This window comes from Polaromonas aquatica (assembly GCF_042659145.1).
GTDB lineage: Bacteria > Pseudomonadota > Gammaproteobacteria > Burkholderiales > Burkholderiaceae_C > Polaromonas > Polaromonas aquatica.
The window spans coordinates 57,672-168,974 of the sequence record NZ_JBHSRS010000005.1 but is presented as its reverse complement, the minus strand read 5'-3'; the positions used below and the strand labels follow the sequence as shown (position 1 = coordinate 168,974).

115 protein-coding genes, 1 other RNA gene and 2 riboswitches (2 of these 118 running past the window's edge) are annotated in these 111,303 nt (G+C 60.7%); of the genes, 51 read left to right on the top strand and 65 right to left on the bottom strand.

Going from position 1 to position 111,303, the window contains the following annotated elements; translation table 11 throughout:
- The 8 genes from ACFQND_RS03115 to ACFQND_RS03080 form a co-directional block, all read left to right on the top strand.
- Positions 1 to 320 carry the 3' portion of a TRAP transporter substrate-binding protein gene (locus ACFQND_RS03115; RefSeq protein WP_371434557.1) on the top strand. The gene continues 652 nt to the left of window position 1, outside the view, so the window shows 320 of its 972 coding nt (coding positions 653–972); the start codon falls outside the window, past its left edge; it ends in the stop codon at positions 318 to 320.
- 117 nt (positions 321 to 437) lie between these two features.
- Positions 438 to 932 carry a TRAP transporter small permease gene (locus ACFQND_RS03110; protein ID WP_371434556.1) on the top strand — a complete coding sequence of 165 codons (495 nt, stop codon included), beginning with the start codon at positions 438 to 440 and terminating at the stop codon, positions 930 to 932.
- A gap of 124 nt (positions 933 to 1,056) precedes the next feature.
- A complete protein-coding gene (locus ACFQND_RS03105) occupies positions 1,057 to 2,334 on the top strand; it encodes a TRAP transporter large permease (RefSeq protein WP_371434555.1) in 1,278 nt (425 codons plus the stop codon).
- Between the two features lie 84 nt (positions 2,335 to 2,418).
- Positions 2,419 to 3,012, top strand: coding sequence for a hypothetical protein (locus ACFQND_RS03100; RefSeq protein WP_371434554.1), 594 nt, complete (start codon positions 2,419 to 2,421; stop codon positions 3,010 to 3,012).
- 36 nt (positions 3,013 to 3,048) lie between these two features.
- Positions 3,049 to 3,152, top strand: a riboswitch (glycine riboswitch).
- Positions 3,153 to 3,173: 21 nt separating this feature from the next.
- Positions 3,174 to 3,274, top strand: a riboswitch (glycine riboswitch).
- A gap of 47 nt (positions 3,275 to 3,321) precedes the next feature.
- Positions 3,322 to 4,476 (top strand): glycine cleavage system aminomethyltransferase GcvT, encoded by a 1,155-nt coding sequence (gcvT, locus tag ACFQND_RS03095; RefSeq protein ID WP_449301343.1) that lies wholly within the window; start codon positions 3,322 to 3,324, stop codon positions 4,474 to 4,476.
- A 68-nt stretch (positions 4,477 to 4,544) separates the two neighbouring features.
- Positions 4,545 to 4,916: a glycine cleavage system protein GcvH gene (gene gcvH, locus ACFQND_RS03090; RefSeq protein WP_371434553.1), complete on the top strand. Its 372-nt coding sequence runs from the start codon at positions 4,545 to 4,547 to the stop codon at positions 4,914 to 4,916.
- A gap of 34 nt (positions 4,917 to 4,950) precedes the next feature.
- Positions 4,951 to 7,845, top strand: coding sequence for an aminomethyl-transferring glycine dehydrogenase (gene gcvP, locus ACFQND_RS03085; protein WP_371434552.1), 2,895 nt, complete (start codon positions 4,951 to 4,953; stop codon positions 7,843 to 7,845).
- An 18-nt stretch (positions 7,846 to 7,863) separates the two neighbouring features.
- Positions 7,864 to 8,724, top strand: coding sequence for a DNA-binding transcriptional regulator (locus tag ACFQND_RS03080; protein WP_371434551.1), 861 nt, complete (start codon positions 7,864 to 7,866; stop codon positions 8,722 to 8,724).
- Here the strand turns inward: ACFQND_RS03080 and ACFQND_RS03075 are convergent.
- The 8 genes from ACFQND_RS03075 to ACFQND_RS03040 all read right to left on the bottom strand — a co-directional run bounded on the left by ACFQND_RS03075 (position 8,712) and on the right by ACFQND_RS03040 (position 15,503).
- Entirely contained in the window at positions 8,712 to 9,563 is an 852-nt protein-coding gene (locus tag ACFQND_RS03075) for a hypothetical protein (protein ID WP_371434550.1), read from the bottom strand. The two genes, ACFQND_RS03080 and ACFQND_RS03075, sit on opposite strands and share 13 nt — an antisense overlap.
- 31 nt (positions 9,564 to 9,594) lie before the next feature.
- The gene (locus ACFQND_RS03070) at positions 9,595 to 10,344 is read right to left on the bottom strand and encodes an HpcH/HpaI aldolase family protein (protein ID WP_371434549.1); all 750 of its coding nucleotides are present in this window, start codon (positions 10,342 to 10,344) and stop codon (positions 9,595 to 9,597) included.
- 16 nt (positions 10,345 to 10,360) lie between these two features.
- Positions 10,361 to 10,987: a flavin reductase family protein gene (locus ACFQND_RS03065; protein ID WP_371434548.1), complete on the bottom strand. Its 627-nt coding sequence runs from the start codon at positions 10,985 to 10,987 to the stop codon at positions 10,361 to 10,363.
- Between the two features lie 23 nt (positions 10,988 to 11,010).
- Positions 11,011 to 11,955: an amidohydrolase family protein gene (locus ACFQND_RS03060; RefSeq protein WP_371434547.1), complete on the bottom strand. Its 945-nt coding sequence runs from the start codon at positions 11,953 to 11,955 to the stop codon at positions 11,011 to 11,013.
- 43 nt (positions 11,956 to 11,998) lie between these two features.
- Entirely contained in the window at positions 11,999 to 12,976 is a 978-nt protein-coding gene (locus tag ACFQND_RS03055) for a Bug family tripartite tricarboxylate transporter substrate binding protein (RefSeq protein ID WP_371434546.1), read from the bottom strand.
- Entirely contained in the window at positions 12,973 to 13,617 is a 645-nt protein-coding gene (locus ACFQND_RS03050) for a fumarate hydratase C-terminal domain-containing protein (protein ID WP_371434545.1), read from the bottom strand. Before ACFQND_RS03050 ends, ACFQND_RS03055 begins: the two co-directional genes overlap by 4 nt.
- A complete protein-coding gene (locus ACFQND_RS03045; protein WP_371434544.1) occupies positions 13,614 to 14,483 on the bottom strand; it encodes a fumarate hydratase in 870 nt (289 codons plus the stop codon). The genes ACFQND_RS03050 and ACFQND_RS03045 overlap by 4 nt, the downstream gene beginning before the upstream one ends.
- Positions 14,484 to 14,618: 135 nt before the next feature.
- Complete coding sequence (locus ACFQND_RS03040; protein ID WP_371434543.1) at positions 14,619 to 15,503, bottom strand: alpha/beta fold hydrolase; 885 nt, start codon at positions 15,501 to 15,503, stop codon at positions 14,619 to 14,621.
- 109 nt (positions 15,504 to 15,612) lie between these two features.
- Here ACFQND_RS03040 and ACFQND_RS03035 point away from each other — a divergent pair, with 109 nt between their 5' ends.
- A complete protein-coding gene (locus tag ACFQND_RS03035) occupies positions 15,613 to 16,602 on the top strand; it encodes an LLM class flavin-dependent oxidoreductase (protein WP_371434542.1) in 990 nt (329 codons plus the stop codon).
- Here the strand turns inward: ACFQND_RS03035 and ACFQND_RS03030 are convergent.
- Complete coding sequence (locus ACFQND_RS03030) at positions 16,599 to 17,285, bottom strand: alpha/beta hydrolase (protein ID WP_371434541.1); 687 nt, start codon at positions 17,283 to 17,285, stop codon at positions 16,599 to 16,601. The two genes, ACFQND_RS03035 and ACFQND_RS03030, sit on opposite strands and share 4 nt — an antisense overlap.
- Positions 17,286 to 17,420: 135 nt before the next feature.
- Positions 17,421 to 18,227 (bottom strand): DODA-type extradiol aromatic ring-opening family dioxygenase, encoded by an 807-nt coding sequence (locus ACFQND_RS03025; RefSeq protein ID WP_371434540.1) that lies wholly within the window; start codon positions 18,225 to 18,227, stop codon positions 17,421 to 17,423.
- A 138-nt stretch (positions 18,228 to 18,365) separates the two neighbouring features.
- Between ACFQND_RS03025 and ACFQND_RS03020 the strand changes: the two genes are divergently transcribed.
- From ACFQND_RS03020 to ACFQND_RS03010, 3 genes are all read left to right on the top strand, one after another.
- The gene (locus ACFQND_RS03020) at positions 18,366 to 19,262 is read left to right on the top strand and encodes a LysR family transcriptional regulator (protein ID WP_371434539.1); all 897 of its coding nucleotides are present in this window, start codon (positions 18,366 to 18,368) and stop codon (positions 19,260 to 19,262) included.
- Positions 19,263 to 19,318: 56 nt separating this feature from the next.
- Entirely contained in the window at positions 19,319 to 20,680 is a 1,362-nt protein-coding gene (locus ACFQND_RS03015) for a TAXI family TRAP transporter solute-binding subunit (RefSeq protein ID WP_371434538.1), read from the top strand.
- An 81-nt stretch (positions 20,681 to 20,761) separates the two neighbouring features.
- Positions 20,762 to 21,055 (top strand): hypothetical protein, encoded by a 294-nt coding sequence (locus tag ACFQND_RS03010; protein ID WP_371434537.1) that lies wholly within the window; start codon positions 20,762 to 20,764, stop codon positions 21,053 to 21,055.
- Between the two features lie 22 nt (positions 21,056 to 21,077).
- Here ACFQND_RS03010 and ACFQND_RS03005 read toward each other — a convergent pair whose 3' ends face one another.
- Positions 21,078 to 21,593, bottom strand: coding sequence for a hypothetical protein (locus tag ACFQND_RS03005; protein WP_371434536.1), 516 nt, complete (start codon positions 21,591 to 21,593; stop codon positions 21,078 to 21,080).
- 108 nt (positions 21,594 to 21,701) lie between these two features.
- Positions 21,702 to 22,373, bottom strand: a complete 672-nt coding sequence (locus ACFQND_RS03000) for an outer membrane beta-barrel protein (RefSeq protein WP_371434535.1) — start codon at positions 22,371 to 22,373, stop codon at positions 21,702 to 21,704.
- A 279-nt stretch (positions 22,374 to 22,652) separates the two neighbouring features.
- On the opposite strand from ACFQND_RS03000, the gene ACFQND_RS02995 reads away from it, so the two are divergent.
- Positions 22,653 to 24,140 (top strand): DUF1800 domain-containing protein, encoded by a 1,488-nt coding sequence (locus tag ACFQND_RS02995; RefSeq protein WP_371434534.1) that lies wholly within the window; start codon positions 22,653 to 22,655, stop codon positions 24,138 to 24,140.
- 30 nt (positions 24,141 to 24,170) lie between these two features.
- The gene (locus ACFQND_RS02990) at positions 24,171 to 25,538 is read left to right on the top strand and encodes a DUF1501 domain-containing protein (protein ID WP_371434533.1); all 1,368 of its coding nucleotides are present in this window, start codon (positions 24,171 to 24,173) and stop codon (positions 25,536 to 25,538) included.
- Between the two features lie 44 nt (positions 25,539 to 25,582).
- Here the strand turns inward: ACFQND_RS02990 and ACFQND_RS02985 are convergent, their stop codons facing one another.
- Positions 25,583 to 26,134: a DUF2242 domain-containing protein gene (locus ACFQND_RS02985; RefSeq protein ID WP_371434637.1), complete on the bottom strand. Its 552-nt coding sequence runs from the start codon at positions 26,132 to 26,134 to the stop codon at positions 25,583 to 25,585.
- Between the two features lie 304 nt (positions 26,135 to 26,438).
- On the opposite strand from ACFQND_RS02985, the gene ACFQND_RS02980 reads away from it, so the two are divergent.
- Positions 26,439 to 27,095: a GDSL-type esterase/lipase family protein gene (locus tag ACFQND_RS02980; protein ID WP_371434532.1), complete on the top strand. Its 657-nt coding sequence runs from the start codon at positions 26,439 to 26,441 to the stop codon at positions 27,093 to 27,095.
- Positions 27,096 to 27,189: 94 nt separating this feature from the next.
- Here the strand turns inward: ACFQND_RS02980 and ylqF are convergent, their stop codons facing one another.
- Entirely contained in the window at positions 27,190 to 28,146 is a 957-nt protein-coding gene (gene ylqF / locus ACFQND_RS02975) for a ribosome biogenesis GTPase YlqF (RefSeq protein WP_371434636.1), read from the bottom strand.
- A gap of 235 nt (positions 28,147 to 28,381) precedes the next feature.
- On the opposite strand from ylqF, the gene ACFQND_RS02970 reads away from it, so the two are divergent.
- Together ACFQND_RS02970 and ACFQND_RS02965 are read left to right on the top strand one after the other, a co-directional pair.
- A complete protein-coding gene (locus ACFQND_RS02970) occupies positions 28,382 to 28,675 on the top strand; it encodes a hypothetical protein (RefSeq protein WP_371434531.1) in 294 nt (97 codons plus the stop codon).
- Between the two features lie 21 nt (positions 28,676 to 28,696).
- Positions 28,697 to 28,915 (top strand): oxidoreductase-like domain-containing protein, encoded by a 219-nt coding sequence (locus ACFQND_RS02965; protein ID WP_371434530.1) that lies wholly within the window; start codon positions 28,697 to 28,699, stop codon positions 28,913 to 28,915.
- Positions 28,916 to 28,937: 22 nt separating this feature from the next.
- On the opposite strand, the gene ACFQND_RS02960 is transcribed toward ACFQND_RS02965, so the two are convergent.
- The 5 genes from ACFQND_RS02960 to ACFQND_RS02940 form a co-directional block, all read right to left on the bottom strand.
- Entirely contained in the window at positions 28,938 to 30,566 is a 1,629-nt protein-coding gene (locus ACFQND_RS02960; RefSeq protein ID WP_371434529.1) for a methyl-accepting chemotaxis protein, read from the bottom strand.
- 314 nt (positions 30,567 to 30,880) lie between these two features.
- A complete protein-coding gene (locus tag ACFQND_RS02955) occupies positions 30,881 to 31,753 on the bottom strand; it encodes a hypothetical protein (RefSeq protein ID WP_371434528.1) in 873 nt (290 codons plus the stop codon).
- Between the two features lie 514 nt (positions 31,754 to 32,267).
- Entirely contained in the window at positions 32,268 to 33,266 is a 999-nt protein-coding gene (locus ACFQND_RS02950) for a Bug family tripartite tricarboxylate transporter substrate binding protein (RefSeq protein ID WP_371434527.1), read from the bottom strand.
- 1 nt (position 33,267) lies between these two features.
- The gene (locus tag ACFQND_RS02945; protein ID WP_377412260.1) at positions 33,268 to 34,989 is read right to left on the bottom strand and encodes an amidohydrolase; all 1,722 of its coding nucleotides are present in this window, start codon (positions 34,987 to 34,989) and stop codon (positions 33,268 to 33,270) included.
- The gene (locus ACFQND_RS02940; protein ID WP_371434525.1) at positions 34,986 to 35,867 is read right to left on the bottom strand and encodes an alpha/beta hydrolase; all 882 of its coding nucleotides are present in this window, start codon (positions 35,865 to 35,867) and stop codon (positions 34,986 to 34,988) included. Before ACFQND_RS02940 ends, ACFQND_RS02945 begins: the two co-directional genes overlap by 4 nt.
- 115 nt (positions 35,868 to 35,982) lie before the next feature.
- Here ACFQND_RS02940 and ACFQND_RS02935 point away from each other — a divergent pair, with 115 nt between their 5' ends.
- Both ACFQND_RS02935 and ACFQND_RS02930 read left to right on the top strand, forming a co-directional pair.
- The gene (locus ACFQND_RS02935) at positions 35,983 to 36,942 is read left to right on the top strand and encodes a LysR family transcriptional regulator (protein WP_371434524.1); all 960 of its coding nucleotides are present in this window, start codon (positions 35,983 to 35,985) and stop codon (positions 36,940 to 36,942) included.
- Positions 36,943 to 37,306: 364 nt separating this feature from the next.
- Positions 37,307 to 37,690, top strand: coding sequence for a GNAT family N-acetyltransferase (locus ACFQND_RS02930; protein ID WP_371434523.1), 384 nt, complete (start codon positions 37,307 to 37,309; stop codon positions 37,688 to 37,690).
- Here the strand turns inward: ACFQND_RS02930 and ACFQND_RS02925 are convergent.
- Complete coding sequence (locus ACFQND_RS02925) at positions 37,687 to 38,511, bottom strand: dienelactone hydrolase family protein (RefSeq protein ID WP_371434522.1); 825 nt, start codon at positions 38,509 to 38,511, stop codon at positions 37,687 to 37,689. The two genes, ACFQND_RS02930 and ACFQND_RS02925, sit on opposite strands and share 4 nt — an antisense overlap.
- A gap of 92 nt (positions 38,512 to 38,603) precedes the next feature.
- Here ACFQND_RS02925 and ACFQND_RS02920 point away from each other — a divergent pair, with 92 nt between their 5' ends.
- Both ACFQND_RS02920 and ACFQND_RS02915 read left to right on the top strand, forming a co-directional pair.
- Positions 38,604 to 39,590, top strand: coding sequence for a GlxA family transcriptional regulator (locus ACFQND_RS02920; protein WP_371434521.1), 987 nt, complete (start codon positions 38,604 to 38,606; stop codon positions 39,588 to 39,590).
- A gap of 384 nt (positions 39,591 to 39,974) precedes the next feature.
- Positions 39,975 to 40,823 carry an intradiol ring-cleavage dioxygenase gene (locus ACFQND_RS02915; RefSeq protein WP_371434520.1) on the top strand — a complete coding sequence of 283 codons (849 nt, stop codon included), beginning with the start codon at positions 39,975 to 39,977 and terminating at the stop codon, positions 40,821 to 40,823.
- 7 nt (positions 40,824 to 40,830) lie between these two features.
- Here ACFQND_RS02915 and gshA read toward each other — a convergent pair whose 3' ends face one another.
- Positions 40,831 to 42,429, bottom strand: a complete 1,599-nt coding sequence (gene gshA / locus ACFQND_RS02910) for a glutamate--cysteine ligase (protein ID WP_371434519.1) — start codon at positions 42,427 to 42,429, stop codon at positions 40,831 to 40,833.
- Positions 42,430 to 42,791: 362 nt separating this feature from the next.
- Between gshA and ACFQND_RS02905 the strand changes: the two genes are divergently transcribed.
- Positions 42,792 to 43,466, top strand: coding sequence for a hypothetical protein (locus tag ACFQND_RS02905; RefSeq protein ID WP_371434518.1), 675 nt, complete (start codon positions 42,792 to 42,794; stop codon positions 43,464 to 43,466).
- Positions 43,467 to 43,496: 30 nt separating this feature from the next.
- Here ACFQND_RS02905 and arfB read toward each other — a convergent pair whose 3' ends face one another.
- From arfB to ACFQND_RS02845, 12 genes are all read right to left on the bottom strand, one after another.
- A complete protein-coding gene (gene arfB, locus ACFQND_RS02900; protein WP_371434517.1) occupies positions 43,497 to 43,907 on the bottom strand; it encodes an alternative ribosome rescue aminoacyl-tRNA hydrolase ArfB in 411 nt (136 codons plus the stop codon).
- A gap of 31 nt (positions 43,908 to 43,938) precedes the next feature.
- Positions 43,939 to 44,394 carry a type II 3-dehydroquinate dehydratase gene (aroQ, locus tag ACFQND_RS02895; protein ID WP_371434516.1) on the bottom strand — a complete coding sequence of 152 codons (456 nt, stop codon included), beginning with the start codon at positions 44,392 to 44,394 and terminating at the stop codon, positions 43,939 to 43,941.
- A 34-nt stretch (positions 44,395 to 44,428) separates the two neighbouring features.
- Positions 44,429 to 45,508: a Gfo/Idh/MocA family protein gene (locus ACFQND_RS02890; RefSeq protein WP_371434515.1), complete on the bottom strand. Its 1,080-nt coding sequence runs from the start codon at positions 45,506 to 45,508 to the stop codon at positions 44,429 to 44,431.
- 70 nt (positions 45,509 to 45,578) lie between these two features.
- Entirely contained in the window at positions 45,579 to 46,802 is a 1,224-nt protein-coding gene (locus ACFQND_RS02885) for a lyase family protein (RefSeq protein WP_371434514.1), read from the bottom strand.
- Between the two features lie 53 nt (positions 46,803 to 46,855).
- Positions 46,856 to 47,749 carry a sugar phosphate isomerase/epimerase family protein gene (locus tag ACFQND_RS02880; RefSeq protein ID WP_371434513.1) on the bottom strand — a complete coding sequence of 298 codons (894 nt, stop codon included), beginning with the start codon at positions 47,747 to 47,749 and terminating at the stop codon, positions 46,856 to 46,858.
- 11 nt (positions 47,750 to 47,760) lie between these two features.
- Positions 47,761 to 48,666 carry a VOC family protein gene (locus ACFQND_RS02875; RefSeq protein WP_371434512.1) on the bottom strand — a complete coding sequence of 302 codons (906 nt, stop codon included), beginning with the start codon at positions 48,664 to 48,666 and terminating at the stop codon, positions 47,761 to 47,763.
- 23 nt (positions 48,667 to 48,689) lie between these two features.
- Positions 48,690 to 49,454, bottom strand: a complete 765-nt coding sequence (locus ACFQND_RS02870; protein WP_371434511.1) for an ABC transporter ATP-binding protein — start codon at positions 49,452 to 49,454, stop codon at positions 48,690 to 48,692.
- 2 nt (positions 49,455 to 49,456) lie between these two features.
- The gene (locus tag ACFQND_RS02865; RefSeq protein WP_371434510.1) at positions 49,457 to 50,215 is read right to left on the bottom strand and encodes an ABC transporter ATP-binding protein; all 759 of its coding nucleotides are present in this window, start codon (positions 50,213 to 50,215) and stop codon (positions 49,457 to 49,459) included.
- Positions 50,212 to 51,219 carry a branched-chain amino acid ABC transporter permease gene (locus tag ACFQND_RS02860; protein ID WP_371434509.1) on the bottom strand — a complete coding sequence of 336 codons (1,008 nt, stop codon included), beginning with the start codon at positions 51,217 to 51,219 and terminating at the stop codon, positions 50,212 to 50,214. The genes ACFQND_RS02865 and ACFQND_RS02860 overlap by 4 nt, the downstream gene beginning before the upstream one ends.
- Entirely contained in the window at positions 51,216 to 52,091 is an 876-nt protein-coding gene (locus tag ACFQND_RS02855) for a branched-chain amino acid ABC transporter permease (RefSeq protein ID WP_371434508.1), read from the bottom strand. Before ACFQND_RS02855 ends, ACFQND_RS02860 begins: the two co-directional genes overlap by 4 nt.
- Positions 52,092 to 52,189: 98 nt before the next feature.
- Positions 52,190 to 53,386 carry an ABC transporter substrate-binding protein gene (locus ACFQND_RS02850; RefSeq protein WP_371434507.1) on the bottom strand — a complete coding sequence of 399 codons (1,197 nt, stop codon included), beginning with the start codon at positions 53,384 to 53,386 and terminating at the stop codon, positions 52,190 to 52,192.
- Between the two features lie 37 nt (positions 53,387 to 53,423).
- A complete protein-coding gene (locus ACFQND_RS02845; protein ID WP_371434506.1) occupies positions 53,424 to 54,392 on the bottom strand; it encodes a shikimate dehydrogenase family protein in 969 nt (322 codons plus the stop codon).
- 186 nt (positions 54,393 to 54,578) lie between these two features.
- Here ACFQND_RS02845 and ACFQND_RS02840 point away from each other — a divergent pair, with 186 nt between their 5' ends.
- The 3 genes from ACFQND_RS02840 (at position 54,579) to ACFQND_RS02830 (ending at position 56,413) form a co-directional block, all read left to right on the top strand.
- Positions 54,579 to 55,370: an IclR family transcriptional regulator domain-containing protein gene (locus ACFQND_RS02840; protein ID WP_371434505.1), complete on the top strand. Its 792-nt coding sequence runs from the start codon at positions 54,579 to 54,581 to the stop codon at positions 55,368 to 55,370.
- Between the two features lie 159 nt (positions 55,371 to 55,529).
- Positions 55,530 to 55,958, top strand: a complete 429-nt coding sequence (locus ACFQND_RS02835; RefSeq protein WP_371434504.1) for an EamA family transporter — start codon at positions 55,530 to 55,532, stop codon at positions 55,956 to 55,958.
- Positions 55,955 to 56,413, top strand: a complete 459-nt coding sequence (locus tag ACFQND_RS02830) for a DMT family transporter (protein WP_371434503.1) — start codon at positions 55,955 to 55,957, stop codon at positions 56,411 to 56,413. Before ACFQND_RS02835 ends, ACFQND_RS02830 begins: the two co-directional genes overlap by 4 nt.
- A gap of 17 nt (positions 56,414 to 56,430) precedes the next feature.
- On the opposite strand, the gene ACFQND_RS02825 is transcribed toward ACFQND_RS02830, so the two are convergent.
- On the bottom strand, positions 56,431 to 57,348 hold the full coding sequence (locus ACFQND_RS02825; protein WP_371434502.1) for a LysR family transcriptional regulator: 918 nt from the start codon (positions 57,346 to 57,348) through the stop codon (positions 56,431 to 56,433).
- A gap of 146 nt (positions 57,349 to 57,494) precedes the next feature.
- Here ACFQND_RS02825 and ACFQND_RS02820 point away from each other — a divergent pair, with 146 nt between their 5' ends.
- The 5 genes from ACFQND_RS02820 to ACFQND_RS02800 all read left to right on the top strand — a co-directional run bounded on the left by ACFQND_RS02820 (position 57,495) and on the right by ACFQND_RS02800 (position 62,144).
- Positions 57,495 to 58,235 (top strand): enoyl-CoA hydratase/isomerase family protein, encoded by a 741-nt coding sequence (locus tag ACFQND_RS02820; protein ID WP_371434501.1) that lies wholly within the window; start codon positions 57,495 to 57,497, stop codon positions 58,233 to 58,235.
- A 168-nt stretch (positions 58,236 to 58,403) separates the two neighbouring features.
- Positions 58,404 to 59,429, top strand: a complete 1,026-nt coding sequence (locus ACFQND_RS02815; protein ID WP_371434500.1) for a Bug family tripartite tricarboxylate transporter substrate binding protein — start codon at positions 58,404 to 58,406, stop codon at positions 59,427 to 59,429.
- 46 nt (positions 59,430 to 59,475) lie between these two features.
- Positions 59,476 to 60,498: a Bug family tripartite tricarboxylate transporter substrate binding protein gene (locus tag ACFQND_RS02810; protein ID WP_371434499.1), complete on the top strand. Its 1,023-nt coding sequence runs from the start codon at positions 59,476 to 59,478 to the stop codon at positions 60,496 to 60,498.
- Between the two features lie 59 nt (positions 60,499 to 60,557).
- Positions 60,558 to 60,887, top strand: a complete 330-nt coding sequence (locus ACFQND_RS02805) for a carboxymuconolactone decarboxylase family protein (RefSeq protein WP_371434498.1) — start codon at positions 60,558 to 60,560, stop codon at positions 60,885 to 60,887.
- Positions 60,888 to 60,923: 36 nt separating this feature from the next.
- On the top strand, positions 60,924 to 62,144 hold the full coding sequence (locus ACFQND_RS02800; RefSeq protein ID WP_371434497.1) for a CaiB/BaiF CoA transferase family protein: 1,221 nt from the start codon (positions 60,924 to 60,926) through the stop codon (positions 62,142 to 62,144).
- 70 nt (positions 62,145 to 62,214) lie between these two features.
- On the opposite strand, the gene aroC is transcribed toward ACFQND_RS02800, so the two are convergent.
- Positions 62,215 to 63,312, bottom strand: coding sequence for a chorismate synthase (gene aroC / locus ACFQND_RS02795; protein WP_371434496.1), 1,098 nt, complete (start codon positions 63,310 to 63,312; stop codon positions 62,215 to 62,217).
- 47 nt (positions 63,313 to 63,359) lie between these two features.
- Entirely contained in the window at positions 63,360 to 64,280 is a 921-nt protein-coding gene (locus ACFQND_RS02790; RefSeq protein ID WP_371434495.1) for a LysR family transcriptional regulator, read from the bottom strand.
- Positions 64,281 to 64,408: 128 nt separating this feature from the next.
- On the opposite strand from ACFQND_RS02790, the gene ACFQND_RS02785 reads away from it, so the two are divergent.
- The 3 genes from ACFQND_RS02785 to ACFQND_RS02775 all read left to right on the top strand — a co-directional run bounded on the left by ACFQND_RS02785 (position 64,409) and on the right by ACFQND_RS02775 (position 67,149).
- Entirely contained in the window at positions 64,409 to 65,551 is a 1,143-nt protein-coding gene (locus ACFQND_RS02785) for a CaiB/BaiF CoA transferase family protein (RefSeq protein ID WP_371434494.1), read from the top strand.
- Between the two features lie 39 nt (positions 65,552 to 65,590).
- Complete coding sequence (locus tag ACFQND_RS02780; protein WP_371434493.1) at positions 65,591 to 66,622, top strand: Bug family tripartite tricarboxylate transporter substrate binding protein; 1,032 nt, start codon at positions 65,591 to 65,593, stop codon at positions 66,620 to 66,622.
- A 104-nt stretch (positions 66,623 to 66,726) separates the two neighbouring features.
- A complete protein-coding gene (locus tag ACFQND_RS02775) occupies positions 66,727 to 67,149 on the top strand; it encodes a cupin domain-containing protein (protein WP_371434492.1) in 423 nt (140 codons plus the stop codon).
- Positions 67,150 to 67,301: 152 nt separating this feature from the next.
- On the opposite strand, the gene ACFQND_RS02770 is transcribed toward ACFQND_RS02775, so the two are convergent.
- On the bottom strand, positions 67,302 to 67,958 hold the full coding sequence (locus ACFQND_RS02770) for a glutathione S-transferase (protein WP_371434491.1): 657 nt from the start codon (positions 67,956 to 67,958) through the stop codon (positions 67,302 to 67,304).
- Between the two features lie 167 nt (positions 67,959 to 68,125).
- Here ACFQND_RS02770 and ACFQND_RS02765 point away from each other — a divergent pair, with 167 nt between their 5' ends.
- Positions 68,126 to 69,367: a polyhydroxyalkanoate depolymerase gene (locus tag ACFQND_RS02765; RefSeq protein ID WP_371434490.1), complete on the top strand. Its 1,242-nt coding sequence runs from the start codon at positions 68,126 to 68,128 to the stop codon at positions 69,365 to 69,367.
- 126 nt (positions 69,368 to 69,493) lie between these two features.
- On the opposite strand, the gene ACFQND_RS02760 is transcribed toward ACFQND_RS02765, so the two are convergent.
- On the bottom strand, positions 69,494 to 69,994 hold the full coding sequence (locus ACFQND_RS02760) for a CBS domain-containing protein (protein WP_371434489.1): 501 nt from the start codon (positions 69,992 to 69,994) through the stop codon (positions 69,494 to 69,496).
- Between the two features lie 192 nt (positions 69,995 to 70,186).
- Here ACFQND_RS02760 and ACFQND_RS02755 point away from each other — a divergent pair, with 192 nt between their 5' ends.
- A complete protein-coding gene (locus ACFQND_RS02755; protein WP_371434488.1) occupies positions 70,187 to 71,497 on the top strand; it encodes an O-acetylhomoserine aminocarboxypropyltransferase in 1,311 nt (436 codons plus the stop codon).
- 2 nt (positions 71,498 to 71,499) lie between these two features.
- Complete coding sequence (locus tag ACFQND_RS02750) at positions 71,500 to 72,318, top strand: alpha/beta fold hydrolase (RefSeq protein WP_371434487.1); 819 nt, start codon at positions 71,500 to 71,502, stop codon at positions 72,316 to 72,318.
- Between the two features lie 7 nt (positions 72,319 to 72,325).
- Here the strand turns inward: ACFQND_RS02750 and ACFQND_RS02745 are convergent, their stop codons facing one another.
- Complete coding sequence (locus ACFQND_RS02745; RefSeq protein WP_371434486.1) at positions 72,326 to 72,706, bottom strand: thioredoxin family protein; 381 nt, start codon at positions 72,704 to 72,706, stop codon at positions 72,326 to 72,328.
- 80 nt (positions 72,707 to 72,786) lie between these two features.
- Between ACFQND_RS02745 and ACFQND_RS02740 the strand changes: the two genes are divergently transcribed.
- Positions 72,787 to 73,149 (top strand): Mpo1-like protein, encoded by a 363-nt coding sequence (locus ACFQND_RS02740; RefSeq protein WP_371434485.1) that lies wholly within the window; start codon positions 72,787 to 72,789, stop codon positions 73,147 to 73,149.
- Between the two features lie 13 nt (positions 73,150 to 73,162).
- Here the strand turns inward: ACFQND_RS02740 and ACFQND_RS02735 are convergent, their stop codons facing one another.
- Positions 73,163 to 74,374, bottom strand: coding sequence for a YihY family inner membrane protein (locus tag ACFQND_RS02735; RefSeq protein WP_371434484.1), 1,212 nt, complete (start codon positions 74,372 to 74,374; stop codon positions 73,163 to 73,165).
- A gap of 40 nt (positions 74,375 to 74,414) precedes the next feature.
- On the opposite strand from ACFQND_RS02735, the gene ACFQND_RS02730 reads away from it, so the two are divergent.
- The 7 genes from ACFQND_RS02730 (at position 74,415) to xth (ending at position 79,772) form a co-directional block, all read left to right on the top strand.
- A complete protein-coding gene (locus tag ACFQND_RS02730; protein ID WP_371434483.1) occupies positions 74,415 to 74,804 on the top strand; it encodes a DUF2069 domain-containing protein in 390 nt (129 codons plus the stop codon).
- On the top strand, positions 74,801 to 76,216 hold the full coding sequence (locus ACFQND_RS02725) for an FAD-binding oxidoreductase (protein WP_371434482.1): 1,416 nt from the start codon (positions 74,801 to 74,803) through the stop codon (positions 76,214 to 76,216). Before ACFQND_RS02730 ends, ACFQND_RS02725 begins: the two co-directional genes overlap by 4 nt.
- A 60-nt stretch (positions 76,217 to 76,276) precedes the next feature.
- Positions 76,277 to 77,107, top strand: coding sequence for a thymidylate synthase (locus ACFQND_RS02720; RefSeq protein WP_371434481.1), 831 nt, complete (start codon positions 76,277 to 76,279; stop codon positions 77,105 to 77,107).
- A complete protein-coding gene (locus ACFQND_RS02715) occupies positions 77,107 to 77,601 on the top strand; it encodes a dihydrofolate reductase (RefSeq protein WP_371434480.1) in 495 nt (164 codons plus the stop codon). The genes ACFQND_RS02720 and ACFQND_RS02715 overlap by 1 nt, the downstream gene beginning before the upstream one ends.
- 1 nt (position 77,602) lies before the next feature.
- Positions 77,603 to 78,202: a DUF4337 domain-containing protein gene (locus ACFQND_RS02710; protein ID WP_371434479.1), complete on the top strand. Its 600-nt coding sequence runs from the start codon at positions 77,603 to 77,605 to the stop codon at positions 78,200 to 78,202.
- Positions 78,203 to 78,324: 122 nt separating this feature from the next.
- Positions 78,325 to 78,732 (top strand): hypothetical protein, encoded by a 408-nt coding sequence (locus ACFQND_RS02705; protein WP_371434478.1) that lies wholly within the window; start codon positions 78,325 to 78,327, stop codon positions 78,730 to 78,732.
- Between the two features lie 257 nt (positions 78,733 to 78,989).
- Complete coding sequence (gene xth, locus ACFQND_RS02700; protein ID WP_377412236.1) at positions 78,990 to 79,772, top strand: exodeoxyribonuclease III; 783 nt, start codon at positions 78,990 to 78,992, stop codon at positions 79,770 to 79,772.
- A 222-nt stretch (positions 79,773 to 79,994) separates the two neighbouring features.
- Here the strand turns inward: xth and ntrC are convergent, their stop codons facing one another.
- The 9 genes from ntrC to ACFQND_RS02655 form a co-directional block, all read right to left on the bottom strand.
- On the bottom strand, positions 79,995 to 81,527 hold the full coding sequence (gene ntrC, locus ACFQND_RS02695; RefSeq protein ID WP_371434462.1) for a nitrogen regulation protein NR(I): 1,533 nt from the start codon (positions 81,525 to 81,527) through the stop codon (positions 79,995 to 79,997).
- A gap of 59 nt (positions 81,528 to 81,586) precedes the next feature.
- Positions 81,587 to 82,675, bottom strand: coding sequence for a nitrogen regulation protein NR(II) (gene glnL / locus ACFQND_RS02690; RefSeq protein WP_371434461.1), 1,089 nt, complete (start codon positions 82,673 to 82,675; stop codon positions 81,587 to 81,589).
- Between the two features lie 141 nt (positions 82,676 to 82,816).
- A complete protein-coding gene (locus ACFQND_RS02685) occupies positions 82,817 to 83,341 on the bottom strand; it encodes a hypothetical protein (RefSeq protein WP_371434460.1) in 525 nt (174 codons plus the stop codon).
- 177 nt (positions 83,342 to 83,518) lie between these two features.
- Positions 83,519 to 84,934: a type I glutamate--ammonia ligase gene (glnA, locus tag ACFQND_RS02680; RefSeq protein WP_371434459.1), complete on the bottom strand. Its 1,416-nt coding sequence runs from the start codon at positions 84,932 to 84,934 to the stop codon at positions 83,519 to 83,521.
- Between the two features lie 232 nt (positions 84,935 to 85,166).
- Positions 85,167 to 85,991 carry a competence/damage-inducible protein A gene (locus tag ACFQND_RS02675; RefSeq protein ID WP_371434458.1) on the bottom strand — a complete coding sequence of 275 codons (825 nt, stop codon included), beginning with the start codon at positions 85,989 to 85,991 and terminating at the stop codon, positions 85,167 to 85,169.
- Positions 85,992 to 86,007: 16 nt separating this feature from the next.
- Positions 86,008 to 86,922 (bottom strand): EI24 domain-containing protein, encoded by a 915-nt coding sequence (locus tag ACFQND_RS02670; RefSeq protein WP_371434457.1) that lies wholly within the window; start codon positions 86,920 to 86,922, stop codon positions 86,008 to 86,010.
- Positions 86,923 to 87,049: 127 nt separating this feature from the next.
- A complete protein-coding gene (locus tag ACFQND_RS02665) occupies positions 87,050 to 88,012 on the bottom strand; it encodes a sterol desaturase family protein (RefSeq protein WP_371434456.1) in 963 nt (320 codons plus the stop codon).
- A gap of 5 nt (positions 88,013 to 88,017) precedes the next feature.
- A complete protein-coding gene (locus tag ACFQND_RS02660; RefSeq protein ID WP_371434455.1) occupies positions 88,018 to 88,809 on the bottom strand; it encodes a polysaccharide deacetylase family protein in 792 nt (263 codons plus the stop codon).
- Between the two features lie 163 nt (positions 88,810 to 88,972).
- Entirely contained in the window at positions 88,973 to 90,028 is a 1,056-nt protein-coding gene (locus tag ACFQND_RS02655; protein ID WP_371434454.1) for a YVTN family beta-propeller repeat protein, read from the bottom strand.
- A 49-nt stretch (positions 90,029 to 90,077) separates the two neighbouring features.
- On the opposite strand from ACFQND_RS02655, the gene ACFQND_RS02650 reads away from it, so the two are divergent.
- On the top strand, positions 90,078 to 90,926 hold the full coding sequence (locus tag ACFQND_RS02650) for an alpha/beta fold hydrolase (protein WP_371434453.1): 849 nt from the start codon (positions 90,078 to 90,080) through the stop codon (positions 90,924 to 90,926).
- Positions 90,927 to 91,003: 77 nt separating this feature from the next.
- Here the strand turns inward: ACFQND_RS02650 and ACFQND_RS02645 are convergent, their stop codons facing one another.
- Positions 91,004 to 91,597, bottom strand: a complete 594-nt coding sequence (locus ACFQND_RS02645) for a molybdopterin-dependent oxidoreductase (protein ID WP_371434452.1) — start codon at positions 91,595 to 91,597, stop codon at positions 91,004 to 91,006.
- 27 nt (positions 91,598 to 91,624) lie between these two features.
- The gene (locus ACFQND_RS02640; RefSeq protein ID WP_371434633.1) at positions 91,625 to 92,368 is read right to left on the bottom strand and encodes a pseudouridine synthase; all 744 of its coding nucleotides are present in this window, start codon (positions 92,366 to 92,368) and stop codon (positions 91,625 to 91,627) included.
- 170 nt (positions 92,369 to 92,538) lie between these two features.
- On the opposite strand from ACFQND_RS02640, the gene ACFQND_RS02635 reads away from it, so the two are divergent.
- A complete protein-coding gene (locus ACFQND_RS02635; RefSeq protein ID WP_371434451.1) occupies positions 92,539 to 93,288 on the top strand; it encodes a hypothetical protein in 750 nt (249 codons plus the stop codon).
- 139 nt (positions 93,289 to 93,427) lie between these two features.
- On the opposite strand, the gene ACFQND_RS02630 is transcribed toward ACFQND_RS02635, so the two are convergent.
- A complete protein-coding gene (locus ACFQND_RS02630; protein WP_371434450.1) occupies positions 93,428 to 94,861 on the bottom strand; it encodes an NAD-dependent succinate-semialdehyde dehydrogenase in 1,434 nt (477 codons plus the stop codon).
- Positions 94,862 to 95,083: 222 nt separating this feature from the next.
- On the opposite strand from ACFQND_RS02630, the gene ACFQND_RS02625 reads away from it, so the two are divergent.
- Entirely contained in the window at positions 95,084 to 95,425 is a 342-nt protein-coding gene (locus ACFQND_RS02625) for a hypothetical protein (protein WP_371434449.1), read from the top strand.
- Between the two features lie 229 nt (positions 95,426 to 95,654).
- On the opposite strand, the gene ACFQND_RS02620 is transcribed toward ACFQND_RS02625, so the two are convergent.
- The 8 genes from ACFQND_RS02620 to ACFQND_RS02585 form a co-directional block, all read right to left on the bottom strand.
- Entirely contained in the window at positions 95,655 to 97,625 is a 1,971-nt protein-coding gene (locus ACFQND_RS02620) for an AMP-binding protein (protein ID WP_371434448.1), read from the bottom strand.
- Positions 97,626 to 97,670: 45 nt separating this feature from the next.
- Complete coding sequence (locus ACFQND_RS02615; RefSeq protein ID WP_371434447.1) at positions 97,671 to 98,474, bottom strand: enoyl-CoA hydratase/isomerase family protein; 804 nt, start codon at positions 98,472 to 98,474, stop codon at positions 97,671 to 97,673.
- A 49-nt stretch (positions 98,475 to 98,523) separates the two neighbouring features.
- The gene (locus tag ACFQND_RS02610; protein WP_371434446.1) at positions 98,524 to 98,949 is read right to left on the bottom strand and encodes a Zn-ribbon domain-containing OB-fold protein; all 426 of its coding nucleotides are present in this window, start codon (positions 98,947 to 98,949) and stop codon (positions 98,524 to 98,526) included.
- Complete coding sequence (locus ACFQND_RS02605) at positions 98,946 to 100,148, bottom strand: thiolase C-terminal domain-containing protein (protein ID WP_371434445.1); 1,203 nt, start codon at positions 100,146 to 100,148, stop codon at positions 98,946 to 98,948. Before ACFQND_RS02605 ends, ACFQND_RS02610 begins: the two co-directional genes overlap by 4 nt.
- A complete protein-coding gene (locus ACFQND_RS02600) occupies positions 100,145 to 101,116 on the bottom strand; it encodes a Bug family tripartite tricarboxylate transporter substrate binding protein (RefSeq protein ID WP_371434444.1) in 972 nt (323 codons plus the stop codon). The genes ACFQND_RS02605 and ACFQND_RS02600 overlap by 4 nt, the downstream gene beginning before the upstream one ends.
- 71 nt (positions 101,117 to 101,187) lie before the next feature.
- Positions 101,188 to 102,471 (bottom strand): CaiB/BaiF CoA transferase family protein, encoded by a 1,284-nt coding sequence (locus tag ACFQND_RS02595; protein WP_371434443.1) that lies wholly within the window; start codon positions 102,469 to 102,471, stop codon positions 101,188 to 101,190.
- Complete coding sequence (locus tag ACFQND_RS02590) at positions 102,471 to 103,610, bottom strand: acyl-CoA dehydrogenase family protein (protein WP_371434442.1); 1,140 nt, start codon at positions 103,608 to 103,610, stop codon at positions 102,471 to 102,473. The genes ACFQND_RS02595 and ACFQND_RS02590 overlap by 1 nt, the downstream gene beginning before the upstream one ends.
- The gene (locus ACFQND_RS02585; RefSeq protein WP_371434441.1) at positions 103,607 to 104,089 is read right to left on the bottom strand and encodes a MaoC/PaaZ C-terminal domain-containing protein; all 483 of its coding nucleotides are present in this window, start codon (positions 104,087 to 104,089) and stop codon (positions 103,607 to 103,609) included. The genes ACFQND_RS02590 and ACFQND_RS02585 overlap by 4 nt, the downstream gene beginning before the upstream one ends.
- A 259-nt stretch (positions 104,090 to 104,348) precedes the next feature.
- Here ACFQND_RS02585 and ACFQND_RS02580 point away from each other — a divergent pair, with 259 nt between their 5' ends.
- The 3 genes from ACFQND_RS02580 to ACFQND_RS02570 are packed head-to-tail and all read left to right on the top strand — an operon-like array spanning position 104,349 to position 106,148.
- Entirely contained in the window at positions 104,349 to 105,176 is an 828-nt protein-coding gene (locus ACFQND_RS02580; protein ID WP_371434440.1) for an IclR family transcriptional regulator, read from the top strand.
- 1 nt (position 105,177) lies between these two features.
- Positions 105,178 to 105,990, top strand: a complete 813-nt coding sequence (locus ACFQND_RS02575) for an IclR family transcriptional regulator (RefSeq protein WP_371434439.1) — start codon at positions 105,178 to 105,180, stop codon at positions 105,988 to 105,990.
- Between the two features lie 32 nt (positions 105,991 to 106,022).
- Entirely contained in the window at positions 106,023 to 106,148 is a 126-nt protein-coding gene (locus ACFQND_RS02570; protein ID WP_371434438.1) for an Arm DNA-binding domain-containing protein, read from the top strand.
- A gap of 300 nt (positions 106,149 to 106,448) precedes the next feature.
- Here ACFQND_RS02570 and ACFQND_RS02565 read toward each other — a convergent pair whose 3' ends face one another.
- The 5 genes from ACFQND_RS02565 to ompA all read right to left on the bottom strand — a co-directional run bounded on the left by ACFQND_RS02565 (position 106,449) and on the right by ompA (position 110,384).
- Positions 106,449 to 107,684: a tyrosine-type recombinase/integrase gene (locus ACFQND_RS02565; RefSeq protein ID WP_371434437.1), complete on the bottom strand. Its 1,236-nt coding sequence runs from the start codon at positions 107,682 to 107,684 to the stop codon at positions 106,449 to 106,451.
- Between the two features lie 194 nt (positions 107,685 to 107,878).
- Positions 107,879 to 108,265, bottom strand: a transfer-messenger RNA (tmRNA) gene (gene ssrA / locus ACFQND_RS02560).
- 12 nt (positions 108,266 to 108,277) lie between these two features.
- Entirely contained in the window at positions 108,278 to 108,943 is a 666-nt protein-coding gene (gene gph, locus ACFQND_RS02555) for a phosphoglycolate phosphatase (protein ID WP_371434436.1), read from the bottom strand.
- Between the two features lie 32 nt (positions 108,944 to 108,975).
- Positions 108,976 to 109,683, bottom strand: a complete 708-nt coding sequence (gene ubiG / locus ACFQND_RS02550; protein WP_371434435.1) for a bifunctional 2-polyprenyl-6-hydroxyphenol methylase/3-demethylubiquinol 3-O-methyltransferase UbiG — start codon at positions 109,681 to 109,683, stop codon at positions 108,976 to 108,978.
- 68 nt (positions 109,684 to 109,751) lie between these two features.
- A complete protein-coding gene (gene ompA, locus ACFQND_RS02545; RefSeq protein ID WP_371434434.1) occupies positions 109,752 to 110,384 on the bottom strand; it encodes an outer membrane protein OmpA in 633 nt (210 codons plus the stop codon).
- Between the two features lie 259 nt (positions 110,385 to 110,643).
- Between ompA and gyrA the strand changes: the two genes are divergently transcribed.
- Positions 110,644 to 111,303: the start of a DNA gyrase subunit A gene (gene gyrA / locus ACFQND_RS02540; RefSeq protein ID WP_371434433.1), read on the top strand. Its footprint extends 2,037 nt past the window's final position; 660 of the gene's 2,697 nt are visible here — the first part of the coding sequence; it begins with the start codon at positions 110,644 to 110,646; its stop codon lies beyond the right edge, outside the window.

The following is a 111,303-nucleotide window of genomic DNA, read 5'->3' as shown; positions in this document are numbered from 1 at the left end:
ACCAGGTGCAAAAACACCTGTCGCTGACCGGCCATGTTTATTCACCCTGCATTTTTGTGATGAACAAGGCCGCGTTTGACAAGCTCAGCGCCGCCGACAAAACCGCTTTTGTCGATGCCGCCAAAGAGGCCACCAAGGCCAACCGCGCCCGCGTGGACCAGGACGATGCCAGCGGCGTGGCTGAACTGCGTGCCAAGGGCATGACCGTGATCGACAACGTCGACAAGTCCAAGTTCGTGGCCATACTGGCACCCGTCAATGCCGACTTTGAAAAGCAGTTCGGCAAAGCCAATATTGACGCCATCCGCAACTACAAATAAGCCGTTGCAGATTTGACATCGCTACAGACTTTGTAGCTGCTTGCGCCCGCAGTCCCTTGACTGGCGGGCGCTTTCATTGTCAAACCCTTTAAAACAAGGCATGAACCGGTACCCGCCATGAAACAAGCCTTCCTCAAATTCGAACACTGGACCACCGGCTTTTCCATGCTGGTAGCCTGCCTGATGCTGGTCATTGCGTCGACGCTGGGCATGTTCCAGATCGTGACCCGCTTCGTGCTGGAGCAACCGGCGGAATGGAGCGAAATCCTGATCCGCCTGAGCCTGATCTGGATGGTCTTCATGGGCATTCCCATGGCGTTCAGACAAGGTGCCATGGTGAGCGTGGACGTGCTCTACCGCTGGAGCCCGCCCAAAATGCGGCGCCTGCTGGACTGGCTGGTCTGCCTGGCGGCCCTGGCGCTGGTCGCCGTCATCATCTGGTGGGGCTGGGACTACTCGCTGCGCGGGCGCGTGCAATCCATGGCCGGCCTGGAATCCATTTCCATGTTCTGGGGTTATGTAGCCATGCCGGTAGGCGGCATGTTTTGCGTGATCGGCCTGATCGGCAACCTGATGGACCCGCAACGCAACGAACTGGAAACCGCACAATGAGAACACAAGGTGGATTTCATCCCATTCAAGCAGGGGCCGCGGAACCGGCTTTGCCGGGCCGCAGGCGCAGCGGCCCCCTAGGGGGGCAGGGAACACACGAAGTGAGTGACCGTGGGGGCCGTCCATGACTGCAGTAATGATCTCAACCATGGTGCTGTGCTTTGCACTCACCGTGTCCGTGGCCGTTTCGATCGGCCTGGCCTCCGTTCTGGGCATCCATGCCGCCAATGCGAACATGCTGATTTCCGTCAAGGAAATGTTCTCGGCCATCAACAAGTTTCCGCTCGCCGCCATCCCGTTTTTCATCCTGGCCGGCAACCTGATGGAGACCGGCGGCATCTCGCGCCGGCTGGTGGAGTTTGCAAAAAGCATCGTGGGCGGAATACAGGGTGGGCTGCCCATGACCTGCGTGTTGACCTGCATGATTTTTGCAGCGGTGTCAGGTTCATCGGTCGCCACCACATTTGCCATTGGCGCCATACTGATTCCGGCCCTCATCAAACATGGTTACCCGACAGCCTATGCAGCGGCGCTGCAGGCCACCAGCGCAGAGCTTGGCGTGATCATCCCTCCATCGATTCCCATGATCCTCTACGGCGTCAGCGCCGAAGTCTCGATTGGCGAACTGTTCATTGCCGGCTTTGGCCCTGGCCTGCTGATTGGCCTCGCGCTGATGCTGTTTGTGCACCTGTACTGCCGCTGGAAGGGTTGGGGCAAACACGACGGCGACGGCCGCCTGAGCTTTGGCAAGGCCACCTTGCAGGCCGGCTGGGCGCTGCTGATGCCGGTGATCATTCTCGGCGGCATCTACGGCGGCATTTTCACCCCCACCGAAGCCTCGGCTGTGGCGGTGTTTTATGCACTCGTTGTCGGTATCGTGATTTACCGGGAAATCAAACTCCAGGATCTGTATGCCATCCTGCGCAAGTCGGTCCTGTCCAGCGCCGTGATCATGTTCATCATCGCCAACGCAGGGCTGTTCGCCTTCCTGATCACCCGCGCCGGCGTACCTGATGCCATTGGCCACTGGCTGCAGGCCGTACTGCAGTCGCCTGCCCTCTTTTTGCTGGGCGTGAACGCCGCCCTGTTTGTGATCGGCATGTTCATCGAAACCAGTGCGGCCATCATCGTGCTGGCGCCCATCCTGGCACCTGTGGCCGTGCATTTCGGCATTGATCCGGTGCACTTCGGGCTGATCATGGTGGTCAACCTGGCGTTGGGCATGATCACACCGCCCTTTGGCGTGAACCTGTTTGCGGCCTGCACGGTGGCCAAAATCTCGCTGGACCGCATCGTCACGCACCTCATTCCCTTCGTGCTGGTCATTCTGGCCTGCCTGATGGTGGTGACTTATGTGCCGCAGCTGTCGCTGGCATTGCGTGACCTGGTGTACGCAAGGTAGGTCACACACAAGATGCGCGCGTGATTCACGCGCCTGTCATTTTCGGGGGCGATGATTCGGGTTTCCACGTTTCATGGAAACCCTATGCAGCTCCATAAAACCGACCGCGCCCGCGCTGAACTCAAGCCCGGCGTGCGCACGCTCGGACAGCGCGAGCGAACCCTGCTGCTACTGGCCGATGGCAACAAGTCCATAAAGGATTTCCAGCCCCTGTTTGGCGGCGACGGGGAGCAGATTGCGCTGCGCCTGTTGCGCGACGGGTTCCTTGAAACACACCCGGGCCACGCACTTCAGAAAGCAGCCACCATCGAACCAGCGGCACCGGCATCCGCAGCCCCCACGACGCTGGCCGGGCAGGATCAGATCCTCCCAAGCCCGGATACAACGCAGGCCGTCAAGGTCGCAGCGGACCAGTTTGAAGGCAAGCGCTCGCTGGCCACCACACGCATGTTCCTGTTTGACATCTGTGAGCGCATGTTTGCCAGGCGCAATCCCGGACAGGCGGAAAATTTCCGCGAAGCGCTGCGCAATGCCAAAGACCGCGAAACCATGCTTGCCGTGTCCCGCGAAATGATAGGAGAAATTGAAAAAGCCGCGGGGCATGAGCGGGCCGACTCGATCAGCGAGCGCCTTGCCATGCTTCTCCCCGTCCAGTCGCCCGGAAACCCGGCGGCATAACGCCCGCTTCTTTGAATAAAGCCGGCATCCGTTACACTTGCGGGGTCAGGAGAGAGTTCTCCCCGAGAGAACCGCCGAAGGCGCATGTCACACCCTTTATGGTGTACTGAACGCTCAGGCAAAAGGACTGGCAACCGCTTCCCGGCGTGCCGCGCCGAGGGGCGTTCCCTACTGGAGAGAGGTCACTTCACGGTGACCCACCGAAGGAGCAAACCCGTATCGCCGGGCGAATCTCTCAGGTAAAGTGGACAGCAGGGGCAGCCCATGGTTTGACGACCATGGAAACATGTTTGCCCCCGGAGAATCCCCTTGTCCAGCCCAACGTCCACGCCTCCTGAGACCCTTCTCAAAACGCCGCTGCATGATTTGCATGTGGAGCTTGGTGCGCGCATGGTGCCATTTGCCGGCTACTCCATGCCGGTGCAGTACCCCGCCGGCCTGATGGCCGAACACCTGCACACACGCAAGGCCGCCGGACTGTTTGACGTCTCCCACATGGGCCAGTTGCGCCTGGTGGGCACCGACGCAGCTGCCGCACTCGAAACCCTGCTGCCTGTGGATGTCATGGACCTGCCCGCAGGCAAGCAGCGCTACGGCCTGCTGCTCAATGACGATGGCGGCATCATCGATGACCTGATGTTTTTCAACCGTGACTACGCGGGCGGCGGCGACCTGTTCGTGATCGTCAACGGTGCCTGCAAGGCCGCTGACATTGCGCACATCCAGCAAAAAATCGGCAGTCGCTGCGATGTCATCCCCATGCCCGAAATGGCGCTGCTGGCCTTGCAGGGGCCGCAGGCCGTGACCGCATTGCAGCGCCTTGCACCGGGCGTTGAAAAGCTGGTATTCATGAGCGGCGGCCGTTTTGACGTCGCAGGCTGCGACTGTTTCCTCACGCGCAGCGGCTATACGGGTGAAGACGGTTTTGAGATTTCCGTGCCCGCAGCCCAGGCCGATACACTGGCACGCGCCCTGCTGGCGCAGCCGGAGGTCAAACCCATAGGCCTGGGTGCACGCAATTCACTGCGGCTGGAAGCCGGCCTGTGCCTCTACGGCAATGACATTTGTGCAGGCACCACACCGGTCGAGGCCGGCCTCAACTGGGCGATACAGAAAGTCCGGCGCACCGGCGGCGCGCGGGCTGGCGGGTTTCCAGGCGCGGCCAAAATCCTTGCGCAACTGGCTGATCCGAGCACACTCACAAAAAAACGCGTAGGTCTGGTCGCACTGGAGCGCGTCCCCGTGCGGGAGCACACTGCACTGCACAGCCTTGAAGGTGCGGCTATTGGCGAAGTCACCAGCGGCCTGCTCGGCCCCAGCATCAACCAGCCGGTGGCCATGGGTTACGTGAGCCCGGGATTTGCGGCCATAGGTACACGGCTGAACGCCATGGTGCGCGGCAAGCCCGTCCCCATGGAAGTCAGTGCCATGCCTTTTGTTGCCACCCGGTACTACCGCGGCTAAAAACCTGTCTACGATTCAGGCCTGTAAGCTTAACTCTTGATTTTTTCACCACCTCACTGGAGAACCTCATGACTGTCAAATACACCGAAGACCACGAATGGCTCAAGATTGAAGGCGACATCGCTACCGTAGGCATCACCGTCCATGCGCAGGACGCGCTGGGCGATGTGGTGTTTGTGGACCTGCCCGCCGTGGGCGCCCTGTTCGCGCAAAAAGAAACCGCTGGTGTGGTCGAGTCCGTCAAGGCCGCTGCTGATGTTTACATGCCAGTAGGCGGCGAAGTGATCGAGGTCAACGAAGCCCTGCGCGATGACCCGTCCCTGGCCAACAGCGACCCGCTGGGTGCCGGCTGGTTCTTCAAGGTCAAGCTGTCCGATATGTCCCAACTGGATGCGCTGATGGACGAGACCAGTTACGCCAGCTTCTCGGCGAATGCCTGAACAAATACAACTACCCTGAATCTAGGACCGCGACATGCTGATGCAATCCGCCAAGCCGTTAGGCGAGCTTGAGAACCCTTCCGAATTCCTGGCTCGCCACATAGGCATTGACGGGCAAGACGAAGTACACATGCTTGGCGTGATCGGCTCGACCTCACGCAGGGAACTTGTCGACGGCATTGTTCCGCGGTCCATTGCACGCAAAAGCGCCATGGCGATCCCATCGCCTGTGACCGAAGCCGCAGCGCTCAGGCAACTCAAGGCGATTGCATCAAAAAACAAGGTCTTCAAAAGTTTCATAGGCCAGGGCTATTACGGCACCTACACGCCCGGCGTGATCCTGCGCAACATCCTTGAAAACCCCGCCTGGTACACCGCCTACACGCCATACCAGGCCGAGATTTCGCAGGGCCGCATGGAGGCGCTGATCAACTTCCAGACCATGGTCTGCGACCTGACCGGCATGCCTATTGCCAATGCCTCCATGCTCGACGAAGCCACAGCCGCAGCCGAGGCCATGACCCTGGCCAGGCGCAGCGTAAAGAGCAAAAGCAATGTCTTCATCGTTGCGGGCGACTGCCATCCGCAGACGATCGAGGTGATCCAGACCCGTGCCCGGCCTCTGGGCATTGAAGTCAAGGTCAGTACAGCCGCCGTTACGGTGCCGCAGCTCATGGCCCAAGGTAACTACTTCGGCGTACTGGCGCAGTACCCGGCGACTACCGGCAGCATCCACGACCTGCGCCCTCTGGCAGGGCAGGCACATATCGATGGTGCGGCCCTGTGCGTGGCCGCCGACCTGCTGGCACTTACCCTGCTGACTCCGCCCGGCGAATGGGATGCCGACATCGTGCTGGGCAACACACAACGTTTCGGCATGCCCATGGGCAACGGCGGCCCGCACGCGGCCTACCTGGCCTGCCGCGACGAGTTCAAGCGCTCCCTGCCCGGCCGCCTGGTCGGCGTGAGCGTCGATGTGCACGGCAACCCGACCTATCGGCTGGCACTGCAAACGCGCGAGCAGCACATACGCCGCGAAAAAGCCACCTCCAACATCTGTACCGCCCAGGTGCTGCCGGCCGTGATTGCCAGCATGTATGCGGTCTACCATGGCCCGCAGGGCTTGAAGCGCATCGCAGAGCGTGTGGCCACCTACACCGCCATATTCGTACGCGGCCTGCAGGAGCTCGGCTACGAGATTACAAACGCCGGCGCATTCGACTCCGTCACTGTCAAAACCGGTGACGCTACTGATTTGATAGCTGGCCGCGCCCGCAGTGCGGGGGCCAACCTGCGATTTCGCCTGAAAAATCACCTGGGCGTGTCGCTGGACGAGACCACCAGCCGCAGCGATATCGAATTGCTCTGGTCATTTTTTGCCGCAGACGGCCAGACACTTCCTGTCGTCAGCGCCTTCGAAAGGGGCGTCGAATCACTGATTCCCGCAGATCTGCGCCGCAGCAGTCCCTTCCTCTCGCACCCGGTGTTCAACACCCACCACTCCGAAACCGGCATGTTGCGCTACATACGCATGCTCAGCGACAAGGACCTGGCGCTGGACCGCAGCATGATCCCGCTGGGCTCCTGCACCATGAAACTCAACGCCACCAGCGAGATGATCCCCATCACCTGGCCCGAGTTTGCCAACATCCACCCGTTTGCACCCGCAGACCAGTTGCGTGGTTATGCCGAGCTTGACCAGCAACTGCGCGACTGGCTGTGCCAGGCCACGGGTTATGCCGGCATCAGCCTGCAGCCCAATGCCGGCTCGCAGGGCGAATATGCCGGCCTGCTGATCATCAAGGCCTTCCATGAAGCGCAAGGCCAGGGGCATCGCAACATCTGCCTGATCCCTTCGTCGGCCCACGGCACCAACCCGGCCAGCGCGCAAATGGTGGGCATGACTGTCGTTGTCACCGCCTGCGATGCGCAGGGTAATGTGGACATGGCCGACCTGAAAGCCAAGTGCGAACAGCACAGCGAAAAATTAGCCTGCGTGATGATCACCTACCCCAGCACCCACGGCGTGTTCGAAACCCATGTGAAAGAGCTGTGCCAGATGGTGCATGCGCATGGCGGGCGTGTGTATGTCGATGGCGCCAACATGAACGCGCTGGTCGGTGTGGCTGCGCCTGGCGAGTTTGGCGGCGATGTGAGCCACCTCAACCTGCACAAGACCTTCTGCATCCCGCACGGCGGCGGCGGGCCGGGCGTGGGCCCGGTGTGCGTGGTGGCCGACCTGGTGCCCTACCTGCCCGGCCATGCGACCGCGGGTTTGCCGGTCAATGGCGTGGGAGCAATATCAGCTGCCCCCCTGGGCAATGCTGCGGTGCTGCCCATCAGCTGGATGTACTGCCGCATGATGGGCCCCGAAGGCCTGCAGCAGGCCACCGAGGTCGCCATCCTGAGTGCCAACTACATCAGCGCACGCCTGAAAGACCACTACCCCACGCTGTATGCCAGCGAAAACGGCCATGTCGCGCACGAATGCATACTGGACTTGCGCCCGCTGAAGGAAACCAGCGGTGTTACCGCAGAAGACGTGGCCAAGCGCCTGATCGATTACGGCTTTCATGCACCGACGCTGAGCTTTCCGGTGGCCGGCACGCTGATGGTGGAGCCCACCGAGAGCGAGACGCTGGACGAGCTGGACCGCTTCATAGACGCGATGATCGCCATCCGGCAGGAAATCCGCCGCATCGAACAAGGCGAATGGCCGCAGGACGACAACCCGCTGAAAGCCGCGCCGCACACGGCCGCCAGCCTGCTCAAGGGCGAATGGAAACATGCCTATACACGCGATGTGGGAGCCGCCATCCTCAGCACCACCCAGCACGCCAAATACTGGCCGCCGGTGGGTCGCGTTGACAACGTCTATGGCGACCGCAACCTGTTTTGCAGCTGTGTTCCCATGAGCGACTACGCCTGAGGCAGGGGCTGAGCTGCGATGGCATCTTTCCCTCCGGTCCGCTCGGTCGAGCGTGCCATCGAGCTGCTGCAATGCCTGAACCGCCAGCCTATCTCCACACTTGACCTGCTGCACCGGCAAACCGGCCTGCCCAAGCCCTCGCTGGTGCGCTTGCTGCAAACGCTGGTTGCCAAGGGCCTGGTGAACCACGCGCCGCAGCACGGGGCGTACTACCTGACCTCGGCGGTGCATACGCTGTCCTGCGGCTACCACAGTGAGCCGCGCATCATAGAAGCAGCCGCACCGGTCGCGGATGCGTTTACCGCCAGCTTCAAATGGCCGGTCGCCGTGGCCGTGTTTGACACCGATGCCGTGGTGGTGCGTTACAGCACTATCGCCCAGTCACCGCTGTCGCTGCTGCATTCCACCATCAACATGCGCCTGTCACTGGTGAGCCGGGCGCTGGGCCGCGCCTACCTGGCTTTTTGCCCGCCGGATGAACAGGAAATCATTCTCGGCCTGCTGGCGCAATCGACGGACCCGGAAGACGAGCCCGCGGCTGACCTGCAGAAAGTGATGGCCACGCTGGAGGAGGTGCGCACGCGCGGTTATGCGGTGCGCAACCCAGCGGTGCGCCCGGTCTCCAACACACTGGCCTTGCCCATCTTTGAAAATGGCCGTGTGGCGGCTTCCTTCGGGCTGACCTGGTTTTCGTCGGCGCTGTCGCAGGAGGAAGCTGTGAGCACGCTCTACCCCGCCATGAAGGAAGCTGCAGACAAGATAAGCGCCCGCCTGAAGGCGCTGGACGGCAACAGCAAACAACCGGCCATGAAAGCCGCGCGTGCACCGTCGCGGAAAAAACCCGCAACGGTCAAACGCGCGCCGCGTCAGGCTGGCTGAACCGCCGGCATCGGGTACTCGGCGGCATTGCAAACCATGCCGGGCTTGCTGGAGAAATCCATGCGCGGCGGAGCAAAGATGTCGATCAGCGCCGAACCGCCATCATTGACGTTGCGGCTGGTGTGTATCACCTTGGGCGGAATCACCAGCAATGACGGGCTGCCCATCTCTATGTGCTCGTCCTCTTTCCAGGTGGTCATGTCTACTGTCCACGGGTAACGCATGTGGTGCACCCAGTCACCGGAGATCGCGAGCGAACCCTGCTCAAAATCGGCATGGGAGTGCGGGCTGAGCTTGTGCACATCGCGCGCCACCTGGCGCGCGGTCATGATGTTGATCATCAGGTTGCTGCTGCGGAAGATCCGCATATTGCTGTCGGGTTTGGTGTGTTCACTCACCAGGTAATTGCGCAGCTTGAAGCCACCCACCGGGTCGGGCCAGGCTTGCAGCGGGGCCACCTCGGGCGCACCTGCCGCATAGAGCCCGGCATTGCCGGCCGCGCTTGCCAGGTCGGATGCCTTTGTTGAAAAAACCCGCACAACCTGGCCTGCACCGGACAGCGTGACGCGGCTGGCACCCGGCGGCACAATCGTCAGGCTGTCGGCACTGGCTTCAATCCGCTCCTTGCCGGCCTCGATCACTGCAGCGGTGTCCACCAGGTACACCATGTACTCATCGGGATTGTTGTCGCGCGCAAGTTCGGTACCGGCGCTGGCCTGCGTCACCGCCACCACAAAATTGGCACCGCGCGTGAGCCAGGTGCTGGCGCCCGGCGCCACCTGCTGTGCGGCGCTTGCATAGTGGCGCGCCTGCGTTGCCATGATTGTCTGGTTGCTCATCAAATAGCTCCTGGAAAAAGATTTTCTGCGCTCATTCAGCGGGATGCGCACTCGCGTCGGCAGACTGGCGCAGCAGCGACTGGTCCGAACCGAATACAAACCAGTTCACGCCTTTGGCCGCATAGGCATCACGCTCGGCAAGGCTTGCGGTGAAAACGCCGGCCAGCTTGCCGGCCTTCAGCGCCGCATCAATGCAGCGATCCGTCGCACTGGAAACATCCGGGTGTTTGGAGTCCTCCAGCCCCATGGCCAGCGCCAGGTCGGCACGCCCGATAAACAGGCCATCCACACCTGGAACTGCCGCAATGCCGGCCGCGGCCGCCACGGCCTCGGGGCCTTCGATCTGGCAGATCACCAACGCCTGGTCGCCAGCCGTCAAGGCCTGTTTCATGCCCAGCGTGCCATAGCCCGAAAAGCGCGGCGAGCCCGAGAACCCGCGCTGGCCACCGCGAAACTTCGCGTGCCTCACCACCGCCTCCGCATCGGCAACACTGTCCACATGCGGCACCAGCAAACCGGCTGCGCCCATGTCCAGCACCGACAAAATCGTCGCGGGGTTCTTGTCCGGAATGCGTACCAGCAGCGGCAGACCGGCGGCCCGGCCGGCAAGCATCATGAGGTCAAGCGCCGCACGGTCCAGCGGCGCATGTTCGGCATCGAGAACAGCAAAGTCCATGCGGCTGGTGCCCAGCACCTCCACAACGTGCGGGGAAGCTGTCTTGATAAAAGTCCCCACCTGGTAACGGCCTGGCTGGCGGAGCAGTGTTCTTGGAGTTGTCATATCGAAATTGCTGGTTTTATTTTTCGGTTGGCGGGGTTTGCAGGACGGGGCGCAAAAATATCTCGCCCAGCGCGGCGTAGTACGGGCCACCCAGACGGGCAACCGGCTGCATCTTCACGCTGTCGACATGCCTGCCGTCATAGACCTCGCTGGACAGGTGAAAGGCCACGACCTCGCCTATGTACAGGGTGTTGAGCCGGCCCAGGCGAACCACCTGGCTCAGCTTGCACTCCATCTGCACCGGCGACATCGCAATGCGCGGCGGCTTGACCTGGTGGCTGGGCAACAGTTCAATGCCCAGGGCCTCGGCCTCACTCGCGTCAGGCGCGAACTCGGCGGAGGTCTTGTGCATGGTTTCCATATTGCCGACAGTCGCCACGTTCACCACAAACTCGCGGCCCTTCTCGATGTTGCGGGCCGTGTCTTTAAGCGCACCGCCGCGCGAACCGATATTGACCGCCAGCATGGGCGGGCTGTGGGCCACGTAGTTGTATGAACTGAAGGGCGCGGCGTTGACGATGCCCGCCTCGCTGACGCTGGTGATCCAGGCGATGGGCCGTGGCACAACAATGCCGCACAGGAGCCGGTAGGCGGTTGCCGTATCCATGGAGGACGCGGCCAGGGTAGTGAATTCGTGCGACATGGGCGAATGGTCTTGTCGGGTTCTCAGGCCTTGATGCCGCCTTTCACGAACACGCGTTTGCCCGTGTCGTGAAATACCGCGCTCTTTTCCTCAGCACTCAGGACCACTGCAGAGTCCAGGAAACGCTGCACCATCTCCTTGTACGTACCCGACGAGGTGCCGATGTCGGAGCCCCACATGAGGTGATCAGCACCAAACATGTCCACGGCACGGCGCAGGACCTTCTCAGCCGAAATATTCTCTTCGCGGCAGATGTCCAGGTTGATGGAGGTGAACTTGAAGAAGATGTTCTTCTCGCCCGACAGGGTCTGGTAGCGCTCGTCCAGTCCGAAGTGGTCGCCTTCCTGCATCTCGGGTTCAAGCAGGTGGTCCAGCACGATGCGGACGTCCGGGTACTTTCTTGCCAGTTCGATGATCGCCGGGATGGACGGGCCGCCGCCGCCTTCCGACAGCACTTCCAGGTCCATGACCAGCCCGAACTCCTGCGCGACCTCCCAGGTCTTCAGGGCCTGCGGTGAATTCAGCCAGGGCATGCTGCCGTCGGGCTTGCGCCCGCCGAACAGGCGTACGCCCGCCAGCCCGTTGTTCCTGATGTACTGGCGCACAAGCGCCGGCGTGCCTTCGTCCTCGGCGTCCAGGATCACCACCGCGCTGAACAGCTCCGGGTACTTGTCCGAGGAGTCCAGGATGTAGCTGTTGTCGTAGCGGTAGATCATGCGTTTTTGCACGGCAACGATGCCATCGACGTTTTCATCCTTCATCCATTGCAGCATGCGCAAGGCATCGGGCACTTCATTGACCGGGTTGGGGCCATGGTGGCCGCCCGGCTTGCCGATCACGCCTGGGTGGCGGTATGGCGCGTCCTTGGCGCGCTGCATGGGGTTGCGCGGATAACGCGCCTGGTCGTCGGCCACCAGGTGGGCGTGCGAGTCAAAAAGAAGGGGACGGGTAGCGCTGTTTGCTGTCATCGTTTATTCCTGGATGCAAGTATTGGTGTTGGTCTGCACACGCTCAATCGAGCGAAATCCTGGCGGCCTCAACCACCTTTTTCCATTTGGCGGCTTCGGCGTTCATCAGCTTGCCCAACAAATCGGGGCCGCCGTTGGCCTCCACCATGCCGAACTGGGCCAGCTTGGCCTTGCCTTCGGCGGAGTTGGTGTAGCGGTTGACTTCCTGGTTGAGTTTTTCAATCACGGGTTTGGCCATGCCGGCCGGACCCACAATGGCAAACCAGACCGTAGCTTCCAGGTCAACGCCCTGCTCCAGCGCGGTAGGCACGTTTGGCAGGCCGGGGAACCGTTTCTTCGAGGTCACTGCAAGGCCACGCAGCTTGCCGCCCTGGATGTTCGGGATAAAGGTGCTGACGGGCGCCGAGATGGCCTGGATGGAGCCGCCCAGCAAATCCGTCATGGCCGGCGTGTCGCCCTTGTACGGTATGCCTTGCGGGCTTGTGCCCGTGCTGGTCTTGAAAGACTCCAGCGTCAGGTGGCCTATGGTGCCGTTACCCGGATGGCCGACCGAATAATCATTCGGATTGGCTTTGGCCAGGGCTACGAATTCCTTGAGGTTTTGCGCCTTGACCGAAGGGTTGGTGACAAACACCATGGGGATCTCGCCGACCAGTGCAATCGGGCTCAAGTCCTTTTGCGCATCGAAGGGCATGTTTTTGTACAGGGACTTGTTGTTCGCCAGCGGGCCCGAGGTGGACAGCCCAATGGTGTAGCCGTCCGGCGCGGCCTTGGCCACGGCATCGGTGCCGATGTTGCCGGCGGCGCCGGCACGGTTGTCCACGATGAATTGCTGGCCAAGCGCCGTGCTCAGGTGCTGGGCCAGCTGGCGCGCGACGATGTCGGTGCTGCCGCCTGCCGGGAATGGCACGATGAGGCGCACAGGCTTGTTGGGCCAGCTCTGCGCAAACGCTGCAGTTTGCGACAGGAGCAAGGCACCGGCGACGGCGACTGCTGCTTTCAGGAATTGGTGACGTTTCATGGTTTCTCCGTTTGATTAATCTGTCTTTGTTGATTCAATTCGCTCAGGATACCGGGCAAGCGGCTTTCGGCCTGCTTGCGAAGGCTGTCGTAAATGCTGTTGCCATGCGCATCGATGGCCACCGTCGCGGGCCCCAGGTTTTTCACGCGCAAGGTCGTGAGACGGAACTGGGATATGTATTCATTCCAGTGGGTGGACACGACCTGCTCTATCGACTCGGACAATATCGGAACGCCGCCGCCCAGGAATGACAGGAAGGCGCATCCGGCCTGCTGCATGGCTGCCACGCTGGCCATGTCCAGCCCGCCCTTGCCGCCCACCAGGCGCAGCCCGAGCATGCGGATCAGCTCCGGCATGTAGGGGTTGTAGCGTGTGCTGGTGCTCGGGTTCATGTACAGGGCCTCGGGCGCCGAGCCGCTGTCATCACCATCGCGGATGTAGGAACTCAGGTGAAAAAAGGCGCCCCCGTGCAGGTCCAGCGGTAACTCATTGCCGGCCTGCAGTTCACTGACCATGCGCTTGTGTGTCGGCAGGCCTATGCTGATGGTGATGTCGCCGCTCAGCATGACCATGTCGCCGACGGCCAGCTCGCGCACGGCGTCCGCGTCCAGCGGCAGTTGCAGGTAGTGGGTCTTGCTCATTCAAACCACTCCACACTGCCGTCGCTGTGGATACGCGCACCGGTGCGGCGGTTGATCCAGCAGTTCAGGGCCACCGCCACCGGCATGAAACCGTGGCTGGCCGCGTAGTCGATATGCACAGCCATGGCGGTGGTGTCGCCGCCTGTCCCCATGGGGCCGAAGCCCATGCTGTTGATGGCCTTGAGCAGGCGCTGCTCCATCGCGGCAAGAATCGGCTCGGGGTTGGTCTGGCCGAAAGGCCGCAGGATCTGCTGCTTGGCCATGCGTGCCGCATAGTCGAAGGTGCCGCCTATGCCGACGCCGACAACAATGGGCGGGCAAGGCTGTGAGCCGGCCTTCATCACGACTTCAAGGATGTAGGTCTCTATGTCCTCCAGGGTGGGATAGACAAAGGTCTCCAGGGCTTCCCAGCGCCCGCTACCCATGGCCTTGGGTGCGCAGATGATTTCCAGGTAGTCGGCATCGTCGATGACGTCGAAGGTCATGAGCGGCATGTCCTTGCCCGTGTGGCCGCGCTGGTGTGTCAGCGGGTTGGTCACCATCTTCAGGATGGGCGGATTGATATTGGCAGCCAGGTCGGCCAGGCCGTCAACAATGGCCTGCCGCACAGGGCCGTCAAAGCGCACCTGCGTGCCTATCTTGATCGAGTACACCGGAATGCCTACATCGGTACAGATCAGGTGGTCCTGCTTCTCCGCCGCATCGGCGCTCTTGAGCATGATGGTGAGCGTCTTGCGGGCCGTGTCCGAACTGTCCTGCGTTTGCGCCTGGCGCAGAACAGCCTTGGTGTCTTCCGGGATTTTCTTGAGCGATCGCTCATACAGGGTGGCGGTCACCTTCCTGATCAAGTCACTGCTTATGGTCATGTCGGGGGGTAGTTATGGGTATGGAAATCCTGACCCCGAGGATGCAATGAGCGGGCATATTTCACAAGTGAATATTTCCCACTTTTCGCTCTGCGAAATGATCCGGCACGAGCTTTTCAGGCCTGCCGGCCTGCTTCAGGGGGCAGCGTCCAGCACAGCCAACAAGGCTTCGTTAAAGGCCCCGGCCTGCTCGAACTGGGCCCAGTGCCCGGCCGCTTCAATAAACGTCAATCCCCTGAAATCACCGGCCTGTTGCAGCACCGGCACCAGTCCGTCCATACGGCCGCGGTAAAGGGCATCTTCGCGCCCGTATATGGCATACAGCGGACACCGGATGCCCGGCAACAAAGCCGCCAGCACATCCGTGCGCGCCAGCCGGCGGCCGGGCATGCGGTCGCGCCACACGTTGGCGACATGCAGGCCCAAGGCCAGTTCGGTGATGGCTTCAGGCTTGTACAGCATCAAGGCGGCCAGGTTGCTGCGATGCACCGCATCCTGCAACTCCGGGCCAAGATGCCGCCAGGCCTGCAGGCGAACAGGCTGCTCGGGCTTGATGCCCATGCCGGGCGCCCCCACCAATATGAGTCGGGCCACCCGCGCCGGAAACTGTGCAGCGAGGAACCCGGCAACCATGCCGCCAAAGGAAAAACCGGCAACGTCACAGGAGCGCTCACCCAACAGCAACTGCAGGCCTTGTTCAATATATTCAGACAGCGAGTCAGCATCCCGCCCCTGTGCAGGACGAGCCGAATCGCCAAAACCAGGCAGGTCCGGTACATAGACACTGCGCCCGGACGCTACAAGCGCGGGAATATTGCGCAACCAGTGCGTCCAGCTGCCGCTGCCGCCGTGAAACAGCAGCAGCGGGGCCAGGGCATCATTGGCCACTTCAGGGGTCCAGACATGCCAGACCATGGAGCCGGTCCCGCAGGGGGTTTCATGGCGGGCCGCAGCGGCGGCAAGGGCTTGCGCCAGGTGCGGGAGTTGCCGGGATGTTTGGGGGGTTGATTGAGGACTCATACAGCAGTTATACCGTCCCCGCTCGCGGTGCCGGTGAGCGCCCTGCGGAACAAGGGATTACGCCGCCGTCCCCACGCCGCCGGGGCTGCGCTTTTAAACTGTCCGGACCATGATCCCTTTTTCCGTTCTCGACCTGTCTCCCATCGTCAAGGGCAACACAGCCGCCGATGCGTTTCGCAACACGCTGGCACTGGCCCGGCAGGCCGAAAAGCTGGGCTACCGGCGCTTCTGGCTGGCCGAACACCACAACAACCCCGGCATTGCCAGCGCGGCAACGGCCGTGGTGATAGGCCATGTGGCGGGCGGCACCACCACGATACGCGTCGGGTCCGGCGGCGTTATGCTGCCCAACCATTCGCCGCTGGTGATTGCAGAGCAGTTCGGCACGCTGGCCTCGCTTTACCCGGACCGCATAGACCTGGGCCTGGGCCGGGCGCCGGGCACCGACCAGCTGACCGCGCGCGCCCTGCGGCGCGACCACCAGAACAACGCCGACACCTTTCCGCAGGATGTCGAGGAGTTGCAGGCTTATTTCGATGATGTGCAGCCCGGCCAGAGAATCCGCGCGGTACCGGGCGCCGGGCTCAGGGTGCCGCTCTGGCTGCTGGGCTCCAGCCTGTTTGGCGCGCAGCTCGCCGCCATGATGGGCCTGCCGTTTGCCTTCGCCTCACATTTCGCACCCGACATGCTGATGCAGGCACTGGAGATTTACCGCCAGCGCTTCAAGCCTTCGGCGCAATTGCAAAAGCCCTATGTCATGGTGGTCGCCAATGTGGTGGCGGCTGAAACCGATGAGGCCGCGCGCTACCAGTTGACCTCTGTTCAGCAAGCCATGACCAATCTGCTGCGCGGCACGCCCGGCCCCATGCCGCCGCCGATTGATGACATCGAGGCCTACTGGTCACCCGCTGAAAAAGCCGGCGCCCAACGCATGCTCAGGTACGCGATTGCAGGTTCGGCCAACACGGTGGAAGCCGGGCTGCGCAGTTTTATTGCCGACACCGGGGCCGACGAGCTGATGCTCACGGCGCACATCTACGATCCGGCGATTGCCCGGCGTTCACTGGAAATTGTGGCGCAGGTGCGGGACGGGCTCTAAGCCGACAACTGCTGCAGCCACTGCATGGCCTGCGCCAGTTCATCGGGCGTGATCTCGTGCGCATTGGGAAACTCGGCATAGTGCAGCGTGAGCGGCAGTTGCTGAACCTGTTCACGAATCGCATGCGCATGGGCCAGCGGCAACACCTGGTCACGCGTGCCCGCACTGACCCACAGTTGCTTGCCCTGCAATTGATCGGCCGGCGCCAGCAGCGGCAACACCTCCGCCAGCAGCCGGCTGTGCAGCGCCATGGCGCCTTGCACAAGCTGCGGCTGCGTCAACAGCAGCGACAGGGCCATGATGCCGCCCTGGCTGAAGCCGCCCACCACCACCCGCTCCGGCGGCACGCCCAGTTGCTGCGACAAGGCGGATACCGTCCCGGCGATCAACTGGCGGCTGGCCGCTTCCTGTTCCTGGTTGATGACGCGCTGGCCCTGCGGTGTGACGCCAAACTGGAACCACGCATACGAGCCCTGCCCCATCACATTCGGCGCGCGCAGGCTGACGACATGAAAATTGGCCGGCACCGACGGCGCAAGGCCGAACAGGTCTTCCTCATTGCTGCCCACGCCGTGCATGAGCACCAGCAGCCAGGGCTTGACGCTTCCCGGGGCCGCATCACGCTTCAAAAATGATAGCTGCTTGTGCGCGTCGGTATTGGACTGTGTATTGTTTTGATTCATAAATTTATCTTTCAGCAGGGTTTCACGCTATTTATTCCATTTCTAATTCGATTCGAAATTAGGCGCACCGCCGCAGACAGTGCTGCAGCACGGCAAGGCGGGTCAACGACATATCGCATTGAAGTAGAGATGGAATCAGGCCAGCGCAAACGAATCCATGGCAAGAATGCCGTACATCACCTCGCGGCTCAGGTAGTCGGCCTGCACGGCGTCTTCGTCGCCCCAGCCGGCGGCCCCCAGCGCAAAAAACAGCGGCAGGAAATGGTCTTCACTCGGGTGCGCCCGCTGCGCATGCGGCGCCTGGCGGCGGTAGTCGAGCAAGGCGGCCTTGTCGCCGCGTGCAATCGCGGCTTCCACCCAGCGGCTGAACTCCAGCACATAGGGCGCAGGCTCGCGCGCGCCGCCAAAAAATTCGCGCAGGTTGTGCGTCATGCTGCCCGAGCCGACAAGCAGCACGCCGCGTGAGCGCAGGCTGGCGAGCGCACGGCCCATGGCCAGCACCTGTGCCGGGCCCGCGTCCACCGGCAAGGCAAGCTGCACCACCGGCACGTTGGCCTGCGGAAACAGATGCATCAGCGGCACCCAGGCACCATGGTCCAGCGGACGTTCGGGGTCGCTGCCTGCCGCCATGCCGGCATCCTTGAGCAAGCCCAGCACCTCGGCCGCCAGTGCCGGGCTGCCTGCAGCCGGGTATTGCAGTTCATAAAGCGCGGGCGGAAAACCGCCAAAGTCGTGCCAGGTGGCCGGAGCCGGATTGCTCATCACCGCAGGCGCGCGCGCCATCCAGTGCGGCGACATGATGACGACGCCGCGCAGGCCCTTGCCTGACCGCTGCAGGCCTTCGCCCCAGCGGGTGAGGGCCGGACCGGTACTGCCGGCTTCAATTGCAAACAGCGGTGCGCCGTGGGAAATGAACAAAACAGGAAGGGGGCTTGCAGTCATGGGCTACTCTCTTTGCAGGGTAATGAGAGTACTGTAGTTGTCCACAAACAAAAGATAAATAACTACGATATTGACTTATTGTCTTTTATCGATTGACAATGATCACGCACCCCACTCTTTCACGAAGACTGCCAAGCCATGGACCAACTCCGCCAGATACAGGCTTTTGTCGCCGTGGTGCAAAGCGGCAGCTTTGTCAAAGCCGCCGACAAGCTGGGCACGTCCAAGGCGGTGGTCTCGCGCCTGGTGCTCGAGCTGGAGGCGCAGCTGGATACGCGGCTGTTGAACCGCACCACCCGCAGGCAGTCGCTGACCGAAGCGGGTGCCGATTATTTTGAGCGCTGCCGCAAAATCCTGGACGACCTCGCCGAAGCCAACCTGGCCGCCAGCGCCGGCACCGCGCGGCCGGTGGGCCGCCTGCGCATCAACGCACCGGTGAGTTTTGGCAACCTGCACCTGGCGCCGCTGTGGGGCGGTTTTTTGCAGCGCCATCCCGATGTGACGCTGGACGTCACGCTGTCCGACCGCGTGGTGGACCTGGTGGACGAAGGTTACGACCTGGCCATACGCATTGCCCGCCTGCCGGATTCCAGTCTGGTGTCTCGCCAGCTTGCCAGCACCCGCGTGGTGCTGTGCGCCTCGCCCGCCTACCTGGCGCGCCAGCCTGCGCTGCGCCTCATTGAAGACCTGGCCGCGCATCCGGTGATCGCCTACAGCTACTGGTCGGGCGGCGATGTCTGGGCCTTTGACGGACCCGGCGGCCCGGTTGAAGTGCTGACGCAGGCCCGCTTGCGCAGCAACTCGGGCGACACCTGCCTGGCCGCCGCCCTGGCGGGCCAGGGCCTGATCCTGCAGCCCGACTTCATCGTCGGCGCCGACCTGAAGGCCGGCCGGCTGCTGGAAGTGCTGCCGCAGTACCGGGCACCGACGCTCGCCATTCACGCGGTGTACCCGAGCCGCCAGCACCTGTCGGTCAAGGTGCGGCGCATGGTGGAATACCTGGTAAAGGCGTTTAACAAGCCCGGCTGGGACTAGTACTGCAACGCCGGCAAAGTGCACGGATGATGTGGAACTGGAATTAGACTGTGCCCATGCTGATCATCCCCTCCCTGACCCGCAAACAAACCCTGCTGCTGGTCGTCGCCATCGTCGGTGCCCTGGCCGTGGTCTTGTCCATGCTTTCGCGCTCCGTGCTGCCGGCACCGCCGCGCAAGATAGAGATGACAACCGGCGCGGTGGATGGCGCGGCGCACCAGTTTGCCTTGCGTTACCAGGCCTACCTCAAGGCCAACGGCGTCACGCTGGACCTCAAGCCCTCAACCGGCGCCGTGCAAAACCTGGAGCGGCTCAGCGCCGGCACACCCGTGGGCTTTGTGCAGGGCGGGCTGGGCATATTGACACTGGACCCGCAGGAAACCGACAGCGACACGGATTTGCGCTCGCTGGGCGTCATCGGTTATGAACCGGTCTGGATGTTCGCCTCCCCGGCACTTGCAAAAACGCTGGCCAAAGGGCTGGTGCCGCTGGCGGGTAAAAAAATCGCCATTGGCGCCGAGGGCAGCGGCACACGCAAGGTCTCACTTGAGCTGCTGCAGGCCTACGGCATCAACGCCACCAATGCCACCCTGAGCACCGATGGCGGCATGGCTGCGGCCAATGCGCTGCTGGCCAAAAACCTCGACGCGCTGTTCATCATCGGCGCGCCGCAAACCCCGGCCGTGCAATTGTTGCTGGGCAAACAGGAAGAGGTTTATCTGGTGTCCATGGAACATGCCGAAGGGCTGACACGGCGCTTCCCCTACCTGTCGCTGGTCAGCCTGAAGGCCGGCTCCGTAGACCCGGCGCAGGACAGGCCACGCCAGGACATCACCCTGCTCACCACAACCGCCAACCTGGTGGCCCGCCAGGACCTGCACCCGGCCCTGGCCTACCTGCTGCTGGAGGCCGCACGCGACGTCCACAAGGGTGCCACGCTGCTGAACAAACCCGGCATGTTTCCCAACGGCATTGCCACCGACTATCCGCTGGCGGATGAGGCGGCGCGCTACTACAGGGACGGCCGGTCCTTCTTCCAGCGCTACCTGCCCTACTGGGCAGCCAACGCGCTGCAGCGCCTGCTGCTGGTGCTGGTGCCGCTGGTGGCCATTGCGATCCCCATCTTCAGGATCGTGCCCAGGCTGTTCGAGTTCAAGGAGAAAAACCGCCTCTACAGGCGCTACGCCGTGCTGCTGGAGATGGAACGCGACATCACTTCGCGCCGCCTGAGCCCCGGCGAAATCGCAAAAGCCACGGCCAGGCTGGACAAGATCGAGCAGGAAGTCAGCCACATGAAGTTCTCGCTGGATTTTTCAGACCGGGTCTACACCTTGCGCCAGCATGTGGACTACGTGCGCCGGCAACTGCATGCACATGCCGAGCATGACACCGCCAATGCCGGGCAGCCTGCGGCATGAATTTTTCACTATTATTTTGATAGCTGGCTGCGCGCATTCCACCTTGGCCTCAGCCACTTTCAACCCTTAAAAACCGCCAAAATGGCCTTCCTGAAGCCCCCAAAAGCACTTTTGGCCGCCGCTGGCCTGTTGGCGGCACTTGCCCTGCCCGCCTGCAGCGAGCCACCCAGCTGGCAAAAATTGCTGACCGCCAAGATCAGCGAGCAATACCCTGGCTATAAGGTGCAGGCTACGGCGGACGGCAACCTGCTGGTCGAACGCCCGGGCCTGGCCGCCATGCCGGTGGACGTCAAGGCCATCGCGGCCTTTTGCCTGCGCGGCCCAAAGGACTGCGACTATGCCACCGACCAGATGCTGCTGCAACTGGCCAGATAGCTTGCGGCCTGCTTTGGATTGATCAGCGGCGGGCCATGGCGCCCTGGCCGCCATCACCGCCGGACTCGGCCAGCAATCTCGGCAGCAATTGGTCTGCCATGCGCTGCTGGTCCGGGCTCAGCGCGGCGAACAGCGCCTTTGACGCCTCATTCAGGTTTTCGGCCAGTGCAAAGCGGTTTTGCGCGGCATCAAGCTGCCTTTGTGTAGCCTGAAGAGCGGTCTGCTCATCCGGATTCGACTGGCCCGATCCGCCATAGGTCGCCAGATCGATGAATCCGGCCCGGAATTTCTCCCAGGCCGGCGATTGCTCCGGCGTGATCAGCAGGCGTATGCGCAGGTCGTAGAGTTTGTTGTTGACCTGCTCCAGGCGAGACGAGGACCGCCCTGAAACCTCGTTCGTCTTGCTGCCCTGGCTGTCGCTGCCCCGGCTGTGGCGCATGCCGCCCGAACCACCGGCACCGCCAAACTGGGCGTAGCTGTTAAAGCCGATACCGGCCAGCACGATGGCGATTGCCAGATGTTTTTTGGATTTCAACATGCTCATCTCCCTGCTCAACTTGTGATTATGCGAAACGCCAGCACGGGCCACGGCCCGTGCTGGCAACAATTGCGGCGCTTTACATTGAAAGCGCCAGGTTCAAGAGAGTCAAAGGAAGTGGTAGCGCAGGCCGATGTTGAAGTCGCTCAAGCCGACGCGCCCGGTGCTGGCCGGATCGCCCACACGGTTGTAGCGCACCAGCTCGGCCGTGACATCCAGGTTCGGCGTCAGCGCATAAGCCGTGCCGGCGCCCACAGCCAGCGAGGTGTTGGAGCTGGTGTTCGACACACTGGTAGCCCCACCGGCATTCGACGCCAGGTTCAGCGTGGTGTGCCATTGCTCAACACCGAGTCGCCCATAGACCGACCATTTGCTGTCAATCGGCAAGATGCCCAGCGCGTGCAGGCCAATGCCGTTGGCCTTCCAACTGCCCGATGCAGTATCGGCAGCAGGCGAAGCAATGGAGGACTGCAGGTTCATGACGCCGGCCCGGTCGTAAGTGGCTTCAACCGCAAAGTTCGGGTTGATCCGGTAGCCCAGCCGCAAACCGGGATTGGTACTGGAGTTGCCCACCGAGGTGCTGCTGCCCAGACCCTGGTTGGCCAATGCAGTATCAATCCCGCCGCCCAGGCTGGATGCACTCTTGGAAGACACGCTGGCACCGATGTACAGATCGGAGGCCGGGTCGGCGGCAAACGCCGCAGGCGCGGCCAGGCCTGCGCCCACTGACGTCAGCAGGGCAGGCAACCACACCCAACGCGAATTTAGCTTCATGTTCATTTCCATTACTCCTTCAGGTGATACCGGCGGATGCCGGACTGGATTTCACGCGACACATACAAAACGGACGGATCACACCCGTTCTGCCTTTACACAAGCCCTTCATGACAAGGCCCTGCGCCAGCCAATTACAGGAGCGCGGATTGTCTGGCACGTAGGGCAGACGTAAAGCTGCCGTAAAAAGCTGATGCCGATTGTTTTTGTGTAAAGCTGCCAACCAGCTACCTTCATGCGGCGTTAGACATGTGCAGGATCAATTCCCTGCAACCGGAGATGTCGATGCCTCACTACAGCCCGAACACGCCACATCACGCCGCAGCCGCACTGGCATTCGCGCTTTCCATGCTGGCAGGTCCGCCGGCCATCGCGCAGGCCGACAACAGTGCAAGCAATTTACAGGCTGCGTGGCGCGCCACTTCGCGGCTCGGTTACGGCCCCACAGCGGCCACGGCACAGGCAGCAGAAACGGATCCCAAAGCCTGGGCGCTCCAGCAAATCGACGCCGCTTACACCGCCAGCCAGAGTGCACCCATCATTCCCGCAGAAATTGCGCGCTTCAACGAACCGGTCAATGACATTGCCCGCGACTTCCGCGCCGAGCGCCAGGCACGCCGCACCACACGCGAACAATCTGCAACGCCCACAGCCGCGCCCATTGCCAATACGTCAAACCAGGTCAACCCGGCCGTCCTGGTTGTCAAGGCCACCGATGCCGAAGGCTTCAGCCGCGAGATGCAGCAAGGCGCCGCGGCATGGCGACTCATGTCCTGCAGCGACCCGTCCATGGAGAACCCGCTGCTGGCGCGCATGACCGAGTTCTGGTTCAACCACCTCAATGTGTTTGCCGGCAAGGGCGCGGTGCGCCCGTTTGTCGGGCATTACGCAGTCAATGCCATTCGTGCCCACGCACTCGGCAGGTTTGAAGACCTGCTGCTGGCCAGCGCACGCCACCCGGCTATGCTGTTTTACCTGGACCAGGCCCAAAGCAATGTGCGCGGCATCAACGAGAACTACGCACGCGAACTGATGGAACTGCACACGCTGGGTGTCGATGCAGGCTACACCCAGAACGATGTGCGCGAGCTGGCTCGCATCCTCACCGGCTGGACCGTCGGTTTGCCGCAGGGCGAAGGTTTCCGTTTTGCCGAACGCCTGCATGACAACGGCGACAAGACTTTGCTGGGCCGTCCCTTCCGCGCCAACGGTGTGCGCGAAGGCGAGGACGCCATCCGCATGCTGGCACGCCAGCCCGCCACGGCCAAACGCATCGCCCGGCGGCTGGCCACCACCTTTGTCTCGGACAAACCGCCGCAGGCACTGGTAGACCGATTGAGCAACACCTTCATCAACACACAGGGCGATATACGCGCGGTCATGCGCACGCTGGTCAACTCGCCCGAGTTCTGGCGTGCAGACAACACACTCTTCAAAACACCAATGGACTTTGCCTGCTCCGCACTCACCGCAGGCGGCGGCATCAAGGACAGGCGCGAACTCCAGCTGACGCTCGGTTTCCTGGCGCAGGCCGGGCAGCCCCTGCACGGCTGGCAAACACCCGACGGCTACAAAACAGATGCGGCCACCTGGCTGGCGCCGGAAGCCCTGACGCGCCGCGCCGACTACGCCATGACCCTGGGCAATCGCATCAGCGAGCCGACCTACCTGCAAGCGTTTTTAAGCGATGCCAGCCGTGGACGCATCGCGCAGGAGCCGCCTGCCCTGCGCACCGGCCTCACGCTGGCCAGCCCCGACTTCATGAACAAATAAACCTTGCCACACCGGCACCAGGAGGTCTCCATGCACAAGCCTGAATTTTCCCGCCGCCGGATACTCACGGGCGCCGGCCTGGCGCTGGGCGCCATGGCTGCGCCGCGCGTGTGGGCACAAGCCGCGCCCCTGGGCGCAAAACAAAAAAGCCAGGGCCGGCTGGTCGTCGTTTTGCTGCGCGGCGCCTACGACGGCCTCTCGGCCTTTGTGCCGTATGCCGATGCCAACTACTACAACACGCGGCCCAACATCGCGATTGCGGCGCCGGACGGCAGCACACGCACCGCCATCAGGCTTGACAACACTTTTGCACTGCATCCCGCGCTGTCGCCCCTGCTGCCGTTGTGGCAGCAAGGCGTGCTGGGCTTTGTGCCGGCAGCCGGCCTGCCCGCCCCCAACCGCTCGCACTTTGCCGCGCAGTACGAAATGGAAATCGGGCAAAGCGGCAAAACCAGCGCGGCCTCCGGCTGGCTGAACAAGGCGGCAGGCATCAACAGCGCCGGCCATTCGTCCACTGTATGCGCGCTGGGTGTGGGCGAAGCGAATCCGGCCATCCTGGCGGGCGGCGCGCCCGTCAAACTGATACCGCGCGGCCAGGCCGCAGAAAAAACCGGCGTGCTTGCCAACGACAAAACCCGCCAGGCCCTGATGGACCTTTACGCCGGCAACGACAAGGTCAGCGAGGCCTTCCGCCAGGGCGCGGGTAGCCGCATGCAAAGCGCGCAGGAGCTCAGTACCGAGAAGGCCGCAGCAACCGGCCGCCGCGACATGGCCAACCGTGAGGCCGCCATGCGGGACGGCAGGCTGGACCGCGACGGCACACCCGCCAGCGTCCAGGCGCAGAACGCACAAATGCTGGCCGCAAGCAATGGTGCCGCAGATCCCGTGGGCCTGCAGCTGGACGCCCAACACCTGGGCACCCTGATGCGCAACGACAGGGAACTGCGCCTGGGCTTCCTGTCAGCCGGCGGCTGGGACACACATGCCAACCAGGGCAACAGCACCGGCCAGCTGGCCAACAACCTTGGCAACCTGGGGCGCGGCATTGCCCAGCTACGCCAGGACTTTTCCGAACCCGGCGACGTGGTGGTGGTGATGAGCGAATTCGGCCGCACAGCCGTGGAGAACGGCACCAAAGGCACGGACCACGGTTACGGCAATGCCATGTGGCTGGTCGGCAGCAACATCAACGGCGGCCGCTGGCACGGCCAGTGGACAGGTCTTGCGCGCGGCAACCTCAACGAAGCGCGAGACCTGCCCGCGCACCACGACTACCGCGCCGTGCTTGCGCAGGTGCTGCGCGCCAGCTTTGCCATGCCCGACTCCGCGCTGGCCAGCGTGCTGCCCGGGGCCGGGTGGGATACGCGACTGGATGGCCTGCTGAGAAGCAAGGCCTGACCAGGGCTGGGCTGGTTCCTGCCCTTGCACGAACACCCGGCGAATCAGGGCTCTGGTTCGATCCAGTCGCTGGCCAGCAGGTAACGCCGAACCAGGTCAAAGAAGCGGTCGTAAAACGCATCGGTACTGATGGTTTCGCTGCCGATCTTGACCATGGTTTCGCTGCCAGAACTGAAAGGCAGCGAAACCGAACCAATCGCCCCCACACCGAGGCTGGCCGAGTTGTTGCTCTTCTTCAGCGCGTAACGGTCTTGCAGGGCGGTGACAAAGCCCAGGCTGACTTTGCCATCGGTGGTGTCCGGCGCACACACGACCCTTATCACCATCTGCAGATGCGACTCCGGTTCGGGCTGGAAACTCTTTTGGCCTTCCACCAGGTCGCCCCTGGCGGTGTTGATGATGTAACCCTGGCTCAGCAAGGCGCGCCGGGCCGCCTCGCAGGTTTGGGTGGCGGTGGCGTCAAACAGGCGCGAGTAGGTCGCGGTGGAATCAAATTTCTCTTGCAGGGGAAACTGTTTGACCGGGGCGCCACAAGCCGCCAGCAAGGCCAGCAGGCCGCAAGCGCCCAGGCAGCGGGCAATGGACAGACAAGGCATCCAGGACAACTTCAAAACCAGGCACTCCTTCATGCACTAAAAAATGGGGTCGCAGCGGCCTGCAAGCGGGTTGCAGGCACACCCTGGCAGGAGGCTGCTTGCTGAAACCAGACTACCACAGCCGCATGTCGTAACAAACGGCCAGACGGCGCCGGGCCTAAATTCACTTAGGATGTTTGTTGTGTCTCGACCAGGCAGCTTGCCTGTCTCAATCCAGGGAATTCCGCATGCAAATTATCTGCTGTCAAGCCTTTTTGCCATTTCGACTCCGGCCTGCACCTGTTCAATTTTTTAACCGCTACCCATGACCCTGTCTTCCGCTCCGCTTCGCCGCCAGTTGCTCCTGGGCAGCCTGGGCGCCACCTTGCTGCTGGCCGCCGGCTGCTCCAAAACCGCAAAACCCAAGGGCCAGGCACTGGCCAGGGAGGCCACCCTGCTTTGCCTCGGCGATTCACTGACCTTTGGTTATGGCGCAACGCCGGACACCAGTTACCCGCAGCGGCTGGAACAATTGACCGGCCATGTCACGCAGAACGCCGGCGTGAACGGCGACACCAGCGACGGTGCCCTGGCGCGTTTGCCGGGCCTGCTGCAGGCCAACACGCCCGGGCTGGTGCTGGTGTCCATAGGCGGCAATGACTTTTTGCGCGGCCTGCCGGTGGACCGCACCAAAGCGACCCTCAAACAAATCGTGCAGACTGCCGGTGCCAGCACGCAGGTGGTGCTGATCGCCCAACCCAAACCTGTGTTGATGGCGGCCGCCACCGGTTCGCTGAAAGACCACGAGGTCTATGCCGAGGTGGCCGGCGACACCGGCGTGGCACTGTTTGCCGACGGCTGGTCACACGTCCTGTCACGCGCTGAATTACGCTCGGACCAGATTCATGCCAACGCTGAGGGCTACAAGGTGTTTGCCGAGCGGCTGGATGCCTGGCTGCGCGAGCAGAAATTTATTGCCTGAGCCTGAAGGCCGGTCGAACGCTCTCTTTTTGATAGCTGGTGGCGCTTCATTCACGCCGGCCACGGGCGTTATTCATGATAAAAATCGTTGAAAATCAATCCGCCGGGCGCTCCGGCCGGGGAATCTTCTTGAACTTGATCAGGCGGTTGGTTTCAATCTTGTCTTTCTTGACCTGTCGCTCGGCATCCAGCAGCTTGCCCGCTGCCAGCCACTCGACAAACTCCTGCGGCGTTTCCAGCGTGATGCGGCCCAGCGTGGCCGAGCGGAATTCGTAGATCACGATTTCGGCGGCCTTTTGCAGATTGATGCGGCCCTTGGGTAAAACCGCGCCACGCTTGCGGCCAATTTCTTCGAGCATCTGCTCGTCGGTGATGCCGGGTGTCACTTTGACCTTGTAGCGAGCCTCCAGCGAGGCCGGGTAATGCTTGATCAGGTAGTCCAGCAATTCCAGCGCCACTTCTTCTTCCTCGAAGGCGTTGCGGCCAATCGCGCCGCTGGCGGCCAGGTTGTAGCCGCTTTTGGCAACGATGATGCGCGGCCACAGCATGCCCGGCGTGTCCCACAGGTAAAAGCCGTCGGCCAGCACCAGACGCTGCTCGACCTTGGTGATACCGGCCTCATCGCCGGTCCTGGTGGCACGTTTGCCGGTCAGGGTGTTGATAAGCGTGGATTTGCCGACGTTGGGAATGCCGCAGATCAGCACCCGCATGGGCTTGACCATGCTGCCGCGCGTGGGCGCCAGCGCATGGCAGGCGTCAATCAGGCGGCGCGCCGGCGCGGTTTCACTGGCATCAAGCTCAATCGCGCGGGTCGCGGGCAGGCTGTTGTAGTGCTCCAGCCAGAGCGGCGTGCAGGCCGGATCGGCCAGGTCCTGCTTGTTCAGCACTTTGAGGGCGGGCTTGCCGCTGGTCAGTTCGGCCAGCATGGGATTGGCACTGGAGCCGGGCAGGCGTGCGTCGAGCAGCTCAATGACGACATCAATTTCCTTGATGCGCTCACTGATGGCTTTTTTGGTCAGGTGCATGTGACCGGGAAACCACTGGATGGCCATCGGCGTGTTCTTTCTTGGTTCGAAGTCTGGATTGCGGCGAAAAGATGCAGGGGCGGTGTTTTGCATTGCGCAATTCAGCCAGCCCCGATTATCGACGCCCGGCCCGGGAGGGCCCAACCCCGCTGTAAATGGGGGAAAGCCACACGCAGGCCCCGGGTCAATGGGGGAGAATCGGGGGAACCAGCCGCAAACCCCAACCGTCCCGTAAAACCCAACAGCGCCCTCGCCCCTATCCATGTCCTTGCCCAAGCCTCCCAAACAACGTCCCAGCAAAACCCCCTACAGCACAGGCACCGAAACAGCCCAAAGCCGGGCCAGCCAGAAGGCCAATAACGAGCTGCTGTTCAAGGGCATCCTGTGCAGCCTGATTGGCCTGGGCGTGCTGATTTCCCCCTATTTCATCACCTCACCAGGCATGCAGGGCATCGTGGCCCAGTCGTCCCTGGTAGGCTGGTTTGCGCTGGTGCTGGGCGTGGCCTTCATCGGACTGTATGCCCGGCGGCGCATGAGCCCTTCAAAGAAACCCTGAGACCGAGCGCACCCGACAGACATGCAGGACTGCCCCGCCGGACTTTCGGACCGCGAAGCCGTGCTGGCCCTGTTCAGCACCCTGCAGCAGCGCGCCCAGGTTGCCGGCATCACCTTGCGCACGCCACCGCCAGAGCCCACCAGTTGCTGCGGCCGCGGCTGCAACGGCTGCGTGTGGGAGGGCTATTACAGCGCAGCGGACTATTGGCGCGATGAAGCCTTGCTGCGCCTATTGCCTTGAGCCTCCAGACACCGGGGGTGTCTCAGGCGCTCCAGGCCAGTTGCGGGACACGCGCGTGCGTATGCGGCGCTGCAGTGAGTTCTCCATCCGGATGCTCGGGCAGCACAAAGCGGCTGATGATCGCGGCCAGTTCATGCGCCTGACAGCGCAAGCGCTCTGAAGCCGAGGCAGACTGCTCCACCAGGGATGAGTTCTCCCGGGTCATCAGGTCCAGTTGCGAGACCGCGACATTGATTCTGGAAATGTCATGGGTCTGCGCCTGCGTCGTGCCCCTGATCTCGCTGATGCTGCGTGCCACGTTCTGAATCGCGGCCACGGTCTGGTTCACGGTCTGGCCCGCATGGTTGACCAAGTGGACGCCGGACTCTACCCGCTGCACGGATGCCTGGATCAGCGTCCTGATTTCACGGGCAGCCGTGCCCGACTGGTTAGCCAGGCCGCGGACCTCAGCAGCCACCACAGAAAACCCACGCCCCTGCGGTCCTGCATGGGCGGCTTCAACGGCCGCATTCACCGCCAGAAGGTTGGTCTGAAAGGCAATGTTGTCGATCACATGAAGGATGCTCTCGATATGGCGCGAGGACTGAAGAATCCCCTCCATGGTGCAGACCATCTCGCCTATCGCGTTTCCGCCCTGGACGGCCAGGGTGGATGCCGACGAGGCCATCTCTTCCGCGTGGTGTGCGGCCTCGGCAGACCGTTGCACGGCCTGCGTGATCAATTCAAGCGAGGCCGCAGTCTGCTGGAGGCTGGTCGCAGCCTCTTCCGTCCGGCTGGAAAGGTCGACACTGCCATTCGCAACATCGGTTGAGGCGCTGCTGATGTCCAGGGTCGAGCCACGCACCTGGCGCACCAGCGTGCGCAGCGCACCCTGCATCACTCCCAGCGACATCAGCAGCCGGCCGGCTTCATCGCGCTCATGCCCCTTGATGTCCTGGCGCAGGTCCAGGCCTGCCACCCGGTCGGCCGTGACCCCCGCGAGCCGTATGGGCCGGGTTATGCTGCGCACCAGCCACAGGGAAAGAACGGAGCCCAGCACCAGCGCGGCAATGCTGAAGACGATCAATGCAGTGCGGGCCATGGCGCTCCATCGGCCGATCTGGCTGGCAGCGCCATCAATCGCCCTGCGCTGTGAGTCCGCCAAGGCCGCAACGGCAAGCAGCAGCGCATCGGATGACGGTAAAAACCGCTCCGAGTACACCCGCCGGATACGTTCGGTCAATCCGGAGTCACGTGCAGCCACCAGTTCGGATTGGGCAAGCACAAAATTCTTGCCCGCAACAACTGTTTGTTCAAGCAATAGCTGCTCATCTTCTGTTTGCAGGCGCCCCGCCACCTGCCTGATCAGCGCGTCGTAGCGCCGCTCCGTCTCCAGAATGTCGGCCGCAAGAATGTCTCCCACCTCAGGCTCGGAACTCAGCGCCATGGCTTTGTATCGCGCCGCATTGATCTCCTGGTAGCGGTAGGCATCGGCCACCAGCCGCTCGGTCGCAACGCTTTGCTGAACCATCCTGTTTGTTGCGTCATTGATCCGGTACAAGGACCACAAGCCAATGGCCGTGCCGATCAGGGTCAACAACAGGACGGTAAAAAATGTAGCCAGCAAGCGCTGGCCCAAGGCATTACTGGAGCTTGTACTTGGTTTTTGCATCTGAACGTTAAACCTGATCCCGCCACGCAAGGCCAGCGGACGATATTGATATGCGGACTATTGCCCCTTGCGTGATTAAATGTTTTTTTTGTGACTCCCCTGTGACGCCCTGGTGTCAGGCGCAACATGTCGGTCGCATGGGGCGGGCCGTACATGATCGTCCTCACCTTGCGCACGCCACCGACCTGATCCACAGCTTCTGCGGCCTCAACGGCTGCGTGCGGGAGGGTTGTTATTACAGTGCCGCAGACTACTGGCGCAAAGAAGCACTGCTACGCCAGCTGCCTTGACCCACTAACCGCGCCGGGCACCCTTCACAGGATGCGTGGTCCCGCCCAGCAGCCACTCATCAGGCCTTCCGGTTTTCTCTGTGCCCTCACTTGCGCGCTGGACGCCCAGGACTCCACCTGGACGTTCAGTCCGGCATAGATCCCATAGCCCGCGCCCGCGCGGATTTCATCACCTGCAGACAGGCTCTCGCCGGCCTTGATGGATCCATTCGCCTGGATGGATTCACCGGACTTGATGCCCCAGCCGGCTTCCAGGTGCATTCCACCATTGATTGCCCCGCCAGCCAGGATGCCCCGCCCGACCCGGATACTGTCCGAGCCGACAATGGTGCCGCCAGCGCTCAGGCCCTTGCCGCACTCGACCAATCCCTGGACGATCAGGTCCTGTCCGATGAAGGCACCGCCGGTCAACGAGAGTTTGCCGTGGCAGATCAAATCCCAGGCAGCGCGGACATCTCCGCCGCAAAGAATGGACTCCTGGACATCGATGCCCCAATCGGCCCGGACATCACCGCCGGCCTGGAGCGTGCCATTGCTGTGGATACTGCCCGCGACCCGTATGCCCTCCCCTGCCACGATGGCGCGACCTGCGCGTACGCCGCCACCCGCCCGAATCGATCGCCCTGCCTGGAGTACCGTATCGACATCGATGCTCCCGCGAACCTCAATGGTGCCCGCAAAGACGATAGCTTCGGCGCCAAGTGCATCGACCCGCATGACTTCGTTGGTGGGACCAAACTGCGTCAAAAGCCAGCACGCATCGTCAACACGCCCGGCGCCAACCAGCGTATCCAGGGCATCCTGGTAACCGCTGCCGTCTTCGACGTTGCGGACAAACCAGCGAAAGCCGTCCGCGCAGGGACTCTTGGCCCGGAGAAATTTTTTTGTGAATTCCATCGCATTCAATCCAGTCGTCATGCGCACTGCCAATGCATTTCATGCATTGCCTGGCCCGTATACAAGCCGTTTACTGGCAGCCAGTGCAGGCGGACTAATACCTGTTGTTCAGGGCAGCGCGCGTTTTCCGATAAAACCAAAATTTATTGCCCCAGCCTCAACGGAGGCCAGGGTTATCGGCCATAGCCGATGCCGGCATGCGGCCGCAATCGCGCGGGGCGGGTGCCCAGCGATATATATGGTTTGCGCGGAAAAGAGGAAAAGTTATCGCTGGGCTGAGGAATGTGCGACCGGCTTGTATGGCCAGGTCTCACACACAGCGACGCATCTCCCCCTCAGCAGGCTGCGCGTGGAGCCTGTGCAAAAGGAAGGAGAAATGGAGTGCATTGGCAGAAATGAAATGTTTGTCAGCGGCGTGGATGGTAGCACCCATGGTTTTCGGCCGCCTGATCACCCGCTATTGGCACCGCATGCCGGTCAACAAAGCCCGTGCCACGGGCGCCCTGCCGGTGAATCATTCCGCCTGAATGTTGGCGCGCTCTATCACCTTCTTCCACACGGCAGTTTCCTGTGCGATCTGCGCTGCGAACTCGGCCGGTGTGCTGCCGACGGCGGTGACGCCCAGGTCGGCGTACTTCTGCCGCACGGCCGGGTCGGCCAGGATCTCCCGGATGGTGCCGGCCAGCTTCTGGATGATTTTTGCATCGGTGCCCACCGGTGCGGACAGCCCCCACCAGTTGCCCGTCACCAGTTCCGGCAGGCCCTGCTGCGCCGTGGTCGGCACGTCAGGCAGGATGGGCAGGCGCTGCGGGCTGGCCACGGCCAATGCCCTGAGCTTGCCCGCGCTCACGTTGCCGGCGACCGAGCTGAAGGCCGTGATGTAGACCTGCGTCTCGCCACCAATCAGCCCTTGCACTGCCGGCGGCGAACCGCGATAAGGCACATGGATCAGGTCTATGCCGGCCAGCTGTTTGTACAACTCCGCCGCCAGGTGCGGCGGCGTGCCTATGCCCGGCGAGGCGAAGGCAAGTTTGCCTGGGCTCTGGGTGGCCAGCGCGCTGAGTTCCTTGAGCGACCTGGCGGGCAGGCTTGCGTTGACCACGATGACCGAAGGTGCGTTGCTGATCACCGTGACCGGCGCCAGGTCCTTCTGCGGGTGAAAGCGCATGCCCTTGATCAGGTGCTGGTTGATCACGTAGTTGTTGGTGGCGCCCAGCAGCAGGGTGTAGCCGTCTGGCCTGGCGCGCACCACTTCCTCGGCGCCTATATTGCCCGAGGCGCCGCTCTTGTTGTCGATCAGGAAGCGCACGCCAAGACGTTCCTCCAGCTGCGGCAGTATCTGGCGCAGCGTGATGTCGCCGGTGTTGCCCGGCGCATAAGGCACGATGACACGCACCGGGCGGTTGGGCCAGCTGTCGGCCTCGGCTGCGTGAACAGGTGCCGAGCAAACGGCCAGGGCAGAGAAGACGCCCGCAACCCAAAAGCCGGCTGATTTATTGCGCTGAAGATTCATGTCAAGGACTCCTGGAAGGTAGATCGGGCAGGTCAATCACGCGGCCATGGACAACGGTCATGTCCGCATGGATATGGGGCAGGACTTCGTCCTGGCAACTGAGCGGGTCGGCGTTGAGAACAGCCACGTCGGCCAGCATGCCGGGTGCCAGCGTGCCGCGTTGATGCTCGTCAAAGCACAGGTAGGCACCACCGCGGGTAGCAATGTGCAGGGCCTGCTCGCGCGTGATGGCCTGGTCTGGGCCCACTGCCTGGCCGCTGCGGCTTTGGCGCGCGGTGGCGTGCCAGATCGGGCCGAACAGGGACGGCGGCAGGTTGTCGCTGCCAAAGGCCACTTCGATGCCTTCCTCACGCAGGCGGCGCAGCGGCACGATCTCATCGCCGCCCGGCGGCTGGCGCTGCATGAGGCGGTCGCCGTCCTTGTAGATGTGGCGGTTGGTGTGTGTGGTGATCACCAGGCCCAGGTCCTTGATGCGGGTGATCTGCTCGCGCGTCAACACGCTCTGGTGGCCCCAGACCCAGCGCAGGGGCGCTATCGGGTGCGCCCGGTTGGCGCGTTCGAACAATGGCAACAGGTTGGGCCAGATGCCGGCCAGGCGGATGCCCGCGCGCGCGGCCTCAACCACCAGCACCTCCAGCGCATCCTGCGGCAGGGCGCAGCCGGCCTGGAAGCCGGCCCAGCCGGTGCAGGGGTGGTTGGCGGCGCGCAGGCGGTTGTTCCCCGGTTCAGCGTCGAGTTCAGCGTACAGGCCCTGCATGCGCAGCCACGCATCGCCCATGCCACGGCCGCCCAACCAGGCGCCCCAGTCACTGAGCAGTTGCGCCGCATCGCCCTGCCCCCGCAACTGCCAGTTGGGGCTGAAGGTCAGCACCGCACGCACGCTGCAATCACCGGCCGCGTGAACGGCCTTGTACGCCTGCACGACTTCGCTGGCCACACCATGGCCCTCGAAGACCGCAGTCGTGCCCACGCGGTTGTACTGGCCCATCGCATGCCGCAGGCCGGCTTCGCGCTGCGCTGCCGTAAAACCCGGCGCGGCGCGCATCAAGGTGTGCTCCACCAATGGCACCAGCGTGTGTTCGTAAAACACGCCAGTGGGCGCGCCCTGCGCATCGGCTTCGATCACGACGTCCGGACTCGGCGAGCGCGTATGCGGGCCTATGCCGGCGCGCGCCAGCGCCAGGCTGTTGGCCACCGAGACCAGCGGCGTGGCGTTGCGCCAGTAGCCCCAGATCGGGCGGATATAAACCGGGTGCTGCGGGCTCACGCGGTCCAGGTCGTGACGGTTGGGAATCCGGCCGCCCGCCAGGCCCCCCGGCCCGGGGTGGTATTCGGGCGGCTGGCCCAGCGGCTGGGTGACGATCCAGGACCCCGGCGGATGCCGCCGGACCTCATCGGCAATCACGTCCAGCACGTCCTCGACCGAGCTGGCCTTGGCCAGGCTGGGCAACTGGTGGCGCAGGCCTTCGCGGTCCAGGTGTGCATGGCCATCGGTCATGCCGGGGATGGCGGTGCGCCCCGCCAGGTCCACCCGTTGCGTGCCGGGACCGGCGTTGCGCAGCACCTGGGCATCGGTGCCAACCTCCAGTACCTCGTGGCCGCGGATCGCCACGGCCTGCACTGTGCCGGCCGTCGCGTCGCCCGTATGGATGCGCCCCCCGTGCAGGATCAGGGTGGGGGCGACACCGGATGTTGAACCTGGCATGGGTCGGGTGCCGATCATGGCTGGCCCTGGCTACTTGCGAGGCTATGGACACCCTGAAACAGCCGCGAGCCGGGATCGGCAAGGTCCAGGATCACATCAAAATGGTTCTTGCCAGGCACCACATAGTGCTGCCGCAACAGGCCTCGTGCGTGCAGGTAGCTGGCCATATCCGCGGCCTGGCGCTGAAACTCCTGCGTATCGTCCTGCGCAGCAAGCACATCCACAGGGCAGGACGCGCTGACCTCGCTGGCCAGCAACGAGTAACGGGCCACGTCCGGCTGAGTGAGCTTCAGGCGTGTATTGCGATAGGACAGCCGCACCGGCTCCAGGTCGCCCAGGCCGCTGACCAGCACCGCGCCCGCAAACGGTCGCGCACGCGGGGCCAGCGTTGTCCAGTCGTGCATGAGGCACTGCGTGACAAGGTGCGTGCCCGAGGAGTGGCCGACGAGCACGATGCGCGCCGGGTCGCCGCCATGGCGATGGATGTTCTGTGCGATCCAGCCTATGCCATGGCGCACGCGCTCGACCATGGTGGAAAAGTCCACGCTCTGCGCCGTGTGGAAGCCCAGGGCGACAAACAGGCAACCTGCTTCGGTGAAAGCAGGCGCGGCAAAAGCGCTGCTGCTCTTGTCCAGGATCAGCCAGCCGCCGCCATGTACGTAGACCACCACCGGCAAGCCAGCCAGGGGGCCTGGCGCGGCAGGCCGGTAGATGTCCAGGCTCTCACGCGCATCGTCACCCCAGCGCACGTCGCGCTCGCCGGCCAGGCCGGCGGCGCCCTGGCTCAGCTGCGCAGCGCGCTCCAGGATGCCGGCGAAATCGGGGCAGGCACGCTGGTTGTCGTACTGGGCGTCGAGCTCGGCCTGGTTGTAATCGGCAAAAACACGATCGCTCAAAACATGACTCCGGAATGTGGCATGCCTGCTAATCTAGCAGCCGGTTTTCATGATGTATATTGAATTGTTCATATCAATTGATATGGAATTTTGATAATTCATCTGAGCCACAACCATGACACTTTCATTGCGGCAACTGGAAGCCTTTGTGGCGGTCTGCGACGAAGGCAGCTTCAGCAAGGCAGCGCAGCGGATCCATATTTCGCAGTCCGGGCTGAGCATCCTGGTACGCGAGCTCGAGTCCAGCCTGGGTACGCGCCTGTTCGACCGCAGCACACGTCACGTGCTGCTGACCCGCGCAGGCGAGGAGTTCCGCGCGCCTTGCATGCGCCTGCTGGCAGATCTTTCTCGCGCGGTGGGCAATGTCAAGGCGCTGGAGGCGCGCCAGCGCGGGCACGTGGTGGTGGCAGCCCCGCCGCTTCTCGCCGCCAGGCTTTTGGTCGGCATGGCCCAGGTGTTTCGCACCGAGTACCCCGACATCACGGTGGGCTTGCTTGATATCCCGGCTGAGTCCATCCTGCAGCGCCTGCAGGCCGGTACCGTCGACATAGGCTTCGGCGCATTCGCGAGCGACCAGCCGGACTTCGCCGTCGAGCCGCTGATGCGCGGCCCCCTGATGGCCTTGCTGCCCAAGACCCATCCGCTGGCCAGCCGGCGCACCATCCCCTGGGCGCAGATGGCGTCGGCAGGCCTGGTGATGCAGGCGCCGGGCAACCCGTTCCGCGCCGACCTGGACCGGGCCTTCGCCCGCCTGGGCCTTGAGCCCGTGGTGAATGTCGAGGTGACCCAGCTCAGCACGGTCATCAGCCTGGTGGAGGCCGGGTTCGGCGCGGCCATCATGCCGCCCTACGCGGCGCTGCTGCCGGCCAACCGCAAGACGGTGATCCGCCCGATCAGCGCCCCCCACCTGCCGAGCGAAATCGTCATGGTGACCGATGCACTGCGCGCGCCCTCGGCCGCATCGCAGGCTTTCCGGGAAATCGCGCACAGCGTGGTCCGCAAGATGCGCAAGGCGGCCTCCGACGGCGGGCGCACCAGGCGTGCAGCGGCCATCAGCGGCGACCCGGCGGACTGATCCCGGCACAAGACGGTGCCCGGCGGCACGGTTCCATCTATTCGTGCATATTTATTACTCTATTGTTATAAAAAATATACCAATCAAGACCTAGACTGGCTGCAAGGAATTACAAAAAGAAGAACAGCAGAACGCACACCCGAAGCTGGCGGGCCGCCAAGTCCGGCAAGTTTTCCGGGCAACTGATTTTCAGGAGACAACATGCATCGCAAGCTATTTTCCCGTTGCGCCCTTCCCGTGCCGGGGGTGCTGACATCACTGGGCAGCAACGTGGTCCAGCCCGAAACTGGAACTGCAGGCCGCAAATCAAATCGCGCACGGAGGCGCCCTGTCGGGGGAACTGCCGCGCGACCGCATAGCGGCCATGATGGCCGACATGCCTTTGGTGGTGGCACGTGGGGAACAGGGCGTACTCGGTTTTCTCATGACCACCACACGGGCCATGAATGCCGATTTTCCCATCATTCGCACCATGCTCGCAGCCTACCCGGGCTCCGCTGACGCCTATGTCTACGGACCGATTTGTGTCGCAGCATCGGAACGCTGCAAAGGCCTGGCGCGGGCACTGTTTCAGGAACTGCGCCGCCTGCAGCCTGACCGCGAAGGTATTCTTTTTATCCGCCGTGACAACGCACCATCAATCCGTGTACACCTGCGAATGGGCATGCACGAGGTGGCTGGGTTTGAAATGAACGGTATTGGGTTTTCCGTCATGTCCTTCATCGGCCAAGCCCAAAACAGGCTCTAGTCCCGGGGCATCAGGCGCCGAGAAAAGAACGCCAGAATTTCGTCCCGTGCAGCCAGCGTAGGCTGGCCCGCCTCGTCAATCAAATGCGCTGTCACCACGCTGTGCGGGCTTGTCACATGCTGCGCGAAAAACGGCGGCACCTCCCGGTTGGCGGCACTGTCCGGCAACACGCGCCCCACGAAGCGCTCGCCCAGTGCCTCGGCATAAGCCGCAAAACGTTGGGCCCGGCAAAACCTGTCGCCTTCAAAACGGTAGGCCAGCACCGTGAGGTCTTCCCGCTCCAGCCGCTGATGGACAGCCGCGAGTTCCTCGGGTGCAATCTCCAGGCCGGCCGGGTCGCTGAGCGGCAAGGTCGGCTGGGACAACACCGGCGCCAGCACCGCAGGCTCCAGCATCATCGAGAGCGCAAAGTTGCCGGTGAAACACATGCCAATGGCACCAACGCCGGGGCCACCGCATTCCTGGTGGGCCAGCCGCGCCAGCGCGCGTAGCCACTGCGTCACAGGACTCGACTGGTTTGCTGCCAGTGCGCGGAACTCGGCGCTGACACAGGCGCGCTTGAAGACTGCCGCGCCCTCCTCCGCGCTCGCTACCGCGCCGTCCCGGCCAAACAGCGAGGGCATATAAACGGTGAAACCCGCATCACGCACCCAGCGGCCAAAACGCGCAACCTGCGGGCTGATGCCCGGCATCTCGGTCATGACAAGCACGGCCGGCCCTGCACCGGTCACGTGTACGGTTTTGGTCACGCCATCGAGCGTGATCTGGCGGGGCGTGAAATCTTCGAGGGCATCGTCCTCTTGCATGCTGCGTTGTGGCATCTGGCACCTTGGTGATGGAATGCCACCATTGGATGCGACAAGCGGCTAGACTGCCAGTGTCGATTTAGACATGTTTAAAGCGTTTTCAGCCAATGACTGATTTCACCATTCTGCTTCTCCCCGGTGCCTACGCCAGCAGCGTGGCCGCCACGCTGGATGTCCTGCAGGCAGCGGCCGCCCTGGCACCGCGCCTGAAACTGGCACGCCCGACCTGGCGCGTGCTGTCGGCATCCGGTGGTTCCGTGCCGCTGAGCTCAGGCATACAGGTGGGCACCACCGCCCTGCCCAAACGGCATGGACCCAATGCAGGGACATGGATTATTCCCGGCCTTGGCCTGGACAGTCCAGGTGCGATCACCAAGGGTTTGGCCAGCGCGGATGCGCAGCGGTTGGTGCGCGCCGTCGCCTCGCATGCCGCCCTGGGCGGCCGTGTCGCGGCATCCTGCTCGGCGGTTTTTTTGCTGCAAGCCGCCGGCCTGCTGCCCGGGCGCCGGGTCACCACATCCTGGTGGCTGGCGGCTGAGTTGCAGCGCATGGAGCCGCTCTGCATCGTCGATGCCAACCGCATGGTTTGCGCTGACGGTCCGTTGAGCACGGCCGGCGCGGCTTTCGCGCAAACCGATTTGATGCTGCACCTGCTGCGGGTCCAGTTCGGCGTGGCCCTGGCAGACGCCGTTGGGCGCATCCTGCTGATAGACGGCCGGCAGGCGCAGGCGCCTTTTGTCGTGCCGGCCATGCTGTCCAACGGAAACGAACTGGTCGCCCGCCTGGTCAAGCGCATCGAATCGGCCCTGCCCCATCCACCCAGCGTGCAGGCCCTGGCGCAGGAGTTTGCGATGTCCCAGAGAACACTGTCGCGGCATGTGAAGGAGGCCACCGGCAAAAGCACGATGGCACTGGTACAGAGCGTCCGGCTGAACCGCGCCCGCATGCTGATTGAGTCCAGCCGGATGAGCATAGACCGCGTGGCCGGACAGGTGGGCTACGAGGACGCCACGGCACTCAGGCGCCTGATGCGCAAGGTGACAGGTGCCAACCCCAGCCGGTACAGGACTGCGGGGCTGAAGGCTGATTTTTAGCCAGACAGGCCTTCAAGCCTTACACCACCGGCGCAACCGGCTACTCTATTCATAGCAAAAAAAGCGTACCCCGTCCCTCTTGCCGCCATGGCGCCGCACTGGCGTCCGGCCGTGCCGGTTCTTCTGCCCACAGAATTTCGTCCAAATCAGGGTGAACAAAAGGGTTTTGATCTAGGACTTTAGTCGGATGCGCGCAGGGTTTGCAGCCACCCGGATGCAGCAATGCAAGCTACCGAAGGCAATGGGAAGGCGTCCCAACAGACTGGTGTCCCGCACCAGGAGCGGCAGCCATGGTATTTACACCGGGCAAACAATCGCCATACAGTCCGTATACATGGCGAAATCACACTGCCTGAACCCCGCCCCTGCTCACCGGAAGCCTCCATGAACTCTCAAGACAAGCCTTCAAGCTCCCACAAAAAACTCAACCGCCGCCACTGGCTGGCGTTTGGCGTAGCGAGCGCCGGCGTAACCGGATTCGTCACGACCGGCACAAATGCAGCCACCGGCAAGGCCGGCGCCGCAGCCCTGCCGCTGACGGCACAGGCCACCGAAGGCCCGTACTACTTTGACGCAGGCAAGGTACGCGCCGACATCACCGAAGGCCTGCCCGGCGTGCCGCTGGACATACGTTTTGCCGTGATGGACAGCAGCGGCGCCCCTGTGCCCAATGCACGTGTCGATGTCTGGCACTGCAACGCCGCCGGCATTTATTCCGGTTATGCCGGCCAGGGCGACAGCCGCAATATATCCGCCGTGGGCGTGACCTTTTTGCGCGGCACACTGACCACGGGTGCCGATGGCCTGGTTGTCTTCCGGTCTGTCTATCCGGGCTGGTATGAGGGCCGCACCACCCACATCCACTTCAAGGTGTTCAGCGGCACACGCACACTGCTGACCTCGCAATTTTTCCTGCCGGATGCATTGAGTGAATTCCTCTACACCAACCTGCCCGGCTACAAGAGGCAGCAGGTACGCGACATCCTCAACCGCAATGACGGCATTGCACTGATGACCGGCAGCACGGTACTGGGTACAGTGCGCGAGGAAGCTGACCGTTATGTTGCCTCGCTTGACCTGGTGGTGGACCCGCTCGCCAGCCATACGGCCCGCAGGCCGCCGGCCTCGAGTGAACGCCTTGGCCCGCCTCCGGGCAGCCCTGGCCGCGACAGGCCCATGACTGCCGCCGAGCGCCTGTCAGCACTGGTACCTGCGGCTTCCGCCCAAAAATAAATCCAGCTCAGGCCTGGACCGGCGTGGCAGCCGACAGCCCCAGGCGCTCGGCCGAGACATATTGCTCGCGGTAAATTTCAAACGGCATGGTGTCGCCGGCTTCTATCTTTTTCTGCTCGGCGATGGACGTCTGCGACAAGGCAACATAACGTGCCTGCTGCTCGTCACTGAAAGGCAGAGCGAGCAAGCTCGCCTGGGTCTGCAGCGCCTGCGCGCGCACAAAACGAATAAACGAGTTGTCAAAGTCCTGGGCCATGGCCGCCAGCACGCGGGCCGAGGGTGTGGTGTCGGGCTGGGCCAGGCGGTCGGCGGCGCTCTGCAAGGCATCGCGGTAGTCGCTGCCGCCTTGCGCCGCATCCAGCGCATCGGCGATGGGGCGGCATTGTGCGATCACCTCGGCGCCCCAGCCTGTCAGCAACACTTCCTGGCCACCACGCTTGAGCGTGAGGCCGGGTTCGCGGCCGCGTGCGGCGGTGTGGTGCTGGTTGAACTTGAGTTCGGCAATTTCTTCGGGCGTGTCCGGCGGGCTGTCGGCCAGCAAACAGTGCAGCAAAAACACGTCCAGAAAACGCATGGTTTGTGCGGTGATGCCCACGGGCTCGAACGGGTCCAGGTCCATCAGGCGGACCTCGACATATTCGACGCCGCGTTCACGCAGCGCATGCAGGGGACGCTCGCCCGGGAAGATCACCCGTTTGGGCCGGATGGTGCCGTAAAACTCGTTTTCGATCTGCAGCAAGGTGGTGGCGAGCTGGTTGTAGTCGCCACCCGGGTTGCGGATGCCGACCGCTTCGTAGGCCGGATACGGCCGGGTCAAGGCGTCCTGCAAGGAAGCGCCGTAACCTTCCAGGCTGTTGTAGCTGACGGCCAGCGAGGCCTGGGCGTCACTCTGGTAACCCAGCCGGCCCATGCGCAGCGAGGTGCCATGCGGCATGTACATGGTGCTGCCGTTGAGCGGCTGAAGCTCATGCTGGCGGCCGGCCACAAAACTCGAACAGACGGCCGGCGATGCACCAAACAGATAGAGCAACAAAAACGCCTGGCGACGGAAGTTGCGGATCAAACCAAAGTACTGCTCGTTGGTCACCTCGGGCAAGGACCAGTTGTAGTGAATGCCCGAGATGGTCTGCATGCGCCGGCCATAACGGTGGGAGAGGCCCATGCGGTAGACACTTTTGGCACGGCCGACATTGGACGAACCAAAACGCGCGATCGGAATGGTTTCGTCCGTTGGCAGGTTACAGGGCATGCTCGACACCCAGAGCATCTCGTCGCCCAGCGCCTGCATGCTGTGGTAGGTGAACTGGTGAATCTGCGTGAGTTCTTCCAGTGTGCGGGCCACGTCCTTGTGGGCGCCGGTAACCAGTTCGATTTGCGACTCGCTGAAATCGGTGGTGATGCAAGGGTGCGTCAGGGCGGAACCCAGTGCCGCCGGGTGCGGCGTCAGGGCCAGGCCGCCGCCGGGCTGGGCGCGCAGGCTTTCTTTTTCAATGCCGCGGCGCATGCCTTTGAGCCGGGCTGGCGCAAGGGCTTTTACACGGCTTTCCAGAAGATCGTACTGAGGATCCCGCGTTTGCGCGCCCGCAGGCTGCTGCAAGTTGTTCATATTGTCATTCCCCCAGATATCTTGAATTGGGGTGGAAGTTATCACAGCCCAGCCCTTCACGCTGACGCAGGCCTGTTTGCCTGCACAGACGAATGTGATCCCCAGGCCCCGCATGCACGACCTGCTGATTTCAGGTTAGGCTTGTTTGGGCTGAAATCCAGGGGTTTCAGGCAGAAACACCTCTGAAAGACCCTCAAAATGTGCAAAAACCATGCCCATCCAGGTCAGATTTTGAGCATTTTCTGCTTGGCTCGACGCCCCAATAGGCATAAAGTGTCTGCTGACACCTTCGCGTTAAAAATACATCCGACTAAACCCGGACTGAAAAAGCCGGGAATCGGGCTGCACCAGGGCCTATTCAGATGAAAAATTTTTTCAAGCAATGGTTCGGCGACTCCAAAAGCGCGCCCGCCCACAGCCAGCCCGCCCCCAGCCGTTCCCCCTGGGACAACCCGCTCACCATAGAAGACGGCTCCGAAAACGCCACGCGGCGCCAGCTGGTGCAGGTGTTGATGCGCGACGTCCTGCGCAAAAGCGGCATTCCCCCTCAATGGATAGATTGCCAGATGCTGCTGGTATCAAGCCGCACCCGCGGCCAGGGCATGTATGTGCGGCTCGTCATCAAACACTGGGACAAGCGCCTCATGAACTATGCCTTTGCCTTCCAGCAGGCACTGCTCGCCGACATCAGGCACTTCGAACCCAGGGCAGAGGAATGGCTGCACGGTATTTCCTGGCAGTTCGAAGTGGAAGACAGCTGTCCTTACACGGTCCTGCCGGGCAGGACTTACTGGCAGGAGCAGCATAAACACAATGTGGCCGAGGAGCCGGCCAGCCCCTTTCCTGCCGCAGTCGTGGGCTCACCCGGTTTGCCGGGGCAGGCTTTTGAGTCAACGCAGCCAGATCCAGCAACCGACCCGGCACATGATCTCGAACGCCTGTTCGCGATACGTGACCGGGAACTCGCCAGGCAGGCCGCCGAACGCGTCACGCCAGTCGTAGGCTACGAAAAGACACAGCCGTCGTCATTGCTTTAAACAAGGCCAAAAGGCTTTTAACGAACCGGCTTACTCATCCACCCTGCCCCGCAGGCCCTTGATGGCTGAACGCTGGCTTTTGCCTTCCAGACGCCGCTGTTTTGAACCGTAAGTCGGTTTGGTTGCACGCCTGGCCTTGGGCGGCGAGGCCACGCTGTTGATGACTTCCTGCAAGCGCTCCAGCGCATCGCTGCGGTTCATTTCCTGCGTGCGGTGCTGCTGGGCCTTGAGTACAAAAACGCCCTCCTGCGTGATGCGGCTGTCGTTCAGGGCCAGCAGGCGGTCCTTGACGGCATCCGGCAAGGACGAGGCAGGAATATCAAACCGCAGGTGAATCGCGCTGGACACCTTGTTGACGTTTTGCCCGCCCGCGCCCTGTGCGCGGATGGCACTGAACTCAATCTCACGCTCATCGACCGGAAATTTCGGGGGCGTCGTCATGCATCAACGCTCCACCCACCAGCCAAGCATTTCAGGCAGGCTTGGTAATTTCAGCCAGCGCGCCAATCGCCAGCGCATAGCCCTTGACACCAAACCCGGCCATCACCGCTTTGGCCACCGGCGATATATAGGAATGGTGGCGGAAAGCCTCGCGCGCATGCACGTTGCTGATATGCAGTTCAATCAGCGTTACACCCGAGCCCTTGATCGCGTCGTGCAGGGCCACGCTGGTATGCGTGTAGGCACCGGCATTGAGCACCACGCCGATCAACGTGCCGGCAGCCTGCGCCCGGCCGGCTTCCTGGATGGCATCGATCATCACGCCCTCATGGTTACTCTGGCGGAAATCGAGCTTGAGGCCGTGCGCTTTGCAAGCGGCTTCGGACAGCGCCTCGACATCGCCGAGGGTTTGCGAGCCATACACCGCGGGTTCACGGGTGCCCAGCAGGTTGAGGTTCGGGCCATTGAGGACAAGCACTGTTTTCATTGAATGTATCTTTCGGCTGGTTTTTATTCGGGCGTCATGCGAGGTCCTGCAGGGCAACGGTTTTGCCGGTAGCTATCGACTGCCGTACGGCTTCCACGGTCAGCAGGCTCTGCAACGCATCGGACACGGTGATTATCGGCTCTGCTTTGCCCTCGATCAAATTGCAGAAATGCTCAAGCTGTGCGGCCAGCGGGTCTACCGCCTCAAGCGGCAAGACCTGTTCGACAAAAGGTGTCCACCAGCCCGGCTCCTTGCCGTCCTTCGCATAACTCCAGGTGCGCAATGTCGGCACGGCGATGGAGCCCTGCGTGCCGGCGATGAAGTAACAGTCTTCGGACGGGTAACGCGGATAGGCGGTGTTCTCGCCCGAGGTTTGCTCCCAGCTGCGCGGCGCGGCCACGGAGTCCGACAAGGTGAAGGTGCCAATGGCGCCGCTGGCGAATTTGAGCGTCATGACGGCTGAATCCTCCACAGCAAAATGCCGCACGGCATTTGAGGCTATGGCATGCACCGACTCGATCTCGCCGCATAGGTAACGCAGGTTGTCCATCTCATGGATCAGGTTGATCAGTATGGGCCCGCCGCCGGCCTCCTTGCGCCAGGCGCCCTGCTCAAAGTAGCTGTCGGGTTTGTAAAACTGCGCGCTGCCCATGACCGTGACCACACGCCCGAGTTGCCCGGACTGTATTGCGCGCTTGGCCAGTTGCAGGGTACTGCTGTGGCGGCGGTGGTGCCCCACCAGCATGGGCACGCCGGATTTTTCCAGCGTCGCTACCAGTTGCCGGCCAGCGCTCAGCGTGTCGGCCACCGGCTTTTCAATGATGGCCGGCACACCGTGCTGTGCGCACGCCAGGGCGCCCGGCACATGCAGGTGGTTGGGCGTTGCCAGGATGACACCGTCCGGCTTGTTACCCACTTGCGCAAACAGTGCATCCAGGCTTTCAAAGTGTGCAACACCAAGGCCGGCAGCAAAGTCTCTGGACGCGGGCGTGGGGTCCACCACAGCACACAGCTGCGTGCGCGGGTTGGCTTCAATCAGTTCGATATGGCGACGGCCTATCAGACCTGCACCGGCCACGGCCAGCTGGAAAACGCGGGGGTTTTTTAGGGACATAGTGACTTCATGCTTTCAGGAAACGGGCGGCTCATGCCACCGGCTGCACCGGCCCCTCTGCCCGAAGGTCTCAGGGCAACTCCAGTGCGGCCAGTGCATTGGTGGCAAGCGCAACTTGTGAGCGTGTGAGCGTGGCCGCGTGCTGCGCCAGCGCGGGGTTAAACCATTCGTAGACTACGTCCGCAGGCAGCTCAGCGCGCACGGCATCAAGGTTGGCGCGCATGCGCTGCGTATCCACCTGCAGGCCGGACAGGGCTTGCGCCATCGCACGCGCGGAACCGTGCACCGACATCAAGAGCCCCGGCCACTCGGCCAGCTCGGCTTGCCAGTTGCCCAGCGCGCGTTCATGCTCCTGCGGCATGGTTGCCAGCAGGGCTGCAACACGTTGCGGCACACGCTGGGCGGCTGCCAACGCCACCATGCATGACACGGGATTGCGCTTGTGCGGCATGACCGATGCACCGCCGCGTCCGGGCTCCAGCGGCTCGGCCAGTTCACCCACCTCAAACTGCGCCATCAGGGCTATGTCCCTGGCGATCTTGCCAAGGCTGCCCACCAGCAAAGCCATTTCACAGGCCAGCGCCACCCATTCGTCACGCTGGGTATGCCAGGCGAAGGGCGCTTCCTTGAGTTTCAGGTCGGCAGCCATCAGCGCGGTGACTTGCGGGCCCAGTCTTTTATTACCCTTTTTCATTTGCGCCAACGTGCCGACTGCGCCGCCCAGCTGCACGCTCAAGGCATTGGCAGCTGTAGCCTGCAGGCGCTGCAGGCTGCGCACCAGCGGCGCGGCCCAGCCGGCGCATTTCAGGCCAAAGCTGGTTACCGATGCGGGCTGCATGAAAGTGCGCGCCAGCACCGGGTCTGCCGCATGACGTCCGGCCAGTGCAAGGAGCGCTGCGGCGGCCTTGTGTACGTCCTTCGCTATCATGCCCAGCGCTTCGCGCGTGATCAGCGCCAGCGCGGTATCCACCACGTCCTGGCTGGTCGTGCCGAAGTGGACAAACCCGGCCGCTTCCTTGTTGAAAAGCGCAACGGTTTCCTTCAGGCTTTTGACAAGCGGAATCGCAATACTGCCCGCGCGCACGCTCTCACGCACGATCTTGGCCACATCAAACAGATCTACCTTGCAGGTACCAATGATGGACTGAGCGGCCGAGTCGGGTATCAGCCCGACACTGGCCTGCGCCCGCGCCAGCGACGCTTCGAAACGCAGCATGGCCTCCACAATCTTGCGCTCGCTGAAAAGATCAAGCGCTTCCGGCGTGGAGAGAAAACCTTCAAAAATGCTGCTCATGTGGGCGGAGTTTTAAAAGATCAATAAACAGGCTGAAAAAAACCTCAAGCTGATCAGCGTTTCAAGCGAATTTGATTGGGCAAGGGCACGGAGCGCCGCAACACGTCCTCACCCAGCCAGAGTGCCGAGCGCCAGGCGCGCTGCGCCACCGTGGGCAAAGGCATCTGCTGGTAGTCGTCGTTGAACACTTCAAAGCTGTAATCGCCCCGGTAACCCAGGCTGTGCAGCTTGACCACCAGTTGGGCCAGCGCCTCGCTGTGCACGCCCTCCCCCGGAAACACCCGGAAATGCCGTGCCGTGGCAATGCGCTCCTCGACCGACTTGATTTCGGTCCACATGAAGTCGGCCAGTTGCACCAGGAATACCTTGGCCGGGTCCAGCATGTCCAGCTCATCCAGCGAGGTGTTGGTGGCAAACATGTGAAAGGAGTCAAAGCCCAGGCCAAGATTGGGCATGTCGGCCTCGCAAATAATGTCCCAGGCCTGCGGGAATTCATTCACCGTGCGGCCCCATGACAGGGCTTCGTAGGCAATCCTGATGTTCATGGGAATCGCCAGCATGGCCAGCTTGCGCAGGTCGCGCACCAGCGCGGCCTTGTCGCTTGTGGCATGCACCGAGGTTGATGAGCAGATCAGCAGCAGCCGGCAGCCCAGCGCGTGGCACATCTCCAGCATGGACTTGGCAATGTCCATTTTGTAGTCGTGCAGGTGCCCGGAAAGGCCTTCAAAATCGCGCAGCACCTGAAAGCCCGTGACGCGCAGGCCGCTGGCGCGCACCGCAGCCACCGCTGCATCCACACCGTCGGGATGTGTGACCAGGTCTTTCGCCGCCAGCATGATCTGCGTAAAGCCGGCCTCGCGCACGGCCTTGAGCTTGGCCTCCAGCGGGCCGGCCAGCGAGATGGTGTCCATCCCGAAATCGTCAATGTTTCCGCTGTAGTGGCTCATGGTGATGCCCCTCAACCACGCCGGTCGTGTACAAGCTCAAAGCTCACGCTGCCCAGCCAGGTCTTGGTCAGCGCGCCGCGGTCTTCGGTATGCACACCGCGCGACTCCACAAACTCCACGCCGCGCTTGGCCAGTTCGGCCACTGTCTTCAGCACATCTGCGGCGCCCAGGCCTATGCGCTGCAGTCCCTCGTCGTCTTCCACATCCAGCACGCTGGCCTCGGGCTCAATCAGCTGTATGTAAAACCTCGACGACGCCGGGCCGGGGCTGCTCAGGATGCGCCCTTTGGGCAAAATGCCAAAGCGTTGTTCGGCGGGCAGTTCGGCAAAACCAAACAGCTCACGGTAGAACTCGGCCCAGTCTTCACTGCGGTCATTGCCTATGTACTGGACCACGCCAAAAAAATGCAGGCCAGCCACTGCTGGTGGACGCTGGTCAACGGTTGGAATGGGCACAAAGTCCACGTCGTAAATTGAAAACTTGTCGTAGCGGTCCACAAAATAAAGACGGCTTTTGCCCACGCCATGAATCGCGGGGATGTTCAGCTCCATGACCTCGACACGGGGCGGTACCGCCCAGGCACCGCGCTCCAGTGCCCGGCCATAAGCTGCGGCAGCGTCGCGCACGCGCAATGCAATGGCCGCGATCACCGGGTTGTCTGTGGGTGCCGCGCCGTCCGGCAAAGCCGGCACGTGGGCATTGACAATGACATTGATGCTGCCCTGGCGGTACAGCAGCACCTCACGCGAACGATGGCGCGCCACCGGCCTGAAACCCATCATCTCCAGCACCTGCCCCAGCGCCTGCGGCTTGGAGGTCGTGTACTCAATGAACTCGATGCCGTCCAGCCCCAACGGGTTGGCCGCGTCCGGGATGGCTTCGCGAGCAGTGTTTGCAGCGTTTTTGGGGGTGCTCATGGTGTTCTCCGGTGGGGTACGGGTCAGAGCGGCAGGCTTGCCGGCGATGCGGATGCAGCGCCGGGCACATGCCCGCCGCCAAGAAAAAGCCGCTCGATGTTCGGGTCGGCCAGCAGTTCGGAGGCGTTCTTGTGCAACACCAGTTGCCCCGACTCCAGCGCAATCGCGTCATCAGAAACCTTCAGCGCACTTTTGACGTTTTGCTCCACCATCAGCACCGTTGTGCCCTGTGCTGCCAGTTTCTGCAAGAGCTTGAAGACATCCTGCACCACCATGGGCGAGAGGCCTATCGAGGGTTCATCGATCAGCAGCACCTTGGGACGCAGCAGCAGGGCCCGGCCGACTTCCAGCTGTTTTTGCTCCCCACCCGACAGCGCCGAAGCTTGTGAGTGCAGGCGCTCCTTGACGCGCGGGAAAAACTCCAGCACTTCAGGAATGCGCTCTTGTGTGGTCCTGGCGCCCAGCGTGATGCCGCCCAGCTCCAGATTCTGGAACACCGTCAGTTGCCCGAACAGGTTGCGGCCCTGCGGCACAAAGGCAACACCCTTGGCCAGCAGTGCTTTCTGCGTATAACCGGAGATGTCTTCGCCATCGAGCAGGATGCGGCCCTGACGCGGCTTGAGCAGGCCAAACAGCGTTTTCAGCACGGTTGATTTGCCCGCGCCGTTGGGGCCCAAGAGCAGCGTGATGGAGCCGCGTTTGACCTTGAAGGACAGGTTATTCAGGATCATGAAATCCTTGTAGCCCGCCACCACGTCGTCAAATTCAATGCAGATATCGTCTGCCATGATCAGTTCCCCAGATAGGCGTCGAGCACCTCTTTGTTGCCCCGAATCTCGGCCGGCGTTCCGATGGCCAGCACGCGGCCTTCGACCATCACCATGATGCGGTGGCACAGGTCCATCACAAAATCCATGTTGTGCTCGATCACCACAAACGAGGCTTTCTTGCCGAATTTCGGGTTGCGGTTCAGGTCTTTAAGCAGGGTCGAAATGCCGCCCACCAAGCTGGGGTTGACACCCGCGCAGGGCTCGTCGAGCAGCACCAGGTCGGGCTCGGCCATAAAGGCCATGGCGATGTCCACCAGCTTTTGCTGGCCGTAACTCAAGGTACCGGCCAGCTTGTCCGCCACGTGGCGAATGCGGAACTGGTCGATCAGCGCATCGGCCTTTTCACCCAGGCCAGAATCACCCGGTGCAAACATGCGGCTGAACATATTGCCCTTGTGTTCCTGCGCGGCAACGATCAGGTTGTCGCGCACTGTCATCTTGCCAAACACCTGCAGTGTCTGGAAGGTACGGCCCACACCGCGCCGGCTGAGTTCAAGCGGCGACAGGCCGGTGATGTTTTTCCCATGCAGTTCAATCGAACCTGCATCGGGGCTGATCTGCCCCAGCACACTGTTGAACATGGTGGTCTTACCCGAGCCGTTGGGGCCTATCACCCCGAATATCTCACCGGGCATGACTTCAAAAGACACGCCACCGACGGCCTGTATGGCCCCGTAGGCTTTCTTGAGACCGTTAACTTTCAGCAAGGCCTGGCTCATGATCCGGCTCCAATCCTGCTCGCGGCAGCAGCGCGTGCGCTGGAGGCCGCACGTGCTTCCCGCTTGGCCCGAATGCGGTCGGGAATGCTGAGCAACCCATCGGGCAACCAGACCATCAGCAGAACAACGGCTACACCGAACATCGGCAAATACCAGTTGGCAACATAAGGCACGTCGCGCAGCCACTCCGGCAATACCACACCCACCGCAGCACCGATGACGGGGCCAAGGAAGTACCCGGCACCGCCAACCACCACCATCAGGTACATCATGATAGAAGCCGCCACATTAAAGGGCGCGGGTTCTATGAACTGCACCAGCGAAGCAAACAGCGCACCGGCAACACCGGCAAAGGCCGCGCCTATGGCAAAACTCAGCAGCGTGTAGTTGCGGATGTCCACGCCCAGGCTTTCTGCGCGTATCGGGTTGTCACGCAAGGCCTTGAAAGCCTTGCCCCAGGGCGAGCGCAGCAAACCCCACAGCAGGCCGGCCATGACGAATGTGACAGCCAGCACAAAGTAGTAATACGCCAGGTTGCCCTCCATCGGGTAGCCAAACACCGATGGCCGTGCAATGTTGTTGATGCCGAAGGTGCCGCCCGTGAGCCACTCCTCATTGCGCATGACCAGCCAGATCGCGGTGTTGAAACCCAGCGTGGCAAACGCCAGGTAAATCGCCTGCACCCGCAATGCCGGAAAGCCCAGGATCAGCCCCACCGTAAAACAGATCAGTGCTGCCATGGGCAGGCCCAGCCAGAAACTGAAACCCGCCTTCATCAGGATGGCGACGGTGTAGGCGCCAATCCCGAAGAAGGCGGCATGGCCCAGGGATTTTTGCCCGGCGTAACCCAGGGTCAGGTTCAGGCCCATGGTGGCGATGATAAAAATAAGCCAGTAGGTCAGCAGGTAAATGCCGTAATTTTTGAGAAATTGCGGTGCAATGAACACCAGCAAGGCGCCCAGCACGGTCAGCACCAGCGCAATTTTGTGGTTGAGCAGCTTCATACCTTGCGCTCCTCTTTTTTACCCAGCAGGCCTTGCGGCTTGAAGAGGATGACGACCATGAAAATGATGAGCGCAACAGCGTCCTTGTAGGCCGGTGAGATATAGGCGGACGCAAGGTTCTCGGCGACCCCCACGATCAATCCGCCTAGCAGCGCACCGCGCGAGTTGTTGAAGCCGCCGATGATGGCAGCGAAAAAGGCCTTGGTGCCCAGGCCTTCGCCCATGTCAAACTTGGCGAGGTAGGTCGGCGTCACCAGCAGCGCTGCGGCAACGGCGAGCACGGCGTTGATGGCAAAGGTGTAGAAAATCATGCGCGGCACGTTGATGCCGAGCACGGAAGCGCTTTCGGTGTTTTGCGCCACGGCCTGCATGGCGCGGCCCGTCACTGTTTTGGCCAGGAAGGCCTGGGTACCCATCACGATGATGAGCGCCAGCGCAAAGGTGCCTATGTCCTGCAGCGTGATCGTCACACCGGCAATGTTGTACAGCTTGTCGGCAAACAGGCTGGGAAAAGGATGGGCTTCGGCGCTGTAACCGGCGCGCACGCCATTGCGCATGGCAATCGACAGGCCTATGGTGGCCACGACGATGGGCATCATGCCGTATTTGAGCAATGGATCCACCACACCGCGCTTGAACAGCCAGCCCAGCACCAGCACCGCGAGCAGCACGGTCAGCACAAAACTCACGGCCATGGGCGCACCCAGCGAGATGAAGCCGAGCATCATGAACGCCGGCAACATCACGAACTCGCCCTGGGCGAAGTTGATGGTGCCGGAGGCCTGCCATAGCAGGGTGAAACCCAGTGCCGCCAGCCCGTAAATGCTGCCGGTCGCCAGGCCCGAGAAAAAAAGTTGGAGAAAGTCTGTCATGGGAAGGTCCGTTCTGATGCAACAGCGTTCACGCCTGCCGGCCGGCTTGCCCGGCGCGCAGGCGGCGGCTGGCCCGCATGGCCAGCCTGAACTTCAGCTCACTTCTTGCCGGCAGCCTGCGCCGGCAGGGTCTTGCTCACATCCTTGGTAGCCGAACCCAACGGCGGCACCATGTCGATCACCTCCTGCTTGCCATTTTTCACCTGAACGATGAAGCTCATGCGGTCCAGGTCGCCCTTGTTGTCGAACTCGGTGTACATCAGCGCGCCGGGGTATTTGTCGGTGTTGACCTTCAGGCCTTTCATCGCTTGCGCCACGGCCTTGCGGTCCAGCTTGCCGGCCTTTTCAATGGCGGCCTTGAGCACGTAAATGCCGGAGTAACCTTTCATGCCGTTGTGGTCGGAAACGTATTTGTAGGCATCTTCGAACTTGGCCTTGAAGGCGCGGATGGCGGGCACGGGGGCATCCACCGTCAGGCCCACGTGGGCAATCGCGCCGTTGGCAGCGTCACCGGCAAGGTCTATCACTTTCTGGCCCGTCAAGGTGGTTTCCCCGATCACGGGTTTGGTCCAGCCCTGCTTTTTCAGCTCGCGCAACAGGCGGGCAGATTCGTCTTCGTTGGAGTACGCAAAGATGCCGTCGGCGTTGCTCTGCTTGGCGCGCAGCACTGCGGCGGAAAAGTCGATCTGGCCGGACTCGGTGGAGATTTCGGAAACCACCTTGGTGGACGAATTGGCCAGTGCCTTCTTGATGGAGTCCAGGCCACCCTTGCCGAAGTCATTGTTCACGTAAATGATCGCAATGCTCTTGAGCTTGGCCACATCCGTCATGTAACGCGCGACCTTGGGCATGGCCGTGTCCTGCGTGAAGCTGGTGCGGAACACATAGGGGTTGCCCTGCTGCGTGATGCTGGAGGCTTCGCCACCGGTGAAATTGGGTACTTCGGCACGGCGCGACTCGGCCATGCTGACCATGATGGAGCCGGAGAACACCGGGCCGAAGATGGCAAACACGTTGTCATCAATCGCCTTTTGCGTCAGGCCCTTGGCGACGCCGGGATTGCTCTGGGTGTCGGCCGTGGTGGTCTGGATTTTCTTGCCCAGAATACCGCCGGCAGCATTGATTTCCTTGACGGCCAGTTCGACGCCGTTCTTGAAGTTGGTGCCTGCCGTGGCGCCCGCGCCGGACAACTCGACAATGTTGGCGATCTTGATCGTATCTTGTGCAAAACCGGTTGTTGCGCTCACAGCTATCGCGCAAGCAGCTATCAATTTAAGAGCAAATCGTTTTTTCATGGCAGTCTCCTCTGGGTTAAAAAAGCAATAAACAAAATCAGCGGGCGGCGGGTCGTGTTTCCGCGACGCCCGAAGCAGGAACATTGGCCCTTGCCGCCGGGCGCCGGATCTCGCCGGCCATGGCAGCCGGGTACAGGTACTCGCGGATAAACGTGGCGTCCTGCCGGACCGTTTGCGCGGCATCGGCATAACCAAAAAACTCAAGGTAATCGGGCGCCTGCTGGATCAGCATTTCAAAGCCCGGTTGCGCCACCAACTGGCGCGCGCGAACAGCACGGACCAGCGGTGTCGGCTGGTTTTTCATCAGTATGTCCACCACGGCGGCGTGCGGTTCCAGGCGCGACACATCGCAGGGCAAAGGGTCACCGGACTGCAGGCCCAGCGGCGATGCATTGACGACCACGTCGTAACCTGCAGGGTCGCTGCTGCCTGCGGCCACAACCCGGGTGTTTTTGGCCTGCGCGGCGCTGGCAATGTGTTCGGCCACGGCCTGAGCCTTGCCCGGTACGGGGTCATACAGCGCGACTTCTGCAGGCGCCTGTCCACCGGCCGACTCCAGCACGGCCAGCGAGGCGGCAATGGCCGACGCACCGCCACCGGCCCCCAGGATCAACACCTTTTTGCCAGCATAAGGCACAGAAAAATAGTCCAGCGACGAGACAAAACCCTTGCCGTCAAACAGCCCGCCGTCAAGCGTCCCGTCGGGGTTGCGGCGAATACCGTTCACGGCGCCGGCAACGCGGCCATAGTCATTGCAGTGCGACAGCATGCCCATGACCAGGGCTTTATGGGGAATGGCCAGGAACATGCCCTTGATGTTCCGGGCCAGAAAGGCCGTGCGGACAAACGCTTCAATGTCGCGCGCCGCCACATGCACCGGCACCAGCACCGCGTTGATGCCCAACGTACGGAAGATCAGGTTGAACACTTCCGGCGCCCGCACCTGCTCCACCGGGTCGCCGGGAATCAGATAAACATCGGTCGTGCCCTGAATGGTGGAAAGCATGTCTGGATAAAACCTTGGGGGGTTGATAAAACTATTTGACGCAGCCGGACTGTAGTTAAAAATGAAGCTCGCCAAAAGCCAAAAACCGCCATTTGCGCGATTAACGAACAATATTGATCGACAATCGAACGAAACAAGGGTTATACCCATGCTGATCCCTGCCGCGTTTCCCCCAATACTTTGCGCATGACATCACCCATTTCGACCAACCCCAGCAGCCCGGCGCTCGACAAACGCGACTGGATTGCCGGCCTTGAAAAAGGCCTGTCCATCATTGAATGTTTTGACGATGCCAACCCGCGATTGACCGCCAGCCAGGCAGGTGCGCGCTGCGGCCTGACGCGCACCGCCACGCGCCGCTACCTGCTCACGCTGGCCCACCTGGGTTACGTTGCCAGCGACGGCAAACTCTTCTGGCTGACCCCGCGTGTGCTGAGGCTGGGTCAGTCTTACCTTGAATCTGCGCGATTACCGCGCATCGTGCAGCCCTTTCTGCAACGCGTGACGGCCGGTACCCAGGAAAGTGCCTATGTGTGTGTCATGGACGGTGACGACATCGTCTACATCGCACGCAACGGCGCCAACCGCGCCCTGAACACCGGCTATGTGCTCGGCGCACGCGTGCAGGCCCAGGTCACGGCCGCCGGCATGCTGATGCTGTCGATGCGCGAACCCGAGTGGCTGGAGAGCTGGTTCGCCAACCACGAGCTCAAGGCCTATACCTCCCACACCATCACCAGCAAGGAGCGCATGCGCGTCGAGCTGGCGCGCGTGCGCGCGCAGGGCTGGGCCATTTCAGAGCAGCAGCTTGAGCTCAACCACCGCGGCATTGCCGTGCCGCTGCGCGACCGGCATGGCAACATGGCCGGCGCACTCAGCGTGACCATGCCCATGGGGCATGAGGCCAGCGAGGATGCCGTCGCCCGCGTGCTGTCGGTGCTCAGCGAAACCGCCCAGGCGATGCGAAACCTGATCTGAGCGCTATAAATTAGATAGCTGGCTGCGCGCATTCCACCTTGGCCAGGGGCCGATTTGCTTCATATTTCACCAAAAATCGGGCTCCTGAAGCCCCTGTGAGCGCCCCGACTGGCCCGCCTGCAGCATTTGCATGAATCCCGGACAATGGCCGCACCCGACATGCAAACCAGACACTTCCTGCAACTCATCGCACTCTCCGCACTCTGGGGTGCGACATTTCCCCTCTTGCGTATTGCCAGCCCGGCCCTGGGGCCCTGGGTTGTGGCCGGCCTGCGCTGCGTCCTCGCCTCCGTCGTGCTGACCGTGCTCATGCTGTCACTGCGCGAACGCTGGCCCTTGCGCGCCGCCTGGCCGCGGCTGGCGATCCTGAGCCTGCTGACGGTGGTTGCGCCTTTTGTCCTGTTCAACTGGGCCGCACTGGCCATTCCCGCCGGTTATTCGGCGGTGCTGAACGCCACCTCGCCGCTGTTTGGCGTGCTGGGGGCGGCTGTCGCCGCGAGGAGCGGCTCACCGCTCGCCGCCTGCTGGGTTGCGCCGCAGGCTTTGCCGGTGTTGCCCTGCTGGTCCAGCTCGGCCCGGTCGCCGTGACACCGCAAGTGGTGCTGGCGGCGCTGGCCTGCACCGCGGCAGCGGCCAGTTATGGTTTTGGCGCCATCCTGATGAAACGCGCCACCATGGCCCATGACCCCTTGCCGGCCTCTGCCACCGTGCATGTGGCGGCGGCCCTGATTTTGCTGCTGCCCATGGGCATTGCAGCGCCCTCAGTTCACCCGACACCGGGCGCCATGATCGCCGTGACGGTGCTGGGCACCATCACTTCGGGGTTCATGTACTGGCTCAGCATGCGGCTGATGCGCGAGATACCGGCCAGCGCGGCCACGTCGGCGGCCTTCATGATCCCGCTGTTCGGTGTGACCTGGGGCGGGCTGTTCCTGGGTGAAGCGGTCACGGCCAGCATGTTGCCCGGCTGCGTGCTGGTGCTGGCGGCAACGGCGCTGATCACCGGGTTCAATCCCTTCAGGGGCGCGCTGCGGGAGCCGTGAAGCGCGCAGCTGGCAGATCAGGGCAACAGCACATCTTCAACACAGGCGCCTGCGGCCTTCGCAAAATAATCGAGCAAAAAGCTTCTATGCTCCTCAACGGCCGGCCCCATTGACCGCGCGCAGTTCCTGTACAGCATGAAGGGACGATTGATGACCGGGTCGCTCAACGCGATGATGCTCAGGTTGTGCATCTGGGTCATGGGCCGGACATAACCCGCACAAATCACCAGGCCGGCCCCGCTGGCAGCCAGCGCCAGGGCCGTGCTCGTGTTGTTGACCTCGTACCTCGAGTTCAGGACCATGTCCTTGGGCAATTCCGAGCGGATGCGCAACTCCGAACCCCGGCCGATAAAGATGATGGGCTCGCCGTTCAATTCGGTCCACGGCAAGGACTTCCTGCGTGCAAACCTGTGCCGGCTGTTGCACACCACATGCGGGCGTGAAGAAAAAAGTGGCGTTGCCTCAATATTCCCGGCAACCGGCACCTTGAACGTGATGGCCAGGTCAGCCTGGTTATTTTCAACGGAGCTGATGATCTGGTCGTTGGGAACATCAATCGGTTCTATCCTGATATCCGGCCACTTCTTGTGGAACGCCGCAAATATCTTCGGCAACAGCGTCCAGATCACCACCTGGGTCGTGGCAATGCGCACCACACCCGTTTTCCGGTTCCGGATGTCCTGCGCAAACAGCTCGGCCTGGCGCAGGTCAATCAGTACCTGCTCTGCATGCTGAAAGTACTGCTGGCCGGCTTCCGTCAGCGTGACACGCCGGGTGGTCCTGTCGAAAACCCGAAAGCCGAGTGTGTCCTCCAGCGAGCGGATCATGATGCTCAAGGCCGCCGGCGTCACATGCAGGGCACTGGCCGCATCGACAAAACTGCCCAGCCGCCCTATTGTCGTGAAGGCACGAAGCTGCCGGAAAGAGATGTTCATGTTCAGCCTCTTGCCTTCAATTGATAAATTAAAACTTGTTAATCATATAAAAAAACTAGCTTTTATTTATCATTACATGCTCCTACAGTTCGACCTCATCGCATGCCCGACGTGCAACACGAGTGGAAAAACCGGAGAAGAGCGCAATGACAGAAGGTTCCATCGACCTGGAGTCGAACGGCGGCGTAACAGTCATCACCATCAACCGCCCAGGCAAGCGCAATGCGCTCACGGCAGGCATGTGCAGCGAGCTGCGCCGTGCCTGGGAGACCTTTCGCGACTCGCCAGACCGGGTAGCCATTCTTGCGGCCCAGGGTGACATTTTTACGGCGGGCGCCGACCTGAACAATCCACCGGCGCAATTCTGGAAGGCCTTGCCTGAGGTGGGCGTCGATATCGGCAAGCCGGTTATCGCGGCCACCAATGGCCCTGTCGTCGGGATGGGCGTCACCATGATTGCCTTCTGCGACCTTTGCGTGGCGGGCAGCGAGAGCAAGTTCATCTACCCCGAGACCCGCATCGGCATTGCCGCCGGCCTGATTGCATCCCTGAGCGCCCGCATTCCCCACAAGATTGCGATGGAGCTCATGCTGCTGGGAGAACCCGTATCGGCCCAGCGCGCGTATGAGGTCGGTTTGGTGAATCGCCTGGTGGCGCCTGGTGCACACATGGAAGAAGCCATGAGGATGGCACGGACCATGTCCCAATCGGCACCGCTGGTTCTGAAGTTTCTCAAGGAGATGACACGGGAGACCTTGCCAAAAAGTCCCGTTGAATCCACATACCTGACCCAGGCACGCGCCGAACAGGTTGCCCTGAGCGAGGACGCAAAAGAAGGTGTGCAGGCCTTCAGGGAAAAGCGCGCGCCGCGCTTCAGGGGCGCTTGAGGCGCGAGGGACAAAGCCGCAGGCATCCCGGCAATCCGGCGCCGAAAACAAGCGTTTGAGTCCCTGAATCCTTTTGAGCGCGGAAAGATTTTCCGCAGGCATTAGGCGGCTGGCACCCGCCTGACATGGCTCTTCCAGGCATTTTTCCAGCAAATAAGGAGACAAGAAATGCAGTCAACATGCACACCGCCAGTTTCACCGCAAGCCGGGCTGCGATGCATCTTCATGCACTGCCGGACAGCCGTGACGCTGATGTGCTGCATGCTGGGGCTTGCCACGATGACACCGGCCCACACGCAAAACTGGCCCAGCCGGCCTGTCACCATCATTTCCCCCTACGCACCAGGCGGGACCAACGACGTTGTGGCGCGCCTGATGGCAGACCGGCTCCAGAAGGTCTTCGGCCAGCCTTTCATTGTGGAAAACCGCGCCGGGGCGGCCGGGATAGTCGGCTCCACCGCGGTCATGCGGGCCACGCCTGATGGCTACACGCTGCTGTCGGCAAACAATGGCTCGCTGGTGGTGCAATCGGTTGTCAAGATACCCAGTCCTTACGACCCGGCAACGGCCTTTACGCCCCTGGTCAAGGTGGCAGATGCGCCCAATTACGTTGGGGTGAGCAGCGACCTGCCGGTCCACACGGTCGGGGAGTTTGTCGCGCTGGCAAAACGCGAGCCCGGAAAGTTCAACTACAGCTCCTCCGGCAGCGGCTCTTTCGGCAATTTCATGGGCGAGTATTTCAAGCTCCAGACGGGTACGGACATTGTCCATATCCCGGGCAAAAGCAGCGCATCCGCGCTGACCGAAATGATGGCCGGACGGATTCAACTGATGATCGATCCCCAGGTCCTGCAACAGCGCAACGGCGGCAAGGTCAAGGTACTGGCAACAACCCAGAGTTCCCATGTGGAAGCCTATCCTGACCTTCCCACCATCAGGGAATCGGGAGGACCGGAACTCAACATCGTGGGATGGTTTGGCCTGTTCGGCCCGGCCAACCTCCCCAGGGAGGTGGTGGAAAAAATCGAGGCAGCCGCGCGCTCCATCCTGGCTGATCCGGAGGCCAGGAAAACACTCGCGGTTGCCGGCCTCGTGCCATCGCCCGTCTACAGCGTCCAGTTCGGCGCCATGATCCGGGACGATGTGAAGCGCTACCAGGACATCAAGATCCGCTCAAGGATGGTGATTGAGTAAGCCAAAGGCCGGTCGACGAAATGCAATACAAAAAAGGAGACAACTCATGAAATCAGCATCCACATCTGAAAGTTCCGGTCATAAACCTGTACGCTACTTTCTGCTGCGCAGCATGGCAGTTGCCGGCATGGCTTGTGCGTTGGGACTCTCGGCTCTGGCGTCCGCGCGGGCCGACACCTGGCCGAGCAAGCCGGTCACCATCATTTCCCCCTATGCGCCAGGCGGGACAAACGACATCGTGGCACGCCTGCTGGCAGACCGGTTCCAGAAAATTTTCGGCCAGCCATTTGTTGTGGAAAACCGGCCCGGTGCGGCCGGCATACTGGGCGCCTCGTTTGTGATGCGCGCAGCACCGGATGGCTACACCCTGCTCTCCGGCAACAACGCGGCGCTGGTGGTGCAATCGGTCGTCAAGTCTCCCAGCCCCTACGACCCCGCAAGCGCCTTCACGCCCCTGGTCAAGATTGCGGACGCGCCCAACTACATCGGCGTAAGCGCCGACCTGCCGGTGAAGTCGATTGGGGAACTTGTGGCGCTCGCCAGGCGCGAACCTGGAAAACTGAACTACAGCTCCGCCGGAAGCGGCTCGTTCGGGAATTTCCTGGTCGAGTACTTCAAGCTCCTGACCGGCACAGACATTGTTCACATTCCCGCCAAAAGCAGCGGGCCGGCATTGACGGAATTAATGGCCGGCCGCATCCAGCTGATGATGGACCCGCTGGTTCTGTCGCAGCGCAATGGCGGCCGGGTCAAGGTACTGGCTACAACGCAAAGTACGCGCCTGGACGCCTACCCGGACATCCCGACCATCAAGGAGTCGGGTGGCCCGGAAATCAACATTGTGGGCTGGTTCGGCTGGGTAGGCCCGGCCAACCTGCCAAAAGAGGTTGTGGAAAAAATTGACGCCGCAACACGCACGGTGATGGCCGATCCGGAAACCAGAAAAATCCTGATCGCAGCGGGCGTGGTTCCCTCACCGCTCTACAGCGCGCAGTTCGGCGCCATGATCCGCGAGGATGTAAAGCGCTACCAGGACATCAAGGTGCGCGCAAAGATGATGGTTGAGTGATCCGTACGGAACAGAAATACCCGGCAGGAAATCAGGAACTTAAAACAAAGGAAAACAGGATGTCACATTACTACGACAAAGACGACGCGAAGCATCGCATGGACATGGCCAAGGCAGCCCCGCCCGAATTTCAGGCATGGATGGCCTTCAACAACATTGTCGGCATTGAGACAGGTGCGATACCGCTGAAGTACCGGGAACTGATAGCCATCGCCGTGGCCCATGCCACTGCCTGCCCTTACTGCATGGAGTCGCATGTCAAGAAGGGCAAAGCCGCCGGCGCCAGCAAGGAAGAAGTCAGCGAAGCCATCCTGATTGCGGCCGCATTGTGCGCCGGCGCTGCAGCTGCGCACGGCGGCATGTCGATGAAGTTTTACGACCAGGCTTGAGCCGGTGCACACACAAATACAACAAGGGCAACAACAGTGAGCAAGCAAATTCTCGGCGGCATCAAGATCCTGGACCTTACCCGGGTACTGGCGGGCCCGTGGTGCACACAGGCGCTGGCGGACATGGGGGCGACGGTCTACAAGATCGAACGACTGGGAGCCGGTGACGAGATGCGCCACTCCCCCCCATTCCTGAAAGATGCGGACGGCGCACCCACACGGGATTCCACCTCCTATGTTTGCGTGAACCGCGGCAAACGCTCGCTGGCCATCGACTTCACGCGTCCGGAAGGACGGAAACTTCTTCTGGGCCTGGTCGAGCGTTGCGACGTGCTGGCGGAAAACTTCAAGGTCGGCGACCTCAAGCGCTACGGGCTGGACTACGAAAGCGTGCGCAAGGTCAATCCGTCCATCGTCTATTGCTCGATCACCGGGTATGGCCAGGATGGCCCCATGGCTTCGCAACCGGGGTACGACCCGGTGTTTCAGGCGATATCGGGCATCATGAGCACATGCGGCCTGCCCGACGGCATGCCCGGAAGCGGCCCCATGCGCTCCATGCTTCCGCTGGTGGATGTGATGACAGGCATGGTTTCCACATCGGCAATACTTGGGGCACTGCTGCACCGCAAGGGCACTGGCGAGGGCCAGCACCTGGACATTGCCCTGCTCGACGTGGCGCTTGCAGCCACCGTTCACCTGGGCCAGACCTATCTCTCGACAGGCAAGCTTCCCCAGCGCGCCGGCAACGGCAGCCTGCTGTTTGCCCCATCGAACTGCTACCCCTGCGTGGAAGGGCACATCCTGATCCAGATCGGCAACGATTTTCAATGGACACGGTTGTGCAAGTGCCTGGGCAAGGAAGACTGGCTGGAAGATCCCCGGTTCGTGACAAACGCGTCCAGAATGACCCTGTCCCGGGAACTGGACCTGCTGTTATCGGAAATCACCCGCACATGGGACAAACAAACACTCTCGGAACTTCTCGGCAAATCGGGCGTTCCCTGCGGGCCAGTGAATAATCTCGCGCAGGCGTTTGAACACCCACAAGTCAAGCATAGGGAACTGAAGATGGAACTGGAGCACCCGGTTTACGGGAAGCTGGCCCAGATCAGGAGCCCACTGCGCTTTTCGGAAACACCCGCGCAATACCGTATCCCCCCCGCTTTGGGTGCCGATACCGCCGATGTATTGCGGGAGGAACTGGGCCTCAGCGAGGAAATGTTTGGCCAGTTGCAGGAAGCAGGCCTGGTATGACGCGGGCCGGACCCGTGGTGAGCAGCGGACGCTGCCTCATGACGGGCCAGCCTGCGCTGGAAGGCGCCAATCAGGCCCGGGTACGCATGATGTCGGGCGTGCTGACCTGAACATCGGCATTTTGCGCGCGCTGACGCAGGGCATGCTCCATGACAACCAGCGCCAGCAAGGCTTCGGCAATCGGCGTCGCACGTATGCCGACGCAGGGGTCATGCCGGCCCTTGGTCACAACCTCTGCCGGCCGGCCGCTGGTATCTATGGACTGGCGCGGCGTGATGATGGAACTGGTGGGTTTAATGGCAATCGACACTTCCAAGTCCTGCCCGGTGCTGATGCCGCCCAGCACACCGCCAGCGTTGTTGGACTGGAAACCTTCAGGCGACAGCGAATCGCCATGCGTGGTGCCGCGCTGCGTGACGCTGGCAAACCCGGCGCCGATTTCAACGCCCTTGACGGCGTTGATGCCCATCATGGCAAAGGCGATGTCGGCATCGAGCTTGTCATACAGCGGCTCACCCAGGCCTACAGGCACATTGGAAGCCGTGACACGTATGCGCGCACCACAGGAATCACCGGCCTTGCGCAAGGCGTCCATGTAGGCTTCGAGTTTTGAAACGTCTGCCACAGGCGCAAAAAACGGATTGTTCGGCACGTGTTCCCACGATTCAAACGGGATGACCTCGTCACCAACCTGCGTCATGCAGCCGCGAAAGGTGGTGCCGAATTTGGCCAGCAGCCATTTTTTGGCTACCGCGCCAGCTGCAACCGTGGGTGCCGTCAGGCGTGCCGAAGACCGGCCACCGCCGCGCGGATCGCGCAGGCCGTATTTGTGCAGGTAGCTGTAGTCGGCGTGGCCGGGACGAAAGGTCTCCAGGATGTTTCCGTAGTCCTTGCTGCGCTGGTCGGTATTTCTTATCAGCAGGCAAATCGGCGTGCCGGTGGTCTTGCCCTGGTAAACGCCGGAGAGGATCTCCACTGCATCGGGCTCATTGCGCTGCGTCACGTGGCGGCTGGTGCCCGGCCGGCGGCGATCCAGGTCTGCCTGTATGTCGGCCTCGCTCAGGTCCATGCCCGGCGGGCAGCCGTCGATCACGCAGCCAATGGCCGGGCCGTGGGATTCACCAAAGTTGGTGACTGCAAAAAGATTTCCAAAGGTATTGCCGCTCATGGGCAGATTATCCCAGAGCCCGGGCCGGCCTGACGGCAAACAAGGCTTTAGTCAAGCTGCATTTGCAGCGCCAGCGTTTCAAGGTGTTCACAGAAAAGGCGCGACGCCGTCGACAGGCTGCGCCCCTGCAGGGTGACAAACCCGATTTCCCTGGTTTCCTGCGGCGACTCCAGGCGACGGCTGACCAGGTTGGACTGGCTCAGCAAGGGCAATGCGATGCGGGGCAGCACACCAACACCCAAACCCGCCGAGATCATCGCTCCGGCCAGCTGAACGGTGGACGTTTCATGCGCGGGGCGCACCGTCATTCCCCTTCGCATGAAGGCATGATCGGTGGCGGCGCGCACGCTGCTGCCCACCGTACTTGCAACATAAGGACGCCGGTCAAATACCTGCCAGGACAGCGGACTGTCAGCAAGTACCCCATGCAGCACCGGATCGTCCGCCCGGCAAACCAGCACAAACTCGTCGGTCAACAAGTGGCGGAAACTGAAGTGCCCGTCAGGCGGCGGTTGAACGGTGATGGCGACATCCATGTCGCCGCGTTCAACAGAAGCGAGGATGGAATCGGCAGGTGCTGCCGTCACCAGGAACTCGATATCGGGATGGGCGGCACAGAATGTTGCAATGCCGTCCGAGAGGATTGACTGGGCCATGGAAGGCAGGATAGTCACCCTGACCCGCCCGCGCCTCCCTTCCGTGAACCGCGCAAGGTCGCTCATGGATTCGTTGAACTCGGAGACGATGCGCCTGGCGATGGGCAGCAACTCACGGCCTGAAGGCGTCAACTCCACGGCATGGGTGTTTCTGTCAAAAAGACGCGCGCCCAAGGCATCTTCCGTCAATCGCACCGTACGGCTCAAGGCGGGTTGCGAGACATGCAGTCGCGCAGCCGCCTTGCTGAAATTGCCTTCATCGGCGATTTCCAGAAACGCATGAAGCTGGCGAACCGTCACATTGATGCGCATGGCTGGCCTGATTGGAATTCAACTTTTGTTATCACAGAATTCAGTTAATTCTACTTCTCGAATTACCAAAGATTTTCTACCATCAGCCAGCAAGCATCGACAGACCGAATCCGGACAGGAAGCGCCCCATGAACTCTTCAAGCAAACCATTGACCGGCATCCGTGTCCTTGAGTTGGGCCAGGTGCTGGCCGGCCCTTTTGCGGGCGCGATTTTTTCCGACCTGGGCGCGGAGGTCACCAAACTGGAACGCCCGGGCGGCGGGGACGATGCCCGCCAGATGGGTCCGGCATTTCGTCATGGCGATGCCCTGGTTTTTCACATCTTCAACCGGGGGAAAAAATCGGTCACGATAGACATGAAGACTCCGGCAGGACTGGCTGCCTTCGAAGAACTGGCGGCCCAGGCCGATGTGCTGGTTCACAACCTCAGGCCCGGCGTGGTGGACGCCATAGGCATCAGCGGCAAGGTCCTGTGTGAACGCTACCCCCGGCTGGTTTATTGCGAGATATCGGCATTCGGGCACCTGGGCCCACTGAGCCACCTGCCCGGCTACGAGCCCCTGATCCAGGCCTACAGCGGCCTGTCCAGTACCAACGGCGGCCCCGACGATCCACCGCTGCGGATAGGCGCTTCGGTGTGTGACCAGGGATCGGGCATGTGGGCAGTCATTGGCGCCCTGGCCCTGCTCCAGCAGCGCCAGGTGTCAGGCCGGGGCGGCGTGGTGCAGACCTCACTGCTGGAAACAGCGCTGTCATGGAATGGGCAAAAAAATGACGCCTACCTGAACCAGGGAGAAGTACCCCAGCGGCACGCCTCCGGCCACCCCGGCTTTGTGCCCTACCAGGCTTTTGACACGGCAACGGGGCCATTGCTCATTTGCTGCGGCAATGACCGGCTGTTTGCCAAACTGGCATCTGCCGTGGGCCGGCCGGAATGGGCAAGCGACCCGCGTTTTTCCACCAACCGGGCACGGCTTGAACACAAGGAAAGTTTGCTGGCACTGCTGGAGGACTTGCTGAAGCAGGCCTCCCGCGAAGAGTGGAGCCGCCGTTTTGAGGCTATAGGCGTGCCTTGTTCCCCTATCCACACGGTTCCCGAAGCCCTGACCCAGGACCAGGTGCAGAAGCTGGGTATTCTGCAGGCCGTACCCGGTGAAGACTTTTCACTGACCGGACTACCCCTGTCCATCAACGGCGTACGTCCCGCCCTGACGGCATCTGCACCAAGGCTGGGGGCCGACAACCCGGTTGCAGAAAAAGCCATCACCTGAAAAATTTCAACTTTTCAACACAAGCAAAAGAGACATCTCATGAAAAAACGAATCACATCCACGATCAATACGAACACTGCCTGGTGCGTTGATCACGCCAGGCGCAAAAGCCATGGCGCACTGGCAGGCATTGCCCTGGCGCTGCTGGCATTGACGAGCCCGGTCCATGCGCAGAACTACCCGTCCAAGCCGGTGTCCATCGTGGTGCCCTTCGGCCCCGGCAGCGGCACCGACCAGGTCGCACGCGCTTTCAGCCAGGCACTGAGCGATGAGCTGTCCGGCACGCCGGTGGTGATAGACAACAAACCCGGTGCAAATGGTTTCCTGGCCGCACAGGCCGTGGCGCGGGCACCGGCCGATGGCCACACACTGCTCTTGACCACCAATACCACGCAGGCGGCCAACCAGCACCTGTTCAAGAAACTGCCTTACGACCCGGTCGCCGACTTTGCCCCCATCACCCTGTTGTCCAAGGGCGCCATGCTGCTGATCGTTCCCGCCGGCAGCCCGATCCAGTCGGTTTCCGGCCTGATCGCGCTGGCAAAAAAACAACCCGGCAAGCTGGCCTTTGCCAGCGGAAGCTCATCCAGCCGCATTGCCGGTGAGCTGTTCCTGCAGATGAGCGGTACGCAGTCGCTTCACGTCCCCTACAAAAGCAACCCCCTGGCCATGACGGACCTGATGGGTGAGCGCGTCCAGTTCATGTTTGCAGACACACTCTCGGCCTTGCCGCTGGTCCAGTCGGGCAAACTGCGCGCCCTTGGTTACACCGACAGCCAGCGTTTTGCCGGCCTGCCCGATCTGCCGACCATTGCCGAAGCCGGTGTAAAGAACTATGAGATGGGCTACTGGCTGGCCGTGTATGCCCCCCACGGCACACGCCCTGAGGTTGTGAAACGCCTGAACGACGCATTTGTGAAAGTGGCCCAAACCGAATCGGTGAAAAAATTCCTTGCCCGTTCGCACATGACCGTCGCCACTTCAAGCCCTGAAGGATTGGCCAAATTCCAGCAGGCCGAGGCGGACAAGTGGGGACGCATCATCAAGACCGCGGGAATCGAGCAGGAATAAGACCGCACACGCCTTCCCCGGCCAGTGCTTCGGGCCGGGGGGGGCTGGAACACTTCATGCATGGATGCGTGGACGCAAATCGCTGCGCACTACCGGAGGGCACCATGCTTGGCCGAACCACCACCCAGTTCTCTCACGTCAAACCAGGCGACACGCACTTCAAGACCGACGGGTTGCGTGACTTTTTCCTTTACTGCGACCTGGGTATTGCCGAAGCAACGCACGGCAAGGTCATTGCGCACCTGGTCAAGGCCAACATGGCACCAGAAAAAGGCACGGGATGGCACCGGCATGAGGCGGATTTCCAGATTGTCATCATGGTCAAGGGCTGGGCAAAATTCATGTACGAAGACAAGGAGACGCTGGTATCAGCCGGCGACTGCGTGCACCAGCGCCCGGGCATACGGCACTACCTGTTTGATTACTCGCCCGATATGGAGTACCTTGAAATCGTCTCACCGGCGGACTTCAAGAGCATTGATGTTGCGCCGGTATGCGATGTGCCGAGCCCTGCTCCCTGGAAATAGATAGACCCCTCACGCTCTTCACTGCGTATACGCGGAGCTGAACGGAGCGATACCTTCGCAAGCAGGGGCCGCGCAACCGGCATTGCCGGGGCGCAGGCGCAGCCCCTGCAAGGGGGGAACAGGCTATACGCAGTGAGCCTGGGCGGGGGTGTTCAAAACTCCGCATCCAGTTCATCAAAATCATCGGGCTCATCCTGCGCGGCTGCGATCCATTCCTGCATCGCAGGCAAGGTCCAGATACGGGTGCAATAAGCCACGCACACGGCATCAAGCGGGATGTCATACGTCCTGAAACGGCTCACAACCGGTGCATACATCGCATCCGCCATGCCGGGCTTTTTGCCGAACAGAAAAGGGCCGCCGTAGCGTTGCAGGCAGTCCGTCCATATCTCGACAATGCGTTTGATATCCGCATCAGCACGCGACCATGTTTTGAACTTCGGAAACCGCGCCTTGATGTTCAGGGGCATGGACGATCGCATGGAGGAAAAACCGGAATGCATTTCCCCGCAAATAGCCCGGCAATGCGCTCTCGCAGCAATGTCTGCGGGCAACAAACCCGCAGTGGGCCTGATTTCATTGAGGTATTCGCCAATCGCCAGCGTGTCCCAGACCTTGATGCCCTTGTGTTGCAGGCTGGGCACCAGGATGGAGGATGACAGCAGCAGTATCTCGGCGCGCACGTCAGCGTCGTCCGGTGGCAACACCTTTTCGCTGAACTCCAAGCCGGAGAACCTGGCCAGCAGCCAGCCCCGCAAAGACCAGGCGCCATAGTTTTTGCTGCTGAGGGTAAGGACTGCTTCAGCCATAGGGGTGTCTTTCGTAAAGGTAACAAGCCCACACCGGAAAACAGAGATGCTTGCGGTGCGCTGCTACCGTGCAAGCCTTGTGCCAGGACAGTTCCGCTATATGGCCCACAAATTGCTCAGCTTGTGCATCGCTGCCACCGCAGCAAAAGAAGAAAGCAGCATGCACGATGCTTTATCAAGCCTATCAGTTGCAATCTGACCTGACGTCCCCTTTACGGATGTTTGCCGAACAGGCCAGCCTGCTGTTTGGCGCCAGCAAGGCCGGATTGAGCAGTCCGCCCGCCCTTTCCCCCCTGGCAGCCCAATCAGGCGGCAAACTCTCGGCGGCTTTTGAGGTGCTGGCACGCCTGCGCCTGACACATGAGCGTCCTGCCTATAACCTCGCCTCTGTCGAGGTCGCTGGGCAAAGTGTCGCCATCACGGAGCACAAGGTCTGCGAGCTGCCTTTTGGCACGCTGCTGCACTTCAAAAAGGCTATGGTCAATCCCGGCCCGCGCGTGTTGCTGGCGGCACCTCTGTCAGGCCATTTCGCCACCCTGCTGCGTGAAACGGCGCGCACCTTGCTGGCTGACCATGACGTTTACATCACGGACTGGCACAACGCTCGCGATGTGTCCTTGTCGCAGGGTGATTTCGGACTGGACGACTACACCGGCTACCTGATCAGGTTCCTGGAAGTGCTGGGCCCGGACAGCCACATGATTGCGGTTTGCCAGCCCTGTGTTGCGGCACTTGCCGCGACGGCCATCATGGCTGAAGACGGCAACCCGGCACAGCCACGCAGCCTTACCCTGATGGCCGGGCCAGTGGACTGCCGCATCAACCCGACCGGCGTCAATGTCCTGGCCAACAGCAAGCCCATTGAATGGTTTGAAAAAAACCTGATCAGCCATGTGCCCTGGCCGCACAAGGGCATGATGCGGCGCGTTTACCCTGGCTTTTTGCAGCTCACGGCATTTTTGAGCATGAACATGGAGCGGCATAAAAAATCATTTGCGGATTTGTACCGTCACGCCAGGGATGGCGAGTTCGACAAGGCCCAGATCATCCGCACGTTTTATGACGAATACCTCGCCGTCAATGACCTGCCCGCAGCGTTTTACCTGCAGACGGTTTCAAAGGTGTTCCAGACCTATGACTTGCCGCGGGATGAATTGACCTGGCGCGGCCGCAGGGTCAACCTCAAAGCCATACGCCGCACCGCCCTGCTGACGGTGGAAGGTGAACGTGACGACATCTGCGCTGTCGGCCAGACGGTCGCCGCGCAAGACCTGTGCAGCAGCATCCGCCCCTACATGAAAAGCCACCATTTGCAGGCCGGTGTCGGGCACTACGGCGTTTTCAGCGGCCGCAAGTGGAACCAGCAGATTTACCCGCGCGTGCGGGATGTGATCCACGGCAGTGAATGAGCCCCCACGCTCGCTCACTTCGTGTAGCGCTCTGCACCTTGCAGGCCGCCGCTCGCCAGAGGTTTCGCTTCTGTTGCCTGTAGCCCGGCGAAACCGGTTCCTTGGTCCCTGCTTGCAAAGTCATCGCTACGATGGCGGCCGCTCAAACGCGGTGCCAAGGTCAGGCTCTGTTCCACCGTCCTTGCCCTCTTCCTCGGCAGGCCAGTCGCGGATATAGGCCTTGAGCATCTTGTTTTCGAAATTCTGGCTGTCCACCACGGCCTTGGCCACGTCGTAAAAGCTGATCACGCCCATCAGCATTTTCTGGTTCATGACCGGCATATAGCGCGCATGGCGGTCCAGCATCATGCGGCGCACTTCGTCGAGTTCGGTCTCGGAAGTGCAGGTCAGCGGATGGTCATCCATGGCCGTGCGCACCAGAGTGCCGCCTATCTCGCCGCCATTTTTGACGATGCAGACAATCACTTCACGGAATGTCAGCATCCCCACCAGATCGCCATGCTCCATGACGACCAGCGAGCCTATGTCTTTTTCAGCCATGATCTGGGCCGCCTTGGCCAGCGGCTCGTCGGGCTGAACGGTGTAAAGCGTGTTGCCCTTAACGCGCAGTATGTCAAGAACCTTCATGGTTTTCTCCTCATTGGCCGTCTACCCGGCATGTATTGCTATTTTCCCACCGCAGTGGCGCAGCGGGAAGTTCTATTTAAATATAGCCCACAATCAGGTAGCTGGCTGTAACGTTTGTTTTGGGTTTGCGCTACCTGCTTATGTGAAACCACATACCGGCCGCCATTTCTGATTTTTTATGGAGACAACACCATGCCCGGTTACTCGGACCCTGGCTTTGACACACTCGCGCTGCACGCTGGCGCGGCACCCGACCCCACCACCGGCGCACGCGCGGTTCCGATTCACCTGACGACTTCGTTCGTCTTTGAATCCAGCGACCACGCAGCCAGCCTGTTCAACCTTGAGCGTGCGGGGCATGTGTACTCGCGCATCAGCAACCCGACCAATGCGGTGCTGGAGCAGCGTGTGTCGGCGCTTGAAGGCGGCATAGGCGCCATAGCCACCGCCAGCGGGCAGGCAGCGCTGCACCTGAGCGTTGCCACGCTGATGGGCGCCGGTTCGCACATCGTCGCCAGCACGGCGCTTTATGGCGGCTCGCAAAACCTCTTGCACTACACCATGCGGCGCTTCGGTATTGAGACCACCTTTGTCAAACCCGGCGATATCGACGGCTGGCGCACCGCTGTACGCCCCAACACCAAACTCTTTTTTGGCGAAACCGTGGGCAACCCGGGCCTGGACGTGCTAGACATTCCGGCAGTCTCCGCCGTCGCCCATGAAGCCGGCGCCCCCTTGCTGGTGGACTCCACGCTGACCTCACCCTGGCTAATCAAGCCCTTTGACCTCGGCGCCGACCTGGTCTACCACTCGGCAACCAAATTCCTGAGTGGCCACGGCACGGTGATTGGCGGCATTGTTGTGGATGGCGGCTCCTTCGACTGGGACGGCCCCAGGGCCGCGGGAAAATTCTCCGAGCTGACCGAGGCCTACGACGGCTTTCACAACATGGTGTTCACCGAAGAAAGCACGGTAGGCGCCTTTTTGCTGCGCGCGCGCCGCGAAGGGCTGCGCGACTTCGGCGCCTGCATGAGCCCGCACACAGCCTGGCTGATCCTGCAGGGCATTGAGACCCTGCCGCTGCGCATGGCCCGCCACATGGGCAACACCGAAAAAGTGGTGGCCTTTTTGGCCAGCAATCCTTTTGTCTCACGCGTGGGCCATCCGCTGCTTGAGTCCCACGCCAGTCATGCGCTTGCCAAAAAACTGTTGCCGCGCGGCGCCGGTTCGGTGTTCAGTTTTGACCTGAAAGGCAGCCGGGAGCAAGGCAAGGCTTTTGTTGAAACCCTCAAGGTCTTCAGCCACCTGGCCAATGTGGGGGATTGCCGCAGCCTGGTCATTCACCCGGCCAGCACCACACACTTCCGCATGAGCGACGAAGCGCTGGCCGCGGGTGGTATCACGCAGGGCACGATACGCCTGTCCATCGGTCTTGAAGACCCGGATGACCTGATCGACGACCTGAAACGCGCGCTCAAGGCCGCAGAGAAAGCGGGGGGTTGAGCATGTACCTCACCGTCAACGCCCACAAAACCTATTGCTACACAGGCGGCAAGGCACTGGACCCAGCCAAACCGACCGTGGTTTTTATCCATGGCGTACTCAACGACCACAGCGTGTGGATTCTGCAAAGCCGTTATCTGGCCAACCACGGCTGGAATGTGCTGGCGGTGGACCTGCCGGGCCATTGCCGCAGCGAAGGCGAGGCGCCTGCCAGCGTCGAGGAAGCCGCGGACTTTATTACCGCCCTGCTCGACGCCGCGGGCGTACAGCGCGCTGCGCTGGTCGGCCACAGCTGGGGCTCATTGATCGCCCTGGAGGCCGCGTCAAAACTGAAGGACCGCATCACGCACCTTGTGATGGTCGGCACAGCTTTCCCCATGAAGGTCTCGCCAGCCTTGCTGGAGGCTTCGCTCAACGAGCCAATGAAGGCACTGGCCATGATCAATGTGTTCTCACGCAGCACACTGGCGGCCCCGCCCTCGGCGCTGGGCCCCGGCACCTGGGTCCATGGCGCCAGCATGGCGCTGGGCCGGCGCGTACTGGCAAGTAATACAAAGGTCAATGTATTCCACCGTGGATTCAAGGCCTGCGACAGCTATTCGAATGGCGAAAACGCAATCACGCAGATCACCTGCCCGGTGCTGTTTGTTCTCGGTGCGCAAGACCAGATGACCAGCCCCAAGGCTGCGCAAGCCTTGATAAACAAGGCAAAAGACAGCGGAAAAACCGTCCAGCTGGCCAGCCTTCCTGTGGGTCACCACCAGATGACCGAGGCACCGGAAGAAACGCTGTTTGCGATTCGGGATTTTCTGGGCCACTGACACCAGATCACGGCATGAGCCAGAGCCCGGGCAAGGCCGGCAGTACTTGCAGCAACCTGTGCGTCACCGGCTCGTGCCTTGTCCGTTGCGTGCCCGGCTCCTGCAGGGAGGTCAATAGCCGGGACAGCGTTTCGGCATGTGGCGTCAGTGGCCCGAGGAAGTGCACACCCTCCTCGTCCGCGACCAGCAGGGTGGGGAAGGTTTCGATATCAAGGTCACCGACCAGATCAGCCTGGTCCTCAATGTCCAGCCAGGCAAAACGGAGCCCCGGGTGGCGCACAGCGATGGCCTCCAGCACCCTGCGGTAGTCGTGGCACAGGCCACACCAGTCGGCACAAAGGCAAATAACCCAGGAAGTCGGAGTCTGCAAGGAGGTGAAGTCGGTCATGGTGTTCAAGGCGGGGATGACTTATTATGGCCAAGGACATCAAAAACAGGCACCCACGCCAGATAAGCAGGAGACAAGCCATGACAACAGCCTCTTCCGATGCGGCTCATGCAGCAAGCGGCGCCACACCTGCCGTTGACCCGCGCAGCTTCAGGAGCTTTGCCGAGTTCTATCCCTTTTACCTGACCGAGCACAGCAACCGCACCTGCCGCCGCCTGCATTTCGCAGGCGCCAGTCTCACGCTGGTGTGCCTGGCAACGCTGGTGCTGACGCGCAATCCGCTCTGGGTGCTGGCCGCCCTCCTGTGCGGGTATGGCTTTGCATGGGTAGGCCACTTTGGTTTTGAGAAAAACAGGCCCGCGTCCTTCAAGCGGCCTCTGTACAGCCTGATGGGTGACTGGGCCATGTACCGGGATATCTGGGCCGGCAAAGTAAAGCTCTAGAAACACCTCTACGTCAAAGTACCTGCCGCAAGCTAAGCGTCGCCCATCGGGCTTGCGTCCACAACGGCCGAGTTGAATCCGTTTTTTCCAGTAGCAGCTGTTGCATCAAGGGCTCCAGCGGCGTCTGGTCGGGATCAGCAAGCAGGATGTAACACGACTCCTGGTCGCGCTCTTCAACCAGTTGCCCTATCCATCGGAGCCCGGCAAGCGCTTCCAGCACCGGTTCCAGTTGAAGCACATCCACCTGCAGTGCCTGCGCCAGGCTGGAAGCGCCGCAGCCCCGGTTGGCCGTGCCGCGCTGGTGATGGAGTTGCTGCAAGACCTCCACGGCAAGCTGAAACTGCCATCCGGGCCCGCCACCGCGACGCGCCACACCAGCCAGCAGGCTGGGCATGTAAGCGGCAATCACGGCGCCCATCAACACAATCACCCAGGCCACATAAATCCAGACCAGCAAAATCGGCAAGGTGGCAAACGCACCGTAGATCAGCGAGTAGGTGGGCACCTGGCTCAGGTACAGGCTGAGGACTTTTTTCGCCACCTCTATGCCGGCCGCCACAAACACCCCGCCGGCCCAGGCGTGCGACCATTTGACATAGGTGTTGGGTACATAACGATACAGTGCGGCCATGCCACCTGCCACCAGCACAAACTGGAACCCGTCAAGCAAAAACCGCAAACTGACAGGCATGGCTGTTACCAGCCCGCTGGAGGCCGACACCACATAAGACGTGACAGCCAGGCTGGCGGCCAGTAGAACGGGGCCCAGCGTGATGGCTGCCCAGTAAATCAGCACACGTTGCGCCAGCGAGCGCGTCTTTTTGACGCGCCAAATGCCATTGAGCGTGCGGTCTATGGTCAAAATCAGCGCAATCGCCGTCACCAGCAGTATCGCCAGGCCGGCGACGCCCAGCTTGCTGGCCTGGCGGCTGAACTGCGTCAGGTACCCAAGTACCTGCCGGGCGATGTTGTCGGGGATCAGGCTCTGGATCAGCCAGCCCTGCAAGGCACCCTGCAGCTTGGAAAACATGGGAAAGGCGGTAAAAACAGCCAGCGCCACGGTAAAAAAAGGCACCAGCGCAATCGTGGTGGTAAAGGTCAGGCTGCTGGCCGTGAGGCCCATATGGTCTTCACGAAAGCGGTCGCGCAGGGTCAGGGCCGTATGCCGCCAGGGGAAGTGCGACAGGTTGGCCAAAAAGGCTTGCAGGGATTGCTGAAATGTCATCCCCGTTATCATGCCTCAGACCCGATCCCTACTGACATGAATGAACAAGACAAATCAAATTGACGTAACCCGCTGGCTGGCCGCAGGCAGCATGCTGGGGCTGATTGTGCTGGGCCTGGCCTGGGAACTCTGGCTGGCCCCGATACGCCCCGGCGGCTCGCTGCTGGCCCTGAAGGTGCTGCCCTTGTGCCTGCCCCTGGCCGGCATACTGAAAAACCGCATGTACACCTACCGCTGGATGAGCCTGCTGGTATGGGTTTATTTCACCGAAGGTGCCACACGCGCCTGGAGCGACCGTCCTCCGGGCAACTACCTGGCCATGATTGAAGTGTTTCTCTGCCTGCTGCTGTTTACAGCCTGCGCGCTGCACGTGCGCCTGAGGCTAAAAAACGCCGCTACCTCCTCACCCGCCGCTGCCGATCCCGCATGAACAACGAACTGCTTCAAACCCTGAGAAACATCACCGGCACGTCCCATGTCCTGTCGGAAGGCGACCTGACGGCCTGGGAACAGGACTGGCGCAAACGTGCACGCGGCAAGGCCCTCGCGGTTGTCCGGCCGGCCAGCACCGCGGAAGTCGCGGAAGTCGTCAAGGCCTGCGCTGCTGCAGGCGTCAGCCTTGTTGCCCAGGGCGGCAATACCGGTCTGGTCTGCGGCTCCATACCGGATGAGACCGGCAAACAGGTGGTGCTGAGCCTGCAACGCATGAATGCCGTACGCGAGGTTGACGCCGCCAACCTGACCATGACGGTCGAGGCCGGCTGCATTTTGCAAACCCTGCAGGAAACCGCGGAGAAAGCCGGCTTTCTGTTTCCGCTCAGCCTTGCAGCCGAGGGCAGTTGCACCATAGGCGGCAACCTGGCCACCAATGCCGGCGGCACGCAGGTAGTGCGCTATGGCAATGCCCGCGAGTTGTGCCTGGGCCTGGAAGTGGTCACCCCGCAAGGCGAGATATGGGAAGGCCTGTCCGGCCTGCGCAAGGACAATACCGGCTATGACCTGCGCGACCTGTTCATAGGCAGCGAAGGCACATTGGGCATCATCACCAGCGCCACCATGAAGCTCTACCCCATGCCTGCTGCGCAACTCACGGCCTGGGCGGCCGTACCGTCGATGGAGCATGCAGTCACGCTGCTAGGCCTGGCGCACCAACACCTTGGCGCGGGACTGACGGGATTTGAAGTCATGGGGCAGTTTGCGCTCAGACTGGTCGCCAAACACTTCCCGCAACAGCGCGTACCGCTTTACCTGGACACACCTTTCTGCGTCCTGCTCGAAAACTCCGACCATGAGTCGGAAACCCACGCCCGCGAACAATTTGAGCGCCTGCTGGAGGTCGCCCTCGAGCAGGGCTGCGTGACGGACGCAGTAGTTGCGGAAAACCTCACCCAGGCGCACCAGCTCTGGCATGTACGCGAGAGCATCCCTCTGGCGCAGGCCGAAGAAGGCCTGAACATCAAACACGACATCTCAATCTCCGTGTCACGCATTCCGGATTTTGTGCGCGAAACGGACGAATTGCTGCAGAAGGCCATCCCCGGCGTACGCATGGTCAATTTTGGCCACCTGGGTGACGGCAACCTGCACTACAACGTGCAGGCTCCCGCCGCAGGGGATACAAAAGCCTTTCTGCGCGAGCGCGAAGAAGAAGTCAACACCATCGTCTACGACGCTGTGGCGCGCTTTGACGGCTCCATTTCCGCAGAGCACGGCGTCGGCAGCCTGAAACTCGACAAGCTGGAGCACCACAAATCACCCGTGGCACTGGGCATGATGCGGGCCATCAAGCAGGCGCTGGACCCGCAGAATGTGATGAATCCCGGACGGGTGCTGCGGGCATAATTCAGGCTCAGGCCTGTTTTCTGGTCTCGATTCCCCAGTCCCCTTCCCAACGGTTGCCCAATGACCTTTCCCATCCGCTCCCAATACGAAGACTTCATGCGCCATGTGGACATACATGGCGTGTTCAAGGCCGATCGCACCGGTACCGGCACCAAAAGTGTGTTCGGCTACCAGATGCGTTTTGACCTGAACGAAGGTTTCCCGCTGGTCACGACCAAAAAGGTTCACCTCAAATCCATCGTGGTCGAACTGCTGTGGTTCCTGAGAGGTTCCAGCGACAACAACTGGTTGAAAGAGCGCGGCGTCACCATCTGGGATGAATGGGCACGTGAAGACGGCGACCTGGGCCCCGTGTATGGCGTGCAGTGGCGCAGCTGGCCGACGCCGGATGGCGGGCATATCGACCAGATCTCCGACGTCATCAAGACACTCAAGACCAACCCCGACTCGCGCCGCATCATTGTCAGCGCGTGGAATGTTGCCGACCTGTCAAAGATGGCGCTCATGCCCTGCCATGCCTTCTTCCAGTTCTATGTGGCGCCTGCCACCGAGCCGGGCGGCAAGGGCAGGCTCAGTTGCCAGCTCTACCAGCGCAGCGCCGACATCTTCCTCGGCGTGCCTTTCAACATTGCCAGCTACGCCCTGCTTACCCACATGGTCGCGCAGCAATGTGATCTGGATGTGGGTGACTTTATCTGGACCGGCGGGGATTGCCATATCTACAGCAACCACGCCGAACAGGTGGCCCTGCAGCTGAGCCGCACGCCCCTGCCTTACCCCACGCTCAACATCAAACGCAAGCCGGATTCGATTTTTGACTACCAGTTCGATGACTTCGAATTTCCGGACTACCAGCACCACGCGGCCATCAAGGCACCGGTAGCCGTCTGATGCAGGTCAACATGATCTTCGCGCGCGCCGCCAACGGCGTGATCGGGAAGGACAACACCCTGCCCTGGCACCTGCCGGAAGACATGGCACATTTCAAGCGCCTGACGCAGGGCTGGCCCGTCATCATGGGGCGCAAAACCTGGGACTCCCTGCCGCCCAGGTTTCGCCCCCTCCCCGGCCGGACCAACATTGTTGTGACCCGGCAGCAGGACTGGGCTGCGCCGGGCGCCGTGGTTGCGGCCAGCCTTGAAGAGGCCCTCAGGCACTGCAAGAGCCCGGAACAGGTTTGGGTGATTGGTGGCGCGCAGATCTATGCCCAGGCTGCCCCGCTCGCCGACCGCATCGAAGTCACGGAGATTGCCCAGGACTTTGAAGGCGATGCTTTCGCGCCGCACTTGGGCTCCGAATGGCAGGAGAGCGCGCGCGAAAACCATGTCTCGTCGAATGGCCTGAATTTCAGTTTCATCACTTACAACAAGCACAAAGGGGATTGACATGTCAGGAGGCGGATTTCACGTACACGGGCCACACGACCATGAGCTGGAGCATGCAGCACAAGGCGGCCATGGCGACCATGAAAACGGCGGCACCAATGGCATGATTGCGCAGATCGCCGTCATCACGGCCATCATCGCCACGGTAGGCGCGATCTTTTCGTATATGGGCGGCGCGACACAGGCCAATGCCGGCCTGTATAAAAACAACGCGTCCATCAAAAAGACCGAAGCATCCAACCAGTGGAATTTCTTCCAGGCAAAAAGCACCAAGCAGTCGCTCGCCGAACTGGCCCGCGACCTGGCGCCCGAAGATAAAAAAATCGCCTACCAGGGCAAGATTGATCGCTACGAAAAAGAAAAGAACGAGATAAAACTCGTTGCAGAAAAGCTTGAGAACGAAGCCACAGCCTGGGATAAATCATCCGATGAACAGATGCACCAGCATCATCGCTGGGCACAGGCCACCACGGTACTGCAGGTGTCGATTGCACTGGCAGCCATTGCACTGCTGACGCGCAAGAAATGGCTGGAGTACGGAATGTTCGCACTGGCCGGCGTCGGGCTCATCGTCGGAGCGCTGGCTGCGCTACATATTTGATAGCTGCATGCGCGCTATTGACTTTGGGCAAAGCCGCCCAGGACATATGCGCGCCAGCCCCGGCAGCAACAAGTTATCGCTTGAAGCGCCATTTCAGTCCATGACAAATAATGGCGATGTCCATGACAAGTACCTCGCCCCCCTTCCCCATACGCACCGAATGTCCGCCCGGTGCCTGCAACTGCGGGCGCGATGCACTGCTACAGACCCCTGACGGCGACCTGCGTGTGCTGCGCCTGACCCGCGAAGATGAGAAGCGCCTGTTGCAGCGGCTGGAAAACCTGAGCAGCCTCAGCGATCTGCGGCACATGGAAGAGCGGATGGAGCAGCAGGTCGGCATCCGGCTAAGCATCAACACCGGCCCCAACGTAGTCCGCAGCCTGCGCGGAATCACGATCCTTGTGCATGAGCAGCCCGGCCTGTGCCGCAAAACACGCCAGGCCATTCCTGCGGCAATCAAGCGCAGCCTGGAACAGCAGCCTCAAATTGCCCACGATATTTTGAACATCGGGGGCCTGTTCGAAGATTAGGGACCCAAGGCCCGTGCCGATATCCATGAACCACTGAGTTACAAGTTCACGGTTGTGAACGACCAAGTGTTCTGCTGGATATCTGAGCCAATCATGTGATTTCAGGATACGGTTAGGATCATGGCCGCAAAGCGAAGCGATCGCCAGTAGATTGCGGCGGCAAAAAGTCTATTCACCCGCTTGCCGGGCTTATCCATTTGGGTGCCCGGTTAATTCAAATAATTAGAGTTTTTAAAAGTCAACGAACCAATCAAGCCATGAAAATAACCACCTGGAACGTTAATTCGCTCACCGCACGGCTGCAGCATGTGCTGGACTGGCTGGCAGCCAATCCGGTTGATGTGCTCTGCCTGCAGGAGCTGAAAATGACGGACGACAAGTTTCCACTGGATGTGCTCAAGGCCGCCGGGTATGAGGCGGCCGCGTTCGGCCAGAAAACCTACAACGGCGTCGCCATCCTGTCGCGAACGCCGGTGCGTGATGTTGTTAAAAACATCGTGGGCTTTGAGGACGAACACTCACGCGTGATCGCCGCCACGGTCGACAGCCCTTTAGGCCCCATCCGCGTCATGAACGGTTATTTTGTCAACGGGCAGGAGCTTGGGAGTGAAAAATTTGCCTACAAGATGCGCTGGCTCGCTGGCCTGCAGGCTTATGTGCGTGCCGAAATGGCGGCGCATCCACAACTTGTGCTGCTGGGTGACTTCAACATCACGCCGGCAGACGAAGACTCTTTTGATCCCGATGGCCTGCGCGAGACCATCCACCACAGCACCGCCGAGCGCGAGCAGTTCCGGCAGTTGCTGGCACTGGGCCTGACTGACAGCTTTCGAATGTTCGACCAGCCACCAAAAAGCTTTTCCTGGTGGGACTACCGCATGCTGGGCTACCAGAAAAACCGCGGCCTGCGCATAGACCACATACTGGTGAGCGACCCGCTGAAGCCTCAGGTCAAAGGCTGCACCATAGACCGGGTCCCGCGCAAATGGGAAAAGCCCAGCGACCACGCGCCTGTAACGGTGGAGCTAGGCGCGCCGTAATCGGGCGCAGCAAGCAAGTTACTGCGATGGCAGGGGGAGCATAGGAGGGAACCGCGATCTCACGATCGTCGATGTTGCAGTTCCCGGTGATCAGCTTGCCGGGGTGCACGCCGTTCTGGTACCAGACGCACCATGCACCGGTGATCGCCGAAATCACCGGAGTCCAATTGCTATCAAAACAATAGCTTTCTGCGCGCATCAGATGGACGCAACAGCCATTATTCACTCCAGATTCAGCTCCTGAATCTTGCGCGTGATGGTGTTGCGGCCTATGCCCAGCTTTTGCGCAGCCTCTATGCGCCGCCCCCGCGTGTTGACCAGTGCGGTCTGGATCAGCTTGGACTCAAAGCGGCGCGTCAGCACATCCCACACATCGCTGCGCCCTGTCGCCAGCAACGCCAGCGCTTCGGCCTCCAGGCCGCTCTCCCAACCCTGACCAGCAGTACCGGTCACAGGGTATGACAGGGCCGGGGCAGACAAACCGGGCGAAGACTCGACCGGAGTGGACAATTGTTTGTCGGCATTGCCCACAAGCTCTTCCGGCCTGGCGTGTTCAGATGTGTCCACGGACACGCGGCCCGTCACCGGCACGGCGCCCAGCACTTCAGGCGGCAGGTCCTTGGCCTCAATTACCTGCGCGGGGGCCATCACGGTAAGCCAGTGGCAGATGTTTTCAAGCTGGCGCACATTGCCCGGAAAACTGAAGTTACTCAGTTGCTGCAGGGCGGCATCGGAAATGCGCTTGGGCTCCACGCCCAGTTGTTTCGCGCTTTGCTGCAGGAAATGCCGCGTCAGCATGAACACGTCTTCACGGCGCTCGCGCAATGCCGGCAGGCGCAGGCGAATCACGTTCAGACGGTGGAAAAGGTCTTCGCGAAAACCGCCTTCCTTGACGCGTTGCTCCAGGTCCTGGTGCGTGGCGGCAATCACGCGTACATTGGTCTTGACAGCCGCATGGCCTCCAACGCGATAGAAGTTTCCGTCACTGAGCACCCTGAGCAAACGGGTCTGCAGGTCAAAAGGCATGTCACCGATCTCATCGAGAAACAGCGTGCCGCCGTCGGCCTGCTCAAAGCGGCCGCGCCGCATGGTCTGGGCACCGGTGAAGGCGCCGCGCTCATGGCCAAACAACTCGCTTTCCAGCAGGTCTTTGGGTATGGCCGCCGTATTGATCGCCACAAAGGGCCCATTGGCGCGCGGTGAATGCTTGTGCAGCGCACGTGCTACCAGCTCTTTGCCGGAACCCGACTCACCGGTGATCATCACGGTCACCATGCTCTGGCTCAAGCGGCCGATGGCACGAAACACGTCCTGCATGGCGGGCGCCTGGCCCAGCATTTCAGGCGCATTCGCCATGCGCTCTTCGGCCACTTCCTCGCGCTGGCTTTCCTCGACAGCGCGGCGGATCAACTCAACGGCCTTGGGCAGGTCAAACGGCTTGGGAAGGTATTCAAAGGCGCCGCCCTGGAAGGCCGATACGGCACTGTCCAGGTCGGAGAAAGCCGTCATGATGATGACCGGCAGGCCGGGCAGCTTTTCCTTGACCTTCTCCAGCAGGTCCAGGCCCGACCCACCCGGCATGCGGATATCGCTAACCAGTATTTGCGGGCCGTCGTCTTCGGTGGCGGTTTCAAGGGCAGCCAGCACTTCACGCGGATTGGTGAAGCTGCGGGTTGGCAGGTCCTCACGCAGCAAGGCTTTTTCCAGAACAAACCGGATGGACTGGTCATCGTCAACGATCCAGATTGGCTTCATGCGTTGTGGTCCCTTGGGGCTTGGCCCCTTTATTTGTCAAACAAGTGACGAGACAGACTTCACGGCAGCGGTATCAGCAGCTTGAAATCTGTACGCCCCGGAACGCTATCGCACTCGATCAAGCCGTGGTGTTGCTGAACAAAAGTTTGCGCCAATGTCAGCCCCAGCCCCGAACCGCCCTCCCGCCCTGACACCAGGGGATAGAAGATCCGGTCTTTGATGGAGTCCGGCACGCCCGGTCCATTGTCTATGACATGCAATTCCAGTGCCAGCCGGTAGCGCTGCTTGCCGAAAGTTACCTGCCGGGCAATTCGGGTCCGAAAAGTGATCTGCGCATCACCGGCGGCGATGCGTTCCGCCAGCGCCTGCGCGGCGTTGTGCGCGATGTTCAGCACGGCCTGTATCAACTGCTCGCGGTCGCCGCGGAAGTCGGGAATCGAGATGTCGTAGTCGCGCGTCACCCTCAAGCCCCTGGGGAACTCGGCCAGGATCAAGGAACGCACACGCTCGCAAACCTCGTGGATGTTGACATCGCCCACCAGGTGCGGGCGGCGGTGCGGCGCGAGCAGGCGGTCCACCAGCGTTTGCAGGCGATCGGCCTCATGGATGATGACCTGGGTGTATTCGGTCAGCTCCTTGCTGATATCCATTTGCAGCAGTTGCGCCGCGCCGCGAATGCCGCCCAGCGGATTCTTGATTTCGTGGGCCAGGTTGCGGATCAGTTCCTTGTTGGCCTGGGCCTGGTCAATCAGGCGTTCTTCCCGGTCCTGCTTGGCCTGCTGCTCCAGCGGCAACAACTCGACAATCGCCTCGCCCGGCGTATCGGTTTGCGCAACCACCACGTGCACGGGCATGGGTTCGTGGTTCAGGCGCTTGAGCCAGGCGTCATAACGCAGGGCCGCAAACTCGTTGCTGCCGGCGCCTTCTAGCGCGTTCTGCAAGATCTGCGGTTCGGTAAAACAGTCGGGAAGCTGCGAGCCCTCGATGGTGCGGCGGGATGTACCCAGCGCGTCTTCCAGGGCCGCATTGGCAAAGACCACGACACCATTGGTACGGACCACCGCCACCAGTGTTGCCAGCAGGTCAAACGACTGGAAACGGGGGGGACTTGCGACAGGCGCAGATGCGAAGAATTTAGGCGTTTTCAAGCCTTCTATTCTGGCGCAAGAACCGGCCGGATTCTTTCCTTATTCCTTTTCTAAACCATCCCTGTCGTTGTTGTCTCGCCTTGCCGTGCTGTAGCACTGCCTGCGGCTCGACGCCTAGACACGAATGATTTATAAATGGAATTAATTGGCGCCGCCGGGCAGGCGTGCAATTTCGCGTTTGATGCCGGCAATGTCACTCTGGTTGCGGGCAATGTTGTCCTTGAGTTCGGCCACGCGATCAAGGTAGCGCTGGTAATTGCGGCTCTCAATGCCCTGCTTTTCGGGCTCGCCGTTGTTGTATTCCTTTTGCAGCTCGGCCAGTTTGGCCTCGGCCTTTTTCAGCTCGGACTCAAGAATGCTGCGCGAGTCGCTGTCGCGGGCCTTTTGCTCCGGGCTGCCATCGGTACGGGCACCCGAGCTGGAGGGGGCCGCAGCGGCAACGCGCACGGCGGACTTCTGCGCAGGTGTGCCCTGCACCACGGTGACATTGCCGCCCTGCATGGCCTTGCAGCCGCGGGTCTGTGCTTCCTTGGCGTTGTTGATGTATTCAGGCGCTGCGCCGCCAGCCCCGCCGCAGCGGTAAACCTGGGCCATGGCAGGCAAGCCGGCCAACGCCAGCAAAGCCAGCAACAAGGAACATCTGGAAAACAATAAAACTTGATTCATACATTGACCCTGCGCCGGTCGAGGCTGGAAGGGCCTGACAGTATGCTGCAAAGACCACCAAATTCAAAATAAGGGTATTCAAGGCAGGTCCACCATGAAAAAAGGACGGCAAATGCCGTCCTTTTTTGGCCACACCATGTAAGCAAAGCCTACATCGGTGGAACGCCCCTGTGCTTTTTACAGCGAGTAGTACATGTCGAATTCGGCCGGATGGGTCGCCATGCGCATGCGCGTGACTTCCTGCATCTTGAGCTCGATGTAAGCGTCGATGTACGAATCGGTAAAGACGCCACCCTTGGTCAGGAAGGCACGGTCGGCGTCGAGGCAGTCCAGCGCCTGGTCCAGGCTGTGGCAGACGGTCGGGATTTTTGCGTCCTCTTCCGGTGGCAGATGGTACAAGTCCTTGCTGGCGGCTTCGCCCGGATGGATCTTGTTTTCAACGCCGTCCAGGCCAGCCATCAGCAGAGCCGAGAAGCCGAGGTACGGATTCATCAGTGGATCCGGGAAGCGTGCCTCGACGCGGCGGCCCTTGGGATTTGCCACGTAAGGAATACGGATGGAAGCCGAGCGGTTTTTGGCTGAATAAGCCAGTTTGACCGGTGCCTCAAAACCAGGAACCAGGCGCTTGTAGCTGTTGGTGCCGGGGTTGGTGATGGCATTCAGTGCACGGGCGTGCTTGATGATGCCGCCTATGTAATACAGAGCGAAATCAGACAGGCCTGCATAACCGTCGCCGGCGAACAGGTTTTTGCCGTCTTTCCAGACCGACTGGTGAACGTGCATGCCGGAACCGTTGTCGCCAACAATGGGCTTGGGCATGAAGGTTGCCGTTTTGCCGTAAGCGTGGGCCACGTTGTGGATCACGTATTTTTGCAGCTGTACCCAGTCAGCGCGCTGGATCAGCGTGCTGAAACGGGTGCCGAGCTCCATCTGGCCGGCGTTGGCGACTTCGTGGTGATGCACTTCGACAGGAATGCCCAGGGCTTCAAGCACCAGGCACATCTCGGAGCGCATGTCCTGGAAACTGTCCACTGGCGGAACCGGGAAATAACCGCCCTTGACAGCAGGACGGTGGCCGCTGTTGCCGTGCTCGTATTCCTTGCCGGTGTTCCAGGCGGCTTCTTCGGAGCCGATCTTGACGAAGCAGCCCGACATGTCGTTTTGCCAGCGAACGTTGTCGAACACGAAGAACTCCGGCTCTGGACCGAAGTAAGCCGTATCGCCAAAGCCTGAGGCTTTCATGTAGGATTCAGCGCGCTTGGCCAGCGAACGCGGATCGCGCTCATAGGCTTTGCCGTCGGCCGGGTCGATCACGTCGCACGTCAGGATCATCGTCGTTTCTTCAAAGAACGGATCGATGTTGGCGGTATTGGGGTCAGGCATCAATTGCATGTCCGAGGCTTCAATGCCCTTCCAGCCAGCAATCGATGAGCCGTCAAAAGCGTGGCCCGAATTGAACTTGTCTTCGTCAAAATGGGAAACCGGCACGGTCACGTGCTGCTCTTTGCCCCGGGTGTCGGTAAAACGGAAGTCAACAAACTTGACTTCGTCTTCCTTGACCATTTTCATGACGTCTGCGACGGTCTTTGCCATCAGAATCTCCTGTTGCTGGATGGTGGTTAAAAAATCTCTTCGGAAATGGGGAATGCACTTTTTGTGCCAAAGAAAATACTCTTTCAGCTTTCCGGCGCGCCCCTGATTGTGCCGTCAAATTGAAGCACTGCTTGATGACAACAGCCCATGTGCCATGGGCCTGGCCCAAAACTCGGCCTCGTATAAGCCTTGTTTTGGTGCATTTTTGATTGCACCTTATTGGTGCAATTTATTAACGCACCAATTCAGGGCCAAGTTTGAAGTCAAACTGCTTGATGCCAGCCAGCAGTGCCGGGTAGGCGACAGCGACGGCATCGGGCACGCCTTTGACGCCCAGCTCGATATGGCGCCCGTAAACAGGGTGATCCACGCTGGGCAGGCTGAACACCTTGACACCCGGATAGCTCGCTTCGATGTCCAGCATCAGTGGCGTCAGGGTTGCTTCCATGGACCCAAAAATGATGATGGATTTTTCGATGTAGGCTGATTTTTGGTGCAGATGGGCGTACTGGTGGTCCAGAACCCACTCCATCATCGGCCAGGCCATCACGGGGAACCCGGGCATAAAGTGAACCGCGCCCTCACCCGCCTTGCAGCTAAAACCTGGAATCTTGTTGTAGGGATTGGGAATGATCTGCGCGCCCACCGGGAACACGCCCATGTTGAGGCGGTGGATGTTGTCATGCCGGTCAGCATCAAAAGGCACACCCTGCTCTTTGGCCGTGTCTTTCATGCGTTCGGTAATCAGGGCTTTTGCCTCGGGGTGCAGCGCCAGTTCCACCCCCAGTGCCTTGGCCGCGCACTGGCGGGTGTGATCGTCCGGCGTGGCACCAATGCCTCCGCAGGAAAACACCACATCACCCCACTCCCGCGCACCGGCAAAAGCGCGGGCCAGCGTGGCAGTGATGCGGTCCGGGTCGTCCCCCACATAGTCGGCAAAGGCCAGTTGCAGGCCGCGCGCACCCAGCAGTTCAATGATCTTGGGCAGGTGCTTGTCTGCGCGTTTGCCTGAAAGGATTTCATCACCAATGATGACGATGCCGAAAGTGGTGGTCATGATGGAAATATCCGGTTCAGGATTGCAGGCCGGGTGGCGTTTCTGCCGATGCAGCAGGTACCGCGGGTATGGCAGGCGTTTCATCCGCTATTGATTTAATAGCTGGTGGCGCAGTCCTGTCGTCGGCCTTGGCACTATTTCTCTTGCGAAGCTGCTCCAGCGCCGACAAGGTGTAATGGGCAAACCAGAGCGATGAAAAGGCAAACACAAGCGTGTAGATCCAGATCGCAACCGGCACCAGGATAGGCGCCATCGCCACAAACATGGCGCCCGAGGCCCAGATCAGGCTGGGTGCGGCGCCAAGGTAGCCGCTAATCACGCCTATGCTCAACAGCTGGATGCGGTGCTCCCTGAAAATCTGCTGGCGCTCTTCGCTGCTGGCGTGGTCCACCAGCGCGTCATAAGACATCACGCGATAGGTCAGCCAGCCCCAGATCAGCGGCGGCAGTATCAGTATCAGCGGCGGAATCAGCCACAGCGGAATCGACAGCAACAGCGCAATCACGGCCAGCAAGGTGGAGCCCAGGGACCAGAACAGGCTGGCCAGCATGGAGCCGCCCTTTTTACGCTCCAGTTGCGGAAACCGTCGCTCGGCCACAAGGGCGACCATGGCCGGCGTCATGAAAATCGCCACAAACAGCAGCGAAGCGATCACGATCACGGGAATCGCCATGAACAGCAGCAACACCGGCGCCAGCACCACCCTCAGATTGGAAAGGCCCAGGCCTTCCAGCCAGCGCACCATGGTGTTCACCAGTTCGTAGCTGTCGAGGTTGCCACGTACCACCGCGATTGCGCTTTCCCAGAAGAAGTAGCCCAGCCCCAGCGAAAGCACGGCCATGATGACCAGCGGCAGGACGGACAGGGCAATCACCCGGGGGTGCAGGCAGTACATGGCTGCGCGCCAGAAGGAGTCTAGGAGTTTGCTCATGATCCGAAGGATAACTCCATTAAAAATCCGTTTCGAGCGAAACAATTTTCCGCCGGGCCGCCCCAAGGAAAATTAGCCCCCTCGGGGGGCAGCGAACCACACGCAGTGGGGAGCGTGGGGGCCATTCTCAGGCTTTACCAAACAAGCGCTTCAGGCCTGTCCACTGCTGCGACCAGAACCCGCGGCCGTAATCGCGGTTTTGCTCGACCTGGTCACGGATGCCAGTCGGGTCGTAGCGCTCCTGGAAGTTGGCCGTGCCGAATAGCATGTCCCACCAGGGCAGCAGCACGCCAAAATTGTGGCCGCCCAGGACAGTCTGCTCGTTCTTCAGGCTCTCATGTCCTATGCCTATGCTGTGGTGCACCCGGTGGAAACGCGGGCTGACCCAGAGCCGCTCGCCGATACGGCCAAACCACAGGCGCACATTGGCGTGCTGGAAACTTTCGCTAAGCTGGGTAAACGCCACGATGGCGACAAACTGGCCTGGCGCCACGCCGATCAGCTGCGCCACGACGACGATGATGATGTCCCCCACCACGTCATCGAGCAGATGGTTGCGGTTGTCGCTCCACATGGTCATTTGCCGCTGTGCATGGTGCAAAGAATGCAGGCGCCACCACCATTCCACGTGATGCTGGCCGCGGTGCGTCCAGTAGGCGACGAAGTCAAACACCACCAGGTAAATCACCAGGCTGACGATGGCGTTGTCCGTGACGCCCGGCCAGAGCTGGTCCAGGTGGAAAGTGCCGTAACCTGCCGTGCGCAACATGCCGAAGAGCTCGTCGAACCACGGGTCCAGCGTAAAAAACAGCGCCAGCCGGAACAGGCCCAGGCGGTGAATCAGGGTGTAAAGCACGTCCGTGCGTATGGTCGCCCGGTCCGTCACCGGCTCAGCCGGCCGCCAGCGCTGCAGCGGGCCGATCACGGCCAGCAAAATCAGCACCTGAATGACGCCCGCCAGCAACCAGGCCGTGGCCTCGTAGGCATCTTCAAGATAACCAGCCATGCCCAGCCAGAACATCAGCGGCTGCACCACGGTGTCGAACAGCCAGCTCTGCGCGTTCGAAAAAAGATCAGTAAACCATCCCATGGGCATTATTTTGCGGGCGCGGCGCCGGCCATGCCGGCATGGCTGTCAATCCAGGCCTTGTACTGGGGATGTTCGCGCAGGGTCTGGAAACAAAAACCGCGGGCCTGCAGCCCGGTGATCAAGGGCTCAAGCACTGCAGGCGCCCATGGGTCCTTGCGCGACCAGATACCCAGGTGGGCCAGCAAAATATCGCCGGGCCGGATGTCACGCAGTGCTTTTTTGAGCAATGCATCGTTGGGATATTTGTCGCTGGGCAACTCATCGCCCAGAAATCCGGCCGGCGACCAGCCCACATGCTCATAGCCGCATGACCTGGCTGCAGCCAGCAAGGCAGGCGAGGTTTTGCCGCCCGGCGCCCTGAACAGCGGCAAGGTTTTTTTGCCGGTGATCTCCTGCAGGCGGGTGGCTGATTTGACTATCTCTTCGCAATACTGCTTCGCCGTCCAGGTGAAGTCCTTGCCCTCGGACGGGCCCGCCGACGGCCGCACCTTGAACTGGACAGTATTGCCAGCCATATCGCCACGCCAATAAGTGTGGTCAAAAGTATGCGAGGCGAATTCATGGCCTTCTGCTGCGCGAGCCTTCCACCAGGGCGCCCAGTCCTTGCCCAGGCTGCCATCGCCTGTTTTGGTGCGCTCGTTGGCCGCGAAGAAAGTCACCTTGACCTGGTGTTTGTTGAGGATGTCCGCCATCAACGGCGCAACTTCCATATGGCCGGTATCCAGCGTCAGGTAAACCGGCTTGCAGGAGGCTGCCGGAGGTGTTTTTACCCCGTTTTGGGCATCATTTTGGCCCATGGCCGCCGTGGAACAAGCGCCGGAAGCTATCAAAACAATAGCACAGAAAGAACGTCGATTTTTCATATTCAAGCCAGGGCCGCGGAACCGGCTCCGCCGGGCCGCAGGGGCAGCGGCCCCCTCGGGGGGCAGCGACTCACACGCAGTGGAGGAGCGTGGGGGCTTATCTTGGCGCGTGATCCAGTGTCCAGACACCATGAGGGCTCTTTCCAACGTTCACCTGGCGCACGATCTTGCGGGTTGCCACATCAATCACGGTCAGTTTCTTGATCCAGCGCGAGGTCACCATGATCAGCTTGCCGTCGCGGCTCACGTCTATGCAGTCCGGGCCTCCCGGTGCGGGGTAGTTGTCCACCACCTCCATGGTTTTCAAATCAATCCGGCTGATGCTGTTGGCCACGCGGTTGCTCACCAGCACGTGGCGCTGGTCGCCAAAGGCGCGGAACGCATGGGCACCGGCGCCGGTCTTGATGACCTTGGTGCGCGAAGGCGTCTTGCCGCTCACGTCATAGACCTCGACCGCGTCGCCGCCCGTGAGGCCGACCAGCAGGAACTTGTCATCGGCAGTGCCGTATACGTCGGCGGGAATCGAACCTGTCTTGGTCCGCCACTTGACGGCCTGGCTGGCGAGGTCGATCGCTATCAGCTCGTCGCTGTCCTGCATGGTCGAATAAATCGTGGTGCTTTTGCTGTCAATCCACAAGTGGCTGGGTGTCTTGCCGGTGGGCACGCGCTTGACCAGCGTGATGTCCTTGCCGTCCCACTTGTAGATGTCAATATGGTTCAGGCGGTTGGCCGCGGTCACGAACCACTTCATGTCGGGTGAAAAGCGCAGCTGGTAGGGGTCGATGATGCCACGCACGGTGCGCTGCACCTCAGCCGTTTTGGGATCGATAAAAGTCAGCGAATCCGACAGCGCATTGGCCACGATCACCGACCTCTCGTCCGGCGTCAGGTAAAGATGGTGCGGCTGCTTGCCGGTGGCGATGCGTTTGGTTTCGGTCCACGTCTGCGGATCGATGACACTGACGCTGGCGTCCAGGGAATTGAGCACAAACACCGGGGAGGTCATGGCGGCCGGAGCAGTTGTCGCGCTTGCCGGTGCAGCGGGCTTCGCTGCAGTCTGGGCCTGAACAAGTGATACACCTGGTAGCACAACGCAAAAACCGGCAGCAACAACAAAGCAGCGGGCAGCTAGAAAACGGGCGGAGACATTCACAAAAACGGTCTTTCTCGGGGCAATCGGCTAGTGTACCGGGCAGCCAGCCATGGAATCCCGACTGGGTACCCCAATCCGGGACGAAATGCATGCCATCCCTTACGATATTGCGATGAACCTGATCCATATCAACGGCTCACAACTGGAAGTCAAACAGATTGCAGGCTCCAGCCACCTGGCGCCCCTGGTTTTCCTGCACGAAGGCCTGGGCTCTGTCAGCCTCTGGACACAGCGCGGACTGGACTGGCCGCTGGCCGTCTGCAAGGCCACCGGCCGCGCTGGCGTTGTTTATTCGCGGCGGGGTTATGGGCAGTCCGAGCCCATGCCCGCTGGCCGCAACCATCTGCAGCCCGACTACATGCACCGCGAGGCCCTGGACGCCCTGCCCGCCCTGCTCGAACAGCTGCAGATAGAAAAACCGGTGCTGGTCGGCCACTCGGACGGAGCGACGATTGCCCTGCTCCATGCCAGCCGGTTTGCCGTCTCAAGCTGCATTGCCATGGCCCCACACGTACTGGTTGAGCAGGTGTCCGTCACGGCGATTGCCGGGGCCAAGGTGGCGTTTGAGTCCAGCGAGCTGCCGGACGGCCTGCGCGCCCGGCTAGGCAAGCACCATGCGGATGTGGACGGCGCCTTCTGGCAATGGAATGACGTGTGGCTGTCCGAGGCATTTCGCAGTTTTGACATCCGGCCGGAATGCCGCCGCATCACGGCCCCGTTGCTGCTGATCCAGGGGCTGGACGACGAGTACGGCACCATGCTGCAACTGGATGAAATCGCCCTGGCCGTGCCGCACGCCGTGCAAGTCAGGCTGGCCGAATGCGGGCACTCGCCGCAGCGCGATCAGCCGCAAAAGACGCTGGAAGCGATTGCCGACTTCCTGCAGGCCAGGGATTGAATGCTATTTTTCTTGTAGCTGGCTGCGCCTGTACTTATTGACCTGCAGCCATTTTTCTTCAAAAAATCAACGCTGCATCAAGCCTCTTTGACTTCGATGTGGTAGGTCGCCCAAGGGCACCAGGCAAAACGCTCGGGCAGTTTTTTGGCCATCATCTCGGGGAAACGATCCGCGTCATAGACCGCCCAGAGCGGGCCCAAACCGCCCAATGCCATGGGCTGGCCGTCCAGGTGCGTGGCCACGACAAATCGGTATTTGCCAGCCTCGGCAGCCGTGACCTGCGCGGCATAACCGTCCACGGCGCGCAGGAAAAGCGTCGTCCTGCCGGTGACCTTTACGCCGCAGGCTTTCATGACATCCAGCAGCAAGGGCCCTTTCAGGGTATGCGGCTTGCCATCGTATTCCAGCGTCGGTTTGATGGTGACGGCCGGCAAGGCCGTGATGGCGGCAAAGTCGAACACCTGCGCCCTGTCAAAGCCGATTTTCTGCTTGGCCATCATCTGGTCCAGCGCAGGGTCCAGCGGACCGCGATTGCCGGTGCCTATCAACCCGCTGACTGTCAGCAAAATCGGGCCGCGCGAGACCTTGGGCGCATGCTGCGCGTTTGACAATGAAGGCGCAGCTACTGCGGCAAGCGCAGTGGCGCCCAGGAATTGACGACGCTGGTTCATGGCAATCTCCTCCGTTGTTTATTTGGCTCAACCCTTTTTGGCAGCAGCCGAGATATCAAGCAGATCCTGCGCCGTCAGCCAGCGCCACTCGCCGGCTTTCAGATCGGCAGGCAAGGCCAGTTCACCGATGCGTGAACGGTGCAGGCCGCCCACATCCTCCACCCGGTTACCCACTGCGGCAATCATGCGCTTGACCTGGTGGTACTTGCCTTCGGTCAGGGTCAGGCTGAGCGTGTTCTCGCCGGTTTTTTCACACGCCGCCGCCTTCACCGGCTTCGGATCGTCATCCAGTACCACGCCACTGAGCAGCTTCTGGATCTGTTTGTCGTCCACCGGGTGTTTTGCCCTGACTTCATACACCTTGGGTACATGGTGTTTCGGCGAACTCATGCGGTGGATGAACTTGCCGTCGTCCGACAACAACAGCAAACCGGTCGTGTCCTGGTCCAGCCGCCCCACCGCCTGCACCCCGGCCGCAGCACCACCGCCGCGCTGGCGAATCGGCGCGGGCAACAAGGTGTAAATGCTTGGGTAGGTGCTGGGTTTTTGCGAACACTCGTAGCCTGCCGGCTTGTGCAGCATGAGGTAGGCCTTCTCGTGGTATTCCCAGAGCGCGCCCTGCACCGTGAACTGAAGCCCATCCGCTATGAATTCCATAGCTGCATCCGCGCACGGGACGCCTGCCACAGCCACAAAACCCTGTTGAATCAGCCCGGCGCAGACGCGGCGGGTCCCGAATCCCTGGGTGTAAAGAATGTCCTGCAAACTCATCATGTTCATGGTGCTGATTGTCACCGACTCCAGCGGGGAAGAAGCCAAATGGCCTTGGTCAAGCGCTTTTTTCGCCAAGCCCCGATTCAACAGCTTTTTCGGTAATTTTTCACGGACTTACAAACTGACAGCCGTTACCATTGGTTTCAATCATCAGAAGGGGGGCAGTCATGATCACCCGTTCATATGGAAGCTGGATTGCAATAGGCAGCATTGCTCTGCTGATGGACGCCGGCCTTGGCGCCATGGTCCACGCCTGGTGGCAAAAGGCGAGTGCACGGGCACACCGCCGCATCCCCAAACACTGGCCCTTGCGTCAACGGCTGATCGCCAGCAGCGAGGAGCGCAAGATCTGGCGCTGGCTGGCCCAGGCCTTCCCCGAGCACTCCGTGATGGTCAAGATGCCTGTGACACGTTTCACCATGCCGCTCACCCAAAACCTTGGCCTGCACTGGTTTGAATTACTCAGCGGCTTGTACAGCACCTTCACCGTCACAACCGTCGACGGCCAGGTCATAGGCTGTGTGGACGTCGCGAGCAAGACACGACTATCCCCAAAAAACCGCAAACTCAAGGAAACGCTGCTCAACCAATGCGGCATTGCCTATATGGTGCTGGAATCGCTGGACCTCCCGAGCTTGCAGGACATACGTACAGAATTCCTCGGAGACATGGCAGCCATGCCACACGACCGCGCCTACGAACGCAGCCAGGCAGCCATAATTTCAGCCAGCACCAGCCTGCGCGAATCACTGAAGCGCCAGCGTAAAACCAGAAGCGACCGCTGCGCGCCCCTGGCAGCCAGTGCCGATGATCAGCGCGATTCACTGAACAATCATGACTCCAGCAGTTTTCCCATCCTGTGGCAGCATGACTCCTTTATCATGCCGCTGGACAGCCGCAAAAGCGAGTTGCATTAGACACAGGACCTGGCGGGATCATCCACGAAACAATTGCACGCCTCGATTGACTTGCTGCACGGGAGATACCGCATCCCTCTGGGCCCTGCCAAAGTAGCGGACAGAAGAACTTGACGGACCGCAGCCAAAGTCCGGTGGTTCAGAGCTCCATTTTGTGAGAGACCGTCTTCACCACGGTGTAATGCAACAGTCCTTCTTCGCCACCCTCTCGACCGAATCCGCTGGCCTTCACGCCACCAAAAGGCGTTTCAGCCACGGAGGCTTCCAGGGTGTTGATGGAAAGATTTCCGGCTTCGACCAAATTAATCATCTTGTCCACGTTCGCCGCAGAATGGGTGAGCCCGTACGCGGCAAGGCCAAAGGGCAGCGCGTTCGCTTTTGCGATAGCTTCATCCAGGGAAGCGACCCGATTGATGATGGCCATGGGTCCGAAGGGCTCTTCCTGCATGACCCGCGCATGGTCAGGCACGTCCGCCAGAACCGTAGGCGCGAAGAAGTACCCTTTGTCGCCAATCCGCTGCCCCCCGGTCAGAACCCGCGCGCCTTTTGCCAATGCATCTTCCGACAGGGCGGTCAGCGCCTCAAGACGGCGTGCGTTGGCCACGGGGCCCATTTCGGTTTTTTCCTCGATGCCATTGCCCACGACTGTCGCAGCCGCCTGCCTGGTAAACGCGTCGACAAATCGATCAAACACTCTTTCGTGGACGAAAAAGCGCGTCGGTGATGTGCATACCTGTCCGGAATTGCGCACCTTTCGCGTTGCCGACAGGATGCCTGCCTGGTGCGGATCCACATCGTCACACACAATCACCGGCGCATGACCGCCCAGCTCCATGAGAACCGGCTTTCCGTGCCGCCCGGCCAGGCTCGTCAGGTGCCGGCCGACCGCCGTCGACCCGGTAAAGGCAATCAGCCGTGTCTGATCCTGTGGAATCAGGTAGTCCGAGATGACGGATGGAATACCGAACACCAGATTCAGGACGCCCGGCGGCAGGCCCGCATCGTGGAAAGCGCGCGCGATATGGATGGCACCGCCAGGGGTTTCCTCGGCCGCTTTCAGGATGATTGAGCAACCAGCAGCCAAAGCACCTGCGACCTTTCGCGCGGGTTGGCTCATCGGGAAATTCCAGGGCGAAAAAGCCGCCACCATACCGATCGGCTGACGAACCGTCATGTAGCGAATGCCCGGTTCACTGGGGATGACCCTGCCGTACAGCCGCTGCGCCTCGCCTGCATCCCACTCAAAAAATTCACAGCCACGGATCACTTCGAGCCGTGCCTGCCTGATAGGCTTGCCAAGCTCCGAGCTAATGGCGAAGGCAATCTCTTCGTTGCGCTCCCTCAAGAGCGAGCTGGCGCGCATCATGATCTCGGCTCGTTTGCGCGGCGCCGTGCAGCTCCAGACCCTCAAGCCTTCCACTGCGGCCAGGAGTGCATCATCAAGATCGGATTGCCGCGCAATGGGCAGGAAGCCCAGCACGGATTCATCCGCCGGATTCAGAACGGGCATTGTCTCCGGGGAGGAGCGCCATTTGCCGCCAATGTAGAGCTTCAGATCGGGATAAGTAGGCATAGGGTCATCAGGAGGTGAGTTCACACGAACGTTGGGACGTATTAGGCCGCCCGGTGATGCTGCCGACAAGCGAATTCTCCTGAACCATTCCTCAGCGCAACTGTAAGGTTGGGCGCATCTTGAGGCCGTTGGTCGAACCGGCGCCATTGCCGTCGTAGCCGGGGGCAAGAACTAAAGTCCAGCTAAAGGCATCTTGAATTTCTGAGGTAAGCAGAAGAAAGGATGGTGATTTTTTTCAGGCAGCGCGATGACATCATCAATCAGGTCACACAGACATGTGCCGCAAACTCTGGCATCAACGATAACCAATCGTCCGAGCTTGCCAGCGACCCTGCCGGGCTGACCTCAAAGTGCAGTCAACCCGAATCGGTACCGGGACCGCTTCTTACCGGGAACGCAAAAAGCGTTCTTGCAATGCTTACCGGTCAGCATGCGGAAACTGCATTAAAAATGAGTGATTTTCAGAGGAAAATCTGGGAACAATTTTTGACTCTAGCGGGCTTTCAACATTTGTTCCCCGGTTTGTTCCCCGGTTTTGCGTTGGCTGCTAGCGAATTTCATTGAATCGGATTGGACGATAAATTTCTAATTTCCCAATGAAAAAAGCCGCTTACTGAACTTCAGTAAACGGCCTTGATCGTTATGGTGGTGGGCAGCTTTCTAAGCAGCTGTTGCGCAGGTCGTAAACAACGCGCACAGCGATCCAATTCTGGACCGAATTCCCCAAAACTTCCACCATCGCAACATAGCGACCAATAAACAGCAAGAATCCCTATGGGTGTCGCCGGGTCAATCAGACTCTGCTGCAGATGGATTGCAATTCGGCTACAGCCAGTGGATTCGACAGTGACGATAGATCACCAGGACTGTCACCACACACAACTGAGCGCACAACGCGCCGCATGATTTTCATGTTCCGGGTCTTAGGCAGGTCGCTTACCAGCAGTACAAGTTTTGGCCTGTAGGAGCTACCCATGCCCTGCACCACTGCAGCGGAAAGCTCTCGCTTGAGCTCAGCATCTGCCTTTACGCCAGGCATAACTACGCAGACGCAAATAAGAGCCGAGCCTTTGAGTTCATCAGGCACCCCCACCACGGCTGCCTCGGATACCTTGCCAGTAGCGGCCAGAAGAGTTTCAATTTCGGATGGTCCGGTTCGCTTGCCCGAAATCTTGATAGTGTCATCGCTGCGGCCAAGGATGTAATAGAGGCCGTCTTCATCGCGCATGGCCAAGTCACCGTGCACCCACATGCCCGGGATCGTGCGCCAATAGCTGTCAAGATAGCGCTCCTCATCGCGCCAGAGGCCTTTGGTCATACCGATGTTGGGGTTGCAGAGCACCAACTCGCCGATCTGGCCATCTGCCACCGGCCTGCCGATATTGTCGACAATCGCCACGCCCGCCCCAAGGCCACGCAGGTCGAACGATCCGGGCCGAAGAGGCCCATGCAGGGTCCCAACAAAATTACAGCCACCTACCTCTGTCCCGCCCACGATGTTCAGAAAAGGGAGTGTCTTTTTGCAAACATGCTCAAAAAACCAGTCCCAAGGTGCGCGCGTCCAGACCTCGCCGGCCGACACCGTGACACGCAGCATTGAGAGGTTGTAGCGCGCAACCTCAACATCGCCGTTTCGCATTAAGCTGCGGATCAGGGTGGGCGCAACACCCACGTATGTCACCTTGTGGTCTTGCAGGAGGCGCCAAAATCTGCCACTGTCCGGGTAGTCTGGTGTGCCTTCCGCCACCAGCAGGCTTCCGCCGAAATAGCTGGGAATGCAAGCACACATTGCACCCACCATCCATCCCATGTCACTCATGAAAAAGAAGCGGTCACTGCTTTTGAAGTCAGCGCAGATATGCATGTCACGTGTGACCATAGAAGCAAGGAAACCCACATGCGTCCACACACAGCCTTTGGGTCTGCCAGTAGTGCCTGATGTATAAAGCAACACGGATGGCGCTTCTGCGTCCATCTCTGCCGTCGCCATATCGCTCGCCTGAGATGCAATCGCCTCAGCCCAGTCATGGTCACGGCCAAGAACCATGGGGCAATCGATCGCATCGCCGAGATGGCGTAAAACTAGTACCGCTTCAACGCTGGGCACTGCTTGCAGGGCTTCGTCGAGTACCGACTTCATCACCCCCGGGGCACCTCGCCGCCAAGTACCGTCAACCGTCAAAACGGCCTTTGCCTCGCCATCATTCAGCCGGGCCACCAACGGCTGTGGCCCGAAACCCGAAAACAACGGCATCACAATCGCGCCTATTTTCAGCAAGGCAAAAAAAGCTATGAATGTCTCCGGCAGATTAGGCATGAAAAGGCCAACCCGATCGCCACGCGCAATGCCCAGCGCTTGCAGCGCTCCGGCCAGTCGGCAGACCTCCGCATCGAACTCACCGTAAGTGAATGCACGGTGGGCACCAGGATCTTCCCCCTCCCACACCAAAAACGTTTTTTCCCAGGTCGACGTACCACGGTGCCGGTCAAGGCAGTTCAAGACAATATTTGTTGTGCCACCCACGCACCAGCTTGCGCGCTCTATGCCCTGCGAGGTATCGAGCATCTGCGTATACGGCTTGTAGAACCGGAAGTCACAAAAGGACATTACTTCCTGCATCAACCAGGCAGGATCTTCGTCTGCGCGTGCAGACAAATTCTCTAGAGTAGCTTCGCCGGTCTGACGTAGAAAGGCGCTGAGATTGGAATCGGCCATGCCTTGTGCAGAGGGAAGCCATTCAAATGCAGATTTGACAGAATTCATATGCCTCCTCTCCCGAAAATTTTGCGGCTTTTCTTGCACGACGACTTATTGATTTGCAGAAGGAAATCTCGGCTGGCGTTTTTCACGTACCGATGCCACACCTTCGGCAGCATCCTCCCCGAGGAAGCACAGCATTTCCGCTGCCAACGAGCTTTCAAATATGGGTCGTGCCATATTCATCCAACCGTTAAGCGAACGTTTGGTCAAGCGGATGGCCTGCTGGCTGCCCACAGCCAGCTTGTTAGCCACCGACATCGCCTTGTCCATCAGATCAGCGCGCGGCACGCACAGGCTCACCAACCCTATACGCTCAGCCTCCTTGCCGCTAATGAAGTCTCCTGTGAGCAGGTAATACTTTGCCTTGGCCATGCCGCACAACAAAGGCCAGCAAATGGCTGCGTGATCGCCAGCAGCCACACCGATCTTCACATGGCCGTCTGTCACCTTTGCCTCTTCCGCGATGATGCTGATGTCCGCCAAGAACGCAACAGCCAGGCCCGCGCCGACTGCAACGCCGTTGATGGCCGAGATAATGGGCTTGTCGCACGCCATCATGTTGTAAACGACCTCAGACGCCTCCGTGAGCGTGGCGGCCACCACAGTCGGGTTTCCGACCATGGTAGACACCCACTCCAAGTCGCCACCCGCTGAGAAAGCTTGGTCACCGGCGCCTGTGATCACCGCCACCTTGGTACGCGCATCGTCGGTCACGACCTGCCAGACCTTAGTCAGTTCCCAATGCAAGCGCGCATTTGTGGCATTAAACACCTCGGGGCGGTTGATAGTGATCAACAGCACGCCGTTAGGCTTGTGGTCGAACTTCAGGAACTGAAAATCTTCAAATTTCATGGTGTGCATCCTTGCATCTTGGCGATAAGTGGATAGAAAATAGGAGATATCAGGCCGGCCTGAAACGCGGCAGAAAAATCCCGCCGCCTGCCGCCTCACAAACCAGTTGAACGCGCATATCGAAGGTGATCTGAGTCACATCGCCTTTCACAAGGGAACTGATCATGCGCGGTCCTTCATCAAGCTCCACCAACAGCACCGCATAGGGCGTGTCTTGCTTGAAGGCGGGCCCAGGCGCGCGGTGTACCACGCTGAAGGAATGCACGCGGCCACCACCGCTAGCTGCACAGTGTTCGAGACGTTCACTGCCACATTCCCTGCAAATTGCCTGCTGGTAAAACTGCACATGACCGCATTCCAGGCAATGTTGCAGCAACAATTGACCATTTTCCAGGCCACGCCAATAGGCTCCGGTGTCCGCGTCCGGAACCGGTAGCGGTTTGACATGTGCATCTTTGGGCTCGATACGGTTCACAGCGCCACCTCGTTTCCGAGGATCGTTGTAGCTTGTGTGGCGAAGCCCGCGCCCAAGCTATGCACCAACCCCAATTCAGCGCCAGCCACCTGACGCTCGCCGCAGTCACCGCGAAGCTGCTGTACAACCTCCATGAAGTGGAACAGCGAGCCTGGCATGCCTGGATGGGCATACGACAGCAAACCACCGTGAGTGTTGCACGGAATCGCGCCGCCGTAAGTGATCTGCCGGTCATCCACAAAACGCCCACCCTCGCCTTTCGGGCAGAAGCCGAGGTCCTCCAGCATCATGATGACTGTGCCCGTAAAGCAGTCGTACACACCGGCAACATTGATATCGGTGGGCTCGCAACCTGCCATCTCGTACGCCTTTGCACTGGACTGCACCGCGCCTGTGGTGGTGAGTGAGGGCATCAGGAAAATATGTTCATGCGTATAGCACTCGCCCGCGCCCAGGATGTAGACGGGCTTTGCCCGTACATCCGATTTCGCCCGCTCCGCCGAGGTCACAACAAACGCCGCTGCCCCGTCGGAGATCAATGAACAATCGAGCTTGTGATACGGCGTCGTGACCCAACCCGAGTTCATCACGTCGTCCACCGTGATAGGCGTCGTCATCTGCGCACCGGGGGTACGGCTCGCATGTTCGCGATGAATCACCGCGACTTTTGCAAGCTGCTCGGACGTGGTTCCGAAATCCTTCATATGACGATGCGCTGTCATTGCGAACGTATTGGCAACCGGGATGCCGAAAGGCATTTCGTACTGCTGGTCACGACTTTCGGTCATAGCGCGTAGGGCGAGGTCCGGCGACAGCCCTGTGAGCAGGCTATCCGCCCCAACGATCAGGATGTTCTTGGCCAAGCCACCGGCAATCGCCGCGGCTGCAATATTAAACATCGTGGCCGCCGTTGCGCCGGACACCTGCAGTGTGTTGGAGAACGTCGGCGTTATGCCCATGTATTCGCTAAACGCGACACTGAAGCGATGGAAAGGCACGGCGAACGCAGAGCTTGCCAACACACCGTCGATCTCGCTGCGATCGATGCCGGCATCTGCCAGCGCAGCCTGCGCCGCCTGCGCCGCCAGCGCCAGCACACTTTTTCCGGGCACACGCCCGACATCCGATTGCCCTGCGCCCACAATCGCGGCTTTGCCGCGGATCGTGGTCTCATTACCGCTTTTCCTGGAAGCGTTCATTCTGCTGCGATGTGTGCTGCCTTTACAACGGTACCGATTTTGGCGAGTTCGGCACGTTGCAGGTTGGCGAATGCTTCAGGGGGCACAGGGCGCGGGTCAGACCCCAAGGCACGCATTTTCTTTTGCACCTCCGGATCTTTCAGGCTGGCCAGAATTTCATTCGACAGGCGCATGGCCACGTCCTTTGGCAGTCCAGCTGGTGCCCAAAAACCAATCCAAGCCGTGTAGTCCATCCCCGGAAAGCCTGCTTCGGTCACTGTTTCAAGATCCGGTGCCAAGCTGGAGCGCTGTGCGCCGGTCAGGGCCAGCGCACGGACACGGCCCGCGCTCATGTTGCCCTGGCTACTGGCCAACGGTTCGCACAACACATCGAGCTGGCCACCCATGATGTCGGTCAATGCCTGCGGCGAGGCCTTGTAAGGCACCTTCACCAGGTCAATGCCCGCAATGGACTTCAGCAATTCAGTACACAACAATGCGGAGCTGGTACCGGAGCCGTAGTTCAGTTTTCCGGGAGCCGCCTTGGCTGCAGCCACCAGGTCGCCGACGCGCTTGAACGGTGAGTTCGAGGGCACCAGTAAAACAAACGGCGTGTCAACCACCAAAGCCAATGGCTGAAAGTCCTTCAGCGGATCAGTCGCAAAATTTTTGTACAGATAAACATTAGCCGCCATTGTGGTGTTGGTGCCAATCATGATGGTGTAACCGTCAGCCTTGGCTTTCGACGCAACGGTTACGCCAAGCACACCGCCCGCTCCGGCGCGGTTGTCGACCACCACCGACTGGCCGAGGCGCTCGCTCAGCCACTGTGCAATCACACGCGCAACGCCATCAGTCACGCCACCCGCGCCTGCCGGCACGATCATTGAAATTGGTTTCGCCGCAGGCCACGCCTGGCCATATACGGGGTTGAGTACTGCCAGGGCGGCAAGGCCGAACAGGCACCAGATGTGTCTCAATGTCTTCATGGTTTTCTTTCTGGTTGGTGAAAAGTTTGAAGTTGTCTCTCAATTTTTTAAGCAGTTCTCAGGAGGGCGGTTCAGGGTGGCTCTTTCTCCGGCCTTTTAGCGGTCTCTTTTCCCGTCTGACTGGCTGACCAATCGCGGACCGCTGGATGGCCTGAGCCCAATATTCGTTGCAATACCACTTCGGTGTGCTCGCCGAGCGTAGGCGGCCCGTTGCGGTACTGCACAGGCGTGGCTGAAAAGTGAATTGGATTGGCGACCGACGGCACACGACCGGCAACGCGATGCGGCAACTCCATCTGGATACCGCGTGCTTTGACCTGCGGGTCGGCGAAGACGCGGTCTATGGTGTTGATCGGGCCGCATGGAACGTCGACCGATTCCATTACCCGTACCCATTCATCGATCGTGCGGGTCACGGTAATGCTTTCGAGCAGCGGTATCAGAGTATCTGAATTCTTCAGCCGCAGTGCACCGGTCCGATAGCGGAGATCCTCCCCGATATCAGTTCGATTCATGGCTTTCACCATTCGTATGAATTGCGCATCGTTACCAACCGCAAGAATCAAATGCCCGTCTGATGCCGGAAAGCGCTGGTACGGCGCAATGTTCGGATGGCCATTACCGGTGCGCTTGGGCGCGATGCCAGTAGTGAGGAAGTTCATCGCCTGGTTGGCAAGAACCGCCACCTGCACATCAAGCAACCCGATGTCGATGTGCTGACCACCGCCGCCGTTGTCCCGATGCCGCAGTGCCGACACCATCGCCAGCGCGGCGTACATGCCGGCCATGATGTCGGCCAGCGCCACACCGGCGCGTTGCGGGCCGGCGCCGGGGCATCCGTCGCGCTCACCTGTCACGCTCATCAACCCGCCCATGCCCTGGATCAAATAGTCATAACCGGCGCGCTTGCGGTACGGACCAGTCTGCCCGAAGCCGGTGATGGAGCAGTACACGAGGTCTGGGAACTCTGCCTTTAACGAGTCGAAGTCGAGCCCGTACTTGACCAGTCCACCGACCTTGAAGTTCTCTACAAACACATCGCATTCTGCGACCAGAGCGCGCACCAGCCGCTGGCCTTCTGGCGTGGCGATGTCGATGGCGACCGATTGCTTGCCGCGGTTGCAAGCGAGGAAGTAGGCTGCGTCGGTATCTTCACCAGTGTCCTTGTTCCGAATGAAAGGTGGGCCCATGCGGCGCGTGTCATCGCCGCTGCCAGGCTGCTCAATCTTGATGATTTCCGCGCCCATATCAGCCAGCGCTTGCGTGGCCCACGGCCCGGCCAGTACGCGCGTGAGATCCAGCACGCGAATCCCGGCCAGGGGACCTGTGAAAGTGGGAACCTCTTTGTCAGCCATCAAATACCCATCGTCTTAGAAATGATGGTTCGCTGGATCTGTGACGTGCCACCACCAATCGTCGCCTGCATGCCTTCACGGAAGTAGCGCTCCATGTGCGACTCGGGCAGCATACTGTGCCCCCCCAGAATCTGCATGCCCTGGCGCGTCACCGTCTGCAGAGTTTCGGATGCCAGTAGCTTGGCCATGCTTACCTCGCGCGTGCAGGGCTCGTGGCGCGAAGCCATGTCAGCGCCCCGGTAAACCATCAGGCGGGCCGCATCAACGGCGGTCTGCATGTCGGCCAGCATGTGGCGTATGGCTTGGAACTCAAAGATGGGGCGGTCGAACTGAATGCGCTCGTGCGCATAACGCAACGCGTCGCTCACTGCTTGCTGTGCATTACCGACGTAGGCGGCCGCTACCGCTATACGCTCCAGCTCCAGGTGATCCGTGATGATGGACCACCCCCCACCCGCCTCGCCCAGAATGTTCCGCTGCGGTACTATGGCGTCATCGAGGAATATCTCTGTCGTGCCAGTGGCGCGCCTGGCCATGGTTGGTAACTTGCGGATGTCGACCTTTGGGGTGTCATTGGGCACCAGTAGCACCGAGAGGCCCTTGTGCTTGGCGGCTGCGGCATCGGTGCGCACAAGCATCGCGATGACGGTGTTTTTGGCGGCAGCGCCAGAGCACCAAAGCTTCTGGCCGGTGATAGCCCAGCCCTCTTCGCGCAATTCGGCACGGGTACGTGTGCTGGCGGCATCCGAGCCTGCCGAGGGTTCCGAGATTGAGATGGAAAAACGGATGTCTCCACGCATGTAGGCCGGCAGGTATTGTTGCTGTTGTTCTTTGGTTCCGAACTTCACGATATTCATCGCGGTAAATGTCGACACCATGAACGCCGTCGCAAAGTCAAAACCGTAGCGCGCCAGCCCCTCGCACATCAGCGCGTATTCGAAGATCGAACCGCCATCGCCGCCCTGAGCCTCCGGAATCAGCAACTTCAACCAGCCCGCCTTGGCGACCTTTTCATAAGCGTCATACGGATATTCGCGCGCGGTGTCGCATCGCAGTACGTAGTCGGCTCCGATTTCCTTTTCCATGAAACGTGCAACCGTTTCCTGCCAGTACTGCTGCTCTTCGGTGAGGAAATTCATGCTGCAACTCCCGTGAAAGTCCCAGTGATGGGAATACAGCCAGGCACACGCTCGCGGTGAACCAGCACGCTGAAATCACAACTCATCACCACCTCACCGTGCTGGTTAACGGCCTGTAGCCGCGCCGTTGCAACACCATGCTTGTCGCCTTTCTCACGCAGCCCCGTGATCTCCGCCTCCGAATGCAGGGTGTCACCGATAAAGGTCGGATGAACAAAACGCAAGTTGTTAACGCCGTAAAAGGCCTCAATAACGCCGCCGTCATAGCCAAACAGGGCATTGCTAATGACAAACACCAAGCCCCCCTGCACAACGCGCTGTCCAAATTTACTGTTTTTGGAGAACTCGGCATCAGCATGAATGTCGAGCCAGTTGCCGGTCAGACCGCAAAAGTTGACAACATCTGTCTCGGTGATAGTCCGCCCCCGGGAGCGGGTGCGCTGACCCAGCGCGAGTTCGTTGAAAGGCAGGTTGAACATGTCTACAAATACTCCATTAAGACTAAGAATCTGCTCTTATCCTAGGCCTCAATTTCGTTTTGTAAATATTAATTTCATTTAGATAGATAAAATTCCATAAGCACCGGATAGAGAGCTTTGATTTTTTATTTAAATTTCACCAATAAAATAACCCACTACCACCCTGATCAGACTTGTAGCATAAACAAAAACTCTAATTTCATTTCTTTTCAATTTATCTAATTTCGTTTTAATAAAATCTCATCTAGGACTTTCCCTAATGCGCGCCTCTAGCCCCGAAATTGACACCGAAAACACTGCGGCCAACACCGACGTCGTACGCGTTTTGTCTCGCGGCCTGGTTTTGCTGAAAGCTTTTTGCCCGCGTAACGCACCACTCACGAACAGCGAACTCTCCGAGGCCACAGGCTTGCCCAAACCTACTGTCTCGCGCTTAACCGCCACGCTGATGCGCCTCGGCTACCTTGACTACCTGCCCGGGAAAACACAGTACAGACTGGGCAATGCGGCACTCAGTCTCGGCTTCGGAACGCTGTCCACACTAGATGTGCGCTTGCGCGCTCGTGAACGCATGCAACGCTTCGCAGACGAAGAAGACCTATTGGTTGTACTTTCGGTGCGCGACGGCATGGTGATGGTCTGCCAGGTGGTGTGCCGCGGCCGCGGTGCCCTGACAGTACGACTTGAAGTCGGCTCTCGTGTTGCACTTCCCTTTGCCGCCATGGGTCGAGCCTGGGCCGCCTCGCTCGACCCCTCCGTCCGAGCGACCGTTTTGAGCGAAATCTCGCAGCATTTTCCGGAGCAGGACTTTCAGCTTGAGATGGAGGAAGCCGCAGCGCAAATCCGCAAATCCGGGTTTTGCATGACTGTCAGCGAGCTGGAGCCCGACCTGATGGGCGCGGCCACGGTTATCAACCTCGCGCGCGCACAAGGCCCCTACGTTCTGGGCTGCGCCGGCCCGGCTTTTCGTTACCCACGTGAACGCTGCGAAGCCGAGCTCGGCCCAAAAATGATGGCCCTCAGACGGCAGTTGGAAGAAGACGCGCTCGGGCCTGTACCTACACCGCATATTGTGGAGCCCGCCTAACATGCGCCGCCGTACAACCATCGCCCAAACACCACCAGCACCAGCGGCTGCAGTCGATTCGCTGCAGCGCGGATTAGAAGCACTGCGTTGCTTCCGCCCCGGCGACGACACGCTCGGAACAGCCGAACTCGCATCCAGACTAAACCTCCCACGCAACACCACACTACGTTTGCTCACGACACTGCAAGCACACGGGTTTTTACGCCGTCTACCCGACACTGATGAATTCAGCCTGGATGTGGAGTGCCTGTTTGTCGGTCAAGCCCTGCTCGGCAGTTCCCTCCTTGTACGCAGGGCGCGGCCAGTGTTGCAGACCCTCGCGGCCCGCTTCGGCCTGCATGTACTGCTATGCGTACCGGAGCGGCTTGACATGCTGACCCTACTACACACCAGCGGCAGCGCTGCCAAGCCACTCCCGCTAGCTGCCGGACTGACATTACCAGTCGCAACGACGGCCTTAGGCTGCGCCTGGCTATGGACACAGCAGCCGGCGGTTCAGGGCGAGTGGCTCGCCCGTCTGCGTGAAAGCGCGCCAGCTACAGGCGGCGACTCGCAAGCCGCAAAAATATACCAAGCCTTTCATGAGATCGAAAAAGGCGGTACCTGTTTCTCGCAAGACGACTGGCGTAAAGATGTGTCCATGGTCGCAGCACCGCTTGTCATGCGTGATGGCTCAACCGCTGCGATAGCCTGCATGAACGCCGAAACACAAGGGCGTGCGGACTTTTCTCCCGAGTGCTGCGCGGCCTTGAGTGAGGCAGCAAAAGAAATTTCACATGCAATTCAAGGGTCAGCATTCAGGTTTACCCAATGAGCAGAACTCTTGGCCAAAATTAACTCTTTCACGTGTTATTCGGCCTTTTTCGCACCCGAGGGCACGGTTTGTATCTCCAAGTCAATACAACCGGATCGCGCTCCTGGGTTTTCAGCTACACAAAAGACAAGAAAACACGTGAAATGGGACTGGGATGAGACCTTACGCGGGAGAAGCATTGCGCTTCGTTACCCCGGCATACAAGCGGGCAACTTGGTCCTGCGAGCGTAACATCCTCCCACACCTACGAATGAGAAAATTTTTACCCACAAGCTCAGCGCCCGCTTCGTCTATGCCTTTTTTAAAAAAGCATCAATGCTCATCAGCAAAATAGGCATCGATGGCAGTGATAGGCGTTCGGCACAGAGCAAACAAGCCGTATATGCCCCTTAACACTAAAACGCCCCGGGACCGATGTGGTGCCGAGGCGAAGATAGTGGGTTCTGACAGAGTTACGATTAAGAGTCAGGCAGCGTTGGCATCGCCGCATTACGTAACTCGTCTAGATAGTCAGCCCAACGCTGCATCATGTCAGCTCTCCTTTTCAAGTACTGGGTCCGGTTATACGCCCGCCCGTTAGCATCCTTCACAGCGTGTGCAAGCTGAGCTTCAATAAGAAGCGGATCGAAATCCAGAACCTCATCCAAAATAGTTCGTGCCGTCGCTCTAAAGCCGTGCCACGTCTGTAAGTCAGACGTATATCCCATTGTGATCAAAGCGGTTCGCACTGAATTCTCCGAGACGGGTCGGCCATGATCCCGCTCTCCCGGAAACATTAGGCGACCATGCCCCGTGTAAACCTTTAGCTCCTTCAGTATCTCCACAGCTTGACGAGGTAGGGGCACAAAATGCGGCGGCCCAAACTCCTTACCGTCCTTCTTACGCTTCATCCGCAGAGCGGGAATCTCCCACATACCAATCTCAAAATCAACCTCTTTCCATTCACCAGCCCTAAATTCGCCGGGTCGCGGAAAGAGAATCGGCGCCAGTTTCAAGGCGGCACGAACAATCGGCCCACCCTTGTACGCGTCAATCGCACGCAACAGAATCCCAAGCTTCTGGGGATCAGTGATGGCGCCAAAGTGGGTGCCGCGATAGGGTGTTAGTGCTTCTTTTATGCCATCGGTAATGTCTCTGCTTACTCTTCCAGTAGCGGATGCGTATCGCCAAATCTGCCGGCAAAGCATTAGTTCTCGATCTGCCGTTTCTACAGCACCACGTTCTTCAACTTTACGAAGCGTGGCAAGGAGTTCGGGAGGCTCCATAGCTGCAACTGGGCGCTCACCCAGCCATGGAAACAAGTCACGCTCAAGTTGGCGCAGTGACCTTTCGGCATGGGCCGGACTCCACTCCGTCGATTTCTTTGCGTACCACTCAAGGGCAACAATTTTGAATGTGTCGCCCTGGGGGTTGGTGGCTTTTAGCTTTTCGAGCTTACGAGTCTGAACGGGATCGAGCCCGTCGGCCTTTTGCCCCCTCACCTTGTCCCGCGCATTTCGCGCTTCGGCCAAGCTAACGTCGGGGTAGCTGCCGAGAGCCATCCGCCCTTCTTTCCCATCTGCGTACAGCTTACAAAACCACCGCTTTGCCCCCGCCGGACTGACCTCAAGGTAAAGACCCTTGGAATCAGCAAACCGTGCGCGCTTTTTGTCTTGAGGGCACAGCGCGTTTTTGCAATGTTTGTCAGTAAGCAATAGCCACCTATAGCTGTAAACCGGGGAACAATCCCAAAATTATAGTGGATCCCGGTCAGTTGTTCCCCGGTTTGTTCCCCGGTTTTGACTTGGCTAGTGCTGAATTCAGATGGACTTCTTTGCACAAAATTTAAGCACTTCCCAATGAAAAAAGCCGCTTACTGAACTTCAGTAAACGGCCTTGATCGTTATGGTGGTGGAGCTGGGGGGATTTGAACCCCCGTCCGCAAGCCTTGTTCGGGCAGATCTACATGTTTAGCGGTCTGATTTGAGTCTCGCCACCTGTGTCGCGCAGTCGCACGCTACACAGGACGCCAGCACCCTATTTTCTCGCCCCGGGTTAAGGTACCCAGCCCGGAGCCAGCCGATGAAATTATCTTTACAGCCGGGAGTGCTTAACTTGCGCTAAACACCCCTTGCCCAGCCCATCGGCCTGCTGTTGTAAAGCTCACTGGCAATTAAGCAGCGAGTGCGAAACGTTCGTCGTTTGCAGTTAGTTTGTTTGAATCAGTTTTACGAGCACACTCAGCTCGACATGCACCACACCGCGTCCGAACCCACGTCGAAACCAATGCAGCCCCAGAACAAGTAGTTTAAGCCATTCGCAGCAATTGCAAGAGCGCAGCCGGCGAAACAATGGTGGCGTCGGCATTCCAGCCGCCGGTATCGGCTGTAGCGCCCAGGTAGCCATACGCTGCGGCAACGGTTGGCATGCCGGCAGCACGCCCGGCCACAATGTCGCGCTCGTCATCACCCACATACATGCATTTCCCCGGCGCGACGTCGAGCTGGCGCGCGGCCTCCAGCAATGGCGCGGGGTGGGGCTTGGAATGCGGCGTAGTATCGCCGCTGACAATCGCCTGAGCCGTTCTGAACAAGGGCATCGCACTGGTCAAGGGCATGGTGAATCGTGCCGATTTGTTCGTCACCACACCCCATTTGAGGCCGGCCTGGCTGATTTTCGCGATCAGATCCGCAACACCTTCAAACACATAAGTGCGCTCGGTCATGCAGGCTTCGTAGTTGGAAAAAAACTCTTCCCTGAGGGCCTCAAAAGCAGCATCTTGAGGCGTGAGCCCGAAAGCCACGCCCAACATGCCGCGCGCACCTGCCCCGGCCATGGGCCGGTAATGTTCCAGCGGCAGCGACGCAAGTCCGCGGTCAGTGCGCATTTTGTCGGCTGCGGCGCCCAGGTCAGGAGCACTGTCAATCAGGGTGCCGTCAAGGTCGAAAAGTACGGCGTCAATGTTCTGGAACATGGTATTTATGCAAAGGTCGGCAATACAGGGCTTCAGGATTTCGTGGTCGCGAACATGTAGTTGACACTGGTATCCGCGTCGAGCCAGTAATGGCGGGTCAAGGGGTTGTATTGCATGCCTTTGGTCTGCTGCAGGGTCAGCCCGCTGGCCCGGCAATAGCCGGCAAGCTCACTTGGCTTGATGAGTTTGGCGTATTCGTGCGTGCCGCGCGGTAGCATGTTCAAGACATACTCGGCGCCGACAATGGCAAACAAAAAAGCCTTGGCGTTGCGGTTAATGGTGGAAAAGAACACGTGCCCTCCCGGTTTAACGAGCGTTGCACATGCTTTCACGATCGACGACGGGTCCGGCACGTGCTCCAGCATCTCCATGCAGGTCACCACATCAAAAGTACCCGGTTGCGCGGCCGCGAGCGCTTCGGCGCTGATTTCCTGGTAGCGCACGCCTTCAGTCTGTGCCTCCAGGGCGTGAAGTTGCGCCACTTTTAATGCCTTGGTCGCAAGGTCAATACCCAGCACATCAGCACCCGTGCGCGCCATTGCATCCGCCAGAATACCGCCGCCACAGCCAACATCCAGCACGCGCAGGCCTTTCAATGGAACCTGGTTTTCAATCCAGGCCAACCTGAGGGGGTTGATCTGGTGCAAGGGACGGAACTCGCTTTCGGTGTCCCACCAGCGATGGGCGAGGTCCGAAAATTTAGCCAGCTCGGCAGGATCAAAATTGTCTGTAGTTTGCATGAGTTGATTATCGCCCGGGCATAAAAAAACCGCGCCATGGCGCGGTTTCCTGAAGCAGTCCGTGAGGATTACTTGTTGGCGCGGGTACCAACAACTTCGATTTCCACGCGACGGTTTTTCGCGCGGCCTTCGGCGGTCTTGTTGTCAGCAACTGGCTGTTTCTTGCCTTTGCCTTCGGTGTAAACGCGGTTTTTCTCAATGCCTTTGGACACGAGGTATGCCTTGACAGCTTCCGAGCGGCGAACCGACAGCTTCTGGTTGTAGGCATCGCTACCGACGGAGTCAGTGTGACCCACAGCGATAATCACTTCCAGGTTGATGTCCTTGATTTTGCCAACCAGGTCATCCAGCTTGGCTTTGCCTTCTGGTTTGAGCACGGATTTGTCAAAGTCAAAGAAGGCGTCAGCGGCGTAAGTAACTTTGGTTGCCACGGTTGCAGGAGCTGCTGCTGCGGGAGCAGGAGCGGCTGCAGCAGGTGCAGGAGCGGCTGCAGGAGCGGCCACGGGAACAATGGCGCCATCGCAACCAGGAGCTGCAGTCGCAGGAGTCCAGTTGGCATCGCGCCAGCAGTACTCATTTGTACCGTTTTTCCACACCAGTTCGTTGGTGCCGTTTTTCCAGTTGTCGACTGTTTGTGCACCAGCGGCGGTAGCAAGCGCTGCGGAAGCAAACAACATTGCCACTTTGTTGAGTTTCTTCATGGTTCTCCTCTAGAGAAAAGCCGCAGACTGGCTGCGATTAGTAAGTTACACGCCGTGAGTGACCATCACTCAAAGCGTTACATATATTGTGCCACAGCCGTTTGCGGGTACAAGCCCACAATCGCGTTCGTCTTACACAGACTCGAGAATCTTTAACGTTTGTTGCTCGCTAGCCACAACCGCGACACCGTAAACTCAGGCTTTAAAATCCGGTGTGCTGCCCAGAGCAGATCGCGTCCAATTCTATTCAGGCCTCTCAATGACCCAGTTTGCAAAAGAAACCCTGCCCATCAGTCTTGAAGAGGAGATGCGGCGCAGTTACCTCGATTACGCGATGAGCGTGATCGTGGGGCGCGCCCTGCCCGATGCAAGGGACGGACTCAAACCCGTGCACAGGCGTGTCCTGTTTGCGATGCACGAGCTGAATAACGACTGGAACCGCCCCTACAAAAAATCGGCGCGTATCGTGGGTGACGTGATTGGTAAATATCACCCGCACGGCGACCAGTCGGTGTACGACACCATCGTGCGGATGGCGCAGGACTTCTCCATGCGCCACCTGCTGGTTGACGGCCAGGGCAACTTCGGGTCTGTCGATGGCGACAATGCCGCCGCGATGCGCTACACGGAAATCCGCCTGGCAAAGGTCGCCCATGAATTGCTGGCCGATCTCGACAAGGAAACCGTCGACTTTGGCCCCAACTATGACGGTAGCGAACAGGAGCCCCTGGTCATGCCGACGCGCCTGCCGAACCTGCTGGTTAACGGCTCAGGCGGCATTGCCGTGGGCATGGCCACCAACATTCCACCGCACAACCTCAACGAGGTCGTGGATGCCTGCCTGCACATGCTGAAAAACCCGGAGGCCTCGATCGAGGAACTGATGGAAATCGTTCCGGCACCCGACTTTCCTACAGGC

Bases quoted from the DNA above. Each gene is read 5' to 3' on its own strand.
- ACFQND_RS02590 (WP_371434442.1), bottom strand. From the start codon at position 103,610: ATGAATTTCCTCACCGAAGAGCAGCAGTACTGGCAGGAAACGGTTGCA.
- ACFQND_RS02730 (WP_371434483.1), top strand. From the start codon at position 74,415: ATGAACAAGACAAATCAAATTGACGTAACCCGCTGGCTGGCCGCAGGC.
- ACFQND_RS02665 (WP_371434456.1), bottom strand. From the start codon at position 88,012: ATGGGATGGTTTACTGATCTTTTTTCGAACGCGCAGAGCTGGCTGTTC.
- ACFQND_RS02835 (WP_371434504.1), top strand. From the start codon at position 55,530: ATGCAAACCAGACACTTCCTGCAACTCATCGCACTCTCCGCACTCTGG.
- ACFQND_RS02685 (WP_371434460.1), bottom strand. From the start codon at position 83,341: ATGAATCAAGTTTTATTGTTTTCCAGATGTTCCTTGTTGCTGGCTTTG.
- ACFQND_RS02735 (WP_371434484.1), bottom strand. From the start codon at position 74,374: ATGACATTTCAGCAATCCCTGCAAGCCTTTTTGGCCAACCTGTCGCAC.
- ACFQND_RS03025 (WP_371434540.1), bottom strand. From the start codon at position 18,227: ATGACTGCAAGCCCCCTTCCTGTTTTGTTCATTTCCCACGGCGCACCG.
- ACFQND_RS02635 (WP_371434451.1), top strand. From the start codon at position 92,539: ATGATCACCCGTTCATATGGAAGCTGGATTGCAATAGGCAGCATTGCT.
- ACFQND_RS02780 (WP_371434493.1), top strand. From the start codon at position 65,591: ATGAAAAAACGAATCACATCCACGATCAATACGAACACTGCCTGGTGC.
- ACFQND_RS03110 (WP_371434556.1), top strand. From the start codon at position 438: ATGAAACAAGCCTTCCTCAAATTCGAACACTGGACCACCGGCTTTTCC.
- ACFQND_RS02660 (WP_371434455.1), bottom strand. From the start codon at position 88,809: ATGGGCCAAAATGATGCCCAAAACGGGGTAAAAACACCTCCGGCAGCC.
- ACFQND_RS02890 (WP_371434515.1), bottom strand. From the start codon at position 45,508: ATGTCCCTAAAAAACCCCCGCGTTTTCCAGCTGGCCGTGGCCGGTGCA.
- ntrC (WP_371434462.1), bottom strand. From the start codon at position 81,527: ATGAAGCCAATCTGGATCGTTGACGATGACCAGTCCATCCGGTTTGTT.
- ACFQND_RS02640 (WP_371434633.1), bottom strand. From the start codon at position 92,368: ATGAGTTTGCAGGACATTCTTTACACCCAGGGATTCGGGACCCGCCGC.
- ACFQND_RS02970 (WP_371434531.1), top strand. From the start codon at position 28,382: ATGTCCTTGCCCAAGCCTCCCAAACAACGTCCCAGCAAAACCCCCTAC.
- ACFQND_RS03075 (WP_371434550.1), bottom strand. From the start codon at position 9,563: ATGAGCAACCAGACAATCATGGCAACGCAGGCGCGCCACTATGCAAGC.
- ACFQND_RS02600 (WP_371434444.1), bottom strand. From the start codon at position 101,116: ATGAAGACATTGAGACACATCTGGTGCCTGTTCGGCCTTGCCGCCCTG.
- ubiG (WP_371434435.1), bottom strand. From the start codon at position 109,683: ATGCAAACTACAGACAATTTTGATCCTGCCGAGCTGGCTAAATTTTCG.
- ACFQND_RS02725 (WP_371434482.1), top strand. From the start codon at position 74,801: ATGAACAACGAACTGCTTCAAACCCTGAGAAACATCACCGGCACGTCC.
- ACFQND_RS02935 (WP_371434524.1), top strand. From the start codon at position 35,983: ATGACACTTTCATTGCGGCAACTGGAAGCCTTTGTGGCGGTCTGCGAC.
- ACFQND_RS02645 (WP_371434452.1), bottom strand. From the start codon at position 91,597: ATGAACCAGCGTCGTCAATTCCTGGGCGCCACTGCGCTTGCCGCAGTA.
- ACFQND_RS02675 (WP_371434458.1), bottom strand. From the start codon at position 85,991: ATGACCACCACTTTCGGCATCGTCATCATTGGTGATGAAATCCTTTCA.
- ACFQND_RS02825 (WP_371434502.1), bottom strand. From the start codon at position 57,348: ATGAACATCTCTTTCCGGCAGCTTCGTGCCTTCACGACAATAGGGCGG.
- ACFQND_RS02785 (WP_371434494.1), top strand. From the start codon at position 64,409: ATGAACTCTTCAAGCAAACCATTGACCGGCATCCGTGTCCTTGAGTTG.
- ACFQND_RS02630 (WP_371434450.1), bottom strand. From the start codon at position 94,861: ATGCCTACTTATCCCGATCTGAAGCTCTACATTGGCGGCAAATGGCGC.
- ACFQND_RS02960 (WP_371434529.1), bottom strand. From the start codon at position 30,566: ATGCAAAAACCAAGTACAAGCTCCAGTAATGCCTTGGGCCAGCGCTTG.
- ACFQND_RS02740 (WP_371434485.1), top strand. From the start codon at position 72,787: ATGACAACAGCCTCTTCCGATGCGGCTCATGCAGCAAGCGGCGCCACA.
- aroC (WP_371434496.1), bottom strand. From the start codon at position 63,312: ATGAGCGGCAATACCTTTGGAAATCTTTTTGCAGTCACCAACTTTGGT.
- ACFQND_RS02760 (WP_371434489.1), bottom strand. From the start codon at position 69,994: ATGAAGGTTCTTGACATACTGCGCGTTAAGGGCAACACGCTTTACACC.
- ACFQND_RS02755 (WP_371434488.1), top strand. From the start codon at position 70,187: ATGCCCGGTTACTCGGACCCTGGCTTTGACACACTCGCGCTGCACGCT.
- ACFQND_RS03020 (WP_371434539.1), top strand. From the start codon at position 18,366: ATGGACCAACTCCGCCAGATACAGGCTTTTGTCGCCGTGGTGCAAAGC.
- ACFQND_RS02860 (WP_371434509.1), bottom strand. From the start codon at position 51,219: ATGAAGCTGCTCAACCACAAAATTGCGCTGGTGCTGACCGTGCTGGGC.
- ACFQND_RS02575 (WP_371434439.1), top strand. From the start codon at position 105,178: ATGCGCCGCCGTACAACCATCGCCCAAACACCACCAGCACCAGCGGCT.
- ACFQND_RS02870 (WP_371434511.1), bottom strand. From the start codon at position 49,454: ATGGCAGACGATATCTGCATTGAATTTGACGACGTGGTGGCGGGCTAC.
- ylqF (WP_371434636.1), bottom strand. From the start codon at position 28,146: ATGGCCATCCAGTGGTTTCCCGGTCACATGCACCTGACCAAAAAAGCC.
- ACFQND_RS02605 (WP_371434445.1), bottom strand. From the start codon at position 100,148: ATGAACGCTTCCAGGAAAAGCGGTAATGAGACCACGATCCGCGGCAAA.
- ACFQND_RS02995 (WP_371434534.1), top strand. From the start codon at position 22,653: ATGCCTCACTACAGCCCGAACACGCCACATCACGCCGCAGCCGCACTG.
- ACFQND_RS03035 (WP_371434542.1), top strand. From the start codon at position 15,613: ATGATCCCTTTTTCCGTTCTCGACCTGTCTCCCATCGTCAAGGGCAAC.
- gcvH (WP_371434553.1), top strand. From the start codon at position 4,545: ATGACTGTCAAATACACCGAAGACCACGAATGGCTCAAGATTGAAGGC.
- ACFQND_RS03055 (WP_371434546.1), bottom strand. From the start codon at position 12,976: ATGAAACGTCACCAATTCCTGAAAGCAGCAGTCGCCGTCGCCGGTGCC.
- aroQ (WP_371434516.1), bottom strand. From the start codon at position 44,394: ATGAAAACAGTGCTTGTCCTCAATGGCCCGAACCTCAACCTGCTGGGC.
- ACFQND_RS02625 (WP_371434449.1), top strand. From the start codon at position 95,084: ATGGTGATTTTTTTCAGGCAGCGCGATGACATCATCAATCAGGTCACA.
- ACFQND_RS02820 (WP_371434501.1), top strand. From the start codon at position 57,495: ATGACAGAAGGTTCCATCGACCTGGAGTCGAACGGCGGCGTAACAGTC.
- ACFQND_RS02855 (WP_371434508.1), bottom strand. From the start codon at position 52,091: ATGACAGACTTTCTCCAACTTTTTTTCTCGGGCCTGGCGACCGGCAGC.
- ACFQND_RS02885 (WP_371434514.1), bottom strand. From the start codon at position 46,802: ATGAGCAGCATTTTTGAAGGTTTTCTCTCCACGCCGGAAGCGCTTGAT.
- xth (WP_377412236.1), top strand. From the start codon at position 78,990: ATGAAAATAACCACCTGGAACGTTAATTCGCTCACCGCACGGCTGCAG.
- ACFQND_RS02715 (WP_371434480.1), top strand. From the start codon at position 77,107: ATGCAGGTCAACATGATCTTCGCGCGCGCCGCCAACGGCGTGATCGGG.
- ACFQND_RS02875 (WP_371434512.1), bottom strand. From the start codon at position 48,666: ATGAGCACCCCCAAAAACGCTGCAAACACTGCTCGCGAAGCCATCCCG.
- ACFQND_RS02620 (WP_371434448.1), bottom strand. From the start codon at position 97,625: ATGAATTCTGTCAAATCTGCATTTGAATGGCTTCCCTCTGCACAAGGC.
- ACFQND_RS02750 (WP_371434487.1), top strand. From the start codon at position 71,500: ATGTACCTCACCGTCAACGCCCACAAAACCTATTGCTACACAGGCGGC.
- ACFQND_RS02945 (WP_377412260.1), bottom strand. From the start codon at position 34,989: ATGATCGGCACCCGACCCATGCCAGGTTCAACATCCGGTGTCGCCCCC.
- ACFQND_RS02990 (WP_371434533.1), top strand. From the start codon at position 24,171: ATGCACAAGCCTGAATTTTCCCGCCGCCGGATACTCACGGGCGCCGGC.
- ACFQND_RS03045 (WP_371434544.1), bottom strand. From the start codon at position 14,483: ATGACCATAAGCAGTGACTTGATCAGGAAGGTGACCGCCACCCTGTAT.
- arfB (WP_371434517.1), bottom strand. From the start codon at position 43,907: ATGACGACGCCCCCGAAATTTCCGGTCGATGAGCGTGAGATTGAGTTC.
- ACFQND_RS02840 (WP_371434505.1), top strand. From the start codon at position 54,579: ATGACATCACCCATTTCGACCAACCCCAGCAGCCCGGCGCTCGACAAA.
- ACFQND_RS03000 (WP_371434535.1), bottom strand. From the start codon at position 22,373: ATGAACATGAAGCTAAATTCGCGTTGGGTGTGGTTGCCTGCCCTGCTG.
- ACFQND_RS02745 (WP_371434486.1), bottom strand. From the start codon at position 72,706: ATGACCGACTTCACCTCCTTGCAGACTCCGACTTCCTGGGTTATTTGC.
- ACFQND_RS03005 (WP_371434536.1), bottom strand. From the start codon at position 21,593: ATGTTGAAATCCAAAAAACATCTGGCAATCGCCATCGTGCTGGCCGGT.
- ACFQND_RS02770 (WP_371434491.1), bottom strand. From the start codon at position 67,958: ATGGCTGAAGCAGTCCTTACCCTCAGCAGCAAAAACTATGGCGCCTGG.
- ACFQND_RS02650 (WP_371434453.1), top strand. From the start codon at position 90,078: ATGGAATCCCGACTGGGTACCCCAATCCGGGACGAAATGCATGCCATC.
- ACFQND_RS03030 (WP_371434541.1), bottom strand. From the start codon at position 17,285: ATGAATCAAAACAATACACAGTCCAATACCGACGCGCACAAGCAGCTA.
- ACFQND_RS03100 (WP_371434554.1), top strand. From the start codon at position 2,419: ATGCAGCTCCATAAAACCGACCGCGCCCGCGCTGAACTCAAGCCCGGC.
- ACFQND_RS03015 (WP_371434538.1), top strand. From the start codon at position 19,319: ATGCTGATCATCCCCTCCCTGACCCGCAAACAAACCCTGCTGCTGGTC.
- ACFQND_RS02950 (WP_371434527.1), bottom strand. From the start codon at position 33,266: ATGAATCTTCAGCGCAATAAATCAGCCGGCTTTTGGGTTGCGGGCGTC.
- ACFQND_RS02915 (WP_371434520.1), top strand. From the start codon at position 39,975: ATGAACTCTCAAGACAAGCCTTCAAGCTCCCACAAAAAACTCAACCGC.
- ACFQND_RS03080 (WP_371434551.1), top strand. From the start codon at position 7,864: ATGGCATCTTTCCCTCCGGTCCGCTCGGTCGAGCGTGCCATCGAGCTG.
- ACFQND_RS03060 (WP_371434547.1), bottom strand. From the start codon at position 11,955: ATGACAGCAAACAGCGCTACCCGTCCCCTTCTTTTTGACTCGCACGCC.
- ACFQND_RS02985 (WP_371434637.1), bottom strand. From the start codon at position 26,134: ATGCCTTGTCTGTCCATTGCCCGCTGCCTGGGCGCTTGCGGCCTGCTG.
- ACFQND_RS02905 (WP_371434518.1), top strand. From the start codon at position 42,792: ATGAAAAATTTTTTCAAGCAATGGTTCGGCGACTCCAAAAGCGCGCCC.
- ACFQND_RS02930 (WP_371434523.1), top strand. From the start codon at position 37,307: ATGATGGCCGACATGCCTTTGGTGGTGGCACGTGGGGAACAGGGCGTA.
- ACFQND_RS03010 (WP_371434537.1), top strand. From the start codon at position 20,762: ATGGCCTTCCTGAAGCCCCCAAAAGCACTTTTGGCCGCCGCTGGCCTG.
- ACFQND_RS03040 (WP_371434543.1), bottom strand. From the start codon at position 15,503: ATGAGTCCTCAATCAACCCCCCAAACATCCCGGCAACTCCCGCACCTG.
- ACFQND_RS02810 (WP_371434499.1), top strand. From the start codon at position 59,476: ATGAAATCAGCATCCACATCTGAAAGTTCCGGTCATAAACCTGTACGC.
- ACFQND_RS02775 (WP_371434492.1), top strand. From the start codon at position 66,727: ATGCTTGGCCGAACCACCACCCAGTTCTCTCACGTCAAACCAGGCGAC.
- ACFQND_RS02965 (WP_371434530.1), top strand. From the start codon at position 28,697: ATGCAGGACTGCCCCGCCGGACTTTCGGACCGCGAAGCCGTGCTGGCC.
- ACFQND_RS03050 (WP_371434545.1), bottom strand. From the start codon at position 13,617: ATGAGCAAGACCCACTACCTGCAACTGCCGCTGGACGCGGACGCCGTG.
- ACFQND_RS02845 (WP_371434506.1), bottom strand. From the start codon at position 54,392: ATGCTTTCCACCATTCAGGGCACGACCGATGTTTATCTGATTCCCGGC.
- ACFQND_RS02955 (WP_371434528.1), bottom strand. From the start codon at position 31,753: ATGGAATTCACAAAAAAATTTCTCCGGGCCAAGAGTCCCTGCGCGGAC.
- ACFQND_RS02670 (WP_371434457.1), bottom strand. From the start codon at position 86,922: ATGAGCAAACTCCTAGACTCCTTCTGGCGCGCAGCCATGTACTGCCTG.
- ompA (WP_371434434.1), bottom strand. From the start codon at position 110,384: ATGAAGAAACTCAACAAAGTGGCAATGTTGTTTGCTTCCGCAGCGCTT.
- ACFQND_RS02720 (WP_371434481.1), top strand. From the start codon at position 76,277: ATGACCTTTCCCATCCGCTCCCAATACGAAGACTTCATGCGCCATGTG.
- ACFQND_RS02765 (WP_371434490.1), top strand. From the start codon at position 68,126: ATGCTTTATCAAGCCTATCAGTTGCAATCTGACCTGACGTCCCCTTTA.
- gcvP (WP_371434552.1), top strand. From the start codon at position 4,951: ATGCTGATGCAATCCGCCAAGCCGTTAGGCGAGCTTGAGAACCCTTCC.
- gph (WP_371434436.1), bottom strand. From the start codon at position 108,943: ATGTTCCAGAACATTGACGCCGTACTTTTCGACCTTGACGGCACCCTG.
- ACFQND_RS02805 (WP_371434498.1), top strand. From the start codon at position 60,558: ATGTCACATTACTACGACAAAGACGACGCGAAGCATCGCATGGACATG.
- ACFQND_RS02705 (WP_371434478.1), top strand. From the start codon at position 78,325: ATGACAAGTACCTCGCCCCCCTTCCCCATACGCACCGAATGTCCGCCC.
- ACFQND_RS02925 (WP_371434522.1), bottom strand. From the start codon at position 38,511: ATGCCACAACGCAGCATGCAAGAGGACGATGCCCTCGAAGATTTCACG.
- ACFQND_RS02865 (WP_371434510.1), bottom strand. From the start codon at position 50,215: ATGAGCCAGGCCTTGCTGAAAGTTAACGGTCTCAAGAAAGCCTACGGG.
- glnA (WP_371434459.1), bottom strand. From the start codon at position 84,934: ATGGCAAAGACCGTCGCAGACGTCATGAAAATGGTCAAGGAAGACGAA.
- ACFQND_RS02790 (WP_371434495.1), bottom strand. From the start codon at position 64,280: ATGCGCATCAATGTGACGGTTCGCCAGCTTCATGCGTTTCTGGAAATC.
- ACFQND_RS02615 (WP_371434447.1), bottom strand. From the start codon at position 98,474: ATGAAATTTGAAGATTTTCAGTTCCTGAAGTTCGACCACAAGCCTAAC.
- ACFQND_RS02980 (WP_371434532.1), top strand. From the start codon at position 26,439: ATGACCCTGTCTTCCGCTCCGCTTCGCCGCCAGTTGCTCCTGGGCAGC.
- ACFQND_RS02920 (WP_371434521.1), top strand. From the start codon at position 38,604: ATGACTGATTTCACCATTCTGCTTCTCCCCGGTGCCTACGCCAGCAGC.
- ACFQND_RS02595 (WP_371434443.1), bottom strand. From the start codon at position 102,471: ATGGCTGACAAAGAGGTTCCCACTTTCACAGGTCCCCTGGCCGGGATT.
- gshA (WP_371434519.1), bottom strand. From the start codon at position 42,429: ATGAACAACTTGCAGCAGCCTGCGGGCGCGCAAACGCGGGATCCTCAG.
- ACFQND_RS02850 (WP_371434507.1), bottom strand. From the start codon at position 53,386: ATGAAAAAACGATTTGCTCTTAAATTGATAGCTGCTTGCGCGATAGCT.
- ACFQND_RS02815 (WP_371434500.1), top strand. From the start codon at position 58,404: ATGCAGTCAACATGCACACCGCCAGTTTCACCGCAAGCCGGGCTGCGA.
- ACFQND_RS02580 (WP_371434440.1), top strand. From the start codon at position 104,349: ATGCGCGCCTCTAGCCCCGAAATTGACACCGAAAACACTGCGGCCAAC.
- ACFQND_RS03065 (WP_371434548.1), bottom strand. From the start codon at position 10,987: ATGTCGCACGAATTCACTACCCTGGCCGCGTCCTCCATGGATACGGCA.
- ACFQND_RS02585 (WP_371434441.1), bottom strand. From the start codon at position 104,089: ATGTTCAACCTGCCTTTCAACGAACTCGCGCTGGGTCAGCGCACCCGC.
- ACFQND_RS03070 (WP_371434549.1), bottom strand. From the start codon at position 10,344: ATGACAACTCCAAGAACACTGCTCCGCCAGCCAGGCCGTTACCAGGTG.
- ACFQND_RS02710 (WP_371434479.1), top strand. From the start codon at position 77,603: ATGTCAGGAGGCGGATTTCACGTACACGGGCCACACGACCATGAGCTG.
- ACFQND_RS02880 (WP_371434513.1), bottom strand. From the start codon at position 47,749: ATGAGCCACTACAGCGGAAACATTGACGATTTCGGGATGGACACCATC.
- ACFQND_RS03105 (WP_371434555.1), top strand. From the start codon at position 1,057: ATGACTGCAGTAATGATCTCAACCATGGTGCTGTGCTTTGCACTCACC.